Annotated in this window: 81 protein-coding genes, 1 tRNA gene and 1 pseudogene (1 of these 83 running past the window's edge); 46 read left to right on the top strand and 37 right to left on the bottom strand. The window is 44.9% G+C overall.

All coding sequences use genetic code 11. The annotated features are described in order from the left end of the window. Together ACQRBJ_RS03625 and ACQRBJ_RS03620 are read left to right on the top strand one after the other, a co-directional pair. On the top strand, positions 1–2,715 hold the 3' portion of the coding sequence (locus tag ACQRBJ_RS03625; RefSeq protein WP_445302874.1) for a putative LPS assembly protein LptD. It extends 141 nt beyond the left edge of the window; the window shows 2,715 of its 2,856 coding nt (coding positions 142–2,856); its start codon lies beyond the left edge, outside the window; its stop codon occupies positions 2,713–2,715. 238 nt (positions 2,716–2,953) lie between these two features. After that, entirely contained in the window at positions 2,954–5,374 is a 2,421-nt protein-coding gene (locus ACQRBJ_RS03620; protein WP_445302896.1) for a glycoside hydrolase family 95 protein, read from the top strand. Positions 5,375–5,436: 62 nt separating this feature from the next. Here ACQRBJ_RS03620 and ACQRBJ_RS03615 read toward each other — a convergent pair whose 3' ends face one another. Next, a complete protein-coding gene (locus ACQRBJ_RS03615) occupies positions 5,437–7,173 on the bottom strand; it encodes an ATP-dependent DNA helicase (RefSeq protein ID WP_445302873.1) in 1,737 nt (578 codons plus the stop codon). Between the two features lie 9 nt (positions 7,174–7,182). Then, positions 7,183–9,747, bottom strand: a complete 2,565-nt coding sequence (locus tag ACQRBJ_RS03610; protein WP_441931593.1) for a transglycosylase domain-containing protein — start codon at positions 9,745–9,747, stop codon at positions 7,183–7,185. 276 nt (positions 9,748–10,023) lie between these two features. On the opposite strand from ACQRBJ_RS03610, the gene ACQRBJ_RS03605 reads away from it, so the two are divergent. The 14 genes and pseudogenes from ACQRBJ_RS03605 to ACQRBJ_RS03540 form a co-directional block, all read left to right on the top strand. Further along, positions 10,024–11,502, top strand: coding sequence for an L-fucose/L-arabinose isomerase family protein (locus ACQRBJ_RS03605; RefSeq protein ID WP_294968637.1), 1,479 nt, complete (start codon positions 10,024–10,026; stop codon positions 11,500–11,502). Between the two features lie 146 nt (positions 11,503–11,648). Then, positions 11,649–12,083 (top strand): GNAT family N-acetyltransferase, encoded by a 435-nt coding sequence (locus tag ACQRBJ_RS03600; RefSeq protein WP_294968634.1) that lies wholly within the window; start codon positions 11,649–11,651, stop codon positions 12,081–12,083. Between the two features lie 282 nt (positions 12,084–12,365). Beyond that, positions 12,366–13,685, top strand: coding sequence for a TolC family protein (locus tag ACQRBJ_RS03595; protein WP_294968631.1), 1,320 nt, complete (start codon positions 12,366–12,368; stop codon positions 13,683–13,685). 135 nt (positions 13,686–13,820) lie between these two features. Beyond that, a complete protein-coding gene (locus tag ACQRBJ_RS03590; RefSeq protein WP_445302895.1) occupies positions 13,821–14,891 on the top strand; it encodes an HlyD family secretion protein in 1,071 nt (356 codons plus the stop codon). Positions 14,892–14,897: 6 nt separating this feature from the next. Beyond that, positions 14,898–16,592 (top strand): MFS transporter, encoded by a 1,695-nt coding sequence (locus ACQRBJ_RS03585; protein ID WP_295346058.1) that lies wholly within the window; start codon positions 14,898–14,900, stop codon positions 16,590–16,592. A gap of 122 nt (positions 16,593–16,714) precedes the next feature. After that, positions 16,715–17,542: a helix-turn-helix domain-containing protein gene (locus tag ACQRBJ_RS03580; protein ID WP_445302872.1), complete on the top strand. Its 828-nt coding sequence runs from the start codon at positions 16,715–16,717 to the stop codon at positions 17,540–17,542. A gap of 897 nt (positions 17,543–18,439) precedes the next feature. Continuing rightward, positions 18,440–18,718: an Arc family DNA-binding protein gene (locus ACQRBJ_RS03575; protein ID WP_445302871.1), complete on the top strand. Its 279-nt coding sequence runs from the start codon at positions 18,440–18,442 to the stop codon at positions 18,716–18,718. After that, entirely contained in the window at positions 18,700–18,990 is a 291-nt protein-coding gene (locus ACQRBJ_RS03570) for a Txe/YoeB family addiction module toxin (protein ID WP_445302870.1), read from the top strand. Before ACQRBJ_RS03575 ends, ACQRBJ_RS03570 begins: the two co-directional genes overlap by 19 nt. Before the next feature lie 470 nt (positions 18,991–19,460). After that, positions 19,461–21,422 carry a site-specific DNA-methyltransferase gene (locus ACQRBJ_RS03565; RefSeq protein WP_445302869.1) on the top strand — a complete coding sequence of 654 codons (1,962 nt, stop codon included), beginning with the start codon at positions 19,461–19,463 and terminating at the stop codon, positions 21,420–21,422. Positions 21,423–21,532: 110 nt separating this feature from the next. After that, entirely contained in the window at positions 21,533–24,667 is a 3,135-nt protein-coding gene (locus ACQRBJ_RS03560) for a type III restriction-modification system endonuclease (protein ID WP_445302868.1), read from the top strand. 51 nt (positions 24,668–24,718) lie between these two features. Continuing rightward, positions 24,719–27,955 carry a helicase-related protein gene (locus tag ACQRBJ_RS03555; protein WP_445302867.1) on the top strand — a complete coding sequence of 1,079 codons (3,237 nt, stop codon included), beginning with the start codon at positions 24,719–24,721 and terminating at the stop codon, positions 27,953–27,955. Positions 27,956–28,010: 55 nt separating this feature from the next. Further along, entirely contained in the window at positions 28,011–28,673 is a 663-nt protein-coding gene (locus tag ACQRBJ_RS03550; RefSeq protein ID WP_445302866.1) for a DUF4391 domain-containing protein, read from the top strand. 166 nt (positions 28,674–28,839) lie between these two features. Continuing rightward, complete coding sequence (locus tag ACQRBJ_RS03545) at positions 28,840–29,811, top strand: Rpn family recombination-promoting nuclease/putative transposase (protein WP_445302865.1); 972 nt, start codon at positions 28,840–28,842, stop codon at positions 29,809–29,811. A gap of 58 nt (positions 29,812–29,869) precedes the next feature. Continuing rightward, positions 29,870–30,055, top strand: a pseudogene (locus tag ACQRBJ_RS03540) (hypothetical protein); the annotation flags it as partial. On the opposite strand, the gene miaA reads toward ACQRBJ_RS03540, so the two are convergent. The 12 genes from miaA to ACQRBJ_RS03480 all read right to left on the bottom strand — a co-directional run bounded on the left by miaA (position 30,004) and on the right by ACQRBJ_RS03480 (position 41,911). Beyond that, positions 30,004–30,903, bottom strand: a complete 900-nt coding sequence (gene miaA / locus ACQRBJ_RS03535; protein WP_295346112.1) for a tRNA (adenosine(37)-N6)-dimethylallyltransferase MiaA — start codon at positions 30,901–30,903, stop codon at positions 30,004–30,006. The pseudogene ACQRBJ_RS03540 and the gene miaA sit on opposite strands and share 52 nt — an antisense overlap. Before the next feature lie 99 nt (positions 30,904–31,002). Then, on the bottom strand, positions 31,003–31,773 hold the full coding sequence (gene lpxA / locus ACQRBJ_RS03530; RefSeq protein ID WP_203039940.1) for an acyl-ACP--UDP-N-acetylglucosamine O-acyltransferase: 771 nt from the start codon (positions 31,771–31,773) through the stop codon (positions 31,003–31,005). Between the two features lie 15 nt (positions 31,774–31,788). After that, the gene (locus tag ACQRBJ_RS03525) at positions 31,789–33,171 is read right to left on the bottom strand and encodes a bifunctional UDP-3-O-[3-hydroxymyristoyl] N-acetylglucosamine deacetylase/3-hydroxyacyl-ACP dehydratase (protein WP_153097943.1); all 1,383 of its coding nucleotides are present in this window, start codon (positions 33,169–33,171) and stop codon (positions 31,789–31,791) included. A 113-nt stretch (positions 33,172–33,284) separates the two neighbouring features. Beyond that, the gene (gene lpxD / locus ACQRBJ_RS03520) at positions 33,285–34,319 is read right to left on the bottom strand and encodes a UDP-3-O-(3-hydroxymyristoyl)glucosamine N-acyltransferase (protein ID WP_295346114.1); all 1,035 of its coding nucleotides are present in this window, start codon (positions 34,317–34,319) and stop codon (positions 33,285–33,287) included. A 291-nt stretch (positions 34,320–34,610) separates the two neighbouring features. Continuing rightward, the gene (gene pyrF, locus ACQRBJ_RS03515; RefSeq protein WP_153122035.1) at positions 34,611–35,456 is read right to left on the bottom strand and encodes an orotidine-5'-phosphate decarboxylase; all 846 of its coding nucleotides are present in this window, start codon (positions 35,454–35,456) and stop codon (positions 34,611–34,613) included. Positions 35,457–35,483: 27 nt separating this feature from the next. Continuing rightward, on the bottom strand, positions 35,484–36,593 hold the full coding sequence (gene prfA, locus ACQRBJ_RS03510; protein WP_153122034.1) for a peptide chain release factor 1: 1,110 nt from the start codon (positions 36,591–36,593) through the stop codon (positions 35,484–35,486). A 30-nt stretch (positions 36,594–36,623) separates the two neighbouring features. Continuing rightward, positions 36,624–37,025 (bottom strand): GxxExxY protein, encoded by a 402-nt coding sequence (locus tag ACQRBJ_RS03505; RefSeq protein WP_295346117.1) that lies wholly within the window; start codon positions 37,023–37,025, stop codon positions 36,624–36,626. Between the two features lie 70 nt (positions 37,026–37,095). After that, positions 37,096–38,244 carry an AIR synthase-related protein gene (locus ACQRBJ_RS03500; RefSeq protein WP_295408811.1) on the bottom strand — a complete coding sequence of 383 codons (1,149 nt, stop codon included), beginning with the start codon at positions 38,242–38,244 and terminating at the stop codon, positions 37,096–37,098. Positions 38,245–38,378: 134 nt separating this feature from the next. Next, on the bottom strand, positions 38,379–39,125 hold the full coding sequence (locus ACQRBJ_RS03495) for a shikimate dehydrogenase family protein (protein WP_153122033.1): 747 nt from the start codon (positions 39,123–39,125) through the stop codon (positions 38,379–38,381). Between the two features lie 28 nt (positions 39,126–39,153). Next, a complete protein-coding gene (ubiE, locus tag ACQRBJ_RS03490; protein ID WP_294968586.1) occupies positions 39,154–39,888 on the bottom strand; it encodes a bifunctional demethylmenaquinone methyltransferase/2-methoxy-6-polyprenyl-1,4-benzoquinol methylase UbiE in 735 nt (244 codons plus the stop codon). A gap of 6 nt (positions 39,889–39,894) precedes the next feature. Then, positions 39,895–40,845, bottom strand: a complete 951-nt coding sequence (locus ACQRBJ_RS03485) for a phosphoribosylaminoimidazolesuccinocarboxamide synthase (protein WP_153122031.1) — start codon at positions 40,843–40,845, stop codon at positions 39,895–39,897. A 79-nt stretch (positions 40,846–40,924) separates the two neighbouring features. Further along, the gene (locus tag ACQRBJ_RS03480) at positions 40,925–41,911 is read right to left on the bottom strand and encodes a PhoH family protein (protein ID WP_294968583.1); all 987 of its coding nucleotides are present in this window, start codon (positions 41,909–41,911) and stop codon (positions 40,925–40,927) included. A gap of 866 nt (positions 41,912–42,777) precedes the next feature. On the opposite strand from ACQRBJ_RS03480, the gene ACQRBJ_RS03475 reads away from it, so the two are divergent. Beyond that, positions 42,778–43,716, top strand: coding sequence for a DUF5715 family protein (locus tag ACQRBJ_RS03475; RefSeq protein ID WP_441935956.1), 939 nt, complete (start codon positions 42,778–42,780; stop codon positions 43,714–43,716). Between the two features lie 82 nt (positions 43,717–43,798). Here the strand turns inward: ACQRBJ_RS03475 and ACQRBJ_RS03470 are convergent, their stop codons facing one another. The 3 genes from ACQRBJ_RS03470 to ACQRBJ_RS03460 all read right to left on the bottom strand — a co-directional run bounded on the left by ACQRBJ_RS03470 (position 43,799) and on the right by ACQRBJ_RS03460 (position 47,533). After that, positions 43,799–46,054 (bottom strand): cation:proton antiporter, encoded by a 2,256-nt coding sequence (locus ACQRBJ_RS03470; RefSeq protein WP_445302864.1) that lies wholly within the window; start codon positions 46,052–46,054, stop codon positions 43,799–43,801. Between the two features lie 91 nt (positions 46,055–46,145). Further along, the gene (pepT, locus tag ACQRBJ_RS03465) at positions 46,146–47,369 is read right to left on the bottom strand and encodes a peptidase T (RefSeq protein WP_294968575.1); all 1,224 of its coding nucleotides are present in this window, start codon (positions 47,367–47,369) and stop codon (positions 46,146–46,148) included. Positions 47,370–47,459: 90 nt separating this feature from the next. After that, positions 47,460–47,533: transfer RNA gene (locus tag ACQRBJ_RS03460), tRNA-Arg, on the bottom strand. Between the two features lie 242 nt (positions 47,534–47,775). Here ACQRBJ_RS03460 and asnA point away from each other — a divergent pair. Further along, the gene (asnA, locus tag ACQRBJ_RS03455; RefSeq protein ID WP_295346123.1) at positions 47,776–48,813 is read left to right on the top strand and encodes an aspartate--ammonia ligase; all 1,038 of its coding nucleotides are present in this window, start codon (positions 47,776–47,778) and stop codon (positions 48,811–48,813) included. Positions 48,814–48,948: 135 nt separating this feature from the next. On the opposite strand, the gene ACQRBJ_RS03450 is transcribed toward asnA, so the two are convergent. Next, positions 48,949–50,778 carry a DNA polymerase III subunit gamma/tau gene (locus ACQRBJ_RS03450; protein ID WP_445302863.1) on the bottom strand — a complete coding sequence of 610 codons (1,830 nt, stop codon included), beginning with the start codon at positions 50,776–50,778 and terminating at the stop codon, positions 48,949–48,951. Between the two features lie 114 nt (positions 50,779–50,892). Here ACQRBJ_RS03450 and ACQRBJ_RS03445 point away from each other — a divergent pair, with 114 nt between their 5' ends. The 10 genes from ACQRBJ_RS03445 (at position 50,893) to ACQRBJ_RS03400 (ending at position 63,157) form a co-directional block, all read left to right on the top strand. Continuing rightward, on the top strand, positions 50,893–51,243 hold the full coding sequence (locus tag ACQRBJ_RS03445) for an FtsB family cell division protein (RefSeq protein WP_264949706.1): 351 nt from the start codon (positions 50,893–50,895) through the stop codon (positions 51,241–51,243). A 95-nt stretch (positions 51,244–51,338) separates the two neighbouring features. Next, on the top strand, positions 51,339–51,779 hold the full coding sequence (locus tag ACQRBJ_RS03440) for a hypothetical protein (protein ID WP_294971081.1): 441 nt from the start codon (positions 51,339–51,341) through the stop codon (positions 51,777–51,779). A gap of 129 nt (positions 51,780–51,908) precedes the next feature. Further along, the gene (locus tag ACQRBJ_RS03435) at positions 51,909–52,739 is read left to right on the top strand and encodes a DUF4369 domain-containing protein (RefSeq protein WP_295346126.1); all 831 of its coding nucleotides are present in this window, start codon (positions 51,909–51,911) and stop codon (positions 52,737–52,739) included. Beyond that, complete coding sequence (locus ACQRBJ_RS03430) at positions 52,739–54,070, top strand: dihydroorotase (RefSeq protein WP_295346128.1); 1,332 nt, start codon at positions 52,739–52,741, stop codon at positions 54,068–54,070. The genes ACQRBJ_RS03435 and ACQRBJ_RS03430 overlap by 1 nt, the downstream gene beginning before the upstream one ends. Continuing rightward, a complete protein-coding gene (locus ACQRBJ_RS03425; protein WP_445302862.1) occupies positions 54,071–54,979 on the top strand; it encodes a vitamin B12 dependent-methionine synthase activation domain-containing protein in 909 nt (302 codons plus the stop codon). It abuts the gene before it with no gap. Positions 54,980–55,085: 106 nt separating this feature from the next. Then, positions 55,086–56,345, top strand: coding sequence for a metallophosphoesterase (locus ACQRBJ_RS03420; protein ID WP_441931613.1), 1,260 nt, complete (start codon positions 55,086–55,088; stop codon positions 56,343–56,345). A 79-nt stretch (positions 56,346–56,424) separates the two neighbouring features. Then, the gene (locus ACQRBJ_RS03415; protein WP_294971094.1) at positions 56,425–57,183 is read left to right on the top strand and encodes a lysophospholipid acyltransferase family protein; all 759 of its coding nucleotides are present in this window, start codon (positions 56,425–56,427) and stop codon (positions 57,181–57,183) included. Between the two features lie 22 nt (positions 57,184–57,205). Then, positions 57,206–57,946, top strand: coding sequence for a polyprenol monophosphomannose synthase (locus ACQRBJ_RS03410; RefSeq protein WP_294971096.1), 741 nt, complete (start codon positions 57,206–57,208; stop codon positions 57,944–57,946). Continuing rightward, on the top strand, positions 57,946–61,350 hold the full coding sequence (gene mfd / locus ACQRBJ_RS03405) for a transcription-repair coupling factor (protein ID WP_445302861.1): 3,405 nt from the start codon (positions 57,946–57,948) through the stop codon (positions 61,348–61,350). Before ACQRBJ_RS03410 ends, mfd begins: the two co-directional genes overlap by 1 nt. 445 nt (positions 61,351–61,795) lie before the next feature. Next, a complete protein-coding gene (locus ACQRBJ_RS03400; RefSeq protein ID WP_294971102.1) occupies positions 61,796–63,157 on the top strand; it encodes a TrpB-like pyridoxal phosphate-dependent enzyme in 1,362 nt (453 codons plus the stop codon). Between the two features lie 241 nt (positions 63,158–63,398). Here the strand turns inward: ACQRBJ_RS03400 and ACQRBJ_RS03395 are convergent, their stop codons facing one another. Both ACQRBJ_RS03395 and ACQRBJ_RS03390 read right to left on the bottom strand, forming a co-directional pair. Next, positions 63,399–63,953 (bottom strand): glutathione peroxidase, encoded by a 555-nt coding sequence (locus ACQRBJ_RS03395; RefSeq protein ID WP_153123368.1) that lies wholly within the window; start codon positions 63,951–63,953, stop codon positions 63,399–63,401. 447 nt (positions 63,954–64,400) lie between these two features. Beyond that, complete coding sequence (locus ACQRBJ_RS03390) at positions 64,401–68,366, bottom strand: response regulator (RefSeq protein ID WP_445302860.1); 3,966 nt, start codon at positions 68,364–68,366, stop codon at positions 64,401–64,403. A 282-nt stretch (positions 68,367–68,648) separates the two neighbouring features. Between ACQRBJ_RS03390 and ACQRBJ_RS03385 the strand changes: the two genes are divergently transcribed. Then, positions 68,649–69,368, top strand: a complete 720-nt coding sequence (locus ACQRBJ_RS03385) for a hypothetical protein (protein WP_445302859.1) — start codon at positions 68,649–68,651, stop codon at positions 69,366–69,368. Positions 69,369–69,531: 163 nt separating this feature from the next. On the opposite strand, the gene ACQRBJ_RS03380 is transcribed toward ACQRBJ_RS03385, so the two are convergent. The 6 genes from ACQRBJ_RS03380 to ACQRBJ_RS03355 all read right to left on the bottom strand — a co-directional run bounded on the left by ACQRBJ_RS03380 (position 69,532) and on the right by ACQRBJ_RS03355 (position 78,546). Further along, positions 69,532–70,563, bottom strand: a complete 1,032-nt coding sequence (locus tag ACQRBJ_RS03380; RefSeq protein WP_445302858.1) for a hypothetical protein — start codon at positions 70,561–70,563, stop codon at positions 69,532–69,534. 643 nt (positions 70,564–71,206) lie between these two features. Then, on the bottom strand, positions 71,207–72,271 hold the full coding sequence (locus ACQRBJ_RS03375) for a DNA/RNA non-specific endonuclease (protein WP_445302857.1): 1,065 nt from the start codon (positions 72,269–72,271) through the stop codon (positions 71,207–71,209). A 196-nt stretch (positions 72,272–72,467) separates the two neighbouring features. After that, positions 72,468–72,719 (bottom strand): type B 50S ribosomal protein L31, encoded by a 252-nt coding sequence (locus tag ACQRBJ_RS03370; protein ID WP_006847266.1) that lies wholly within the window; start codon positions 72,717–72,719, stop codon positions 72,468–72,470. Positions 72,720–73,257: 538 nt separating this feature from the next. After that, a complete protein-coding gene (locus ACQRBJ_RS03365) occupies positions 73,258–74,652 on the bottom strand; it encodes a carbohydrate binding domain-containing protein (RefSeq protein ID WP_295346143.1) in 1,395 nt (464 codons plus the stop codon). Between the two features lie 47 nt (positions 74,653–74,699). Beyond that, entirely contained in the window at positions 74,700–75,929 is a 1,230-nt protein-coding gene (locus ACQRBJ_RS03360; RefSeq protein ID WP_445302856.1) for a DUF5689 domain-containing protein, read from the bottom strand. Between the two features lie 13 nt (positions 75,930–75,942). Next, on the bottom strand, positions 75,943–78,546 hold the full coding sequence (locus ACQRBJ_RS03355) for a TonB-dependent receptor (protein ID WP_445302855.1): 2,604 nt from the start codon (positions 78,544–78,546) through the stop codon (positions 75,943–75,945). 277 nt (positions 78,547–78,823) lie between these two features. On the opposite strand from ACQRBJ_RS03355, the gene ACQRBJ_RS03350 reads away from it, so the two are divergent. Genes ACQRBJ_RS03350 through udk form a run of 3 tightly spaced genes read left to right on the top strand, consistent with a single transcriptional unit; the run spans position 78,824 to position 81,095 of the window. After that, entirely contained in the window at positions 78,824–79,891 is a 1,068-nt protein-coding gene (locus tag ACQRBJ_RS03350) for an endonuclease/exonuclease/phosphatase family protein (protein WP_295346147.1), read from the top strand. Between the two features lies 1 nt (position 79,892). Then, on the top strand, positions 79,893–80,462 hold the full coding sequence (locus ACQRBJ_RS03345) for a uracil-DNA glycosylase family protein (RefSeq protein ID WP_445302854.1): 570 nt from the start codon (positions 79,893–79,895) through the stop codon (positions 80,460–80,462). A 3-nt stretch (positions 80,463–80,465) separates the two neighbouring features. Then, a complete protein-coding gene (gene udk, locus ACQRBJ_RS03340; protein ID WP_294971691.1) occupies positions 80,466–81,095 on the top strand; it encodes a uridine kinase in 630 nt (209 codons plus the stop codon). Between the two features lie 49 nt (positions 81,096–81,144). On the opposite strand, the gene ACQRBJ_RS03335 is transcribed toward udk, so the two are convergent. Further along, entirely contained in the window at positions 81,145–81,807 is a 663-nt protein-coding gene (locus ACQRBJ_RS03335) for a DUF308 domain-containing protein (protein WP_294971695.1), read from the bottom strand. A 157-nt stretch (positions 81,808–81,964) separates the two neighbouring features. Here ACQRBJ_RS03335 and ACQRBJ_RS03330 point away from each other — a divergent pair, with 157 nt between their 5' ends. Then, positions 81,965–82,522, top strand: a complete 558-nt coding sequence (locus ACQRBJ_RS03330) for a histidine phosphatase family protein (protein WP_294971697.1) — start codon at positions 81,965–81,967, stop codon at positions 82,520–82,522. A gap of 143 nt (positions 82,523–82,665) precedes the next feature. Continuing rightward, complete coding sequence (locus ACQRBJ_RS03325; RefSeq protein WP_217761429.1) at positions 82,666–83,421, top strand: SDR family oxidoreductase; 756 nt, start codon at positions 82,666–82,668, stop codon at positions 83,419–83,421. A 95-nt stretch (positions 83,422–83,516) separates the two neighbouring features. On the opposite strand, the gene ACQRBJ_RS03320 is transcribed toward ACQRBJ_RS03325, so the two are convergent. Beyond that, positions 83,517–85,154: a DUF6377 domain-containing protein gene (locus tag ACQRBJ_RS03320; RefSeq protein WP_445302853.1), complete on the bottom strand. Its 1,638-nt coding sequence runs from the start codon at positions 85,152–85,154 to the stop codon at positions 83,517–83,519. Between the two features lie 565 nt (positions 85,155–85,719). On the opposite strand from ACQRBJ_RS03320, the gene rfbD reads away from it, so the two are divergent. The 8 genes from rfbD (at position 85,720) to ACQRBJ_RS03280 (ending at position 95,814) form a co-directional block, all read left to right on the top strand. After that, a complete protein-coding gene (gene rfbD / locus ACQRBJ_RS03315) occupies positions 85,720–86,592 on the top strand; it encodes a dTDP-4-dehydrorhamnose reductase (RefSeq protein ID WP_445302852.1) in 873 nt (290 codons plus the stop codon). An 82-nt stretch (positions 86,593–86,674) separates the two neighbouring features. Continuing rightward, on the top strand, positions 86,675–87,808 hold the full coding sequence (locus ACQRBJ_RS03310; protein ID WP_445302851.1) for a dTDP-glucose 4,6-dehydratase: 1,134 nt from the start codon (positions 86,675–86,677) through the stop codon (positions 87,806–87,808). Positions 87,809–88,049: 241 nt separating this feature from the next. Next, positions 88,050–89,015 carry a PCMD domain-containing protein gene (locus ACQRBJ_RS03305; RefSeq protein ID WP_153123199.1) on the top strand — a complete coding sequence of 322 codons (966 nt, stop codon included), beginning with the start codon at positions 88,050–88,052 and terminating at the stop codon, positions 89,013–89,015. A 125-nt stretch (positions 89,016–89,140) separates the two neighbouring features. After that, positions 89,141–90,220, top strand: a complete 1,080-nt coding sequence (locus tag ACQRBJ_RS03300) for a BamA/TamA family outer membrane protein (protein ID WP_294971421.1) — start codon at positions 89,141–89,143, stop codon at positions 90,218–90,220. A 12-nt stretch (positions 90,221–90,232) separates the two neighbouring features. Further along, positions 90,233–91,957: a sulfatase-like hydrolase/transferase gene (locus tag ACQRBJ_RS03295; RefSeq protein WP_445302850.1), complete on the top strand. Its 1,725-nt coding sequence runs from the start codon at positions 90,233–90,235 to the stop codon at positions 91,955–91,957. Positions 91,958–92,101: 144 nt separating this feature from the next. Further along, entirely contained in the window at positions 92,102–93,631 is a 1,530-nt protein-coding gene (locus ACQRBJ_RS03290) for a bifunctional GNAT family N-acetyltransferase/carbon-nitrogen hydrolase family protein (protein WP_293629499.1), read from the top strand. A gap of 64 nt (positions 93,632–93,695) precedes the next feature. Then, a complete protein-coding gene (locus ACQRBJ_RS03285; RefSeq protein ID WP_445302849.1) occupies positions 93,696–94,772 on the top strand; it encodes an o-succinylbenzoate synthase in 1,077 nt (358 codons plus the stop codon). A 19-nt stretch (positions 94,773–94,791) separates the two neighbouring features. After that, positions 94,792–95,814 (top strand): AMP-binding protein, encoded by a 1,023-nt coding sequence (locus tag ACQRBJ_RS03280; RefSeq protein ID WP_445302848.1) that lies wholly within the window; start codon positions 94,792–94,794, stop codon positions 95,812–95,814. A gap of 39 nt (positions 95,815–95,853) precedes the next feature. Here the strand turns inward: ACQRBJ_RS03280 and aroB are convergent, their stop codons facing one another. After that, positions 95,854–96,900 carry a 3-dehydroquinate synthase gene (gene aroB / locus ACQRBJ_RS03275; RefSeq protein WP_445302847.1) on the bottom strand — a complete coding sequence of 349 codons (1,047 nt, stop codon included), beginning with the start codon at positions 96,898–96,900 and terminating at the stop codon, positions 95,854–95,856. 293 nt (positions 96,901–97,193) lie between these two features. On the opposite strand from aroB, the gene ACQRBJ_RS03270 reads away from it, so the two are divergent. Continuing rightward, positions 97,194–100,127 (top strand): TonB-dependent receptor, encoded by a 2,934-nt coding sequence (locus ACQRBJ_RS03270; RefSeq protein ID WP_445302846.1) that lies wholly within the window; start codon positions 97,194–97,196, stop codon positions 100,125–100,127. A gap of 92 nt (positions 100,128–100,219) precedes the next feature. On the opposite strand, the gene ACQRBJ_RS03265 is transcribed toward ACQRBJ_RS03270, so the two are convergent. Continuing rightward, entirely contained in the window at positions 100,220–100,771 is a 552-nt protein-coding gene (locus ACQRBJ_RS03265) for a porin family protein (protein WP_441931632.1), read from the bottom strand. Between the two features lie 201 nt (positions 100,772–100,972). Continuing rightward, positions 100,973–102,334 carry an MATE family efflux transporter gene (locus tag ACQRBJ_RS03260; protein WP_294971399.1) on the bottom strand — a complete coding sequence of 454 codons (1,362 nt, stop codon included), beginning with the start codon at positions 102,332–102,334 and terminating at the stop codon, positions 100,973–100,975. 201 nt (positions 102,335–102,535) lie between these two features. Between ACQRBJ_RS03260 and ACQRBJ_RS03255 the strand changes: the two genes are divergently transcribed. Beyond that, the gene (locus ACQRBJ_RS03255) at positions 102,536–104,740 is read left to right on the top strand and encodes a sodium-translocating pyrophosphatase (protein ID WP_445302845.1); all 2,205 of its coding nucleotides are present in this window, start codon (positions 102,536–102,538) and stop codon (positions 104,738–104,740) included. A gap of 620 nt (positions 104,741–105,360) precedes the next feature. Here the strand turns inward: ACQRBJ_RS03255 and ACQRBJ_RS03250 are convergent. After that, positions 105,361–106,248 (bottom strand): Rpn family recombination-promoting nuclease/putative transposase, encoded by an 888-nt coding sequence (locus ACQRBJ_RS03250; RefSeq protein ID WP_445302844.1) that lies wholly within the window; start codon positions 106,246–106,248, stop codon positions 105,361–105,363. A 558-nt stretch (positions 106,249–106,806) separates the two neighbouring features. Here ACQRBJ_RS03250 and ACQRBJ_RS03245 point away from each other — a divergent pair. Next, the gene (locus ACQRBJ_RS03245) at positions 106,807–109,578 is read left to right on the top strand and encodes a DUF3427 domain-containing protein (protein WP_445302843.1); all 2,772 of its coding nucleotides are present in this window, start codon (positions 106,807–106,809) and stop codon (positions 109,576–109,578) included. A gap of 27 nt (positions 109,579–109,605) precedes the next feature. After that, positions 109,606–109,998, top strand: coding sequence for a (deoxy)nucleoside triphosphate pyrophosphohydrolase (locus ACQRBJ_RS03240; RefSeq protein ID WP_445302842.1), 393 nt, complete (start codon positions 109,606–109,608; stop codon positions 109,996–109,998). A gap of 4 nt (positions 109,999–110,002) precedes the next feature. Here ACQRBJ_RS03240 and ACQRBJ_RS03235 read toward each other — a convergent pair whose 3' ends face one another. The 5 genes from ACQRBJ_RS03235 to ACQRBJ_RS03215 form a co-directional block, all read right to left on the bottom strand. Beyond that, the gene (locus ACQRBJ_RS03235) at positions 110,003–111,742 is read right to left on the bottom strand and encodes an LlaJI family restriction endonuclease (RefSeq protein WP_445302841.1); all 1,740 of its coding nucleotides are present in this window, start codon (positions 111,740–111,742) and stop codon (positions 110,003–110,005) included. Between the two features lie 7 nt (positions 111,743–111,749). Continuing rightward, positions 111,750–113,681, bottom strand: coding sequence for a DUF4268 domain-containing protein (locus tag ACQRBJ_RS03230; RefSeq protein ID WP_445302840.1), 1,932 nt, complete (start codon positions 113,679–113,681; stop codon positions 111,750–111,752). Positions 113,682–113,741: 60 nt separating this feature from the next. Next, positions 113,742–114,146 carry a HEPN domain-containing protein gene (locus tag ACQRBJ_RS03225; protein WP_295347465.1) on the bottom strand — a complete coding sequence of 135 codons (405 nt, stop codon included), beginning with the start codon at positions 114,144–114,146 and terminating at the stop codon, positions 113,742–113,744. Continuing rightward, positions 114,137–114,463 carry a nucleotidyltransferase domain-containing protein gene (locus ACQRBJ_RS03220; RefSeq protein ID WP_295347463.1) on the bottom strand — a complete coding sequence of 109 codons (327 nt, stop codon included), beginning with the start codon at positions 114,461–114,463 and terminating at the stop codon, positions 114,137–114,139. The genes ACQRBJ_RS03225 and ACQRBJ_RS03220 overlap by 10 nt, the downstream gene beginning before the upstream one ends. Positions 114,464–114,723: 260 nt before the next feature. Then, the gene (locus ACQRBJ_RS03215) at positions 114,724–114,996 is read right to left on the bottom strand and encodes a hypothetical protein (protein ID WP_445302839.1); all 273 of its coding nucleotides are present in this window, start codon (positions 114,994–114,996) and stop codon (positions 114,724–114,726) included. Positions 114,997–115,343 lie beyond the last annotated feature (347 nt).

Below are 115,343 nucleotides of genomic sequence, written 5' to 3'. Positions count from 1 at the left end.
TTTGTCGATTCTCTCGGCAATGAAATCATCAGTACGGAGGCCGATACCACCCAGATGGACTCGCTGCAGAAGGCTATATGGAAACATAATAAGGTAGTGGATGACAGTATCCATCAGGATAGTATCAACCGTAAGAAGTCGGGTGGTATTGATGCGCCGGTCAGTTATCAGGCAGACGACTCGCTGGTCTATGATGCTCATAACAAGGTAGCGCATCTCTTTGGTAATTCGAATGTGAAGTACCAGAACATGGATCTTTCTTCTGATCATATATCCATGGATCTCGACAAGAGCAATGTGAAGGCAATGGGTACTCCCGATTCTTCTACTAAGGAAGGTGTCAAGGGAAAGCCAATCTTCAAGATAGGAGGTGATACCTACGATACCGACACGATTAAGTTTAATTTCAAGAGCAAGAAGGCTCTTATTAATAATGTATATACAGCGCAGGAAGATGGTTTCTTGCGAGGTATGAAATCGAAGCGAGATTCTTCTGGTACGGTTTATCTGAAACATGCCACCTATACCACCTGTGATGATCCGCATCCGGATTTCTATATCTCACTCTCACGTGCCAAGATGCGACCGAATAAGGATGTGGTCTTCGGACCTGCTCATCTCGTGGTGTGCGATGTGCCGGTTCCTATAGCCATACCATACGGTTTCTTCCCGTTCTCCAAGAGCTACAGCAGCGGTTTCATCATGCCGACATACGGTGATGAGAGTGCGCGCGGATTCTATCTCAGGGATGGTGGTTATTATTTTGCCATGAGTGACAAGTGGGACTTGAAACTCCTCGGAGAAATCTATACCAAGGGATCTTGGGGACTTTCGGCGGCAAGCAACTATCGCAAGCGATATAAGTATTCCGGTTCCTTCTTCTTCAGTTACCAGGATACGAAGAATGGAGACAAGGGTATGCCTGATTTCACAGAGCAGGAGAGCTTCAAGTTGCAGTGGAGTCATAGACAAGACTCAAAGGCTAATCCGTTCAGTTCGTTGTCGGCAAGTGTCAACTTTGCCACATCCAGCTATGAGCGGAATAATCTGAGTTCACTCTATAATCCGCAGACGATGACGCAGAGTACTCGAACCTCTTCTGTCAACTGGAGTACAACGTTCTCCAGCATCGGTATGTCGCTCAGTTCTACAGCCAATCTTTCGCAGAACATGCGTGACTCTTCGATAGCGATGACCTTGCCAGACCTCAACATCTCTATCTCCCGATTCTATCCGTTCAGAAGAAAGAAGATGGTGGGTGATGAGAAATGGTACGAGAAAATCGCCATGAGTTATACAGGACATATCTCTAACAGTATCAATACCAAGGAGGATAAGCTGATGCACAGTTCGCTTATCAAGGACTGGCGCAACGGATGGCAGCATCAGATACCAGTGAGTGCATCGTTCACTCTCTTCAAATATCTCAATGTGAGTCCTTCGTTCAACTTCACCGACCGTATGTATACCAATAAGGTGGAGAAATCATGGGATAGCGAAAAGCAGGTTGAGAAGAGTGATACCATATATGGTTTCAACAATGTTTATAACTGGAACATGAGTGTAGGTCTCTCTACCAAGCTGTATGGATTCTGGATTCCTAACCGTAAGCTCTTCGGCAATAGGATTGACAGGATTCGCCACGTTTTCACTCCGACGGTCAACTTCAGTTATGCGCCAGACTTCGGTGCTAGCCGATATGGATTCTGGGATACTTATCAGAAGACCGATGCTGATGGTAACGTATCGCTCGTCAGTTATTCACCATATCAGAATGCACTTTACGGTGTGCCGGGTAAGGGCAAGAGTGGTAACATTTCCTTCACTCTGGGCAATAACCTGGAGATGAAATGGAGAGATAAGAACGACAGTCTCAAGAAGGTGAGTCTCATTGATGCGTTCGACATCAATATGAGTTACAACACCGCAGCCAAGGTTCGCCCTTGGAGCGATATGAATATCAACCTCCGTCTCAAGTGGTGGAAGAACTACACATTCAATATGAATGCTGTCTTTGCTACATACGCATATGAACTGGATGATCAGGGTAATGTGTTTGTTGGCAACCACACAGAGTGGGGCAAGGGTCGATTTGGACGATTCCAGGGAATGTCTCAGAACTTCTCATTCACGCTGAATCCGGAAAAGTTGAAGAAACTCTTCGGTGGTGGCGATGATGATGATGATGATAAGGACAAGAACAGGAAGAGCGATGATGACGATGAAGGTATGGATACCGACATAGAAAGCAACGTGGATGATAATATCGAGAAGGGTAAGACGGCAGCCAAGAAGAGTGGCGGTGGTAAAGCAAAGACCGACACCGACGGTTATATGGCATTCAAGATGCCTTGGTCTTTGACCTTTGGATATGGTGTTACGATGCGTGAGGATACTCGACGAGAGAAATTCAACGAGAAGTCCATGCGCTATCCATACAAGTTTACACAGACGCTTAACATGAGTGGTAATGTTCGCTTGAGTGATGGATGGAACATCAGTTTCTCTTCCGGTTACGACTTCGAGAATTCCAAGATTAGTATGACTACAGCCAGTCTGGCTCGAGATCTCCACTGCTTCAATATGAGTTGTTCAGTAGTACTTGCGCCATATACCAGTTATAACTTCACCTTCCGATGCAATGCAGCTACATTGACGGATGCGCTGAAGTATGATAAGCGTAGTGGTTATTCTAACGCCGTCAAGTGGTATTGATTTGGCTAGGGAATCAAATAGAAATCAAACGAGGATAACGGGTATTTGAAAAAAACACCGGTTATTCTCGTTTTTTTATGATATATCTTTGTTATTTCAGATATTAATCGTAAATTTGTACCGGATATGGAAAATCATATTTTGGATAATTCCCAAAATAGCAATTGAAAATAATAATTGAAAATTTAAATTTATATACATCATGAACAAGAAAACCGTAACAATCTTTACCTTGGCTATGCTGGGAGCACTTCAGTCTTCTGCACAGCAGAAGACTCCATTGTCTTACTGGTTTGACACGCCTGTCACCTTGAAGGGACAGCAAATCTGGTATGGTGGTCATCCCGAGAAATGGACAAACAAGAAACCTATCTCTGCTGGTGATACCGCCCGCAATCCCGATCCTGATTGGGAGTCAAAGTCATTGCCTATCGGTAATGGCAGTATCGGAGCCAATATTCTGGGGTCCGTGGAGGCTGAGCGCATCACGCTGAATGAGAAGACGCTCTGGCGTGGCGGTCCGAATACCAAGAAGGGCGCTGCCTATTATTGGAATGTGAACAAGAATTCTGCCCATGTGATGCAGGAAATCAGAGATGCCTTCGCTGCCAACGATTGGGAAAAGGCATCCCAGCTCACCCGCAAGAACTTCAACAGTCCTGTGCCATACGAGTCTTATGCAGAAGATCCATTCCGTTTCGGTAGCTTTACTACGATGGGTGAGGCGTATATCGAGACAGGATTGAGCACTGTGGGTATGTCCAAATATCGCCGTGCCTTGTCGCTCGATTCGGCATTGGCTACCGTTTCTTTCGTCAAGGATGGTGTAAACTATGAGCGTGAGTATTTCATTTCTTATCCAGCCAATGTGATGGCTATCCGCTACAAGGCTTCCCGTCCGGGCAGGCAGAATCTCGTATTCTCTTATGCGCCTAACCCTGTATCTACAGGCAAGATGGTGGCTGATGGCAAGAATGGGCTGCTTTGGGATGCACGTCTCGATAACAACGATATGCAGTATGCTGTCCGCATCCGTGCCATCAACAAGGGTGGTAACCTGTCGAACGAAGGTGGAAAGCTGACCGTGAAGTGTGCTGACGAGGTGGTATTCCTCATTTCTGCCGATACCGATTACAAGGCAAACAATAATCCGGATTACAATGATCCTAAAACCTATGTGGGCGTGGATCCGCTGGCTACTACTCTGGACTGGGTGAGCAAGGCCGAGGGCAAGGGTTACGCACAGTTGCTGGAGGAGCATTACAAGGATTATAGCCGTCTCTTCAATCGTGTAAGCCTGAATCTGAATGATGTGGATAACGCCAACGATATGCCAATCGATGAGCGATTGGCTAACTACCGCAAGGGGGCAAAGGATTTCTATCTGGAGCAGCTCTACTATCAGTTTGGCCGCTATCTGCTCATCGCCTCTTCGCGTCCAGGCAACATGCCTGCCAACCTGCAGGGTGTATGGCACAACAACGTGGATGGTCCTTGGCGTGTTGACTACCATAACAACATCAATCTGCAGATGAACTACTGGCCAGCCTGCACCACCAACCTGAGCGAGTGTGAGCTTCCGCTCTTCGACTTCATCCAGACACAGGTGAAGCCGGGTGAGAAGACTGCCAAGTCATATTACGGTACCCGTGGCTGGACTACATCTGTATCCAGCAACATCTTCGGTTTCACCTCTCCGCTGTCAAGCGAGGATATGTCGTGGAACTTCTCTCCATTCGCCGGTCCATGGTTGGCTACCCATCTCTGGGATTATTACGACTATACCCGCGATAAGAAGTTCCTGAGCGAGACAGCATACGATATCATCAAGGGAAGTGCCAACTTCGCAACAGATTATCTGTGGCATCGCAAGGATGGTGTTTATACAGCAGCTCCTTCCACATCTCCAGAGCACGGACCGATAGACGAAGGTGCAACCTTTGCTCATGCCGTGATTCGTGAGATTCTGCTTGATGCTGTAGAGGCCAGTAAGATTCTGGGCAAGGATGCCAAGGATCGCAAATTGTGGGAAGATGCCCTGAAGCATATTGCTCCTTACCAGATTGGTCGCTATGGACAGTTGATGGAATGGTCGAAGGATATTGATGATCCTAAGGATGAGCATCGCCATGTGAACCATCTCTTCGGTCTGCATCCTGGCCGTACCATTTCGCCTATTACTACTCCTACATTAGCAAAGGCTTCCAAGGTGGTATTGGAACATCGTGGTGATGGTGCTACCGGATGGTCTATGGGCTGGAAGTTGAACCAGTGGGCTCGTCTGCACGATGGCAACCATGCTTACAAGCTTTATGGCAACCTGTTGAAGAATGGTACATTGGACAACCTCTGGGATACGCATGCTCCATTCCAGATAGACGGTAACTTTGGCGGTACTGCGGGTATCACCGAAATGTTGATGCAGAGCCATATGGGCTTTATCCATCTCCTGCCAGCCCTGCCTGATGCATGGCAGAAGGGTTCCATCAAAGGACTCCGTGCCAAGGGTAATTTCACGGTGGATATCTATTGGGACAACGGCCGCCTTACCAAGGCTGTTATCCTCTCTGGTTCCGGTGAACCTTGCCAGGTAAGATATGGAGATAAGGTGAAGAAGATGAAGACCCAGAAGGGCAAGACCTATGAGGTTAAGTTTTAATCAATAAAAAAGTGGTTGAAAAAACGGATGTACTTTCCGTTTTTTCAACCACTTTTTTATGATTATTCCTTGAGATGCTTCAATCTTCTCTTAGCCTCTGGATGTCCTGGATAGAGGGTGAGAGCCTTCTGGTAATTGGTGATGGCCGCTTCTTTCATTTCGGCTCTCTCACATTCCTTACCCATGATGACATATTCCGTGGCAAGGCGCTTGAGGAATTTCTCCTGTTTCTTTTTCTCTTCATCTTTCTGCCTGATTACTTCCTTTAGACGCTCGTTCTCCGCTTGCAGTTCATTCATCTTGTTGAGTTTCTTACGGATGAAACGTTTGGCAAGAGGGTGCTCGATGTCGTAACGGCTATGGATGGCTAGGAAGAAGTTATCCAGAGCTGCTTGCATGTCTCCCTTGTCGTATGCCTTGACAGCATCATGATATTGTTTGTCTGCCTTACTCTGTGTAAGAGCCGTATGGATGGTGCTCTGGTCGTTGTAATGACGGGCAAACTGCTTGACTTCGTTGCGGACGAATATCTCGTTTTGGCGAATAGGTTCCTGCAGGCTGATTCCTTCCAGACTGGTGCAACGTGATAAGGCTACGTAGGTCTGACCGCCAGCGAAAACACCGCCGGTAAAATCTATCTTTACCTGATTGAAGGTCAGTCCCTGACTCTTATGAACAGTAATCGCCCAGGCAAGTCGGATAGGGTATTGCTCATATCTTCCAATCTCCTCTTCCTCAATCTTCTTTTCCACCTCATTGAAATGGTATCGCATGTTGCTCCAGGCAGCAGGTTCAACCATCACATCTTTTCCCTCTTCTGTGCGTACATAAATTTTGGCATTCTCGTCTTCGTCAAAGCCGATAATGGTGCCCAGCGTACCGTTTACCCATTGGTGCTCGATGTCGTTCTTGATAAAGATAATCTGAGCACCCGTTTTCAGGTAAAGCTCGATAGGGGTTGGCAGACTGCTTTCTGGGAATTCTCCTTGTATACGTCCCCGGAAGAGGCAAGGTTCGCCAGGCAAAAGCTTGAGCTGACTGTCATTGATGTAATCTACTGTATCGCGACGGGTGGACAGGGTGATGGCAAGCTTGGAGTCGCCTTCATCCAATTGGGCGCCAACACGCTGGTTTAGCAACTTCAGGTCCTGCATTCTTGCCTGACTGGTCCGGATGTTGTCGAGGATACCGATAAAGACAGGGTCGCTTTGGCGGTATACTTTCTTGAGTTCGATGCTGACCAGTTGGAACTGTTGGAAAATCTTGGCATCGAAGAAGAAACTGCTGCGGTAGAAAGGATTGAGCAGTTTGCGGTCGTCTTCTCTGACAACGGGTTCCAGCTGATAGATGTCGCCCACCAGCAGAAGCTGTTTTCCACCGAACGGTTCTCTCATGTTCCGGCAATATACTCGCAATACCTTGTCGATGAAATCGATGATGTCGGCACGTACCATACTGATTTCATCTATGATGATGAGCTCTACTTCACGGATAATCTTGATTTTCTCAGAATTATACTTCAGTGTGTTTCGGATATTGCGCACCGAATACATACTGTCGTTGGGCAGCAATGGGTGGAAAGGTAACTTGAAGAAACTGTGCAAGGTGCTTCCACCGGCATTGATGGCTGCGATGCCTGTAGGTGCCAGGACGATATGTTTTTTCTTGGTATTGGCAGCGATATAACGTAGAAAAGTAGATTTACCCGTCCCCGCCTTTCCGGTGAGGAAAAGCGAACGACGGGTAAACTGTATGATTTGGAGTGCATTCTGCAACTCCGCATTATCGAGATCAATCATATTATTCTATTAGAGGTCATCGAAGTTGATAGGCTGTTCTGTTGGCTTAGCCTTCTTCTTCTCTTTCTTTTCTTCTGTAGCAGCAGGAGTGGTAGTTGGGGTGGTTGTTGTAGCCTCTCCATCCGTCTTCACTGTCGGAATTTCCTTCTTAATAGGGTTTCCGTTTTCATCAAGGAGAATTTCTTCTGTGAAGGCAGTACTGTCCACCTGTGTTGTATCAACCTTTGGCTTTGGTGCATAGCTGGCACAGATATACATGTCTCTTGTGATGTCATCGTCCTTTGGCTTATCGAACTTGGCATGATATTCCTTGAATGCAGGATCAGCGAAGAGCGTCTGCAGGAAGTAACCGCAGATAGGCAATGCTGTTCTGGCACCCTGTCCCAAGGCTCCTGTTCGGAAGTGGAGGCATCGGTATTCTCCTCCTACCCAGGCACCAACTACCAGTTTAGGACTTACACACATGAACCATGCGTCAGAGTGATTATTGGTTGTACCGGTCTTACCGCCAAATTCTGTGTCACGGTAATTACCTACATAGCCCCAGAGACTCTGTGAGGTACCACCCGGTTCTCTCATACCACCCTGCAGGAGCTGTTGCATCAGGAAGGCACTCTTGTACGGAATAACCTGTTCCTCTGTACTTGGTCCTTCATAAACCACCTTGCCGTCATGGTCAACAATCTTGGTCACCAATACAGGGTCGTGATGCTTACCGTTGTTAGAGATGGTGCTGTATGCGCAAGCCATCTCCAGCAGGTTGACATCGCTGGAACCCAAGGCGAGTGATGGAGTATCATCGAGCGGACTGTCGATACCCATTTTCTTGGCGGTTTCGATGATGCGCTTGATGCCCATTTCCTGACCCAGTCTTACGGCAATGGAGTTGATACTCTTGGCAAATGCATTCTTCAGTGGGATGCTATCGCCAGAGAATGAACCGTTGGCATTGCCAGGAGTCCAGGTTGTCATCTCGTGCTTCTTCTTATCGTATACCTGCATAGAGATATATTCATCGCGGCGCTTGTCGCAAGGAGTCAATCCCTGGTTCATGGCTTCTGTATAAACGAAGAGCTTGAAGGTAGAACCCGGCTGGCGCTCGGCTGTTACCTTGTCATACTTCCAGTGGTCGAAGTCGATGTCGCCCACCCATGCCTTCACGGCTCCTGTCTGTGGCTCCATGGCTACGAAAGCACTGTGCATGAAGGTAGTCATATACTTGATACTATCTTCAGAAGTCATGTTGATAGTGATGCTTCCCTTGTCGTAATCGAACACTTTGACAGGGTGAACCCACTCCTTATAATAATAGGTGACAGAATCTGGATTGTTTGGGAATTTGGCCAGCAGATTCTTATAGAAAGGCTGCTTTTCAGCAATGCCTTGGATAAAGTTTGGTATCACCTTGTGGTTCTCGTCCTGCCAAGGTTCTTCGCCCAGCCATTTTCCTTTACCAGCCTGAGTACGTCGGATGCTCCAGTGATTGTTGAAGTTCTGCTGTACCTGCTTCATCTGTTTGCGGGCAGCATCCTCGGCATACTTCTGCATGCGAGTATCGATGGTTGTATAAATCTTCAGACCGCTTGAGTAGAGGTCATAACCTTCCTCCTGGCACCAGTCTTTCAGATAATCGGCTACGGCTACGCGGAAGTATTTTGCCTGTCCGTCATAGTTCTCCTCTACCTTGAAGTCGAGTTTGATAGGAAGCTCTTTCAGCTCTTCATACTCGGTACGAGACAGATCGCCATGAGTCAACATGTTATATAATACGGTGTTTCTGCGCACCCGACTGTTCTCTGGATTGGTGCGCGGATTATAATAGGTAGTTGCCTTGAGCATACCTACCAGAATAGCAGCCTGATCTGCAGTCAGGTCTTTTGGATTCGTATTGAAGTAGGTCTTGGCTGCAGTCTTGATACCGTATGAATTATTTCCGAAATCTACCGTGTTGGCATACATGGTGATGATTTCCTTCTTGGAGAAAGCGGTCTCCAGCTTTACGGCAATAATCCACTCCTTGCTCTTGATGATGAGCAGTCGGAGCAAAGGCACCTTGCCCAGCAAACCGGTAGAATACTGCGAGCGTACGCGGAACATGTTCTTAGCCAACTGCTGTGTGATGGTAGACGCACCACGGGCATCATGATGCAGGAGGGCGTCTTTGGCAGCACCGAATACACCGATAGGGTCGATACCGATGTGCTTGTAGAAGCGCTCATCTTCCGTATCAATCAAAGCCTTGAAGAAGGCTGGATTCACCTCTTCATATTTTACAGGTGTACGGTTCTCGTTGAAGTATTTGCCAATCAGCTTGCCATCGGCACTATATATCTCTGATGCCTCTGAAGTCTGCGGATTCAGAATACCGGAGAAATAGCCTGGTGACTTACCGAAAAGCCACAGGAAGTTGATGTCTACTGCGCCCAGATAAATAATGAAGGCGATGATACAACTGACGAATGCGACAATGGTCTTGGTATACCAAGACCTACCTTGATACAAACTCTTGTACCAAGCCCAGAAAGCACATAGCTTATGCCATATTCCGGCAAAGACTGTTTTGATTTTATTCATATTAACTTATCTGTTTTTATCGGTGCAAAGATACAACTTTTATTCGAAATATCATCATTCATTCAGTTTTTTATTTGTTTTGGATATCCATTAGGGGGGATAAAATGTTTCAGGAAGTTTATCAAATGTTACATTTGGGTATAAATAAACGTTTTTTTATATTTTGAACGGAAAAAAAACTCAGAATTTGCTTGCAGAAATCAAAAATATTTGTACCTTTGCCCTCAGCAAAAAACAAGCATATATATAAAAACTTAAATAAAAACATATATAATTATGGTAAGCAACAACATTCCACAAGTAAAGCTCGGTATTATTGCCGTTAGCCGTGACTGTTTTCCAATCGCGCTTTCTACTCAGCGCCGTGAGAACATCGTAAAAGAGTACAAGGGTGAAATTTTCAACTGTCAGACTACAGTTGAGAACGAGAAAGATATGCTCAAGGCTGTGGCCGAAGTAAAGGAGCAGGGCTGCAACGCCTTGGTTGTATTCCTTGGTAACTTCGGTCCTGAGACCCCTGAAACTTTGATTGCAAAGAACTTCGACGGTCCTGTTATGTTCGTAGCAGCTGCTGAAGGTGACGGAGATATGATCAATGGTCGTGGTGATGCATACTGCGGTATGCTCAACTGCTCTTACAACCTCGGTATGCGTCATTTGAAGGGTTACATCCCTGAGTACCCTGTTGGTACAGCAGAGGAAGTAGCTAAGATGATTGCAGACTTCGTACCAGTAGCTCGCGTCATCCTCGGTTTGAAGGGCTTGAAGATTATCACATTCGGTCCACGTCCTCAGGATTTCTTCGCTTGCAACGCTCCAATCAAGGGCTTGTACGAACTGGGTGTAGAGATTGAGGAGAACTCAGAGCTCGATCTCCTCGTAGCTTATAAGGAGCACGCGAACGATCCACGTATCGACGAGGTTTGCGCTGATATGGCCAAGGAGATGGGCGAAGGCTGCTACTATCCTGATCTCAGCCGTAGAATGGCACAGTTTGAGTTGACATTGCTCGATTGGGCTGAGGCTCACAAGGGTTCTCGCCAGTATGTAGCATTCGCTGACAAGTGCTGGCCTGCATTCCCAAGCCAGTTCGGTTTCGAGCCTTGCTATGTAAACAGCCGTCTCGTTAGCCGCGGTATTCCTGTAGCTTGCGAGGTTGATGTCTATGGTGCATTGTCTGAGTACATCGGTATGTGTGCTTCTGACGATACCGTTACATTGCTCGATATCAACAACTCAGTTCCTCGGTATATCTATGATGAGGACATCAAGGGCAAGTACGATTACAAGTTGACTGATACCTTCATGGGCTTCCACTGCGGTAACACTCCACAGTGCAAGATGTGCTCAAGCCGTAAGATTAAGTATCAGCTCATCCAGAACCGTTTGTTGGAGAATGGTTGTACACCAGACTTCACCCGTGGTACTTTGGAGGGTGATATCGCAGCTTCTGACATCACATTCTACCGTCTGCAGTGCGATTCAGAGGGCAACCTCCGCAGCTACATCGCAGAGGGTGAGGTTCTCGATGTTCCTACCCGTTCATTCGGTGGTATCGGTATCTTCGCCATCAACGAGATGGGCCGCTTCTATCGTCACGTATTGATTCAGAAGGGTTATCCACACCACGGAGCCGTAGCATTCTCTCATGTAGGCAAGACCTTGTTCGAGGTATTCAAGTATCTTGGCATCAAGGATATCGCTTACAACCAGCCAGCTAGCTTGCCTTACCCAACCGAGAATCCTTGGAAGTAAGATAAGATTCGTATGAAATAAAAAAGGCGATTGCTTTTCCTGCAATAGGAATGGCAATCGCCTTTTCTATTGATGTGATTATTAAAAAAGATAAAATAACAGATGCTCTTCTTGGCAATCTCCGAAATATGTGCTAAGTTTGCACCATGAATGAACCAAGATTTATAGAAATAGAAGATTTGAAGCCTGATTATCTGGAAGCGATTAACAGACTGATTGCGCAGCTGAGTACCAGTTCGCATACCTTTACTGAGGCAGAATTGAACAGTCTTATCGCCTCACCTCAAAGCCATCTCTATGCTTTGGAATATGATGAGAAAATCATCGGAATGGTAACTCTCTGTATCTATCAATGTCCTACAGGAAGGAAGGCATGGATAGAAGATGTAGTGGTTGACCAGAACCATCGCGGCAAGGGATATGGAAAACTGATGGTTAGAAAGGCGATGGAAGAATGTCAGAACAGGGGGAATGTAACCCTGATGCTTACTTCGCGCCCTTCTCGCATTGTTGCCAACCAGCTCTATCAGAGCCTGGGCTTTGAAAAACGGGAAACCAATGTCTATAAAATGAAATTCTGAAATACCATATAGCGAGGAGAGTATAAATAAGGCAAGGATTACACGGATTTATGGCGCTAATGCAATTGAAGCGATTTTTCTTCTTATAAGGAATCCGTGTAATCCGTGCCTAAAACTGCAAAGAGCCACTCTTTTTGTTTCTAAGAACTCCGCCACTAAAAGAAACGGCATTTTTGAACATTTTGTGATATTTTGTGAATAGTGATTATTTGCAGAAAATTAGTACCTTTGCACCAGAATTCAATAGTATTGTATACCAGAAGAAATATATTAAAAATGAACATGAGAAAAATCATATGTTTTTGTTTGACTCTTGGGGCATTTTCTACGATGATGGCTCAGGAGACTTTATCGCTGAGCCAGTGCTTGCAGATGGCAGTAGACAATAACCTGTCGCTGCAGAAAAGTCGCAATGAGATAGCAAAGGGAAAGTATTCCATCAGCGAGAACCAGGCGAAGCTGCTGCCGCAGATCAACGCCGTGGCACAGTTGAACGATAACTTCACGCCTCCCGTTTCCGTGACTGACGGTTCTGCCTACGGCAAGCCTTACAATGTTACCAAAACCCTGCAGTATAATGCTTCAGCAGGCTTGCAACTCCAGATGCCGCTTTACAACCAGATGGTGAATACTGCCATCGACATTGCCAAGATAGCAGACCATCTCAACCAGCTCTCTTACGAGAAGGCGCGCGAAGACCTCATCGTGCAGACTGCCAAGATGTATTACATGGCGCAGAATACGGCTGAGCAGATCCGACTGGTGAATGACAACATCAAGCGCCTGGAAGAACTCTATGGCATCACCCAGGCTTTCTACGACAATCAGATGACCCTGGAAGTGGATGTGAAGCGAGTGAAACTCAACATCGAGAATCTCACCGTGCAGCGCGATAACGCCATCGCCATGCTCGACCAGCAATATACCATGCTCAAATATGTGATAGATTATCCTGCAGAAAAGCAAATCAAGGTAACGGAGGTGAATCCGGGAGAGATAGAGACGGTGAATGCCAACGGATTGAACACCAATCTCTACGAACTCCAGCTCCTGGAGAAGAGAAAGGAACTTGCCCAGAAGCAGACCAAGTTAGCCAAGGATGGCTATCTGCCTTCGGTGAGCCTTACCGGTAGCCTGATGTATTCTGCCTTCACCGATAAGATAGAACATTGGATTCATTCGGGCGAATCAAACCACTGGTATGGTTCCAACGGCATCGGCATCCAGCTGAGAGTGCCTGTCTTCGATGGCTTCGAGAAGCGTTCCAAGATAAGACGTGCCAAAGTGGAGGAGGAGAATGCCCGCATCGGATATGAGGATGCACTCAAGGGAATGCAGGCAGACTATATGAACGCCGTGAGCGAGGTGAACAACAGCCAGCGCAACTACAAGAAGCAGTTTGACAACTATACCCTGGCGCAGGATGTATATAATGTGACTGCCGACCAATACAAGGAGGGGGTAGGTTCCATGACCGCCGTTCTCCAGGATGAGATGCGCATGAGCGAGGCAATGAACAATTATCTTACCGCCTATTATAAATATAAGGTGGCAAACCTCTCGCTCCTGAAACTCACAGGACAATTGGAACAGGTAAAATAACAAAGGAATCATAAAGAAACAAATAATCAGAATAAAACAATGGAACAGAACGAAAATAACAAGATGGAAACAGCTCGTGAGGAAAATGCAGAAGCTACTCAGATGTCTCACGAGGATAATGCAGCAACCACTCAGATGTCTCACGAAGAAATGCAGAAGAAATTGAAGAAGCAGCGCATCCGCCAGATCATCGCCAGTCTCATCGGCGTAGCCATCCTCGTCTTCGGACTCTGGAAGATTGTCTGCCTCTTCCTGGATTATAATGCCAACGAAACCAGCAACGATGCCCAGGTAGAGCAGTATATCTCTCCTGTCAACCTCCGCGCATCGGGCTATATTGCCAAGGTTTGTTTCAAGGAGCACGAGGAGGTTCATAAGGGTGATACCCTTCTTATCCTTGACGACCGTGAGTATCGCATCCGCCTGATGGAGGCTGAGGCGGCTCTGAAGGATGCCAAGGCTGGAGCCAACGTCATTGATGCTACCCAGCAGACCACCCAGACTTCGGCTACCGTCTATTCTGCATCCATCGATGAAATTGAGGTGCGCCTTGCCAAACTTGCCAAAGACTGCGAGCGCTATCGTAACCTGGTAGAGAAGAAGGCTGCTACACCAATCCAGTTGGAGCAGATCGAAGTGGAATATGCGGCTACCAAGAAGAAACTGGAGTCGGTAAAGCGACAGCAGGCTGCTGCCTATAAGGGCGTGAACGAGGTGGTTACCCGCAAGCAGAATGTGACAGCTGCCATCGAACGTGCTGAGGCTGCGGTGGAGATGGCGAAGCTGAACCTCTCTTATTGTGTGGTTGTAGCGCCATGCGATGGTAAGTTGGGTCGCCGCTCTATCGAAGAGGGACAGATGGTGAACGCTGGAACCACCATCACCTATATCCTGCCTAATGCCCAGAAGTGGGTTATCGCCAACTATAAGGAAACTCAGGTAGAGAATCTCTATGTGGGTCAAAAGGTACGCATGACGGTAGATGCCATCAGCAACAAGGAGTTTGAGGGCACCGTTACCGCTATCTCCGGAGCAACCGGTTCCAAGTATTCTCTTGTTCCTACCGATAATTCGGCTGGTAACTTCGTGAAGATTCAGCAGCGTGTGCCTGTAAGAATCGACTTCACTAACCTCAGCAAGGAAGACAATGCCCGCCTGGCAGCAGGTATGATGGTGATTGTGAAGGCGGAGAGAAAATCAAAGTAATGGAATATGGAAGAAGAATATAAGAATTATCCGTTCTATAGCTGGGTGCCGAAACCGCTGGGCATTATCTTCATGATCATCCTCTTCGTGCCGATGATTACGATGAGTGGTGTCTATTCCGCCAATAGCGGTGAGATGATGAGCGGACTGGGCATCCAGTCGGAATACATCGCCTTTGCGGGCTTCTGTACGTCGATAGGAATGGCTGCTTTCTCGCCATTCTTCTACGAACTGGTGTGCATCCGAAGAGAGAAGATGATGTGTATCGTGGGATTCTCCATTCTCTTTCTGCTCAGTTTTGTCTGCGCCCAGACCGATTCGCTGTTCATCCTAGGCTTGTGTAGCTTGCTGATGGGCTTTGTCCGACAGACGCTTCTGATGGCGCATCTCTTTGTACTCATCCGATATGGTTTCGGTATTGAGGCAACGAAGAATCTCACGCCGGGTTGCGAGCCTACCACCGAGGAGGCTTGGGATGCGATGGATTCAGAAAAAATGGTTTCCCAGCCGGTTATCTATCTTTTCTTCATGATTATCGGACAGTTGGGCACCTGGCTCACGGCTTGGCTTGCCTATGCCTACGAGTGGCAGTATGTATATCATTTCATGATGGCATTCATGTTGGCGGGCATCATCATCGTGTTCTTCACCATGCCTTATCATAAGTATCCGATGCCGAAGTTCCCGATTACGATGTCGAAGTTTGGCAATGTCACGGTGTTCAGCATCATGCTCTGTTCGTTTGCCTATGTGATGGTGTTCGGCAAGACGCTGGACTGGTTTGATGATCCTACCATCCGTATCTCTTCAGTGGTCTGTCTCATCTTCACCGCCCTGTTTATCTATCTGGAGAAGACCCGCCGTTCACCTTATTTTATCATGGAGGTGTTCCAGCTCAGGGTTGTCAATTACGGCATCATGCTGTTCTTCCTTCTGATGGTCTGCAACTCCAGCGCCATGTTTGTGAACGTATTCACCAATGTGGGAATGAAGATAGACAACTGGCAGAATGCCACTCTGGGCAACTGGGTGATGGTGGGATATACCGTGGGTTTGATTTTTGCGATCATCGCCAGAGCCAAGAATATTCATCTGAAGTGGATGTACTGTCTGGGCTTCCTCTTTATCGGAGGCTACGCCCTCTTTATGTATTTCGAGGTACAGAACGACGGCATGTATGAGCGCATGAAATGGCCTATCATCATCCGTTCTACGGGAATGATGCTGCTCTATTCACTCATCTCCACGATAGCCAATCAGCGCATGCCTTACCGCTTCATGTCCACCTGGGTCTGCATCATGCTCACCGTCCGTATGGTCATCGCCCCATGCATCGGTTCGGCGCTCTACACCAATGTGTTTCAGCATCGCCAGCAGTATTACGTTACCCGCTTTGCACAGGATTATGACCGTACCAGCTTGGAGACGGCAAAGACCTATGACCAGACGGTGATGGGCATGCAGTATCAGGGTAAGAGTGTAACTGAGGCGCAGAATATGGCTGCCATGAGTGCGAAGGGCAAGGTGCAGGTGCAAGCCACGCTGGTATCCATCAAGGAGATGGCAGGCTGGACCTTCTATGGCTGTCTGGTATGTGCCGGCTTGATGCTCGTAATACCTTGGCGCAAGCGCAACATCAAGGAATTGACCCGCGAGTATCTGTTGAAGAATGTAGATGTGAAATCCCTGGGAAGAAGGTAGGAAAGAGGATGCAGATTCTGCCGGAAGCGGCTGGATTCTGCTAAAATATCATAAATAATCAAGGTTATCATTCGAGGGGATTGATATTTTTGTTATCTTCGCATTTCAAGCAATTAGAAAAAATGGAGATAACAGATAATATCATCATATATGAGGCTCAGGAAATTCCTCATTTTCTGATGCAGCCTTTCTATTCTGATTATGTCGGAATAGTCATTTGTCATCAAGGGATGTTCCGTTTCTGTGTAGACGGAACATCCTTTGTTGCGTCTATGGGGGAGTCGGTTTTTTTCTCTCCCGGCACTCTGTTGCAGGTTCAGGAAACCTCTCCAGATTTCCGGTTTACCTTGCTTTTCTACCGTGTAGAGCAGATTCGCCACATGCTGGGCAATACCGTTGTGAGCATGCGCCTTTATTCTACGCTCTATCCTTCGGCTTGTACCGTGGCGCATACGGGTTATGAGGAGATGCTGTCGTCTTATGCCCAGATGCTTCTCAAGTTGGAGCAGAAGGAGGAGCCGGATACCTACAGCCAGTATGAGCAGAAGCTGCTTCTCATGGCGGTAACCTATCGCCTTTGCAGCATCTTCTCTTCTACGTTCAAGGCGGCGGGTAAGGAGATGGAGCGCAAGGTAGAGGTCTTTGAGTCGCTGGTCAAATTGATAGAGGAACATTTCATGCGTGAGCGCAGTGTGGCTTTCTATGCCGATCAGCTCTGCATCACTCCCAAATATCTTTCCGTTATCGTGAAGTCAGTATGTGGCAAGACGGTCCAGCAATTACTTTTCAAGGCGATTATCCGTCGCAGCATTTATCTGATGAAGAATACGAACAAGACGATTCAGCAGATAGCCAGTGATCTCAGCTTCCCGAATGCCTCAGCCTTCGGCACCTTCTTCAAGAAGCATACCGGTTTGTCGCCTAAGAATTACCGGATGGGGGCGGAGTAGCGCCAAGAGAAAAACTCTACTCTCAATTCCACTCTTCACTCTTCACGTATATAGTGTAAAGCGTTGAGTATTAGATATTTATGGCTGTGAAGAGTTACGCCGACTCTTCACCACTCTTCACCACTCTTCACACGATTGATTTTTCTGCTGTTTATCAGGGAAATTAGAGGTCCAAGAAATCGGAATAAGGCTCAAGTAAACTTTAACAAAGCCTTACGTAAATTTTATCTGAGGCTTAAACCAAACTTAAAGCAGGCTTAAACCAAACTTAAAGGAGGCTTAAACCAAACTTAAAGGAGGCTTAAACCAAACTTAAAGGAGGCTTAAACCAAGCTTAATAGAAGCCTGATGCTGGTCACAATAGAGGCTTGATGCTGGTCACAATAGAAGCCTGATGCAGGTCACAATAGAAGCCTGATGCTGGTCACAATAGAAGCCCAAATGGTGAAGAGTGGTGAAGAGTTGTGAAGAGTCGGCGTAACTCTTCACCGTAGTAAGTAATTTGTATTCAGTTATTTATGCCACATGTGTGAAGAGTGAAGAGTGGATTTGAAAGTAGGGGTCACACGCAGAAGAATTCCGTCTGCCATTATGCTTTTGGTGAAGCGTTTAATAGGCATATAGAAATCTCTATCCCGACGTAGTATTTTTTATCTTTCGACGGCACAATATTGCCCGCCTAGGGGCAATATTGTGCCTTAGTAAGGCAATAAGTGAAATGTCCCCATTCGCATTTGAAATCTACAGGATTGCACATGAAACTTACAGACTTCCATCCGTTTCTTAGTAAGAGAAATAATTATTATCGCTATTATCTGTGTTAAAAACCCAAGAATTACTTCGTTTCTCATTATTTTTTATTATCTTTGCCCCAAATAACAATTAAAAACAAAGGATATGAGCACATCAACATTACGTGTACCTACTTCATTTAGGTTACCAGCAGAGCTTCTTGAGGAGCTCAAGGAGTGTGCTAAGGCTACCAATCGTAGCCTTAACAATTATGTAGAATCCATTCTTATGGATTTTATGAGTAAGAACAAGACCATGAAGGAAAATGTGATTACTCCCGATTTGCAAGCGAAGCTTGACAAGGCGAGAGAAGAACATAAAAACGGAGAAACTCTGTGCTTTGACACAGCACAAGATGCTATCGCATGGATGGAAACTTTATGATATATCGAATAGAATTCTCTAAGGATGCACAGAAGGTCATTAAGAAATGGAAGAAATCAAATCTACCTCTATTCAAAAAACTAGAGAAGTTGATTCCAGAACTTTCTGAGCACCCTAGAACAGGTAAAGGACATCCAGAACCTTTGAAAGGTGGAAACGACATCACGTATTCTAGACATATTACTGCCCAGGACAGGATTATCTATGACATACTCGATGAAGAAATTCTTGTGTCCATTATTGAGCTAGAAGGACATTACAATGACAAATAACCGAGTCCATATTTCTGTGGAATCGGTAGCTTATAGAATGTATAACAATAAAAAAAATAAGATATATAAGAAACAGAAAAGAAAGATATAACATAGTAAGATTATAAACTTGCGTTTACTAATTTGTTCGGAAACACTTAAATTTTGCCAGAATTAAAGTATTAGTACCAACGAAGAGTAAGTTCTGTAAACGCCTACGCTATAGCGTGGGCGGAACTTATCGTTGGTACGGGCCCGGCAAAAGCCTAAGTGTTGATAAGGGAAGCTCACGCTTCTTCTTTGTCTTCACTTCATCAAGGCTTTCTTTGGATGGCTTTCCAGCCAATCCTTCTGTCCGCTGCCCGTTTTACTCCGATAATGATTTAGTTCCAAACGCACCCATCAGCTATAGCAAAAGACGTTGGAGTTCGCTTCAATGTTTGTTGCTATACCTTATTATATATAGTAACCAACAATGAAAAGAGCTACGAATGGACAAATTAAGAATGCAGAGTAGTAATGGTGTCGAGGACAACATTACGAAAATTGCGCAGCTGTTTCCCGACTGCGTTACGGAGACCGTGGATGAAAGAAGCGGCCAGCCAAAGCACCTCATAGATTTCGAGAAACTCAAGCAGAATCTTTCTGATAGCGTGATGTCAGAAAGAGCGGAACGCTACCAGTTTACCTGGCCCGACAAGAGCAAGGCGATTCTCCTAGCCAACTCTCCTATCAATGCCACACTTCGCCCTTGCCGTGAAGATAGTGTTGATTTCGACAACACCCAGAACCTTTATATCGAGGGCGACAACCTCGATGTTCTCAAGTGTCTGAAGGAGACTTACTTACACAAGGTGAAAATGATTTATATCGACCCACCTTACAACACCGGAAACGATTTTGTGTATGAAGATGATTTCGCTCAGTCTTCAGAAGAATATCTCGCCAACTCAGGACAGTTTGACGAGCAGGGCAATCGTATGTTTACCAATGCCGAAAGCAATGGTAGATTCCATACCGATTGGTTGAATATGATTTATCCGAGATTGAAGGTTGCAAGAGACTTGCTGACCGATGATGGTGTGATATTTATTTCTATTGACGATACTGAAGTTGATAATATCAGAAAAATCTGCGATGAAATTTTCGGTTATCAGAATAGATTGGATAGAGGTTCTATGGTTTGGGTAAATCGTGGTTCCACAAAAGGTTTTTCCAAATTAGTAAAGAACCATGAGTTTATCTTAGCATATGGCAAAAAAGAAGAACTAGTACAAAGCTATTTTGGATTAAACAATCCCGAAGAACTGGAAAGTTTGGAACATTATTGCTACAATAAACCTAGTCCCAAAAATCCAACAACAGATGTTGTTTTTGAAAAAGGAACTAAAATAGAAGGACAGAAAGACATCACCTTTAAAAAACATGTTGGCGATGAAGTGCAACTAGAAATACTTGAAGGTATCATGACTTTCCATAATGGCATTCTACAAGATACAGTTACTCTTAGAGGTTCTTTCCCTTATTGTACACAAATTGCAAATTATTACAAGAACAAGAAACTCGGCAAAGAGACATTTGATAATAAAGGACAAAAATGGGTTGAAATATATTTCAATAGTAAAGGACTTCCCAGATACCGAAAAGAGCGTAATACAAAGATTATAAGTTCTGTCATAGATGAAAAAGGCATTCCAAACTATGGGTCAGAAGATATAGCAAAGCTTTTTGGAAAAAAAGAAATCTTCAATTTTCCTAAGCCAAAAGAGCTTGTCTATCACCTGCTTAATTATTTTACAAAGAACGAGGATTTGGTTTTAGACTTTTTCTCCGGTTCTGGAACTACGGCACATGCCATAATGAATTTAAACTTAAAGACCAATGGCAACCGCAAGTTCATCATGGTGCAGCTCCCAGAGAAGACCGATGAGAAGAGCGAAGCTTTCAAGGCAGGCTATAAGAACATCTGTGAAATAGGCAAGGAAAGAATCCGCCGTGCCGGCAAGAAAATCAAGGAGGAATCTCCTTTAACCACCCAAGACCTCGATACAGGCTTCCGTGTGCTGAAACTCGATTCCACCAATATGCAGGACATTTACTATTCTCCAAAGGATATTTCGCAAGCCGACCTTTTCTCGCAGGTTGATAACGTAAAGCCGGATAGAACTGGCGAAGACCTGCTCTTCCAGGTGATGCTTGAACTCGGTGCAACCCTGGATTCGAAAATAGAAACGACAACGGTAGCTGGCAAGACCATCTATAACGTTGCCGAAGGATACCTCGTGGCTTGCTTCGACCCGGATGTTACCGACGAAGTAGTAAAAGCCATCGCCCAGATGCAGCCAGCCTACGCCGTGCTCCGTGACACCAGCATGAAGGACGATTCTACCGCCACCAACTTCGAGCAGATTTTTAAAACATATTCTCCTGACACGGTCACCAAAATCCTTTAGAAAGGGATTTTGTAAGGTAAAAAAGTAAAAAGGTAAAAAAGTAAAAAGAGCATTTTTGCTGTGTTTACTTGAAACTTGTAAAAGTAAAAAGAGCTTTACTGATTACGATTATGAAACTGAAGTTTAAGATACAACAATATCAGACCGATGCCGTGGAGAGCGTCATCAACGTCTTCAAGGGGCAGCCCAACCAAGCCAACCTGGAATACAGGATGGATAAGGGAAAACTGTATGTGGTGGACAGCAAGAAGCATGACATCAAATTCGTTCAAACAGATGTCTTTGCCGATAGCGATGATGCCGGCAATAACCTGGGTTATAAGAACAACCGCCTTACCATGGATAAGGTGGCTCTCTTTGACAACATCCGGCAGATTCAGACAGAGAACAACATCCATCAGGATGAAGAACTCTGTCAGAAACTCGGTGCCTGCCAGCTTGATGTGGAGATGGAAACCGGTACGGGAAAGACATACGTCTATATCAAGACGATGTTCGAACTGAACAAGCAGTATGGCTGGACCAAGTTTATCGTGGTGGTTCCAAGCATTGCTATCCGAGAGGGTGTGAAGAAGAGCTTCGACATCACGGTAGATCACTTCATGGAGCAATACGGCAAGAAGGCTCGCTACTTCATCTACGACAGCAGCAGCCTCAACGACATCGACACCTTCTCACAGAGCAACGACATCAGCGTGATGATTATCAACACCCAGGCGTTCAACACCATGAAGGAAGGAGCCAAGAACAAGGCGGCACGCATCATCAACTCCGAACGAGATGAGTTCGGTTCCCGAAAGCCTATCGCCGTTCTTGCTGCCAACAACCCAATCATCATTCTGGATGAACCTCAGAAGATGGGAGGCGCCGCTACACAGACGGCACTCAAAGCCTTCAATCCGCTCTTCACCCTGAACTACTCAGCTACCCACAAGGAACACCACAACACGGTGTATGTGCTCGATGCACTTGATGCCTACAACCACAAACTGGTGAAGAAGATAGAGGTAGTAGGCTTCGAACTGAAGAACCTGAAAGGTACCGACAGCTATATCTATTTTGCAGAGCTGCTGCTTTCGAAAGACAAGGCTCCACAGGTAAAACTGGAGATAGAACAGCAGAGCACTACGGGAGCCATCAAGCGAATCTACAAGAAGTTGGGCGAAGGCGACGATCTCTATAGTGCCTCCGGAAACATGCTGCAATACAAAGGGTTCATGATTACCGACATCGTGGTGGATGCCCGTCAGCCAAGCCGAAGCCAAGTAAAGTTCAGCAACGGCGAAAGTCTGATGCTGAAGGAAGTAATCGGCAACGTAACTGCCGATCACAAGGCTCGCATCCAGATAAGGGAAACCATCAAGGCGCACTTCCGCAAAGAGAGTGCGCTCTTCCATCGCGGCATCAAGTGCCTCTCGCTTTTCTTCATCGACGAGGTTGCCAAGTATCGCCAGTATGATGAAGACGGCAATGCGCTGCTGGGACGCTATGGTGAGATCTTCGAACAGGAGTACAGGGCAGAGCTGAACGAAAATCAGAATATGTATGACCCGGAGTATATGCAGTATCTCAGTTGCATCCCTGTCAACAAGACTCATGAGGGTTATTTCTCCATCGACCCCAAGACCAAGCGCATCAAGGACAGCGATGAGAAGAAAGGAGCAGGAAGCGACGACGTATCGGCTTACGACCTGATTATGAAAGATAAAGAACGACTGCTGAGTCTCGACCCAACTTACTCGCCAGTTCGCTTCATCTTCTCCCACTCTGCCTTGAGAGAAGGTTGGGACAATCCGAACATCTTCCAGATCTGTTCGCTCCGACAGGCAAACAGCATCTCGCAGAAGCGTCAGGAAGTGGGACGAGGATTGCGACTCTGCGTTGACAACAAGGGAGTACGACAGGATGCCGATACCCTGCAGGGGCAGGTGCAGCAGATTAACCGCCTTACCGTGATTGCCTCTGAGGGCTATGCTGATTTCGTAAACGACCTGCAGAAGAATATTTCGGAAGATCTCTACGACCGTCCGAAGGTTGCCGACATCGATTACTTCGATGGAAAGACCTTCACGATTGAGGATGGCAGCAAGCATAGTATTACGACGTCGGAAGCCAAGAAGATTTATTTCTATCTGGTGAAGAATGGTTATGTGGATGACGAAAGTCATGTAACCGATGTTTACCGCTCTGCCGCAACATCAGGAACACTCGCCCCATTGCCAGACGAAGTAAAGCCATACGGCAAATGGATTCACAAACTGATAGAAGGCGTCTGGAACCCTTCTGCCCTTGACGGTATGATAGAAAACGGAAGTACGCCGCAGACTCCGGAGAACAGACTGAACGAGAACTTCACGAAGAAGGAATTCCAGGAACTCTGGAATCGCATCAACCACAAATACGCCTATACGGTGAACTTCGAAAGCAAGGAACTGATAGAGAAAGCCATTGCCGCCATTAACAAGGAACTGGTGGTTTCAAAACTGAGCTACGTGGTAACCCGAGGAGTGCAGAAGACGGAACTGAAACATGACGACATGAAGGCGGGCAGCATGATGGTGCAGGAGGAAATGCAGCATGATGACCTGAGAACGGATGTAGTAAGCACCGTGAAGTACGACCTGCTGGGCAAGATAGCCGCCAACACCCGATTGACCCGCAAGACCATCGCCGGGATTCTATCCCAAATCATGCCAAGCAAGTTTGATATGTACAAAATGAATCCAGAAGAGTTTATCCGCAGGGTAAGCCGTCTGATATTGGAGCAGAAAGCCACCATCATCGTAGATCATATCAGTTACAACGAGATAGAGGGAAGCTACGATTCCGCCATCTTTACGGAGGAGAAGCATACCTCGCTCGACAAGGCTTACCAGGGAAGGAAGAGCATTGTGGATTATGTGTTTACCGATGGAACGGCAAAGCTGAGTGTGGAACGCAAGTTCGTGGAAGACCTCGATACGAGCACCGATGTTGCCGTATATGCCAAGTTGCCAAAGGGTTTCCATATTCCTACCCCTGTGGGCAATTATTCTCCCGACTGGGCGATAGCCTTCAAGGATGGTGCCGTGAAGCATGTCTATTTCGTAGCCGAAACCAAGGGCAGCATGTCAACCCTCGACTTGCGAGGTATAGAAGATGGCAAGATAGCCTGTGCCGACAGGCTATTTGAACAACTCTCAGGTTCGGGCATCTACTATCATAAGGTAACCAACTACGACGACTTGATGGAATGGGTGAAATAATTCTTAATGTTAAATGTTAAGTGTTGAATGTTGAATGTTAAGCAATAGGACATGGAACAGCCGAAACAGATAAACAATACCAGCGAACGATTGGTGGACGACCTGAAATCGAGGTTGTCCACCCAAAGTCGCATATCCATCGCCGCCGCCTCTTTCTCCATCTACGCCTTCGAAGCCATGAAGGCGGAACTGGAGAAGGTGGAGGAAGTGCGCTTTATCTTCACCTCGCCAACCTTTGTGGCAGACAAGACGAAGAAAGAGAAACGGGAGTTCTACATACCGAAGTTGAACCGTGAACGCAACCTCTATGGTACGGAGTTTGAAATCAAGCTCCGCAACCAGCTGTCGCAGAAAGCCATCGCCAAGGAGTGTGCAGCATGGATCCGGAAGAAAGTGAAATTCAAGTCCAATTCTTCACAGGAAGGAATGGGCGGATTTCTGCATCTCTGTGATGGTGAACCTTCTGCCTTACCTGTCTTTGATATGAATGCGCCCAGCAAGCAGCATGTTTATCTTCCTTTTGATGATTTCAGCACCACCCAACTGGGTTGCGAAAAGGGCAACAATGTCTATACGATGGTCAATGTGCTGCCTTCTCCTTCTGCCGAGGCTTATCTGCAGATCTTCAACCAGCAATGGGAGAACGATGAGAAATTCAAGGACGTAACTGCCAGGGTTTTGGAATACATCGAGACGGTTTATCAGGAGAATGCGCCCGAATACATCTACTTCATCGCTCTCTACAACATCTTCCATGAATTTCTGGAAGATATTTCTGAAGATGTTCTTCCCAATGAGCGTACCGGTTTTAAGAACAGCCTCATCTGGAACAAGCTATACAACTTCCAGAAGGATGCGGCACTCGCCATCATCAACAAGCTGGAGAAATACAACGGTTGTATTCTTGCCGACAGTGTGGGATTGGGAAAGACCTTTACGGCGCTTGCCGTCATCAAGTATTACGAAAACCGCAACAAGAGTGTACTGGTGCTTTGTCCGAAAAAGCTGAATGAGAACTGGATTACCTTCCGTTCCAATTACAAGAACAATCCGATAGCTGGCGACCGTCTGCGCTACGACATCCTCTTCCATACCGACCTTTCACGAGAACATGGAAGTTCCAACGGCTTGGATCTGGACCACATCAACTGGGGCAACTACGACCTCGTGGTCATCGACGAAAGTCATAATTTCCGCAATGGAGGAAACGTGGATGAAGAGGAAGATGATGATGAGCAGCAGGAGGAAAGAAAGGAAAACAGATATCAGAAACTGATGAACCGGGTGATTCGTACCGGTGTGAAAACGAAGGTACTGATGCTGAGTGCTACCCCTGTGAACAATAGATTTGGCGATTTGAAGAACCAGTTGCAGCTGGCTTACGAAGGCAGAAGCAGCTCGTTTGACGAAGCATTGGGACTAGGCAAGAACGTAGATGACATCTTTACGAATGCCCAGAAGGTATATAACCACTGGGCAAAACTGAAGGCGGAAGAACGCACAACGGAAAGGCTGCTCAACGACCTGAGCTACGATTTCTTCCAGTTGCTGGATGCCGTGACCATCGCCCGTTCGCGCAGCCACATCATGAAGTATTATGATACAAGTGCCATTGGTGAATTTCCACATCGTCTGCCTCCTATCTCCCGTCGTCCGAAACTCACCGACATCAGCAATGCCATCAACTTCAGGGACATTGCCACAGAACTGGACAATCTGAACCTGTCTATCTACACCCCATCGCTCTATCTGCACGATAGCGCCAGAAACAGCTATACCATCGACTATGAGGGAAGCGGCTTGTCTATTGACGGACGAGAGAAGGGATTGCGAAATCTGATGGCAACCAATCTACTGAAACGACTGGAAAGTTCGGTCAACTCCTTCCGCCTCACCTTGGAGCGCATCACGGCTTACATCAATGAAACCATCTCGCTCATCGACCAGGAAGCTGAAGAGATAAGAGGTTTCAGACTCAGGGATATGGATTATATCAGTTGGCGAAGAGATCTGGCAGCAGATCAGGAAGTACTCAGGATGCTGCTCCTGATGCTGGAAGATATTACGCCAGCTCATGACAGCAAGTTGCAAATGCTGATAGAAGACTTGAAGGAGAAGTTTGCCCATCCTATCAACAAGGATAACCGGAAGGTGCTCATCTTCACAGCCTTTGCCGATACGGCAGACTATCTCTATCAGGAACTTGCCGAAAGAATCAAGGCAGATTGCGGACTGAACGCTGCCCTCATCACGGGTAGTACTGAGGGCAAATGCACCATTCCAAAGTTTGAGTGTACATTTAATAATGTTCTCACCTTCTTCTCGCCCATCTCCAAAGACAAAGGTGACATCTTTGATGAAAAGGACGCAGCCAAGAAACCGTGGATTCATGAAAACATCGATGTGCTCATCGCTACAGACTGTATCTCGGAAGGTCAGAACCTGCAAGACTGCGACTATCTGATTAACTACGATATCCATTGGAACCCCGTACGCATCATCCAGCGTTTTGGACGTATTGACCGTATTGGCAGCCGGAACAAGGATATACAGTTGGTAAACTACTGGCCTGATATGGAACTGGACGAATATATCCAGTTGAAAGGCAGAGTGGAGAGCCGTATGAAAGCCACCATTCTGACTTCTACTGGAGATGACAACCTACTGAGCGACAACGAAAAAGGTGACCTGGAATATCGCAGAAAGCAGTTGAAGCATCTTCAGGAAGAAGTGGTTGACATTGAGGATATGGACACCGGCATCAACATCATGGACCTGGGACTGAACGAGTTTCGTCTCGACCTCTTATCTTATATCAAGGAACATCCCGACATAGAGCATGCTCCTTTCGGAATGAATGCCGTGGCAGGTGCAAAGGGCGACATTAAGCCTGGCGTTATCTATGTGTTGAAGAATCGCAATAATGCCGTGAACATCGACAAGAAAAACCTACTTCATCCTTTCTATATGGTGTATCTGTCGGATGACGGCGAGGTAAACTGTGACCATCTTCATCCCAAGAAGCTGCTGGATACCCTGCGATTGCTCTGCAAGGACAAGAAGGAATACGACAGAAACTTTTGTGCCCTGCTAAGTAAGGAAACCAGCGACGGCAGACACATGGAACATTATAGCGACCTGTTGCAGAAGGCCATCGACAGTATGGTACGCATCAAGGAAGAGAGCGACATAGACAGTCTTTTCTCGCTGGGTGAAACCACGGCTTTGACCAATGAGATCAAGGGATTGGATGATTTCGAACTCATCACCTTCCTGGTTATCAGATAAGCAATCTCTTTAATCATAAAGTTCCAAGTTCAATGTGCAAAGTAAAAAAGAACTTATGAATATATTAAATTTCCCCGACTTTACGTTGGTAAACCGAGTAGTACCCAAGGTGGCTTTTTACAGCCATCTTGAGGTAACGGCTCGCATGAAATCTGCATTTATTGAGAATGTAGAGCAGGTAGTTTGGCTCTATAAGTTGGCACCCAGTAATCTGCATGTGACAGATGGAAAGGATGTTCACGAACTCACCATCTTTCTTATTAAACTTAAGAAAGGAATTTCAGACTGTTCAGACATCTTCCGCTATATTGATAGCAAGTTACCCCGACATACGTTTTTCATCATTCAACAGGATAACCGATATCAGTTATTGGTAAACTACAAGCAATGGAAGGATGCTTCTGCTGGCACATTCGAGATCATCAAGTCATTTTCTACAGACTGGTTATCAGAAGAAATGCTATCTCTCCGTCTGGATAGTTCTTCTAATATGGATACACTCTATGAATCCTTGGTTCGGCAGATTGCATCAACCCAGATTACTTCTTCTCAGCAGAATCTGCATCAAGCTGTTTTCCAGACCATTCAAATAGAAGCAATAAAAAAGGAAATGGCTGCTATCAGAAAGAAAGAACTGAAAGAGCAGCAACCGCAAAAGAAATTTGCCTTGCATCAAAAATACATGCAGCTAAAAAAGAAGCTGGAGGAACATATTTAGTGATATGCAAAATGTAGCTATGATGGTCGCGAAGGGTTCCTAAGTCTACAACTGCATATTACTTATTTTTCCAGTTATTTATGCAAAAATCGATTAAATATTTGGAGTTTACAAAAAAACAACGTATCTTTGTCATCAGATTTAAAAATAATTAAAATCTAACAAGATGGCAAAGTACATCAACCCCTTTACCGATTGGGGCTTCAAACGTCTTTTCGGTCAAGAATTCAGCAAGGATTTGCTGATAAGCTTTCTCAACGATCTGTTGGAGGGCGAGCTCCACGTCAAGGATGTAGTGTTCAAAGACAAAGAGCAATTGCCACAGACCAAAGATCAACGAGGCATTATCTACGATGTTTTCTGCGAAACCGACACAGGCGAGCGATTCATCCTGGAAATGCAGAACAAGTGGCAACCCAATTTTCTGGATCGCTCCATCTGCTATGCCTGCAGAAGTATTCTGGAACAGGTAGATAAGGGCAAAGCAGAGAATCAGGATGCCTATAAGTTTCTGCCGATATACACAGTTTGTTTCATGAACTATATGCCAAAGGCAGGCGAAGTAAACAAGTTCAGAACAGACATCATATTGGCAGATAAGGAGAGCAAGGAGCAAGCTTCCAACAAGCTTCGCTTCATCTACTTGGCCCTGCCTCTTTTCAAAAAAGAGCCAGCGGAATGTGAGAGTGATTTTGATAAATGGATTTATGTATTGACTCATATGGAAGCATTAACAAGAATGCCTTGGACGGCACAAAAGAAGATTTTCGAGAAGCTTGAGGAATATGCCGACAGTCATAGACTCTCGAAGAAAGAATGGGAAGCCTACGAGAACAGTCTTTGGATTGCTCGCGATAATTTGGCATGTATGGCGGCCGCAGAATCAGAAGCCAGAGCTGAAGGCATGGCAAAAGGCATGGCAAAAGGCATGGCAAAAGGTATGGCAAAAGGTATGGCTGAAGGAAGAGCTGAAGGAAGAGCTGAAGGAAGAGCTGAAGGAAGAGCTGAAGGAAGAGCTGAAGGCTCTAATGAGGCAAATATAAATGCTGCACAGCGTATGCTTGCTGATGGTATGTCGAAAGAGCTTGTCATGAAATATACAGGTCTTTCACTCGAGCAAATCAGCAATATCAAATAAATACAAGTGAATAAAAAAGGTGTATCAGAAAAACTTTATGATTTCTGATACACCCTTTTTTCTTGCCGATGAGCCTACTGGAAATCTGGATTCCAAAAATGGCAAGGAGGTGATGGAACTGCTTTCTGAGCTGCACAAGGAGGGCACCACCATCGTAATGGCACCCCACTCGTTGCATGATGCCAATTATGTCTATATCTCTTCATCAATGAATCGGATGATTTCATCCTGCTGGTCGGGATGATACCAGTGGATTTCGGTATCTCGCTTAAACCAGGTGAGCTGCTTGCGCATGTATTCACGGCTATGCGACTGTATCTGGCGGATGGCTTCATCCTTATCTATCTCGCCATCGAAATAGGCAAACATCTCTTTGTACCCCACGGTTCTCAAGGCGGTGAGACCCTTGTGCGGATATACGCTGCGGGCTTCTGCCTCCAGGCCTTCCTCCATCATCAGCAACACACGCTGGTTGATTCGGTCGTACAATTCGGCACGGTCGCGGTTCAGACCTATCTTGATGATGCGGAAAGGACGCTGCTTCTTCTCGGCTACACGGAAAGAAGTATAGGTCTTGCCAGTTTGGTGGCAGATTTCCAAGGCATGCACCACGCGGCGTGGATTCTTCTTATCTACTATCGCCCAATGCTCCGGATCCATCTTATGGAGTTCTTCTACCAGCGCTTCCAAGCCTTCTTCTTCCAGGCGCTGTTTCATCCAGGTACGGATGTCGTCCCGCACGGTAGGAATATCGTCGATACCCTTGCATACGGCATCGATATACATCATGCTGCCGCCTGTAAGCAGCGCCACATCATGATTCTTGAAGATTTCTTCTTTCAGGAGATTCATCACATCGGTCTCGTATTGGGCTGCGCTGTAATAATCTTTGATGTGATGGTTGCCTACGAAATAATGCTTCACCCGCTGCTGCTGTTCGGCAGTAGGCGCTGCGGTTCCGATAGGGAGTTCTGCGAAGATCTGGCGGGAGTCGGCATTGATAATAGGTATAGAGAGATGTTCTGCCAGCGAAAGGCAAAGCTCCGTTTTACCTACACCGGTAGGACCTAAAACCACAATCAATGTTTTCATATATCATTCTTTATATTCAAGAAAAAAGCATCCTTGCTCGTTTCATAAACCTATGCAAGAATGCTCTTTTTACCTTTTTACTTTTTTACCCTTTTACTTTTATCGGATAATGCCGCGCTGAGAACTCTCTACGAAGTCGATGATGTACTGGATTTCCTTAGTCACCTCAAGATTCTTCTTGATTTCCTCGATACCTTCCTTCAGGATACCCTTGCTGTAGAGCAGGCGATAAGCCTCGTGGATGTTCTGGATGGTCTCGTTGCTGAAACCACGGCGACGCAAACCGATGAGGTTGATGCTGCAATAGCGGGTTGGCTCCTTGCCGGCAATGATATAAGGAGGAATATCCTGAGAGAAACGGCAACCGCCCTGGATCATCACGTAGCCTGCGATGTGGCAGAACTGATGAACGAGAACGTTGGCGCTTACGATGGCGTTGTCATCTACAACCACCTCGCCGGCAAACTTGGTAGAGTTACCGATAATCAAGCCGCTGCCCAGCTCACAGTCGTGAGCCACGTGAACAGTCTCCATCAGGAGGTTGTTGCTGCCTACCACGGTCTTGCCCTTAGAGGCTGTACCACGAGAGATAGTAACGTTCTCACGGATGCTGTTGTTGTCGCCCACCTCGCAGGTTGTCTGCTCACCCTTGAACTTCAAGTCCTGAGGCTTGGTAGAGATGCTGGCGCCTGGGAAGAATTCATTATTGTTGCCGATACGAGCGCCCACGTGGATGGTAACGCTGTTCTGCAATACGTTGTTATCGCCCAAAACGGTGTCCTTGTCGATATAGCAGAAAGGACCGATAATGTTGTTGTCACCAAGTTTTGCCTCTGGATGAACAAACGCTAATGGACTAATCTGATTCATATTTCTATCTTATTATTACTTGTTCTTAACAATCTGTGCTGTGAAAGTAGCCTCAGCCACCACCTGGTCGCCTACGAACATATAGCCCTTCATAGAGCTGATGCCATGACGTACGGGTGCGAGCAACTCCACACGGAAGAGGAGGGTATCGCCTGGAACCACCTTCTTGCGGAACTTCACGTCGTCGAGCTTCATGAAGTAAGTGCTCCAGCGCTCAGGCTCTTCCAGCTGGTTCAATACGAGCAGACCGCCACACTGTGCCATCGCCTCTACCTGGAGAACGCCTGGCATTACTGGCTCCTCTGGGAAGTGACCGGTGAAGAATGGCTCGTTGCTGGTTACGTTCTTAACGCCCACGATGCTGGTAGGACCCATGGCGATGACCTTATCTACCAACTGCATTGGATAGCGATGAGGCAGGAGCTGGCGGATGCGGATGTTATCCATGATTGGCTCCTCGTTTGGATCGTAGATAGGAGCCTGAATTTCGTGCTTGCGAATCTCCTTGCGCATGAGACGGGCGAACTTGTTGTTCACGGTGTGACCTGGTCGGGTAGCGATGATGCGACCCTTGATAGGCTTACCGATGAGCGCCATATCGCCGATGATGTCGAGCAGCTTATGGCGAGTACACTCGTTCTCCCACTGCAAAGGACGGTGCTGGATGTAACCCAACTTGCTGGCATCCATGTGAGGCACCTTGAGATGGTCGGCGAGCTGATCGAGCTGCGCCTGCTCTACCTGGCGCTCGTAGATAACGATGGCATTGTCCAAGTCGCCACCCTTGATGAGGTTAGCCTGGAGCAATGGCATGATATCGCGAACGAAAACGAAGGTACGTGCCGAAGCAATCTCGTCAACGTAGGTCTCCATCTTGTCGAGGGTAGCAAACTGGCTGTTGATGAACTTGCTCTCGAAAGAACACATCGCCGTGATGCTGAACTCCTCATCTGGAAGAATGGTGATGACAGAACCGTTGTCGTCCTTCACCTCAATCTTATGACGGATGATATAATAGTCCTTCTCTGCATTCTGCTCCTGGATGCCCACGCTCTGAATCTTCTCTACATACATGGATGCAGAGCCGTCGAGGATAGGGAATTCAGGACCGTTAACCTGGATGAAACAGTTGTCGATGCCGAGGGCATAGAGTGCTGACATACCGTGCTCGATGGTAGAGATGCGGATATCGCCCTTACCGAGTACGGTGCCACGCTGGGTTTCAACGACGTTCTCAGCTACAGCCTGGATGATAGGCTCGCCTTCGAGGTCGATGCGCTGTATCTTATAACCGGTGTTCTCTGGTGCAGGATTGAAAGTCACGGTGAGGCTCAAGCCTGTGTGCAATCCTTTTCCACAAAGAGAGAAACTACCTTTCAGTGTTTTCTGTTTTGACATAATTATATTCATTTTTTAGGCACGGATTACACGGATTTTTTCTCTGCGTTTTCTTCGGAATCCTTAGTGGCATTAGCCTCCGCGTCATCCGTGTCATCCGTACCTTATTATTTTTAATTGTTTTTCTTTAATTCTTCAATCTGCTTCTTCAGGTCGTTGAGCTCCTTGTACATGTCAGGCAGGCGACGGAAGATGGCCTGTGACTTGAAGTAAGCACGCTGCTCCATAGGAGGAGTACCGATGAGCTGCTGGCCGCTCTTGAGGCTGCCTGGCACACCGCTCTGTGCTCCGAGGAACACCTTGTCGCCGATGGTGATGTGACCTGCGAGACCCACCTGTCCGCCAAACATACACCATTCGCCAACCTTGGTACTGCCGGCTACACCCACCTGAGAAGACATCACGGTGTTGGCACCGATGTCGGTGTTGTGGGCAATCTGAACCAGGTTGTCGAGCTTCACGCCCTTGCGAACGTAGGTAGAACCCATGGTAGAGCGGTCAACGCAAGTGTTGGCACCAATCTCCACATCATCCTCGATGGTTACGATACCAATCTGAGGAATCTTGTCGTATCCATCAGGTCCTGGAGCGAAGCCGAAGCCATCAGCACCGATGACACAACCTGCATGGAGAGTCACGTTATCGCCGAGCTTACAGCCGTGATAAACGGTTACGTTAGGGTAGATGAGGGCATTCTTGCCAATCTTCACACCCTCGCCGATGTAGGCGTGAGGATAAATCTGGCTACCTTCGCCCACCTCGGCACCATCGCTGATATAAGCGAAAGCGCCAATATAGACGTTCTCTGCCACCTTAGCCTTTGGAGAAACAAAAGCCAATGGGTCGATGCCTGTCTTCTTTGGTTTCATAGACTCGTACATCTGAAGCAGTTTAGCCACACATTCGTAGGCGTTCTTCACACGGATGAGGGTAGCGCTGACTGGGTGTTCCAGTTCTACGGTCTCATCAATGAGCACGATGCTAGACTTCGTGTCGTACACGAAGTGAGTGTATTTAGGGTTAGAAAGGAACGAGATTGCACCTTTCTTGCCTTCTTCGATTTTTGCGAAGGTGTTGACTGTTGCATTCTCATCACCTTCCACACGGCCCTGAACGAACTGGGCTATTTGTTGAGCGGTAAATTCCATAATTTATCTGTCTTCTAGTTTGTTTTAATTGGTCACCCAAGGTATAAATACCTTTAGGTAAACACATTTTGTTTGCAAAAATAACAAAATAAATTTAGATTCTCGTCATTCTTTCGTAATATTTTGCTTTTTTCGCCAACAAATAGGTATTTTTAAGGCGCAAAGCGTCTTTTTCAAGATACTTTGCGCCTAAAATCTTATTTTTGGTAGGGATTGCAAATCCCCCGGTTTAATAGGTCGAACCTTTTTTTACGGCGGATTTCAAATCCGCCGGGACGCCTAGCGAGAGGCTTAGCCCAGCTTGGCAAGCTCTGCTGCCATTTCTTCCTGCAATTCCTTTGCCTTCTGGCCTGCTACCTCTGCGAAGTCCTCACCGTTGCTAGCATAGATGATGCCGCGAGATGAGTTGACGAGCAGACCGCAATCCTTGATGATACCATACTTGCAAACCTCCTGGAGGCTACCGCCCTGAGCACCAACACCTGGTACGAGGAGGAAGTGGTTAGGAGCCACCTTGCGGATGTCCTCGAACATCTGCCCCTGGGTAGCACCTACTACGTACATCATGTTCTCGTCGTTGCCCCATTCCTGGCTCTTCTTCAGAACCTTCTCGAAGAGGCGCTCGCCTTCCTTGTCCTCTGTGAGCTGGAAGTCATGGCTACCCTTGTTGCTGGTCAAAGCCAGAAGGATGACCCACTTGCCCTCATACTCGAGGAAAGGCTTGACAGAATCCTCGCCCATGTAAGGAGCTACGGTTACTGAATCGAGGTTGTACTCCTCAAAGAAAGTCTGGGCGTACATCTTTGAGGTGTTGCCGATGTCGCCACGCTTTGCGTCAGCGATGATGAAGTGGTTTGGATAGTGGCTCTTGAGATACTTGATGGTGTTCTCGAAGGCAATCATTCCGTCGATGCCACGGCTCTCGTAGAAAGCCAGGTTTGGCTTGTAAGCCACGCAGTAAGGAGCGGTAGCGTCGATGATAGCCTGGTTGAACTTAAACATCATCTCGGCTTCTGCACCCTGGATTTCTTCATCCTCTGTGATGCACTTAGGCAACTTATTGATATCTGTGTCAAGACCTACGCACAAGAAGCTCTTCTTTGCGAAAATCTGCTCTACAAGTTCTTTTCTGTTCATAATATGGTATTTATGATGATAAGGGTTCTACAATTCTGTTTCTTTCAGTTTCTCTGCATTCTCAGCCACGGTCAGGGCATCAATCATATCCTGGATGTTACCTGCCAGGAAACCATTGAGGTCGTGGGTGGTGTAACCGATACGGTGGTCGGTAACACGGCCCTGTGGGAAGTTGTAGGTACGAATCTTCGCACTGCGGTCACCGGTAGAGACGAGGCTCTTGCGGCGGCTGGCGATATCGTCAACATACTTCTGATGCTCACGGTCGTGGATGAAGGTATAGAGGCGGCTCAAGGCACGCTCCTTGTTCTTTGGCTGGTCACGGGTCTCGGTACACTCGATAAGGATTTCCTCTACCTCGCCAGTGTTAGGGTTCTTCCAAGGATAGCGGAGGCGAACTCCAGACTCTACCTTGTTCACGTTCTGACCACCGGCACCAGAGCTTCGGAAGGTATCCCACTTGATGTCACCTTCGTTGATGTTCACCTCAAACTTATCTGCTTCTGGCAATACAGCCACGGTAGCAGCTGAGGTGTGCATACGGCCCTGAGTCTCAGTGGCAGGTACACGCTGAACACGGTGAACACCAGACTCATACTTCAATGTACCGTAAACATCTGTTCCGCTTACGGCGAAGTCGATTTCCTTGTATCCACCCACAGCGCCCTCAGAGACAGAAGTCACGCTGACTGTCCATCCCTTAGACTCACAATATTTCTTATACATAGAGAAGAGGTCACCGGCGAAGAGGGCAGCCTCGTCGCCACCGGCACCGCCACGAATCTCCATCTGTACATTCTTGGCATCCTCTGGATCCTTAGGAACCAGGGCGATCTTGATTTCCTCTTCGAGCTTAGGCTGCAGCGCCTCATTCTCGTTGAGTTCCTCGCGCGCCATCTCCTTCATTTCAGGGTCGCTTTCGTTGGCGAGAATATCCTTAGCTTCCTTGATGCTGTTCAGACAGTTGATGTATCGCTTGCGTGCGTCCATGATGTCGCCAAGGTCTTTCCACTCCTTGGTCAGCTTCACGTAGCGTGGCTGGTCGGCGATGACATCAGGGTCGGTAATGAGGGTGCTTACTTCCTCGTATCGGCTCTCTAAGCCTTCAAGCTTCTGTAATATGTTGTTATTATCCATCGAATTATTTTTTGGCACGGATTACACGGATTACACGGATTTTTCCCTGTGCTGTGTTCCCTTGCGCTCGTTTGTAAATATCTTTCTTTTTACTTGTAAGGATAGACCGAAATTGATGAGCAATCCTACTTCTGCCTGGCAGGCTGAGAGATAGTTTACTAACTGCCATTCATGTTCGGGATGCAAATCTTTAACGGCTTTCAATTCAATGATCACCTTATCTTCTACGACCATGTCGGGAATGTAGTGACCAACGCATTCACCTTTGTAAAAAACATCTAAGTGTTTTTGGCACTCACACTTCAAACCACGTGATTTCAATTCTTTATACAGAGCATTTCCATATACAGCCTCTAGAAAACCAACTCCTAAGACTTTGTGTACTTCTTGAGCTGCACCAATTATCTGTTTAGTTAAATCTTCTTCTAGCATAACAATACTATAAATTAAGAAATAAAAGAATAAAAATCCGTGTAATCCGTGTAATCCGTGCCTAAAACATTTAGTATTCGAATGTTCCGAATTCGCTCTTGATGGTCAGGCTGCGCTTGCCTTCCTCGATGTGACCCACAATCTGGGCATCGATGTTGAAGCTCTTACTGATGGCGATAACCTTCTCGGCAATCTCAGGACGTACGTAGATCTCCATGCGGTGACCCATGTTGAATACCTGGTACATCTCCTTCCAGTCTGTCTCTGAGCAGTCGTGGATTGCCTTGAAGAGAGGAGGTACTGGGAACATGTTGTCCTTCACTACCTTGCAGTTCTCGCCTACGAAGTGCAGAACCTTGGTCTGGGCACCACCTGTACAGTGAACCATACCGTGAACCTCTGGGCGAAGCTCATCCAGGATCTTCTTGATAACCGGAGCATAGGTACGGGTAGGAGAGAGTACCAGCTCACCGGCGTTGATAGGAGAACCCTCAACCTCATCGGTCAACTTATACTTGCCGCTGTAAACCAACTCATCTGGCACGGCGTGGTCGTAGCTCTCAGGATAGTTCTCAGCGAGATACTTGGCGAATACATCGTGGCGGGCAGAAGTCAAACCGTTGCTACCCATGCCGCCGTTGTACTTCTTCTCGTATGTAGCCTGACCTGTAGAAGAGAGACCTACGATAACATCGCCTGGACGGATGTTGGCATTGTCGATGACGTCGCTGCGCTTCATGCGGCAGGTTACGGTAGAGTCAACGATGATGGTACGAACCAGGTCGCCTACGTCGGCAGTCTCACCGCCGGTAGGATAGATTCCGATACCCATCTCGCGCATCTCGTGGAGCAGGTCGTCGGTACCGTTGATGATAGCCGAGATGACCTCGCCAGGGATGAGCATCTTGTTGCGGCCGATGGTAGAGCTAACGAGGATGTTGTCTACGGCGCCCACGCAGAGCAGGTCGTCGGTATTCATCACGATAGCATCCTGAGCGATACCCTTCCATACAGAGAGGTCGCCAGTCTCCTTCCAGTACATGTAAGCCAAGCTAGACTTGGTACCTGCACCGTCGGCGTGCATAATGTTGCAATACTCTGGGTCACCGCCCAGGATATCAGGTATAATCTTGCAGAAAGCCTGTGGGAAGATACCCTTGTCGATGTTCTTGATAGCGTTGTGAACATCTTCCTTTGCTGCGCTTACACCGCGCATCATATATCTATTGTTACTCATATCTAAATTGATCTCCAATTATGATTCTTATAATTTCCTTATCGTTCTTATAAATGTAGATGTTCAAGTTTGTTATGCTGAATCTGTACTTGTAAACATCTACGTTTATGAAGTATTTATTTTTCTTCATGCCAGAAATCCCAGCTGGCGAATGCCTGGAGGAGCAGCATCTCCAAACCATTCTTTACTGTGGCTCCATGTTCTTTTCCCTTCTTCATGAAAAGGGTTTCGTCAGGATTGTAGATGAGATCGTAGAGCAGCGTGTGGGTGTCCATCGCCTCGTAAGGCAGCGGAGGGCACTCATCTACATGAGGATACATGCCCACTGGAGTACAGTTGACGATGACATTGTATTCCTTGATTACCTCTGGAGTAATCTTATCGTATTGAATAGTACCTGGACGTTCGTATCGACTCACAAACAAGGTTTCCAAACCTAGTGATTTCAAACCGTAGTTGATGGCTTTAGACGCACCTCCGGTACCCAGGATAAGTGCTTTCTTATGACACTTCTCCAGGAATGGCTCGATGCTCTTTGTAAAGCCAATGACGTCGCTATTATAGCCGGTGAGCACAGTTTCATTGCCCTTATGGTCAACCTTCACCACATTGACGGCTCCGATGGCGTTGGCCTCAGGGCTTACGCTGTCGAGATAGCTGATTACTTTCTCCTTGTAAGGAATGGTTACGTTGAAACCCTTCAGTTCGGGATTGGTGTCGAGTACCTCAGCTAAACCTTCGATGCTAGGCAGCTCGAAGTTGATGTACTTGGCATTGATTCCTTCGTTCTCAAACTTCTCGTTGAAATAGCTTTTTGAGAAGGAGTGGCCCAAAGGGAAACCTATGAGTCCATACTTGTCCATACTGATATTCTTATTTAAAATTCATAATTTATTTGGTTGCAAAATAGAGTGTGCAGATGCCGAAGGTGAGTCGGGTGAACTCTGCTTTCTCGAAACCTGCCTTCTTGAATACCTCCATCATCGTCTCTCCCTGAGGGAATGCCTCAATAGTCTTGGTGAGGTAGCTGTAGGCACTCTGGTCTTTCGAAATCAGCTTGCCGTAGATAGGCAATACTGTATGTGAATAGATGTGGAACAGCTGCTTCATCGGGAAACTGACCGGAGTGGTGAGCTCTACGATGCAGAGATGTCCTCCCTTCTTCAGTACTCGGCACATTTCGCGCAGGCCCTGGTCCAGGTTCTGGAAGTTGCGGATGCCGAAGGCGGCAGTTACTGCATCAAATGTATTGTCTTCGTATGAGAGGTGGAGACAATCTTCCTTGTCGAAGCGGATCACTCCGTCAAGTCCCAGCTGCTTTACCTTCTGTCTTCCTATCTCCATCATTCCCTGCGAGATGTCTGCTCCGATGAGTTTGTCGGGATGCAGCATCCGGGCGGCAAGGATGGCGAAGTCGCCGGTGCCGGTGGCGATGTCGAGTATTTTTTTTGGAGAGAAGGGCGCAAGTCGCTTGATAGCCTTCTTGCGCCATCCCTTGTCGATATCCCACGAGAGTCGGTGGTTCAGGGTGTCGTAGGTAGGGGCGATGTTGTCAAACATCTCCTCTACCAGCTTGCCCTTATCTCCTGTGCCCTCGTAGGGCTTAATCTGTTCTTGCTTATACATTATTAATTATTTACGTGTAGCAAGCCATTCACTTACGTTCTTCTCAATACGTGCAGCGATGTCACCTTCCTCAGCAGCCTTGTCGAACTTCTCGCCTGTGATGTGCTCGTAAAGCTCGATGTAGCGATCAGATACGCTCTCTGCATACTCGTCGGTAATCTCTGGCATGGTCTGACCTGGCTCGTTCATGAAGTTGTGCTCGATGAGCCACTGGCGAACGAACTCCTTGGAAAGCTGGCGCTGAGGCTCACCCTTCTCAAACTTCTCCTCGTAGCCGTCAGCATAGAAGTAGCGGCTAGAGTCTGGAGTGTGAATCTCGTCGATGAGGTAAACCTTACCGTCGCGCTTGCCAAACTCATACTTGGTATCAACGAGAATCAAGCCCTGCTTGGCAGCGATTTCCTGACCACGAGCGAAGATCTTGCGTGTATAGTCTTCCATTACAGCGTAATCCTCTGCACTAACAATACCCTGGGCAATGATCTCTTCCTTAGAGATGTTCATGTCGTGACCCTCGTCAGCCTTGGTAGTAGGAGTAATGATTGGCTCTGGGAAACGCTCGTTCTCGCGCATTCCGTCAGGCAACTTCACACCGCAGATCTCACGGCATCCCTTCTGATAGTCGCGCCATGCGCTACCGGTGAGGATTGAGCGGATGATCATTTCTACGCGGAAACCCTCGCACTTCAAACCAATAGTTACCATAGGGTCTGGAGTAGCCAACTTCCAGTTTGGACAGATGTCTGTAGTTGTGTCCAAGAACTTAGCTGCAATCTGGTTGAGCACCTGTCCCTTGAATGGGATACCCTTAGGCAGAACAACGTCGAACGCTGAGATTCTGTCGGTAGCGACCATCACGAGGATGTCGTCGTTAATGTCATACACATCACGTACTTTACCGTGGTAAACACTCTTCTGTCCATCGAAATGGAAATCTGTCTTTGTTAATGCTTTCATTTTACTTTGAACTTTGAATTTTGAACTTTGAACTTGATGATATGCTTTGAATAATCATTCTGTTCATTCTTAATTCTGATTATTTTGAATTATCTTTTTCTGCTTTCAGCGCTTCTCGTGCTTCCGCTCTCTCCTTGTCATACTTGTCATATGCATTGACGATGCGGGTTACGAGCTTGTGTCGCACAATATCCTTCTGCCCCAGCTTCACCACTCCGATGCCTTCCACCCCGTCAAGAATCTTGAGTGCTTCCTTCAGTCCGCTTCGCTGCTCTCTAGGCAGGTCTATCTGGGTCAGGTCGCCGGTGATGATCATCTTGGTGTTCATGCCCATACGGGTAAGGAACATTCTGATCTGCTGGGAGGTTGTGTTCTGCGCCTCGTCGAGGATGACGACGGCGTCGCTGAGTGTGCGTCCACGCATAAAGGCAAGTGGCGCAATCTGGATAATGTGCTTTTCCATCATGTCTTGCAGCTTGACGGCAGGAATCATGTCTTCCAGTGCATCATACAGTGGCTGCAGGTAAGGGTCAATTTTATCTTTCATGTCGCCTGGCAGGAAACCGAGCTTTTCGCCCGCTTCTACGGCAGGTCGTGAGAGGATGATCTTTTTAATGGCTTTCTCCTTGAGTGCTTTTACGGCAAGGGCGATGCTGAGGTAGGTCTTACCGGTTCCGGCAGGCCCCACGGCAAATACCATGTCGTTCTTTTCGTAAGCTTCAATGAGTTGCTGCTGATTCTCGCTGCGGCTCTTGATAGGTCTTCCGCTGATGCTGTAAACCAGCACGCCTTTTACGGAGTCAGCTTTGGTCTGTTTGCCTTTCACAATATCAAGGATATCTTCTTCATTGAGCATGTTATATTTAGCTAAGTGCTTGCGCATCAGCTCAATGTCTTCTTCTGCTTTCGCCATTTCTTCCTCGTCGCCAAGCACACGAAGCACGTTGTCACGTGCCACGATACGCAACTTAGGATACAGTGATTTTATCATCTGTAGATGAGCATTATTCACTCCGTAGAACATCACTGGATCTACATCTTCGAGTACTATATGTTTCTCTATCAAAATTTCTAATCTTAAATCGTTTAAACCTTTATATGTTATATAACGCTGCAAAATTACAACTTTTCCTCGAAATAAGCAAATTTCTTATGCTTTTTTTGAGATTATCGGGCAAACTGTTCTGGTAAACCGTCTGTGAGACAGAGGGAACTTGTTTATATTGCTGTTAAAAAAATAACACGGACAAATTGAATTTGTCCGGCTCTTTCGTCTGGTCGCTTGTAACATCTTGATAGATAGTTCTTTATAAGCCTTCTGGTAATTTACCCGGACAAATTCAATTTGTCCGTGTTTTTTTTAGTTTAAAACATGCCTGTTTCTGCTGTTTGTCGATGATAAAGGCTGTGATTCAAGAAGAAGTCTATTTGTTTCTTCATAGAGAACTATGAGTTAGCACCCACAAAACTATGAGTTAGGATTTTTAACAAAGGGACAAGAAGTTAACAGGTTAACAGTTAACAGCCGTTTTTTGCATCCTCCCCCTTTCCTTAATTAAATATAAATATATATATATATACTTATTTCTTGTATATGAGTGGGGGAAGTATGCATTTTTGGGCTGTTAACTGTTAACCTGTTAACCCTCATCTGAAAAAATCTCCTTGTCGAGTCCTCCTCTTATGTAAGCTAAGTGCCTTATATGATGGCTGGTAAGAGTCATCAATGATGACCGGCACGAGGCTTAAATGATGCCTGGCGATGGTGATGGATTGATAGTGTTTGGATGGTAAGAACAAAGCTTCGGAAGTTGGGAATATCGTTTTTTTCTAGTAGAACTTATTAAAAAGACATTAAAAAGTTTTGTATTATGAAATTAATGATGTACTTTTGCCATACTTTTTATAGAAAATTGATTATAACTCTTGATAATGAAATTAAAACATATTATCCTACATATAGTAAATGTTGTTCAGGCAATGTCTGGCAAGAACCGTTTCTTGCTGGGTTTTGTCGTTGTTGTGTGTGTCCTGGCTTTGGTGAGATTGATCAGTCCGGGCGTTGCTGAACCAAGGACTTCTGTTGCTGATTTGAGTGTGGCGGATAGCCTGGCTACGGATTCCGTTGATCAGCTAGCGATGGCAGAAGAAGACAAGGAAGAGGAGAATAAGGCTGCAAATGAGATAGCTGAGACATCTGATGATTTGACCCAGGAAGCTGCCGGAACAGGTTCGGAGACGGATGCTGCGGCAGATTCTTCCAATACGCCTTCTATTTTCTTCGATAAGAATGGCAAGGAGGTGAAGCATCGTATCTTCTCGGTGCCTCATTTCGGCAATACTTTCCCTGATCAGCAGGATGTGCAGATTCTGGCTGCCAACAAGCATGGCGTGAATCCGGTACAGAACCGTGAAGAGGCTGAGCATAGTAAGGGTAAGCTGGTGTATGTGGGCAGCAATCCTTTCTTTTATGTGGATAAACTGAATAGCAGTATACCTTATCTGGTACCTAGGGCTTCGGTGCTGCTGCAGGATATCGGTCGGGCTTATTTCGATTCTTTGCAAATCAAGGGCATTCCTTTGCATAAGATTATCGTTACGAGTATTCTCCGTACCAAGGATGATGTGGCGAAGCTTCGTACCCGCAATGGCAATGCTACCGAGAATTCATGCCATCTTTACGGTACTACCTTTGATGTTTGCTACAACAGATATAAGCAGATTCAGACTCGTCAGCAGCCTCGAAGACAGGTGCAGAATGACACCCTGAAATGGGTGCTCAGCGAAGTGCTGAGAGATATGAGAGACCGCAACCGGTGCCTTGTAAAATATGAGGTAAAACAGGGCTGCTTCCATATCACCGTGAAGTAGATTGCTTGTGGTGATTTCAATTGATATTATATAAAATTTGGGCGTGTCGTTCTTGACAGAATGGCACGCCCTAATCTTTTATTTAGTTTTTGATTCTTTTCAAATCGTCAGGTTCGCCTACCAGCCAGATGATATCTCCCTTTTCGAATTTTCGGGATGGTGAAATGCGGGTGAGGTTTTCCTGACCTTCTTCCAATCCTACGACCATACAGTTGTAATGGTCGCGGATGCCACTCTCGATGAGCGTCTTGCCCAGAAATTCGCTGGAAGATGAGATGATGAGCTGGCTCAGCTTCATCTCGCGCTTCTCTATCTCGGAATCTTCCGGCATCAGATCGCTCTGAAGAGCTGTGTTGAACTTCTGAAGCTGGTCGTCATTACCAATCACCTGCAACTTGTCTCCAGGAAAAATAACCATATCTCCATTTGGGATATTGAGGCGATGGGAACCACGGCGAACGCTACTCATGTCTACACCAAAACGTTCACGAAGATGCAGCTCCCTGAGTGACTTGCCCGTCCACGTACTGTCTTCCGGTACTTCGAACTCACTGATATGAATATCTCTATCCAGCAGTCTGCCCTCGTAGAGTGGGCGTTTTTCGCCATTCACCTGAGCCGCAATATCTCGTGAGCGGAGATTGTGGACGAAGACGCGCTCCATCACAATGCTGCGCTTCTTGATGCGGCGGGAGGTGATCATCAGCATCACCACAATGACTCCGATGCAGATCATCAGCGCATTGGTGAAGCGGGAGAGGAAGTTGATGATGTAGAAGATGAAGGCCAGGGCTATGACGAAGCGGACAAATACCGTAAACAGCAGAGGCACACGGTTGATGCTGCTCTCTACCCATAGGCGTTTCCACTCTGCACTGTGGTTTTTCTTCATTACGATGGCACGCAGGAATGGAGCTATCAGCAGCACCGTAAGCAAGCCGGTGATGGCGTTGGCGTACCAATGAAGATGCCAGCCTGGCAACAGATTGCGCATCAGAGGCAATACGAAGGTGAACATCAGGGCAATGGTAGCTGCTGCGAGTATCGAATAGGCTACGGTGTTGATGGTCATCTGCTTAATCAGCGATTTCCACTTGCTCTGCTGCTGGGTCTGCGGATGGCTCATCGCAAAATGGTTCAACACATGAATGAGCTTGTCGGGCAGATGCTTCTCCATCACCTGATAGGTAGGCAGCGCCAGACGGATCATGTAAGGCGTCAGGAAGGTGGTGATGACACTCACCGCTACGACTACCGGATAGAGGAAGTTGCTGATAACGCCAAGCGACAAGCCCAGCGAGGCGATAATGAATGAGAACTCGCCAATCTGAGCCATCGAGAAACCGCAGCGCATAGCCGATTTCAAAGATTCGCCTCCGAGCATGAAGCCGAAGGTGCCCAGCGTGGCCTGACCTATCAGTATCGTACCCACCAGGGCAAGGATAGGCAGGGCGTATTCTATCAGAATCTTAGGGTCTACCAGCATACCTACTGATACGAAGAAGATGGCTCCGAAAAGGTTCTTGACTGGTTCTACCAGCTTGATAATCTTCTCAGCTTCAATGGTTTCTGCCAGGATGCTACCCATGACGAAGGCTCCGAAAGCACTGCTGAAACCTACCTTGCTGCTCAGTACGGCCATGCCGCAGCATAAACCCAGCGATACGATAAGCAGGGTTTCGCCATTGATGAGCTTTCTTACCGAGCGGAGGAACCAGGGGATGGCGAAGATGCCTACGATGAACCAGACGCCAAGGAAGAAGCCTATCTTGACGATGGAGGCAAACATCTGACCGCCATCGGGATTGCTGCCGCTCGCTATCGCTGACAGCATCACCATCATGACGATGGCCAGGATGTCTTCCAGAATCAGTACGCTCATCACCATCGAGGCAAACTTCTGGGTGCGCAGCCGCATGTCGTCGAACGCCTTATATATAATAGTGGTGGAACTCATGGCAAGCATACCGCCCAGGAAGATACAGTCCATCCTTCCCCAGTCGAAACTGTGGCCCACGCTGATGCCCAGCATCATCATGGAGAAGACGATGACCACGGTTGCAATGATAGGCGATGCTCCCATCTTCACGATTTTCTTGAAAGAAAAGTCAAGACCCAGTGAGAAGAGCGTAAAGATGACACCGATGTCTGCCCAGGTCTTGATGTTCGTCTCGTCCATTACCGACATAGTGTAGGGCATGTGGGGCGAAACGAGGAAGCCTGCCACAATGTATCCCAGCACCAGCGGTTGCTTGAGCCGCTTGAAGATGAGGGTAACGATGCCGGCTACCATCAGGATGAGGGCGAGGTCTTTTACTAAAAAGGGAATTTCTGCCATAATTTTCAGTTTATGATAATCTCTCTGTAAATATTCGTATTCATTTATGAAAATGGGGAATTTAGATGTGCCTAAATTCCCCATTTTTGTATTAGTCGTTGTATTCTTCTGTGATTTCTGCAATCTTCACGATAGTATCCACCACCTTCTGCATAACCTGGATGCTCACAAACTCGTGAGGACCATGGAAGTTGACACCACCGGCAAAGATGTTAGGGCAAGGAAGACCCTTGAAACTGAGCTGTGCTCCATCGGTACCGCCACGGATAGGCTCTACGCGAGGAGGAACGCCGCTCTCCTGCATCGCCTTGAGTACGATGTCGATTACATGCATGTTGGGGTCAATCTTCTCCTTCATGTTGTAATACTGGTCGAAGATTTCGGCAGTAACCGTTCCTTCGCCATACTTCTCGTTCATCTTCTCCACACACTTCTCGATGAAGTCCTTGCGGTCTTCAAACTTTTCGCGGTCGTGGTCGCGGATGATATAGCTGAGCTTGGCTTCCTCGCAACGGCTCTCAATGCCGAGCAGGTGATAGAATCCCTCGTAACCCTCTGTCTGCTCAGGAGTCTCGGTCTCTGGTATCATATTCTGGAACTCTACAGCCAGGCGGCTTGCATTCACCATCTTGCCCTTGGCGTAACCAGTATGTACGCTTACTCCCTTGATATGAATCTTGGCAGCAGCGGCATTGAAGTTCTCGTATTCCAGGTCGCCCAGGTCGCCACCGTCAACGGTGTAAGCCCAGTCGCAACCAAACTTCTCTACATCGAAGTGATGGGCACCCATACCGATTTCCTCATCAGGATTGAAGCCCACACGGATGTCGCCATGCTTGATTTCCTTATGGTCGCGGAGGTAGCACATGGCCTGTACGATTTCAGCGATACCTGCCTTGTCATCTGCACCGAGCAGGGTAGTACCGTCTGTCACGATGATGTCCTCACCCTTGTGAGCCTTGAGCTCAGGGAATTTCTCGACGCTGCTGATGATTCCAGGGCTCAGTTCGATATCCTTGCCGTCATAGTTCTTGATGATGCGGGCCTTGATGTCCTTTCCGCTGGCGTCAGGACTGGTATCCATGTGTGAAATAAATCCGATGGTAGGGGTCTTTTTCTTGGTATTTCCCTTGAGGGTGGCGTAGACATAGCCCATGTCGTCCATTTCGACATCGGTCAAACCTTCGTCCTCAAGTTCTTTCTTGAGATACTTGGCAAATTCCAATTGTTTTGCAGTACTAGGCACACTTTGAGAATCTTCGCTCGACTGTGTGTCGAATTTTGTGTAGTTTATGAAACGTTCTACTAAATCCATGTTCTTAATTATTAAAAGTAGTCAATTCTCCAAGGGGGTGCTCTTTAGAAGTAGGGGCGTTCCATGGAGCCTTGAAAATAGTATTGAAAGTGATCCCGATGGGATTCAAACCCATGACCTTCAGAACCGGAATCTGACGCTCTATTCAACTAAGCTACGGGACCGATGCTGCAAAATTACGGATTTTATTTGGAATAACCAAATATTTGCTTGATTTTTTACTATATATTATAATGTATATAGGGAAAAAGGAATAAAATGCTCGGCAAAATGTCACTAAAAGTATAAAAATAGTTATCACTTTGCAAAATAATAGAGAAAAATGCTTGCAGATTAATAATTTATTTGTACCTTTGCAACCAACAATAGAGAATAAACGATAATACAAAATAAAAACCATACGAAAATGAGCAAATTGATAAAACCTGAAGGGTACAAGGCGCTGTTGGATATGCGCCAGACCGAAATGGGTATCAAACTGATAAAGGAATTCTTTCAGCAGAATCTGAGTACAGAGCTTCGCCTTCGCCGCGTTACTGCTCCGCTCTTTGTACTGAAGGGACTTGGAATCAATGACGATTTGAACGGCGTGGAGCGCCCTGTAAGTTTTCCTATCAAGGACTTGGGGGAAGCTCAGGCTGAGGTGGTGCACTCTCTTGCCAAGTGGAAGAGACTTACCCTTGCCGAATATAATATAGAGCCTGGTTATGGCGTGTATACTGATATGAATGCAATTCGTGCCGATGAAGAACTCGACAATTTGCATTCGCTTTATGTTGACCAGTGGGACTGGGAAGCAGTGATAACCCGCAAAGACCGTACTATCGCTTTTCTGGAAGACATAGTGCGCCGCATCTATGCAGCTATTCTCCGCACGGAATATCTCACTTGCGAGCATTATCCTGAAATCAAGCCATTCCTGCCAAGAGAGATTCATTTCATTCATGCACAGGATTTGCTGGATATGTATCCTGATATGACTCCAAAGGAGCGCGAGGATGCTATCTGTGAGAAATACGGCGCTGTATTTGTTGAGGGTATTGGCGGCGAGTTGAGCAATGGCGAGAAGCATGATGGAAGAGCTCCTGACTATGATGACTGGAGTACTGTTGCTGAAAATGGGAAGGCAGGATTGAATGGTGATATTCTGATCTGGTATCCTGTTTTGGGTCGCAGCTTCGAGCTCAGTTCCATGGGTATCCGTGTAGATAAGGAGAGTCTGCTTCGTCAGCTGAAGATTGAGGGTAAGGAAGATAGAGAGAAGCTTTATTTCCACCAGCAGCTGTTAAGTGATAAGTTGCCTCTCAGCATCGGTGGCGGTATCGGTCAGAGCCGTCTCTGCATGGTGATGCTTCATAAGGCTCATATCGGAGAGATTCAGGCTAGTATCTGGCCAGATGAAATGCGTAAGGAATGTGATGAGGCAGGAATGCCACTGATTTAATGTCCCCTTTGCGTGTCTCGTTTTTTGATTATTATTTAAGATTAAATATTGAAAATCAATAGTTTATAGCTTCATAAAATGAAAGAGGTTATGTCGGTGATGGCATAACCTCTTTTTCTTATATTTGTTTTCTTGTTATGTGAGTGCCAGATTAAAGATACTGACCATTCTCTTGAAGGCAGGATTGCTATCCATGATGTTGTCGAAGACTTCACGCTTTGAAAGAATCTTTTTGATTTCATCGGACTGGGCTAGACGATAATCTATCTGGATCTGGTCGTTGTGTAAACCCTGTACAAATGTAGGGCGAATCCTGTTCTTGATATCGAGAATGTCATTCAGCAAGAGCTGGTTGTCTACCACTACTTCTATATTCGGAAATTCGGTAATTGTCGGCGTAACTGCCTTCATGCGGTTGGCAAGACCGATAAGTTCCTTGATATTCTGCATTCTCATACACATGTTGATCCATAAACCTTCTACCTGCTCCTGGTTGAAAGAATGGTTCATCTCCTGGACTTCGTTGGCTGCCGGTTGTTCTTCCTTCAGCTTGTCTATCGGATTGAATGTGCTATGCGCTCTCTCTTCGTTCTTTTTAAGATTGGAGAAAGTCATGCCTATACCTTTGAAATTCACATTCTTGACACTTGTAGCCGTTGCTTTGACAGGCTGTTCCTGCGACTGTTGGCTCTGAGAAGTCTGAGAGTTTGGGGTAGGCGATACCTTAGCGGCAGCAATAGGAGTATTGCTGCTGCCATCTTGCCCCGCACCTGCACCCTGAGCAACAGGTTTAAGCTGGGCAACAATTTTCTGAAACAGGGATTTTAATCTGTGGGGCGTGCGCCCCGCACTAGGCACATCCTGATCTTCGGGCTGGGTAATCTGGCCTACCTGGATAAGGGTAAGCTCTACCAGCAATCGCTTGTTTGAACTCTGGCGATATTGTATATCGCAGTTGTTCATGATCTTGAGAGCCTTATATAAAAAAGGAGTAGGGGCTTTCTGTGCCTGTGTCTGATATTTGGCTTTCTGCTCTTCACTGGTTTCCAGCAGTGGCAATGTCTGAGGATCCTTTGCCATCATCACATTGCGTACGTGCTGCGCCAAGCCTTGAATCATGTTTCCACCATCAAAGCCTTTGCCCAATATTCCGTCAAGAACCAGCATCATCTCGCTCACCTTGTTTTCCAAGGCAAGATCTACGATTCGGAAATAGTTGTCACTATCCAGAACGTTGAGGTCTTCTATCACCTTCTTGTAGGTGATGTCGCCCTGGCAGAAGCTGGCAGCCTGGTCGAAGATGGAGAGAGCGTCTCGCATACCTCCGTCAGCCTTTTCTGCAATGACGGCAAGTGCCTGCTCCTCATACTTGATGCCTTCCTTTTCTGCTACCATCTTCAGATGGTTGATGGTGTTAGGCACGGTCATACGCTCGAAGTCGTAAATCTGACATCGGCTGAGAATGGTAGGCAGAATCTTGTGCTTTTCGGTAGTGGCAAGGATAAAGATTACATGCGAAGGTGGCTCTTCCAGCGTTTTGAGGAAGGCGTTGAAAGCTGCAGCACTCAGCATGTGGACCTCGTCGATGATAAACACTTTGTATTTTCCTACCTGTGGCGGAATGCGGGTTTGCTCCATCAAGGTCTTGATTTGGTCAACACCGTTGTTGCTGGCAGCATCCAACTCAAAGATATTGAAGGAACGCTGTTCGTTGAACGCGCGACAGCTCTCGCATTCGTTGCATGCCTCACCGTCTTCGTTAGGGTGCTCGCAGTTGATTGCCTTGGCAAAAATTCGGGCACAAGTAGTCTTTCCCACACCTCTCGGACCGCAGAAAAGATAGGCATGAGCCAACTTGCCGCTCTTTACTGCATTTTTCAAAGTGGTGGTCAAAGCAGCCTGTCCAACTACCGAGTCAAAGGTCATTGGACGGTACTTTCTAGCAGAAACTATATATTCTTCCATTATTTTTTCTTAATTGATGATGCAAAGATAACAAAAAAATATTATCTTTGCAAACAAATTCGCAATTATGTGGATTTTCATGAGAATAAATTTGAATAATATAGTAAGAAATAAATGAGTAAACGTCTAGGAATTATATGGAATTATCTGGCTCACTACAAATATTTGATAGTGATTGTGGTGGGCGTTTTGGTGGTTGGCGTTATCGACGACAATAGCATCCGTCAGCATATCCGTTATCAGATACAGATTGCGGGTTTGCGTTCTGAAATCGAAAAATATAATGCTCAGCTGGAGAGAGATAACCGTATGTTGAAGGAAATGCGCAAGGGACCGAAAGTCTTTGGCAAGATAGCCCGTGAGCGGTATTTCATGAAGACTGACGACGAGGATATCTTCGTGCTCAGTTCTGATATTCCTGATGAACCTGCAGAAGAAGAGGAAGATTTCGGAAATGCCAAGTAATGTGATTTTCACATTAATATATATAAGGGAACTTTCTTCTAGGATTTTCCTGTAGTAGAGAACATTCAAAATAAGAAACAGAAGAAAAAAGATAAATGAAACAATTAAGTAAATTTCAGAGTGCTTTATTTTTGCTGGGTGGCGTGCTGATGGTTATAGGGGCTGCTAGCTTTGCATTTGGTTTTATCAATAAGCAAATCCTACTCTATACCTGCTGGCTGTTCCTGGTGGGTAATGTGCTTTTCAGTGTAGTGCAGGCAATGCAGATATACGAAGGACCTTCGCTCGTCATCCATCGTCTGAAGCGAATGCAGTATATCGCAGACATCTTCTTTGTACTCTCGGGAATCTCGATGGTTGATACAGTGTATGCTTTCGCTCGCCACTGGTTTACCAACTACGAGACCTATATCACGTATTTCTATAACAAATGGGTGGTATTCCTGCTTATTGCGGCTTTGTTGGAACTCTACACCACGCATCGTATCTCTTACGAGTTGAAGAAGGAAGATGCTGGTAGAGGTGCTTCGGAATAAGGGGAAAGAATGGGTAAATATGCAAATAAAACATAAATACTGATAATATTCAATTAAATAGCATAAATTTATTTCCTCAGTTCGATTTAAGATTGTACTTTTGTTCACCAAAAGTGATAAACAGAGCTTATGAATAAGATATATTTAGCAATCATTGCCTTGTTGGCGCTTACATCATGTGCCAATACTTACGAAATCAAGGGTACTTCCAATGTAAGCACTCTTGATGGACGTATGTTGTACCTGAAAATCTTGAAAGACAACAATTTCAAAAGCATCGATTCATGTGATGTATTGCATGGACAATTCCATTTCCAAGGTAATCTGGACTCGGTAAAGATGGGTAATATCTTTATGGACGATGAGCCAGTATTGCCACTCGTTTTAGAAAGTGGAGACATCACTGTGAAGCTGGACGACGCGCAGCAGATTGTAAGCGGTACACCACTCAATGATAAGCTATTTGGATTTTTCAAAAAATACCAGCAGTTGCAGAATCAGCAAAGAGAACTGGTTCACAAGCACGACCAAGCCATCATGAATGGTAGCGATATGAATGTGGTAACCCAAAAGCTCAATGCCGAAGCGATACAGCTCTCGGAGCAGGAAGATAAGCTGATTACAAATTTTGTGACGGAAAACTTTGACAACGTTCTTGGAGCTGGCGTCTTCTTCCTTGTTACCATGGGAAATCAATATCCGATGCTTTCGCCTTGGATTGAAGACATCATGAGCAAGGCTACCGAACGGTTCAAGAACGATCCTTATGTAAGGGATTACTATCAGAAGGCTCAGGAGAATCAGGCTATCATGAACGGTACTCACGAGATGTCGCCTTCACAGGCTATCTCTGAGATGAATCAGCAGCTGGAGGCTCCGCAGGTTAATCCCGATGCAGCTCCGGCTCCAACTCCTAATGAGTTGGCAACACCAACAATTCCAGAAAAAACAGAAAAGTAATGAAGATATTAATTGAAAACGGTACCATAGTCAATGAGGGACGCTCTTTTCAGGGCGGTCTCATTGTTGATGGTGACGTTATTGCAGAGATTTTTGAAGGAAAGGCACCCCGTGGCACCTACGAACATGTAGTGGATGCTTCGGGGTGTTTTGTTTTGCCAGGAGTCATAGATGACCATGTCCATTTCCGTGAGCCTGGACTGACACGTAAGGCTGACATCGAGAGCGAATCGAAGGCTGCTGCATACGGTGGCGTGACTTCTTATCTGGAGATGCCGAATACCGTTCCGCAGACTACAGACCTGCAGGTATGGGCTGATAAACGTCAGCTGGGAGCAGAAAAAAGCCACGTTAACTATAGCTTCTTCTATGGAGCTACCAATGACAATGTGGAGAGTTTCTGTGGGCTGGACCGGCATCATGTGCCTGGTATCAAACTCTTTATGGGTTCCAGTACCGGAAATATGCTCGTAGATAAATACGAGTCGCTGGTAAGTGTATTCAAGAAGGCAAAGGAATTGGGGTTGCCGGTGATGACCCATTGCGAGGGTACGGATATCATCAATCGCAATATGGCTGAGGCCAAGGCCAAATACGGTGATGATCCGGCTGTAGAACATCATCCGGAGATACGCAGTGAGGAGGCTTGCTACCAGAGTACGGCTTTGGCTGTGAAACTGGCAAAAGAGAGTGGAGCACATCTCCATGTGGCTCATCTTACAACGGCTAAGGAACTGGAACTGCTTCAGCCTGAGGAGCATATAACAGGAGAGGCATGTGTGGCTCATCTCTACTTCTGTGATGCTGATTATGCCAGTAAGGGAACACTCATCAAGTGCAATCCGGCTATCAAGACCGCACAGGACCGTGCTGCATTACGACAGGCATTGAATGATGGAAAGATTGCTACTATTGGTACCGATCATGCTCCTCATGAATGGAAGGATAAGCAGGGTGGCTGTGCCAAGGCGGCTTCGGGAATGCCGATGGTTCAGTTCTCGCTGGTTACCATGCTGGAACTGGTAGACGAAGGTGTGCTCAGTATTGAGCGCCTGGTAGAACTGATGGCACATCAGCCTGCCCAGCTCTTCGAAATCGAGGGGCGTGGCTTCTTGCGCAAGGGATATAAGGCTGATATCGCCATCGTACGTCCCCATAGTCCATGGACTGTAACCAAGGATGAAATTCAGAGCAAGTGTAAATGGAGTCCGATGGAAGGCCATGAATACCAGTGGCGGGTAGAACAGACAATCTGTAACGGACATCTTATATATAATAAAGGTGTATTTGATGAAAATAGTCGTGGCGAAGAGCTTACATTCAGATTGTAGATGAAAAAGATTAGCTATGATATTTCAGAGGTAGTGCCGTATATTAACTGGCTGTATTTCTATCATGCCTGGGGATTGAGCGGAAAGAAGGAAGAGGTAAAACAGAAAATTCGTCAGGAGGCTGAGGAAATGCTCAGCTCGTGGGAAGGTAAATATCATACCCACGCACTTTTGAAAGTCCTGGATGCCTATAGCGAGGGTGACGACATCATCGTTGAGACAGGGATTTCTGATGAGTTGAATGGATGTGCTGATGCAGAAAAGAAGCTGGTCCGATTGCCGCTGCTCCGGCAGCAGCATCCATCTGCTCCAGGAGCTCCTAATCTCTGCCTGGCTGATTTCATCCGCCCTCGTAGTCTGCAGGTTTCGGGCGCTGAAACGAAGATGGAAAAGATGCAGCAGCAAGACATCGCAAGAAGATTAGGGGTGTTCTGTTGTACGGTAGATGCTTCTATCTTGGATGCTTATCGCAATCATGAATATCTGGGAATGATGGCACAGTTGCTTTGCGACCGGTTGGCTGAGGCTACGGCAGAACTGCTGCATGAGCAGACACGCAAGACTTATTGGGGATATGCACCTGATGAACATCTGACTCCCCAACAACTGCATCGTGAAGAATATCAGGGCATCCGTCCTGCTATCGGCTATCCGTCGCTACCTGATACGAGCTTCAATTTCATCATCGACCAACTGCTAGATATGAAGCAAGTAGGTATACGACTGACGGAAACGGGTATGATGACACCCCATTCCAGTGTGTCGGGCTTGATGTTTGCACATCCCAAGGCTCAATACTTCGAATTGGGTAAGATTGGAGAGGACCAGTTATGCGACTATGCACATCGTAGAGGTGTACCTGTAGAGTTGATGAGAAGATTTCTGCAGTCGAGTTTACTGAAGCGATAGTTTTATAGGCATATGATTCATAGGATATTTGTCTTTAAACTATCTTCAGGCTTCTCCTGCGTAATAGATAAAAAGATGTCTCACAAAATATAGTAAGAAAACAAAAATGGTAGCTAGAATATTAGTGCCCGTTATCATCCTGACCATTCTGCCATATTGGTGGATAGGGAAGCAATACCTCTTCTTGAATAGGAGGAAGGGCTGTCTAGGCAAGTCTTTTTGCCATTTATCCAGACGGTGGTTACGTCTTTTGTGGTGGTCGCCGGCAATGGGAGTCATCGGGTATAGCGGTTTTCTCGCTTTGGAGCGTAATTTCCTTCCCGACAACCCTGTACTGATTGATATCTGGTTTGGAGTGATGGCGATATTTGCTGTGCCCCAATTTGTCTTTGCCTTCTGCAGCTTTATCGGCTGGCTGTGCATGTGTATCGCTAAAAGTGGTAAGTTGGGCAGATTTGGATTCCGTCCCGGCAATCAAGGCAGAAACTGGGGGAAACTCGTAGGATTGGTACTGGCGGTGTGTGCGTTTTTCACGTTCATCTACGGCTTTACCTTGGGCTTTCCAAAGATGAAAGTAAAGCAGCTTACGGTGTATGTACCAGATTTGCCAAAGAAGTTTGATGGGTATCGTATCGTGCATTTCAGTGATATTCATCTTGGTTCGTACTACGGCTGGCGTCGGGGGTTGCCTCAGCGGGATGTAGACAGCATCAATGCTCAACATGCCGACCTGATATGCTTTACTGGCGATTTGCAGAATGTGCAACCTTCAGAACTGAAGCCTTATATCAAACTGATGCAGCGTCTGAAGGCTAAAGATGGTGTTTTGAGCGTATTGGGCAATCATGATTATACCTGGTATCTCAACATCGATGAGGATGACAAGGCTGAAATGGAAAAAATAGAGGCTGAAGTAAGACAGGCAGAAAAGAATATGGGCTGGCGACTGCTTAATAATGAGCATATCGTGATACACAGAGGCAACGACTCTATCTATGTGGCTGGTACCGAGAACTATGAAAAGCCTTACCGCTCTGATATTGGAAAGGCACTCTATGGTATCAAGCCTGGATCGTTTGTCATGATGTTGCAGCATATGCCGAAGCAGTGGAGCAAGACTTTGCCATCTGCCATTGCTGGAAACGATTCGGTGAAGGTGGCTCCGCAACTTACGCTCAGCGGTCATACTCATGCTGGACAGGTTTCGGTTTTGGGATTACGCCCTTCAATGTTTACCCCATTTGATTATGGGCTGTATGAGCGTGAGGGTTGCCAACTCTATACCACATCGGGCTTAGGCGGTACTGTTCCAATACGAGTGGGAGCTACAGCTGAAATTGCAGTCATCACGCTGCGCTGTAAATAAATGATTTCTTACCGTAGAATAAATAGCAGCATCTGCTAATCATAAAGTTCAAAATTCAAAGTTCAAAATTCAAAGTAAAATGAAGTACATATATCGATTATATCAATTGCTCATCTGTCTGCCGATACTTGTGGTAGCCAGCATTATAACCAGTTTGACAACCGTGATAGGCTGTATGTTGGGCAACGGACACTTCTGGGGCTATTATCCAGGAAAAATCTGGTCGCAGCTCTGGATACGTCTTCTCCTTCTGCCGGTAAAGGTAGAGGGTAAAGAGCATCTCAAGAAGAATCAGAGTTATGTGTTTGTAGCTAATCATCAGGGTGCATTCGACATATTCCTGATATATGGTTTCTTGGGGCGTAATTTCAAATGGATGATGAAGAAAGGCATCCGTAAGATTCCTTTGGTAGGTGTAGCTTGTGAATATGCTCACCATATCTTTGTTGATAAGAGCGGTCCATCCAAGATTCGTGCTTCTTACAATCGTGCCCGTGAGGTGCTCAAGGAAGGTATGTCGCTGGTGGTATTTCCTGAGGGTGCCCGTACCTTTACCGGTCACATGGGTGTATTCCGTCGTGGTGCCTTCATGCTTGCTGATGAGTTGCAGTTGCCTGTTTGCCCACTTACTATTAATGGTAGTTTTGATGTGAAGCCTCGAATGAAGGATATGTCGTGGGTATTCTGGCATCCTCTCCGTCTTACCATTCATGAGCCTATCGCTCCTATCGGTAAGGGCCCGGAGAATATCAAGAACCAGATGACCAAGAGCTATGATGTCATCATGGCGGGACTGGAAAAGGAATATCAGGGATTTGTGGAGAATCCCGACCAATAAGATAACTAACAATGAACATGATATGAAAAGTGATAGTATTGTAATTATTCCTACCTATAATGAGAAGGAAAATATAGAGAAAATCATCCGTGCCGTATTCGGCTTGGAGAAGAAGTTTGATATCCTGGTGATAGATGACGGAAGTCCTGATGGTACTGCTGCTATCGTTAAATCATTGATTGAAAATGAGTTTGGGGATAGATTACATATCCTGGAAAGATCAGGTAAGCTGGGATTGGGCACAGCCTATATCATGGGCTTCAAATGGTCGTTGCAGCAGGGCTATGACTTTATTTTCGAAATGGATGCTGATTTCAGTCACGACCCTAACGACTTGCCTCGCCTTTATGCTGCTGCCCACGATGAGGGATATGATGTGGCTGTGGGTTCACGCTACGTATCGGGTGTGAATGTAGTAAACTGGCCTATCGGGCGTGTTCTAATGAGCTATTTTGCTTCTAAGTATGTGCGTATTGTTACAGGATTCAAAGTACATGATACTACAGCCGGATTCGTTTGCTATCGTCGTAAGGTGTTGGAAACGATAGATCTAGATAAAATCCGTTTTAAGGGCTATGCTTTCCAGATAGAGATGAAGTTTACTTCTCATAAGATTGGCTTCAAAATTAAGGAAGTGCCAGTAATCTTCGTCAATCGCCGTGAGGGCGTTAGCAAGATGAATGGCGGTATCTTTGGTGAGGCTTTCTTCGGAGTGATGCGACTCAGACTGGATGGCTGGTTCAAGAAATATCCAAAGAAGTAATGACTATTCAGGAAATAGAACAATTATATGGGCGTTCGCCACAGGCGAAAACCTTTTTGAGTTTATTGGAAGAAAAGTCGGTTCGTTCGGTTTTTCTCCAGGGCTTATTGGGTTCGTCGGTCCCTATGTTTTTTGCTCCTTTGCAGGAAAAGATGGATCGAACCGTACTGTTTGTGCTCAATGATGCAGATGAAGCCGGATATTTTTATCACGATCTTACGCAGATGATGGGGCAGGAAAATGCGTTCTTCTTTCCATCCAGCTATCGCCGTGCCATCAAGTATGGACAGCGGGATGCAGCTAGTGAAATCCTGCGAACAGAAGTACTTGCCAGATTGTCATCGGAATCATCTTCTGCTTCTGGCGGTATTTATATCGTTTCTTATCCTGCAGCACTTGCGGAAATGGTAGTTGGTAAGCAGCAGCTTGATGATCGTATCCTTAGATTGCAGGTAGGGCAGCAGGTCTCGCTTACAGACGTGGTTCATACCTTGCGTGATTTCGAACTCGTAGAGACCGATTATGTCTATGAACCGGGTCAGTTTGCCGTTCGTGGTAGTATCCTCGATGTCTATTCGTACAGTTGCGAATATCCATTCCGTGTAGACTTCTTCGGAGATGAAATAGACACCATCCGTACATTCGATGTTGAAAATCAGTTGTCTAAAGACAAGCGGGAGCGTATTGAGATTGTGCCGGAGTTGGCGAGTGTTCAGTCTGTGAAACAGTCTTTCCTCAGTTTCCTTCCTTCTGATGCTCTTGTGGTGATGAAGGATTATACTTTTGTGCATGACAGTATCGAAAAGATCTATGAGGATGGCTTCTCTGCCCAAATCATGCAGGAACGGCTAGAGGGAGCCAACGAGATGGAAGCTGAGAAAATCATGCATGAGATGAAGAAGGAATTCAATCTCGTAACTTCTCTGGAATTCCAGAAAGGAGTGGCTGAGCACCAAAGAGTAGTGTTATCCGGTAGTGCAGATTCTTCTATCAGCTTTCAGATTGCACCACAGCCGCTCTTTCATAAGAATTTTGAACTTTTGACCAAGACTTTGGAGGATTATCAGCTTCAGGGGTACACCTTATTTATATTAGCTGATAGCCAGAAACAGCAACAGCGACTCAAGGATATCTTCAGCAGTGAGGAACTGAAGCGTTACAACATCAGTTTTACATCTGTGGACAAGACTATCCACGAGGGGTTTATCGATCATGACAAGAAATGCTGTTTCTTTACCGATCATCAGATTTTCGACCGATTCCATAAGTATAACCTCCGTTCGGATAAGGCAAGGGCAGGAAAGATGGCACTTACCATGAAGGAACTGCAGGAAATGGAACCGGGGGATTTTATCGTGCATGTGGACTTTGGTATCGGTAAGTTTGGCGGACTGGTACGTGTTCCTACTGGCAATAGTTATCAGGAAGTAATCCGCATTATCTATAAGAATAATGATAAGGTGGATGTCTCAATCCATTCGCTTTATAAGATAAGCAAGTATCGTAGAAGTGATACGGGTGAACCGCCTCGTCTGTCTACGCTGGGTACTGGTGCCTGGGACAGACTGAAGGAAAAGGCAAAGAAGAAGATTAAGGATATAGCCCGAGATCTGATAAAGCTCTATGCGCAGCGCAGGAGAGAAAAGGGCTTTGCCTATAGTGCCGACAGTTATCTACAGCATGAATTGGAAGCGTCTTTCCTTTATGAGGATACCCCCGATCAGGGAAAGGCTACAGCTGAGGTGAAGAAAGACATGGAGAGTGGCAGACCGATGGATCGTCTGGTTTGTGGCGATGTTGGCTTCGGAAAGACGGAGGTTGCCATACGAGCAGCTTTTAAGGCGGCTTGCGACAGTAAGCAGGTGGCTGTACTGGTGCCTACCACCGTGTTGGCTTATCAGCATTACCAAACCTTTAAAAGTCGATTGGAAGGTCTTCCGGTACGTGTAGATTACCTCTCTCGTGCCCGTTCTGCCAAGGATACCAGACTGATTATCGAAGATTTGAAGGCTGGCAAGATAGATATTCTTGTAGGAACCCATAAATTGATATCCAAAACGGTGAAATGGCACGACTTGGGTCTGCTGATCATTGACGAAGAGCAGAAGTTTGGTGTTTCAACCAAAGAAAAGCTGCGTCAGCTCAAGGTGAATGTTGATACGTTGACCATGAGTGCTACTCCAATACCTCGTACCTTGCAGTTCTCGCTGATGGGAGCGCGTGATATGAGTATCATGCGTACACCGCCACCTAACCGTTATCCTATCCATACCGAGTTGATTACTTTTAACCGTGAGGCGATTATTGATGCAGTCAACTTTGAAATGAGCCGTAATGGACAGGTATATTTCGTTTGCAATCGTATATTCAAGTTGGAGGAACTGAAACTCTTCCTGGAGAAACATATTCCAGATTGTCGTGTGGTCATCGGCCATGGTCAGATGGCACCAGAGCAATTGGAGAAAGTTATAATGGGATTCATCAATTATGATTATGACGTATTGCTTTCTACTACTATTGTAGAAAACGGAATAGATGTGGGTAATGCCAATACTATCATCATAGAAGATGCTCATAAGTTCGGACTGAGTGATTTGCATCAGATGCGTGGACGTGTAGGACGTAGCAATAAAAAGGCATTTTGCTATCTTATTGCTCCTCCAAAGAGTGCGCTTACTCCAGAGGCACGTCGCAGACTGGAGGCGCTGGAAACTTTCAGTGAGTTGGGAAGTGGTTTTAATCTGGCTATGCAGGATCTGGATATTCGTGGTGCAGGTAATCTGTTGGGTTCGGAACAGAGTGGATTTATGGAAGATCTGGGTTATGAAACCTATCAGAAGATTCTTTCGCAGGCTGTAACAGAATTGAAGAACGAAGAGTTCTCTGACCTCTATCAGCAGGAAATGGAGGCTGGTGAGCAATTTACAGGAGATGATTTTGTAGACGACTGTGCGATAGAAAGTGATTTGGAGACCTATTTCCCTGATACCTATGTACCGGGCAGCAGCGAACGTATGCTTCTGTATCGTGAGTTAGATCATCTGCAGAGTGATGATGAGTTGAAGGCTTACCGACAGCGTTTGATAGACCGCTTTGGTCCGGTTCCGAAAGAAGGCGAAGAATTGATGCATGTTGTAACTCTTCGTCGTCTTGGAAAGCGTTTGGGAGCAGAGAAGATAATGCTCAAGACAGGAAGTATGCAGATGCAATTTGTGAGCAATGTTAACAGTCCTTTTTATAAGAGCCAAATGTTCTCTCGTGTGATTAATTATGTGACAACCCATGTTCGGGAGTGCGCATTGAAGGAGAAAAATAACAAGCGTTATCTGCGCATTAAGGATGTAACAAGCGTAGAACAAGCTGTAGAGCTATTGCGGAAAATATCATCCTTGGAATTGAAATAAGGAAAAAACTCATATACCTCGTTACCTTGGATGGTATATAAAATGAAAAAACAATGAAAGATTAGATACCCCTATCTGCTTTCATTGTTTTTTCTTTATGTATAAGTAAAAGATGATGAATGGCGTTTCACAACGCCTGTTTGTTTTAACTGTTGCAAAGATAGTAATTTATCTTAATACATAGGGGTAATATTTGATTTTATAGGAGTAAAAAATGTTTTATTGTTATATTTTGAATAGAATTTATTGCTTTTCTTGATATATTGCCGTCATTTTAAGATAAAAATAGGAAATAGAAGAGAAAAAGATGAGTAATTTTTTTCTTAATTGAAATATTATTTGTACTTTTGTCGTGGAATAATAGATAATGTTTCATTTGGAAAGCAAAATCTTTTCTGGAAAAACAAAATGAAAGCGAATTTTCTAATAATTTAAACATAATATTATGAGACAGAAAAAGTATTTACTGCAAGAGCAGGATATTCCTACTCAGTGGTACAACATTCAGGCAGACATGCCTAACAAGCCATTGCCACCATTGAATCCACAGACTCACAAGCCGCTCAATGCTGACGACTTGTCTCACATCTTTAATAAGGAGTGTTCTAAGCAGGAGCTCGATGTAGAGCATGCTTGGATTGATATTCCAGAAGACGTAAGAGAGAAGTATACTTATTATCGCTCAACTCCTTTGGTGAGAGCTTATGCTCTTGAAGAGGCCTTGGGTACTCCGGCTCACATCTACTTCAAGAACGAGAGTACTAACCCATTGGGCTCTCACAAAATCAATTCTGCCATTCCACAGTGCTATTATTGCAAGCAAGAGGGTGATTCTAATGTTACCACAGAGACCGGTGCTGGTCAGTGGGGCGCTGCTCTTTCGTATGCTGCTAAATTATACGGACTGGAGGCTGCTGTATATCAGGTTAAGATTACTATGCAGCAGAAGCCTTATCGCTCCAGCATCATGCGTACCTTCGGAGCCACTGTAGAGGGTTCTCCTTCCATGAGTACTCGTGCGGGTAAGAACATTATTACTCGCGATCCTCATCATCCTGGTTCTCTCGGTACTGCTATCAGTGAGGCAGTAGAGTTGGCTACAACAACTCCGGGATGTAAGTATACTTTGGGTTCTGTACTCAATCATGTGGCTCTTCATCAGACTGTAATTGGTCTTGAAGCAGAGAAGCAGATGCAGATGGCTGGTGAGTATCCTGATACCATTATTGCTTGTTTCGGTGGTGGTAGCAACTTTGGTGGTCTTGCCTTCCCATTCATGCGCCATAACTTGAGCGGTGAGAAGCATACTGAGTTTATCGCTGCAGAGCCAGATAGCTGTCCTAAGTTGACCCGCGGTAAGTTTGAGTACGACTTTGGTGATGAGGCAGGTTATACTCCATTGTTGCCAATGTACACTTTGGGACATGACTTCAAGCCTGCCAATATCCATGCTGGTGGTCTTCGTTATCATGGTGCAGGTATGATAATCTCACAGCTTATCAAGGATGGTTATATGCACGGTGTAGATATCCCTCAGTTGGAGTCGTTCAAGGCTGGTATGCTCTTTGCACGTACCGAGGGTATTATCCCTGCTCCTGAAAGTTGTCATGCTATTGCAGCTACTGTACGTGAGGCCATGAAGGCAAAGGAAGAAGGTAAGGAGAAGGTTATTCTCTTCTGTCTCTCTGGTCATGGTCTTATTGATATGCCTTCATACGAGAGCTATCTCAATGGTGATTTGCAGGATTATAGGGTAAGTGATGAGGAAATCAATAAGTTCCTTTCTACAGTGCCAAAGGTGGATTAATGAATGGATTGTTATTTTGGAATTAATGGATTCCATCATATAAATACAACAAAGAGGGTGCAACATAATTTTATGATGCACCCTCTTGTTTTGGGTATATTATTGATATGTTTTTGGAAACGACAGGATACATCCTTGAGATATTTAGTATCTCTAGCCGCACAACAGCTGTTGTGCGCTTGCATATCAGCTGCTATGCGCTCGCACAACAGGTGATGTGCATGCGGTGCTCAACTGTTGTTTAAGCTTTGAGCCATTCCTCAATAGCTTTGGCAATTACGTCAAAACTGGTTGTAGGTTCAAAACGTGCTACTACCTGTCCCTTCTTGTTGATAAGGAACTTGGTAAAGTTCCACTTGATGTCGGCACTCTCCTTGTAGTTAGGATCAGCTTCACTTAACATTTTGTCGAGTACAGGATAAAGAGGATGTGATTCATCCCAGCCAGCAAAACCCTTTACTTCCTTGAGGAATTTGAAGAGAGGAGCAGCATCATCACCATTCACTTTTATCTTCTTATATCTTTGAAATTCTGTACCGTATGTAAGTTTACAGAATTGATGGATGCTTTCATCGGTTCCCGGTGCTTGCTGACCAAACTGGTTGCAAGGGAAATCGAGAATTTCGAAACCTTGTGAGTGATATGTTTCATAGAGCTTTTCTAATTCCTCATACTGAGGTGTAAACCCACACTTGGTGGCTGTGTTGACGATGAGTAATACCTCGTTAGCGTACTCTTTGAGGGAAACATCTTTTCCCTTTCTGTCCTTGACAGAGAATTCGTAAACAGTTCTCATTTTTTTTTATATTTTATGTATCAAATTTGCTTGTAATACGATTTGTATTTACGTTACGAGTGCAAAGATACTATTTTTCTTTTAGACAGAATAATAAGTTTACATAATTTATCTAAAATGTTGGGGAATATGCTGGAAGATTGTTGAATAGAGAGAGATTCTCTTGGAAAAAGAGAAAAAAAAGTCCGGGAATTTCACAATCCCCGGAATACTTCCAACTTTCTTCCACTCTAAAATTTGTAGTCGAAGAAAGTTTTGATTAATCTATCATTTAACTTTTCTAAGAACTTGCTGCAAAGGTAATACTTTTTCTTGAAATTATATCATCTTTTTCTCACTTTTTTCTTTTAATAAGTTTAAAAAATGCAAAATATCGAAGAAAAGTATGTTTTTGTTGTCTTTTTACACCCTACGCAGTACTTCTTTATTGTCTTTTCACACGTATCCTCATACTTTTCGTGTTCGTTCCCGATATTCAGTTGGAACCACGCCCATTTCTTTCTTGAATACTTTCGAGAAGTATTTTGGATCGCTGAAGCCCAGATTGAATGCGATGGCTGTGAGTGTATCATCTGTATCTCGTAATAATTCTGATGCTTTCATAATGCGGATATGGCGCACAAAGTCTACAGGAGTCATGCCTACAGACGTTTTGATGCGGTTATAGAGAACGCTGCGACTCATGCCTATGGCATCTGCGATGTCGTCAATCTTCATTTCTGGTGAACTGATATTATCTAATACATAGTTTAGAATATTCTCAATCAGTGCATCATTGATTTGTACCGACATGAATGCCTTGTCTCTTTCCTTTACTTCTTCCGCATTGACTGGAGCTGTAGCCTGTTCCTTGTTTGCCGATGTAGGAAGAATGCGTAGGGCAGCAATAGCGTCTTGGTCGCCTGCGGCTTTCAGTCTCTGCAAAATGTCGGTTTGGATGGCACGACGCTTGTTGAGAACCGCCTCAATGCGGCCTAGCAGATAATTGACAGAGAATGGTTTGGTGAGATAACCATCAATACCTTCCTCAAATCCCTTCAGCTGGTCTTCTGCACTGGCTTTTGCTGATAGCACCACAATAGGTATGTTTTTGAGTGCTAAGTCTTGCTTCAGATGATGTATCATCGTGATACCGTCCATTACTGGCATGGTTACGTCGGTCAGGATGAAGTCTGGAGTATTCTTTCGTGCAACTACCAAACCTGCCTTGCCATTTTCGGCAAGTAATACATTATAAGAATCGTTCAATATAGTATAAAGGTACTTGCGAAGGTCATTGTTGTCTTCTACCACCAGGATAGTTATTTCCTTCTGCATGTCTCCTTTTTCTATCTGATGCTCTTCTATACGATTTTCTTCTATCTGCTGTTCTTTCTGTTTTTCTTCAAGATAGCGCAGTACGTTCTGGTCATCAATCTGACCTTCTAACAATTCGTTTTCCTGCTCATCGTTAGGATTTACCTCATCGAATCCGCCATTGACGTAGAAATTGCTGTTGTTGTCAAATTTCAGCATCTTGTTGATCATTTCCAGCATTTCCTTTGCATTGCGTTCTACTATCTGCAGCAGCTCGCGGCTCTGCTTGGTAAGACCGGGCTCATTGGCAAGTACTTGAGATACTGGGCCTCCGATGAGCGTAAGAGGGGTGCGGAGACGGTGAGAGGCATCGCTGAAAAATTCATTTTTCATCACACTGATGTCATGGCTCAAATTCTCACGTTGACGCTGGTTGTATGTATAGAAAATAGCACCGACAATAGCCATGAGAATAAGCATAAGTGCAATTCTTCCCCAGATACTTTCCCAGAAAGTAGGACGTACCTCAATAGGTAGTTCTGCAATGTATTTACTCCAGATACCATGCGAGTTGGTCGCCTTTACCTTGAGGATGTATTTGCCGTGTCTGATATGGTTGAAACCGATGATGTTGCTGCTTCCATTGCTAATCCATTCGCCTTCTGGGGTGAATCCATCCAGGCGATATAGATATTTGGTCTGGTATTTGCGGGTATAGTCTAATGAAGCAAAACTGATAGTCAGGTTTCGCTTGTTGGCTGGGATTACTACCTTTTCGCTGTGCAGGATTGGATACTGTTCTGGTTCTCCATTATAGTGGAGTGTCGTAAAGATGATACGTGGCTGATAGGTGCTCTTCTTCAATGTTCCTGGATTGAAGGTAAGTGCACCCATTGGAGTTCCTACTGTGATGTTGTTGGTTGCAGGGTCATGATAAGGGCGTGCCTCGGTAAACGACATATTGTAGTCGAAGTCGTTGGGACCGAATGCAGCTATCTGCCCGGTTTTTGCATCAAACTTATCAATACTGGATTCTCTTATTACCCAAATATAGCCTTGGTTATCTTCTATCATACTTTGAACCAGTCCCTCGTTGAGGGAATAATTCTTCATATAAGATACCTTGAGGTTGTCTTGCAGCAGATTAGTGCTTTTTATCTGTTCGAAAGCACCACCAAGCTCACAGATGAATATCTTTCCGCTAGAGTGCTCTAACATGAAGTTTACGTCATTGGCCTCAAGGCTGGTTGAATCGTTTTCTATAAAAGTCGTCTTATAGTATTTTATCTTTCTTGGGTCCTTGAAGTTGTCGCTGAAGGTAACAAGACCATCTGTAGTTCCTACTAATATGACACCATCATTGGTACAGGTGATACGGCGTGTCTTATGGAAGAGATGCTTATCCCAAGCGAGACCGTTCTTGAAGCTTGTAAAGTGGATGCTGTTGTCTTCCTGAATGTTTGCAAGAGCGATTCCACCACCGTATGTCGCTATCCAAATGCGGCCCTGACGGTCTGACTTCACATCGTAGATATTATTGCTTGGAAGTGAAGCCGGATTGTTCGGATCGCTGAGGAAATGGTAATATTTGCCTCCTGTGAGCAGGTAGAGTCCATCGCCATGAGTACCAATCCAAAGACGGTTGTTGTTATCTGTGAACAGGCAATAGATACCCGCAGGCGAGAAGGGAACCTGCTCGCTTGTAATGTTGCCGCTTGGGGTAAAATATCCTAATTTGTTATGATGTACATCGGCCACCATGATGCAGCCGTTCTTGTGACCATATAGCTGGTTACCGTTGGCTAAGGCTGTAATGGCACGAACCTCCGACTCTCCGTTGTTTAGTTTGTTGAGGGTATATTGGTGGTTCTTGAAGCCAATCAATGTGAGGTCATGAATTCCTGTTATCCAAAGTACTGCCTGGTCTGTGAGACAGAATTTCTCAATCATAGGGATTCGGTAATTGCCTGATGAGTTACTGCGCAGCAGGTATGGCACAAGTTGTCCTGTCTTGCGGTCGTAATAACTGAAGGTACCTTGGTTAGGTACCACCCATACTGTATGATTCTCATCCTGAGTGATGAAGAGTTTCGAGCTGGATGTGCGGTCTACAGGATCCGGTTGGTCTGCGAAAAGCCATCGCTTCTCGGATGTTTTAGGATTAACAATAGTTACACCCATGCCGTTAGTGAACGCCCAAACCGTTCCATAATCATCTACATATAGTTTCTTCACTTCTGCTAGAGGCTGTGAAGGACTTTGTATATTGATGATTTCTGATTTGAAAGTTCTCGGATTATAGATGACTACGCCAAGATTGGTGGCAAGAAGAAGCTGATAACCCGTATTCTTTAATTCGTTGATGTGGGTTATACCTTCAGGAAGGGGAACATTGGTAGCTCGATTTTTTTCATCTACAACGATAACCTTTCCGTTCTCTGTAGCCAGGAAGACATATTCTCCTACTTCTCTAATCCACTTATAAGGTACGTTAGTACTGAATTTCTTGCCATAGATGGTTGTACCCTTATCTGTAAGGATCCACTCTCTGTGTTTCTTGTCGCCATAGATAAAATAAACTTTACCGCTTTTCAATCCTTTTTGACCTACATGTATCAATTCAAAATCGAGTACATCTGTATCATTGGTGCGTAGCAGATAATCGGCATTGGCGGATGTGACCCAGGTGTTCCCTCCATTAATATCATAGATATTGTCTGCCCTGAAATCAACCTTGAATTTCTCATTAATCTGATTGCTGGTTTTTAAAAACTGGCAGAGATGGGTGTCATAGAGATAAAGTTTGTGGTCTTGGGTTATACACCATACGTTGTTTGCTGCAGTTGGCTGTATGTTCAATATGCGGTTGGTTGACAGAACGCTTACACCGTCTGGTTCATCGCGGAAAGTATGGAAGCTATATCCGTCATAATAAGACAAGCCGTTCCATGTGGCAAACCACATCAGCTTGTCTTTTCCTTGTTTTATGTCAGAAATAGTATTTGCTGCAAGTCCGTCAGCTATGGAAAACTTGCGGATGTCACAATAGGGGGTAGCTATGGCTGTGATAGCCGAAAGCAGTCCCAGGAGTGTTATATATAGATGTTTTTTTATCATAATTATTTGTCTTGTTGGCATGTATTTTTATTAATTAATTCGACACAAAGATAACAAAAATAATTGTAAATTGGAAGAAAAATGGTGGATTTTTTGTTGAGATAGGGAAATTTTCCTTTATCATAGGGAAATTCCCCTAAAAACTTCCCTTTTTCCTTTTGAATGGTGTAAAAAATGCTTTATCTTTGCACCAAGTTCTACAGAAGGTGTCTTTTTGATAGATTGATACTTAGTAGCAAAATAGTTTGTTGTATTTTTTAAAAGAAGAAAGGATATAAGACGATGAAAAAGATGAAGAAACTTTTGATGTTGATGGCAGTAGCTGTCACTTCATTCACTTTTACTGCTTGTGACGATGATCCATGGGATGATTCTTGGCATGATGATTATTACTGGTATGATGACTATAATCATGGTGGCTGGGGATGGGACCAGGGGGACTGGAACCAAGGTTCGCTGGGTTCGCAAACCCAATGGTTGCTTGATGAAGCTCAGACTTTGGTAGGTGATTGGTATGGAAATGTCCAGCTTTCGGAGTTGGCATCCGATGGTAATTCCAGAAATAACTACCAGTTTGAAGCTAATATGATATTCTATCAGGACAAGAATAACCGCAACTCGCTTAGTGGAAGCGGCATAGAGATAGATTATGCTACAGACGGAAGTAATGACCAACAGACCTTGAAGTTCTCTTGGTATATTGATAATAATGGAGATATTTACATCAAGTATGCTTCTGGTGCTACTTATGTCATGGATGCCAACGCCAGCCAATACGGTTTCCATTTGGGAGCAGAGCAAGGTAAGAGATATGATACATTCTTTGGTTATATGATAGGTACCGGTATGGCGAAGGGCGATATCATATATATTGATTTGGAACGTAACTCTTCGAATGGTGCTAGGGTTTCCAGAAGCAGTACTTCTACAGGTTCTTCATTTGGTAAGGGAACCGGTCGTACTCCAATTAAGGGAACTGTCAAGGGGTTGCCGAAGAGATAGAAAATTAAGCTTGTTTTTAGTGCTATATATACAACTTTCTCTTGAAAGTTCATTCGTTATTAAAAAGAAACCGCTCCCTCAGTATTCTCGCTGAAGGAGCGGTTTTATTAGTTTATGGATGTAAGGAAAAGCCCCATCTGGTATCTTTTCCTTTAATACTTCTTTACTTCTTACTCATCTTCTTGCCGTTCTTGATTACAATACCCTTGTAAGCTGCGTTAACCTTCTGACCTGCAAGGTTGTAAGCCGGAGCATTGTCCGCTTCAGATGTTGTGATGTTAGAGATGCCGGTAGGATTTGATTTCTTTGAGATAAGAATGTTGTTAGCATCAACTTCATATGTTGTGTTAAACAATTTGAGTTTACCGTAAACAACAACTTCGTCACCCACTTTGATATCGTCGATAGATTCAAACTTTGCACCTTCGAAAGAAAGACCTCCGTATACCATCAGTTCATTTTCTTCCTTCCCATCATCTGAAATGTAGTATGAAAGACTTCCGTAAGTTTCGTTCAAAGTTTCACTTGCTTTGCTGACGATACCTTTTACGTAAACCTTCTCACTCAAGCCTTTACCTGCTTCGATAAGTTCCTTTGCCTTAGCAACGGTATAAGCGGTTTCTGGAGTATTTGTGATGTCTACGATAGTAGGAGCATCTCCAACTTTGTAATATTCAACTTTGGAAACCTGTACTAAACCGTTAGAAGAGCCGCTTGCGCAATCGAATACTATCTTGTAGTAATTGTTTGCTGAAGCCTTTGTTGGTTTGAAAATCATGTCTCCATCTGTCAATTCAGGAGCAGAGATTTCTTCTGTGACATTTTTAAACTCAGCATCTGTAGCTACTTTTAGTGTAATGGAATTAACTTTGTCTTTTGTTAATTTGTCGATTGTTATGAGAACGTTGCTGATAGGCTTGTCAATAGCTGGAGATGTAATGGCTGCTACTGAGGCATTGCCCTTTCTGCCGCATCTAATATACTTCCAGTTGTTCCATTTGTTTGTGTTGAAATTCTCGATGGTCCATGAATCTGTCCCGATAGTTGCAACCCAAGTTTTTGTGTATGCAGAAATCTCTTTACCTGCTGTACCTTCATCTGGGAAAGTCAAAACTTTGTAAGGTTCTGCTGCAAATGTAATGCTTGCTACGAAAGCAAAGATTACTGATAATGAATAGCGTAAATACTTGTTCATAAGCTAATTAATTTAAGTTGTTAATAATAAGTTTTTTCATGTTACCATGATTATGTTGCAAAGATACAAAAAATAATTAGATGTCTTGTTAAGATAGTGTTAAATTGTTGAGCTTGTGGCTATTTTAGTAGATTTTAACGAGAAAAAGATGGAAAAATCAGGCGGCGGTGGATAGAAAGCTACTTTCAAAAACACTCTTCACTCTTCACAAATACACTGTAAACGGCTATTGTACAGTAGTTTAGGTGTGTGAAGAGTGGTAGCCTGCTCTTCACCACTCTTCACCACTTTTCACCCCTCATCTACAGTATCTTATGCTGGTGGAAATTTTGAGTACGTGTGAAGAGTTGTGAAGAGTTGTGAAGAGTGGACTACCACTCTTCACCTCTCGCAACCCCTGTGTTTATCGGGGTTTCAGGCTAATCTGTGAAGAGTGAAGAGTAAAAACGAAAGTAAGGTTTTTCACGAGCTAAACCACGCTTCCTGCAGCCGGAAAGCATATTCCGAATGGCGATGGTAGACCTCCCGAAATTTTTCTCCCGACGCATCACTTTGCGCCCGGCAATGGCAAAAAGTTGCCCCAGTAGAGGGCAATATTGTGCCATAGTCAGGCAAAAAGTGGAATGAGCCTCTTTTCTTGCCCTTACTTAAATCCCCAGATATTCTTTATAGCTTGTACGTCCATTTCTTCAACCTGCTTCTCTATGTCATCAGGCAAATTGCAGAAGAAATCGATGCCTGTTCGCTCCTCCAGGGTCTTGATGTTGACTACATAATTGCCTAACTTGTCGTTCTTGGAATCGAAACTCTTGTTTTCATGTTTAAACCAATAACCGAAGGCACTATAGCCGTAACTCTGAGTTTTTGTATTGAATTCCTTTTTCAGTACTGCAACGAAGAAATATTTTGGCACAGGGATGTAGCCTGGTAACTTTACGTCGCTGGATGCACCGTTCTTCTTCCATCCCAGGAGGTTGCTTTCGCTTCCTACGGCATCAATAGTGCCACCCTTTACGATAAAAAGAGTATCGCTGTCAATCTTTGGAGCCAACTTGCGGAGCTCTTCCTCCATCTTATACCAGGTACCCTTCTGATTGAAGTTGCTATACTGTGGCTGCATGTTGGTCATGAAGAAAGTCTGCTTCTGTTGGGTAAGGTTCAGCTTGCGGTCGGCAGAAGGGCAGATATGTCCATGGTCGAATCCCTGCTTGGTAGGGGTAGGGTCTTCGGTGAAATCGGTGATGCCCCACTGCTCCTGCAGGTCGGTATCCCATGGATACTGACGCTCACCCTGAGCAGGTTTCCATCTATCTACGTTAGATGCCGTGTTTGAGGTGTTGAAAGTATAGCAGCTCCAACGCTGGCTTTTCATGTCGTCATCCCATTCGGTAGAGAAGTTCACCATGCCCGTGGTATTATCCATGTGCACGATGGCGTAGCTAGTTCCGTTGCTCTTGAGCTTTGGGAACTCCAGGCCGTTGATGGCGTTCTTTACCACGGTTGGCATCTTATCTGTTGCCACATTCTTGTTGGTGTTATTCTTATCGGTAGATTCTCCGGTGCTGCCGCCAGTATTTCCACCACCATTGTTTCCTCCGCCGTTATTTTCTTTGTCAGGAAAGTTAAACTGAAGAGTATCATCAGTACCGCAGGCTGAGAAGGTCATCACCGCGATGAGTGAGAGGATAAGTAACTTAGAATGTTTCATTTCTCGTAATTGTTTTAAGTTATAGATTACTTTCTTTATAATAATAGGAGATTACTTTTCAGAGAATAAGAAGTTAAAAAGTGATTTCCTGTATGTATAAGAAGAGAAAAAGTGCATTCCTACGTATATGCAACTACGTTGGAACGCACTTTGTATCTTTCGATAATAATATATCCTTATGAAAAAGGTATATATATTACTTCTTCAACTTACCGTAACGGTTCATGAAGCGGTCTACGCGACCAGCTGTATCAACGAGCTTGCTCTTACCTGTATAGAATGGGTGAGAAGTGCTAGAGATTTCAATCTTTACAACTGGATAAGTTTCGCCCTCGAATTCTACTGTGTCGTTTGTCTTGCATGTAGACTGTGAGAGGAACATATCGCCATTAGACATATCCTTAAATACTACAGGACGATAGTTCTCTGGATGAATACCTTTTTTCATTTTTTCTTTTTTATTTTTATTTGGTTATTAAAAATAGACGTCATGGGGATGCTTTCGCATCATATCGTGTCCCTCATCGGGGCATGCCCATTATAGCCTGTTGACAATTTCAGGATGCAAAATTACACTTTTTTCTTGAATCCACCAAATTTTTCCTCTTCTTTTTAAGAAATATTTTGGAAAAGAGCATAATATGTAGGTTCTAAAGTTATGCCAGGCGATGTTGTCTGTTAGGCGTTCCGGCGGATTTGCAATCCGCAGCCGTAGGCTTTTCATATCCCCAGGTCTTGATGTTGCATTCTCGCTTGAAGCGGATTACAAATCCGCATTAAAGTGGTCGAGCCTTTTTTGTCTGCGGATTTCAAATCCGCAGGAACGCCTAGCGGGCTTGCGTTTCCTCTTGTCGCCTGGCGGGCTTGCGTTTCTCCTGCCAACTATGTTTTCGATGGATAAGAAAAAGAAATCCCCATCGCCTCTGTTTGTGTAGAGGACGATGGGGATCAGTATTTTTTCTAATACATAATATCTACTAGGGGAATTACTTGATAATCGCTGTGCTGCCAAATGTTACAGTGAAGTCATCGATGAGAACATCACCGCCTGGCTTCTTTGCATTCATTATGACGAAGCAGTATGTGCCGTCAGCAGAAATAGTGAGTGTTTGCTCTACTAGTTTCCACTCTGTATTCTTGAGTTCGTTAACGTACTCACCATATATATAATCGCCTACTTTTCCATCTGTAACAGGAACTATACCTGGACGGACAGAAGCGCCTTTCTCTGTTACGGCTTTAACATAGAACTTAACTTTGTATTTGCCAGCCTTGAGAGTCATCTCCTTATAACCTAAGCGCTTGTTCGCACTAGCAGATCCGCCTACTTTTACAGAGTACTTGCCGCTATGAGCGTCTTCGCTCTGAGAAAGGGTAGCATTGCCTGCTGTAGAAGCTGTTTTCCAGTTGGTTGGCTTACCATCTGCCCAAGTCTCGAAGCCGCCATTCTCCCCTGTTGCTACTTCGCCTGGGTTTGGATCTGGTTCTGGGTCTGGCTTAACCTCACCGCCGCCTGTACCTTCACCTTCAATCTTAACGATAGAGCTGGTCTTGTCAACCTCCATGATTTCGTTATTATTCTTATCAACGAACTTCATGATCTTACCCAGGATAGTAACCTTCTGACCCACCTTCAAATCTTCCTTAGAAGCGAAGTCTGCGCCGTTCAGTCCCTTACCAGAGTAAACCTGCATGTCCTTGCTCTTGCCATCGTCTGAGATGTAATAGGTGATGCTCTTGTATTTCTCATTATAGAAAGCAACATCTGAGATGATACCTGTCAGGTAAACCTGTGTAGTAGGCGCTGTGCCAGCCTTGATGGCTGCGATAGCTTCTGCCACGTTGTATGGGTCACTGAGAGAACCCTTACCAGTTGCTGGAGTATCAGGAGTTGTAGTTCCTGCGTTCTCGATAGAGATGATGGTGCTGTTCTTGTCGATTTCATTGACAATAGTGCCATCATTCTTCGTGAATGCCTTGACGATTCCTTTTACTACTACGATCTGACCAACTTTCAAGTCATCCTTGGAAGAGAAGTTTGCACCATCCTTGCCTTTGCCAGAGTATACTTCGATAACATCTGAAGAACCCTCGTCTGCGATGTTATATGACAAACTGCTATAGGTTTCGTTGAAGAAAGTTACGGCTGTAATCTTACCCTTTACGCATACAGCTGTAGAAGGTGCTGTACCTGCCTTGATGAGGGCGATAGCTTCTGCTACAGTATATGGATTGCTTTCAGAACCCTTTTGGTTAGGATCTGTCTCTCCTGGAGTCTCAGGCTGAGTAGGCAGTGTGTAAGGTTCTGGTACATCCTCACAACTGCTGAATGTGAAGGCAGCCATCGCCGCCATCAAAACTGAAAATATATACTTTTTCATATTGTTGTCTTTTTTATTGGTGTTACTATATATAATTAAGGTGTAATTTACTTGATGCTGATGAGCTGGTTGCCCGAGTTGATCTCTGCTACGCCGTTGTAGAGTGTCAGGGCTCCCAAAATAACTACCTTTTTGCCTACAGTGAGAGTACCCTTGGTTTCCTCGGTCCACTTCTCACCACCGATATTGTAGCCACGGAACACCTTCAGTGTCTTGCCTTCTGCTACCTTGCCATCCACAGAGATGGAGTAGGTGGCGTTGCCGTAGGTGCCAGTGTCGATGTCGTTTACCTCGCAGATGATACCAGTGGTATAAACTTTATCTGTTGTAAAGGTACCGGCATTGATGATTTCAAGAGCCTTGGTTACCGTATAAGGATCTTCCAACGTTCCGCTCTTGTCGAGTACAACAGGGGTAAGATCATCTGTGTTGCGGATGATGATCTGCCATACATTATTATATCTGGTGAAGATACCGGTGATGTCGAAAGCACCATCAGGCAGGATGGCATTGGCGAATCTGGCATAACCGGATGTTCTTACTACTACTGTGTTTGAACTGATCCACTGACCTGACTCTGCATCCTTCAGGTTTTGGTTGGTTGTTTCGTCATTAGCTGCCCAAACAGTCTTTCCGTTTGCACTGCTGAACTTCACGCCTTTGATGGTCATCAGCTTGCCTGCATTCTCTTCAAGGTAAGTAGCATCAGTAGCCTTGGTGAGATCAAAAATCTCGGCCTTCACATTGCTGGCATCAGCTTCATCAAGAAGCTTGAAATGCTTCTGCCAGGTAGGGCGGTCCATCTTTCCTACAGATGTAGCCCCCGTCTTCAGGTTGGTATAGATACCGCCAATTTTTGCCTGCTTGCCATAGCCACCGATGTAAAGACCGTTGAGGTCGATGAGAATCTCCTGTCCTACAGGAAGATAACCATGCAGTCCGCCTGCGTTGATATCAACGAGGATAGCCCCCGTTTCGTCTTGAAGAGCAACTTCTTGATAGAGGTTGCCGCTGATGTCATTGCCTGTGATGTAACCTTTGATCATCATCGGCTTATCAATGAGCTTGTAGCCACCACCATTGATGGTAGTCTTATAATCGCTCTTGAGTTGTGCAATGGAAACTACGTTTTTCTCCCTAAGCAGGTTGTTACCGTATGGCGCAGCAGGGATAGTCTCGACCATATCTGGGTCAGCGTAGCTGTCACCCATACATGATGCCAGCATCATTCCCGTCATTGCCATTAGGGCCATTGCTATGAATTTTATCTTTTTCATTGTCATATTGTTTTTAGAATCGGTATCCTATCTGGAACATACCATTGGTACCAAATGCGTAATACTTCTTAGGATTCTTTGAGAACTGATAAATACGAACATTGTTGACCTCTCCGTCTGTGGTGAGCGTATAGCCTGAACGTGAATTCTGTTCGTAGCCACCAGTAACCATCTTCTGGTTGTTGAAGAGGTTGGTAATCATGAGGTTGAAGTTGAGCGAGCCCTTCTTCAATCGGATGCTCTTGCCGATGCTCATATCTACCATCCAACCGCCATGCCCCTTAGCCTGTGCTACAGCTTCTGGCAACCAGCTGTTTCCATCTTCTGTAACTACTGCCGGGAATATCTCTGGATACTTCTGGTGAGCCGACTGACGGTTCTTGAGCACTTTCTCGTAGCGGTAGCTAGGAGAATAAGAGAGGTAGATACGGTCATAGTAGTTGGCATTCACATCGATGAACCATCCGTTCAGATGTGTGCTCAGACCGATGCTTCCCACTGTGAGTGGAGTTCCGCTCTCTCGCATGTCAAGAACGTAAGCCTTGTCGGTATAAACCTCAGCACTCTTAGAGAGCATATAGTTGGCTGTTACATTGTTGATGTTCTTTGCCTCGCTGATAGCTCCCAAGGTCTTGAGGTCGAGCCATGAAGTGAGTTTGAACTTCAAGCCAGCTTCCAAGCCATAGTATTCCTTCTTCAGACCGGTCATACTTACGTATGTAAATGAGTTCTCATCATCGTTGTAGAAGTTCTGCCACTCTGTAACATGTTCCAGACGGCTATAGTAACCGCTTAAGTTGGCATGCAGCCATGCATTGCGATACTGGTAGCTGAATTCTGAGCTGAAGATGCGTTCGTTCTTGAGATTGGTTACGAAATCATTGTTGATTTCTGGTGCAATAAATGCAGTATTAGCCATAGGGGCACGCCATTCGTAGCCAGCGCCAATGCTGAAAGCATGACCTCTGCCTAAGTCTACATTCAGGCTTCCCTTCATACCTCCATCCAGGAAGTTGGCTGTCTCGCTGTTGCCGTAACTGTTGTTGGCTGCCATACCATTGCGCATATATCCATGACGCTTCATGCCTGTATAACCGATACGGCCACTCAACATTGCCTTCATGCGGTAGAATTCGCTGGTATAGGTGCTCCAGAGGTTCGCCTTGTTTACATCGATACGATAGTCGTAACCGAATTTGTCACCCTCATAGACAAGTTTACCAGTGTTGTTTGGACCAGCTGTGTTAAGGTCATACTGTACACGTGGGTCTGTGATAGGATAATCACCGATAGCATAAGAGTTTACGTTGTGGAATATGGTTCCGCCGAGCATATCCTCCATGGTCTGATAATGGCGATTGCTGTTAGTGCCAAGCACGAGACCTGTAGCCAGGCTAGACTTCTTGGTCAACTTGGTGTTCAGGGTTGATGACAAACTTACATTGAGGTTGTCATTATGCTTTGCCTGCAGATAGTACATGGTTTCCTGACCATTCTTAGCAGCCTGCTGGTTAGAATAGTAGAGACGGTCCCAATCAATCTGTCTGTTCGCCTTGCTTGCTGTCCAGTAGTTTACAGCGTTGTTCCAGCTGTCCCAGTTATAAGCATTGTTACCGTTCTTGAAGTCGCCCCATACGTAGAAGTTAGCCGATGGCATGTTCTTCCAATAGTCTGGCTGAGGGTTCTCGGCGTTGTTGTAGTTGAGTTTGGTGCTCTTGTACATCGAGTATTTGCCAAACAGTGAGGTAGTGAGCTTCATCTTGTCATTGATGTCCCAATCCCATGTAGCGATAGCAGAAGGTGCAAAGTCGTTCACTACGCGTGAGTTTCTCTTGTGCCCGTTCTGATAACCCCAGTATGGGTTGTAATAGTAGTCGTTGGCAAGCCAGTAAGCCTCATCTGTAGATGCTCCCTGAGTACTTCTTTCGGTAGGGTTACCCCAGGTAGAGAAGCTCAGTGAGTGACCGTTCATCCATTTCTTCTGTACTCCGAAGAAATAGGAGAGAGCATTGTAGAAGGTTCCCTCTACATATCCACGGTTTGCCCAGCGATAGGTCAATCCGGCAGTGATAGCCCAACCTTTCTCATTGAAACCGCTGGCATAGGTGTATAATCCACGAAGTGTGTAGTTGCGGTTGGCAGCAGCCACGCTGGCATACTGACCTTCCTGCATGCTTCCTGCACGGAAATCGTAGTTGTTTGAACCCGCCATACCTGTCATTGAGTAATTGTTGGCTTCAAAAGGTAAAGAAAAGTCTACATTTCTGGAGAAACGGTTCAAACCACCGATGTTGGAAAATCTGAACTGTCCCGTCTCCATATCGTTCATGGCTGTTCCATTAATATAGACATCATTGTACTTCTGGTTGAAGGCACGATAGCGGAAACGGACGGGCGAGAACAGGTAACCTGCCTTGCTGGCGTAAACGTTGCTGGTTGAATTGAGGATGGTGACATTTGAAGACATGTCATCGTCCTCACCCAACTGTGCCTCTGAGAAGGTAAAAGCATTCTCGTCAAGACCCTGTGCTATGTTTTGCTCTGTTTTTTCATTTTGAGCCATAGCAAGCGTACAGGAAAAGAGTGCTAACGTTGCTAAGTTTACTTTCTTTTGCATAGTTTATCGTTATTAAGAATTAATAATTACTTATAGACGGTACCTTTATAAGGTTCTTGCCTCAAGATAATTATAAATTTGTTTTTAATGCTGCAAAGTAACAAATAATTTTTTGAAAAAGAAAGTCTTTTTAGTTAAAAATGAATGAATTCTGAAAAAATATTCATTTTTATGGGGAAATCTGCGGTTTTTGTACTATCTTTGCCCAACAAAATCGCACAGTTATGTGCTGTGTGCATACTAAAAAGTATATAACTTTAATATAAAAATAGGTGGTATGAGAAAACAAATGCTTTTTTTGGCAGCCTTGCTTTTTATAAGTTTGGGTGCTATTGCCCAGAAGAAATCAAAGGCTTCTAGTGGTAAACAGTTTCAGGTATATGCTGTTGGATTCTACAATCAGGAGAATCTCTTTGATACCTGTCATGATGCGGGTAAGAATGATTATGAATATTTGCCTGCCAAGGGATGGAATGGTATGAAGTATACCAACAAATTGAAGAATATGTCCAGAGCCCTTGCTGATATGGGTACTGATGTGCTGCCTAACGTGGGATGTGCATTTATTGGTCTTGCCGAGGTGGAGAATGCCAACGTCTTGAAAGATCTTACAGCTCAACCTCCTTTGAAGGCTCGCAATATGCAATTCTGTCATGTTGAGGGTCCTGATAAGCGTGGTATTGACTGTGCTTTAATTTATAATCCAGCACTTTTCACTGTCAAGAATGTAAAGTTGGTTCCTTATGTCCAGGAATTGGAAAAGGATTCGGCTTTCATGACTCGCGGATTCCTTACCGTACGTGGTGAAATGGGAGGTGATGATGTGGCTGTCATTGTATGTCACTGGCCTAGCCGTTTCTCTGGACCGTTCTATCGCGAGAGTGGTGCTCGTCAAACGAAAGTTGTGAAAGATTCTCTGCTCCGCCTAAATCCTGGGATGAAGGTCTTTGTGATGGGTGATATGAATGATGATCCTACCAATGAGAGTATGCACAAGGTATTGAAAGCAAAGGCAGAAATCTCTGAGGTTGGTCCTGATGATATGTATAATCCATGGTATAATATCCTGGCTAAGGAGGGTAAGGGTACTTTGTTCTATAATGGCTCCTGGAACCTTTTCGATCAGATTGTGCTTTCGCCTAGTCTTTTGAATAAGGATTCTAAGAACAAGGATTACAGCAGCTTGAAGTATTGGAAGCACCACGTATTCCGCAGAGATTATCTGATTCAGCAGGAAGGACAGTACAAGGGAGCTCCTTTGCGTACCAAAGCGGGTGGCAGATGGCTCAACGGTTACAGTGATCACTTGCCTGTAGTTTTATATTTGGTGAAGGAGAAAAAATAAAATGGTTGAAGAACATCCTTTTGAACCATGGTTACCGGGCAATGCCAAGTTGCTGATGCTCGGTACCTTTCCACCCGCAGAGAAGCGATGGTGCATGCCCTGGTATTATCCTAACTTCCAGAACGACATGTGGAGAATATTCGGACTGATTTACTTCGGAGATAAATTCCATTTCGTAGATGTGGAACATAAGACTTATAGGCTGGATGCCATCAAGGAATTTCTGAAAGAAAAAGGAGTTGCTATCTATGATACCGCCCAACAGGTGGTTCGAACCAAGAATACGGCTTCTGATAAAGACTTGCAAATTGTGCAGCCTTCTGATCTGGATGGTATGCTTGCCAGATTACCCGAATGTAAGGCGGTTCTTACGGCAGGACAGCTTGCCACCAAGGTCTTTTCTGACCATTTTGGCATTCGTTCGCTTCCCAAGATGGGAGAATTTGTTGAGTTTACTGTCGGAACTCGTCAGCTTAGGCTTTACCGCATGCCGTCCAGTTCCAGGGCTTATCCGATGGCGGTGGAGAAAAAGGCTGAGTATTATCGCAAAATGTTTGAAGAAATCTTATAGAAAATGGAAAAGATAGATAAGGTAACGGTGATAGGTATTGCTGGAGGTACAGGTTCTGGCAAGACAACAGTAGTAAAGAAACTCGTAGAAGTGCTGCCGCCGCATTATGTAGCAGTGGTGCCGCTCGACTCTTATTATAATGACACCTCGCATATGACGGAAGAGGAACGCCATCAAATTAATTTCGACCATCCGTCGGCTTTCGACTGGAAACTCTTGCATCAGCAGCTTGCTGATTTGCGTGCAGGCAAGGCAATAGAGCAGCCTACTTACAGTTATCTCAAATGCAATCGTGAACCGGAGACGATTCTTGTAGAGCCAAAGCCGGTAGTGATTATTGAGGGTATCATGACCTTGGTGGATAAGAAATTGCGCAGCTTGATGGACCTGAAGGTATTTGTAGATACCGATGCTGATGAACGCTTGATTCGTAATATTCAGCGTGATACGATAGACAGAGGTAGAACGGTATCAATGGTCGTAGACCGTTATCTCAAGGTTCTTAAGCCTATGCACGAGCAGTTTATCGAGCCAACCAAGCGTTATGCAGATATCATCATTCCGCAGGGAGGTGAGAATGAAAAGGGTATTAGTATCCTTTGTCGCTATGTAGAGGGACTCGTAGAAAAATAATAAAAATAGCCTCGCAAGTTTGAAGATACTTGTGAGGCTATTTTGTTTTCTATTCAATAAAAGTAACTTCTTCGTTTTGGGTACTGGTAGAATCTGAGTCTACTACGATGTTGTTCTTTTGGTTGTTCTTTCTCTGCCAGTTACGTCGGTTGTTGGAAATCTTGAAGGCATTGGCGCATTCTACTACACCGTATACCAACATGGCCCAACCGATGATGAGCAATGGGGCTGAGGCTAAGGCAGAAGGCTTGATGACTGCCAGTATACCCAAGAGCAGAAGGGCTGAAGGCATAAGCCAGTAGATGATGCCCACACGCCCCATCTTGGCAGCTGTTACCAGATTTGCCATTTGAGTGATGGCACCCAAGATCAGGATTGCCGAAAGGATAAACATCAGCCATGCGATGAATACATTTGGCATCAATGCCAGAATCATGCCGAGAATCAGACTGCCCAAACCAACGATAGGGAAGTTGGGCTTGATTCCGATAATCTGTTTGCCGTTGGCGTCAGAAAGCATCTGGCCTTGCATCTTCTCTGCAGTTCTCTTAGCGCTGAAGTAGGAGATGAGGGAGATGGCTCCTGAAAGGAAAAACAACACACCGATAGCGATGGTAATCCATGTGACTGTCTGTTCGCGGTATTGGATGAGTAAAACACCAATGATGATGGCGCAGACGGCACGAAACAAAGAACTATGTACTACTTTCATACTTATCTTTTTTAAAACGATTTTGCAATGTTATATTAATCTTTATGCAAAAATACGAAAGAAAATTGAGAAAGCATGATTTTTATGATTTATTTAACGCAAATTATTCCTTATTTTCGCCAATTATGAGTAATTTTGTAAGCAAAAACTATAAGCTATGACAAAGTTATATCTTGTGCGCCATGGTGAGACCGTGGATAATGCTGCTCAGATCATGCAGGGGCAGACACCGGGCAAGCTGAATGCGAAAGGTATTGAGCAAGCTGGGGAGGTTGCCAGGAAGATGGTAAACGAACCTATTGATGCCTTCGTTTCCAGTGATCTGTATCGCAGTATTCAGACTTGTAAGATTATTGCCCGTCCTCATATAGAAGTTCTCTCTCTGACTGGTAATCTGACAGATGAGGAGCTTGATGCTCATATCGTTACCACTCCATTGCTGAGAGAGCGGGATTGGGGTGACTTTACGGGTAAGTTCATTCCTTCCTTGCCTAAGGATCCAAAGGATTGGCCTGATAATATAGAAACTTTGGAAAGGATGAAGTCCAGAGCTCAGAATTTTCTTACCTGGCTCAAGGTTGCTTATCCCGATAAGACTATTCTGGCAGTGGGACATGGCATCATCAATAAGGCGATTCAGAGTGTCTATTTCAAACGCCCGATGAATCAGATAGAGAAAATGGCAAATGCAGAAGTGAGGGTTCTGATACTTTAAGTGAAGAATGAAGAACGAAGAGTGAAGAAACAACGTTCGGCGGCCGAAGGGAAAGCCAATTCATATGCTTTACTAATCATAAAGCTCAAAGTTCAAAGCTCAACGTTCAAAGTAACAAGTTTAAAAATCAAAGTTCAAAGCAAATGAATAAAATAGCTCTTATCACAGGTGCAACAAGCGGAATAGGCGAAGGTTGCGCTCGCCGCTTTGCAAGAGGTGGTTACAATCTTATTATCACTGGTAGAAATACTGGCAAGTTGGAAATCCTGAAAAAGGAATTAGAGGCAGAAGGCACTGAAGTCTTGGCTTTAGCTTTCGATGTCCGTAATCGTGAGGCAGCAAAGAAGGCTGTAGATTATATTCCTGATGCATGGCGCAATATTGATGTGCTGATCAATAATGCCGGATTGGCTCGTGGTCTGGAACCGGAGTATGAAGGTGATTTTGAGGATTGGGATCAGATGATTGATACCAATATCAAGGGACTTCTTACCATGACTCGCCTGATTGTGCCTGGCATGATTAAACGTAATCATGGTCATATTATCAATATTGGTAGTGTGGCAGGAGATGCTGCTTACGCCGGAGGCAATGTTTATTGTGCCACCAAGGCTGCCGTTAAAGCTATCTCTGATGGGTTGCGTATTGATGTGGCACATACCAAGGTGCGTGTAACCAATGTGAAACCTGGATTGGTAGAAACCAATTTCTCTAATGTCCGTTTCCATGGTGATAATGCGCGAGCTGACCAGGTTTATCGTGGTATCACTCCTTTGAATGGTGATGATGTGGCTGACGTGGCTTACTATGCAGCTTCTGCTCCTGAACATGTGCAGATAGCAGAGGTGCTGGTTCTTGCTACGCATCAGGCAAACGGAACGGTTATCCATCGCGATTAGTCGCATATTATAGGAGTTAAAGGAGTTAAGACGTATGTCTTGCTGCTTAAAATCTACGCCAAAAAGACTGTTGTCTTAACTCCTTTAACTTCTTATTATATAATATGGCAGAGACGGTTGATGTCGCTCTCAAAAGTCTCGCGATTCTTTGCCTTTGCTCTCATCCCCGATTTATAGTTGTAGATGGTCTGGGTGGAATAATGCAGCAGGGTGGCTATCTCCTGACTGTCGGTTATGCCTAGTCGCATCAATGTATAGATACGGATTTCCGTGGTCAGGGTGTGGGCAGTAGGAAGTTCCAGCTGGCATTCTGGCAGCAGGAGCTTGTTCAACTCCGTCACGAAACCGGGATACAGTTCCATGAACGCCTTGTCGAAGCGGTTGTAGAACATCTGTGACTCCTCCTCTTCCATCTTGTGGGTGTTGAGGGTTTTCAGCAGGTCGGCAGTCTGGTTAGCCTTGATCTTTCGGTTCACCAGTTTGCGGTAATCTGACAATTTTCTGATATATGCCGCACTGATGTCCATGAAGAGTCGCATGTAGGTCTCTCGCTTGATGTTTGTTTCTATCAGCTGCTGGTTCAGCTGGGTGAGCTGTGCGTTCATTTCTTTCTGTTTCTCGTTCTGCTCTTCTATTTCCTGCTTGTTTTTCTTCAGCTTGTTCTTCTGTCGGTTGTTGACGAAGGAGAGAATGAGGATGATGATGAGTGCTACGCTAACACCGATGAAGCCGAAGAGGAAACGGGTACGTGATTTCTCGGCAGCCTGCTGGTTGGCAGAAGCAATGACTGGAAGGATATTGGAAATTTCCATCATGCGCAGTCGGTTGTTGAAGAACTGGGCGTCTTCCATCGTGTGCTGGATGTATTTGGCAGCTCTCTTACTGTTGCTTGCATCCTTTTTAAAAAGAAAGTAGGCAAGTTTCTGCAGGGCTAACGTTTCCTTGAGCTGGCATAGGCCATCACTCACAGATGCTTCCACGAGATATTTCTCGTAGAGATCGAAGTTACCTGTAAGTTTGTAATATCTGGCGACACCGTATGCCGACATGGCATGGATGCGTGATTTGGCTGGAGACATCTTCACTGCCTTCATGAAATGGTAGAGCGACTGCTTGCTGGTAGGCTCATTCAAATAGATGTTTTCGCCTAGCAGATAATTGTAGTAGACGGTGTTTCTGCTATCTTCTTTGAAACTCTGGAGCAAGAGATTCATGTAATGCTTCCTTTGGGTGCGGAATTCTTTTGCGTAATCAGAGTTTTGGGCGTATGATTCCCAGTAATTATAGATCCAGGCGAAGGTATAGTAATAGTATAACTTCAGCTTGTAGGGCATCGTGTCGGGATGGAGTGATTCGAGCAGAGCTTCGGCTTTGTCATAGAATCCCCTTACCGAGAGTACTGACGCCCGGTTAATCTGGTTGAGAGTTATATAATAGGTATCGTTGATCTTCTGTGCCAACTCCAGTCCACGCTGCATGTAAGCGTATGCCGAGTCGTAGCGGTAGGCGCTGTAGGCACGGTATATGCTGTCAAGGAAAAGGAGTCGGGTCTTGTCATCTTCTGCATCAAAGGCTACCTGTTTCAGATGTTTGAGCTCGTTTTCCTTGATATCTTGATAATGCTTGTCGTTATCAATCATGTAGTCGATACGCTCAAGGAGCTTTTTCTCGTCGGTTTTGCTTTGAGCGAGCAGTGGCATCATAAGCATAAGAAGTATTAGTAATAGTCTCATCTTCTGTTTATGTTTTGTAAATGACATAATTGTAGTCTGAAAAGGATAAAATTAGTCTATTTGTCGTTTTTGTGTTGCAAAGATACAAATAAAAAATGGTATTATAGTATTTACTTTGATAAAAATGGTTAATTTTGTAAGTTTTTGATTTAAAACAAGTTAGAAAGGTGGAATTTTACTTTCCATTTACTTTTCTGCTACTTAGGGATACAACTGTAGATTTTTTGTAGTATCTTTGCAATCGAAAAAAGAAAAAAGTAGTTATTATACTACCACTTCAAGTCTTCTAAGGTAAATATTCCTTTTGTTGATTTAGTATGTTGATTTAAATAAAAAACAGGTTTTAGTTTATCTAAGGGAAAAGAAAATTAGTGTATTAGGTTAAACCCGTCAGGCTCTTGTGAAAGATTCTGGCGGTTTTTTTGTCTTCTTCATTTTCCATTTTTAGGGTTTACACCTTATTTATATATTATTAATACAAATTCCTCTGCTATTTTTTGGGAATCTCAGAAATAATCTGTACTTTTGCCACATAGTTTTATTAAAAGGTAATATTTAACGACCAATGAATATTTTAGTAACAGGCGCTAATGGCCAGTTGGGTCATGAAATGCAGATTTGCGCCAAAAGAAGCAATCACAAGTTTGTCTTCACCGATGTGGCTGAAGGCTATGAGAAATTGGATATCACTAATCTTGACGCTATCCGTGCCAGCGTAAAGGAGAATGATATTCAGGTTATCGTTAATTGTGCAGCTTATACCAACGTGGATAAGGCTGAGAGTGATTTTGATTTAGCCAATTTACTTAATAATACTGCGGCTGGCAATTTGGCTCAGGCAATGAAGGAAGTAGATGGTACCCTCATTCATGTTAGTACCGACTATGTGTTCCAAGGCGATAAGAATATTCCTTGTAAGGAAGATTGGGAAACCAATCCGCTTGGTGTATATGGTAAGACCAAATTGGCGGGTGAAAAGAGTATCGAGGATACGGGCTGCAAGCATATCATTATTCGCACTGCTTGGCTCTACTCTCAGTGGGGAAAGAATTTCGTGAAGACCATGCAGAGTCTCACGGCTAGCCACGACACCCTGAAGGTGGTATTCGATCAGGTGGGTACTCCTACTTATGCCGGTGACCTTGCTGCTGTCATCTCTCACATCATCGAGACCAACCAACTTGACAAGACCGGCATCTATCACTTCTCTAACGAGGGTGTATGCTCCTGGTTTGACTTTGCCAAGATTATCTGCGAACTCAGCGGCAACACCTGCGATATTCAACCATGCTACAGCGAGGAGTTCCCAAGCCCAGTGAAGCGTCCTCACTTCTCTGTGCTCGACAAGAGCAAGCTGAAGCAGACCTTCGGTTTTAAGGTGCCATACTGGACTGACAGTTTGAAGAAGTGTATCGCCGAATTGGCGGAAGCAAAATAATAAAGAGTTAGAAGCTTTAGTAGCTTCTGCTCAAAAAAACGAATCATAAAGTTCAAAGTTCAATTTTCAAAGTTCAAAGTAAATGAAGAATATCATTATCACGGGCGGTGCTGGTTTCATCGGCTCACACGTTGTAAGACTTTTCGTGAACAAATATCCTGAGTATCACATCATCAACCTCGACAAGTTGACTTACGCAGGTAACCTGGCTAACCTCAAAGACATTGAGGACAAGCCTAACTATACTTTCGTTAAGGGCGATATCTGCGATTTCGACCAGATGTTGAAGCTGATGCAGGACTACAAGGTGGATGGCATCATCCATCTCGCTGCCGAGAGTCATGTAGATAGAAGTATCAAGGATCCTTTCACCTTCGCTCAGACCAACGTGATGGGTACCCTGTCTCTGCTCCAGGCGGCAAAGATTTACTGGGAGAGCCTTCCAGAGGGTTACGAGGGCAAGCGTTTCTACCACATCTCTACCGATGAGGTGTATGGTGCCTTGCAGATGACTCATCCTGAGGGCGTTTCTGCTCCTTTCACTACCAAGGCATCCAGCGGTAAGAACCACGAGGCTTACGGCGAGGAGTTCTTCCTGGAGACTACCAAGTACAATCCTCACTCTCCATACTCAGCATCTAAGGCAAGCTCAGACCACTTCGTCCGTGCTTTCCACGATACATACGGTATGCCAACCATCGTGACCAACTGCTCTAACAACTACGGTCCATACCAGTTCCCAGAGAAGTTGATTCCGCTGTTCATCAACAACATCCTTCATCGCAAGCCATTGCCAGTATATGGTAAGGGTGAGAACGTGCGCGACTGGTTGTATGTAGTGGATCATGCCCGTGCCATCGATATGATTTTCCACAAGGGCAAGATTGCCGAGACTTACAACATCGGCGGTTTTAACGAGTGGAAGAACATAGATATCATCAAGGTGGTTATCAAGACCGTTGATAGATTGCTCGGTAGAAAGGAAGGCGAGGATATGGATCTCATCACCTACGTAACAGACAGAAAGGGTCACGATATGCGTTATGCCATCGACTCTAGAAAGTTGCAGAAGGAATTGGGTTGGGAGCCATCTCTCCAGTTTGAGGAGGGTATCGAGGAAACCGTAAAATGGTATCTTGATAACCAGGAATGGATGGACAACGTAACCTCTGGTGATTACCAAAAGTACTACGACAACATGTATTCCAATCGATAATTGATACATATTATTATACATAAAGTCCTGCATTTGCCACTCAGTCAAATGCAGGATTTTTTGTTTTATACGATAAAAAACGACTAAATCTATTATTATTTCTTAATTTTCAATCATTATTTTCCGGAAAACTGAAAAGTACAGAATATTTTTCTATCTTTGCAAATCCTATCATTGAAGTCTTGTGAATTTCTCTTAGATTGAATAGGAATAAAACAGAAATGAAATAAAATAAACTGGTATGGAAAAAAAAATAGTATTTAGCTTGGCAATAGCTTTGGCATCCTTATCTAGCCTTCCTGTACAAGGACAGAAAAAGGTAGTTCCATTAAAATATGGAAACATGGATCACTGGGTGATTAGAAACATCAAGGAGTCGGCTATCATTGGTGGAAATCAGAAAACCATCTATGCCGTAGGACCTAATATGACCCTCAATGGTAATACTCCTTATACCAACAAGGGTGGTTCCCCCTGGGGATCATCCAATGTTCTGGCACATGTTTCGGGTATCTACAAAACCAATAACTCGGTTTATCGTGACAAGCGTGGCAATGGATATTGCGCTAAATTGGAAACCCATATAGAGAAAGTGAAGGTGCTTGGACTTATCAATATCAAGGTTCTGGCAGCAGGTTCCCTTTTCCTGGGTGATGTACGTGAACCGATTACGAGTACCAAAGATGGTCCGAAAGCCATCAATTGGGGTATTCCGTTCACTGCACGTCCTAAGGCAGTACAATTTGACTATAAAACATATATGCCTCAATCAGCTAACCGTATCAAGCAGAATGGATTCAGTGGAGCATCCACTGTAGCAGGTCGCGACTATGCCATTGCCGTACTCTATTTGCAGAAGCGCCATGAAGATGCTCAGGGAAACATCACAGCCAAACGAGTGGGCACGATGGTAGTAAAGTATGGAAAAAGTACCAACGGATGGGTGAATGATGCTACTTATACCATTCATTATGGCGATATCCGTCACATGGCTGGTTATGATGCTGCTACGATGGGACTTCGCTCTACCGACTATGCCCGCAACAGCAAGGGAAAAAGTGTGCCGGTAAGGGAAACCGGATGGGCGGGCAATCATGAGACGCCTACGCATCTTATCCTGCAGTTCTCTTCATCCCATGGTGGAGCCTATATCGGTACACCGGGTAATACATTGTGGATAGATAATGTGGCATTGGTTTACGAGTAAAAATCACATGTAGAATCAAGATTATAGACATTATGAAGCATATTCTGACAATACTAGTCATGATGATGGCATTGGGCTGTTATGCCTTTGAGCCATTTTCGCAAGATACAATCCCCTCACAGCAGATGGCGGATACAACCCGGCATGCCAGAAAATCATGGATGACACGATTTCTTGACTATTTTAATGATGCCAACAAAAACAAGGAGCATAAGCGGTTTGACTTCAGTATCATCGGAGGTCCTCACTATGCTTCTGATACGAAGTTTGGCTTAGGAATGGTAGCGGCAGGTCTTTATCGTTCAGACGCCAATGATACCCTACTTCCTCCTTCCAATGTTTCGCTTTTCGGTGATGTGAGCACGGTAGGTTTCTATATGTTGGGTGTTCGTGGAAATCATATAGCACCTCGTGGTCGTTATCGCATAGATTATCGTCTTTATTTCTATTCTTTCCCTTCTGATTTCTGGGGAATAGGTTATGAGATGGGTGATAACGATGACAATAAGAGCGACATGAAACGATGGCAGGCACAGGCTGAGGCTGCTTTCCTGTTCCGGGTGGCAGACAATTTCTATGTTGGTCCGATGGCTAGTTATGATTATGTAATTGGTAAGCACATTGAGCGTCCGGAGTTACTGAATGGAATGGATCACCATACATGGAATGTGGGAGCCGGTGTATCGCTGGTATATGATAATCGTGATAATCTTACCAATCCGCATCGGGGCATCTATCTCAATCTGAAGCAGATGTTCCGCCCTCGATTTATGGGAAATGATTATGCCTTCAGTACCACAAAATTCCGCTTTGACAGCTATCAGCAGTTGGGAGAGGGTACGGTTCTTGCCGAAGATTTAGGAGCAAATTTCAATTTCGGCAATCCTTCATGGGGTATGATGGCCAATTTAGGTGGTACCAGCTCTATGCGTGGTTATTACGAGGGTCGTTACCGTGACAAGCATTCCTTGGAGGCTACGGTGGAGTTGCGCCAACATGTTTGGAAACGGAATGGCATCGTGGTTTGGGCTGGAGCTGGAACCGTTTTTCCTAAATTCTCTGAATTGCGCAGTAATCGGATTTTGCCTAATGTTGGTGTGGGTTACCGATGGGAGTTTAAGAAGAATGTCAATGTGCGTTTGGATTATGGATTTGGTAAGTCGGGACAGTCTGGCTTTCTGTTTAATATCAATGAGGCATTTTAATACAAGAGAAGAATGAATCGTTTATCCTATATATATAATAAGGTGTCATCGGGGCAATTTCTGTATGCTTATGCCGTGGTGGCATTGTTGTTGCCTAATATAGCCTTGTGTTATACCGAGTGTTTGACTCCGTGGGCATGTGGTGTCAATGTGTTGCTGCCTTTGTCGCTGTATATGTTGTTCTTTTCTGCGGCTAAGCGTCCTGGTAAGATGATATGGTGGGCATTTATCTTTGTCTTTTTCGCTGCGTTCCAGCTGGTATTGCTTTATCTTTTCGGAACGGGAGTGATAGCGGTAGATATGTTTTTGAATCTCGTAACTACCAATCCCGGTGAGGCGATGGAGCTGCTCGATAATCTGGCTCCTGCCGTGGTTGGTGTCTTCGTGGTTTATTTGCCCTTGCTTATCCTGGGGGGTGTCATTATCAGAAGAGATAGCCGGTTGTCGGTTTCTTTCCAGCAGAGAGTCCGCCATTGGGCAATGCAGATTGGGGCTATAGGACTGTTCTGTCTGCTGGCAAGCTATCTGATGGTGGATGATTACCGTATGCGCAATCAGCTTTATCCCGTCAATATCTGTTACAACCTTTATCTGGCTTTTGAGCGCAATGCTGCTTCAGAGAATTATAAGGAGGCAAGCCGTAATTTTAAGTTTGAGGCTAAAAGTGAGCGCTCGCTCTATGCACCTGAGGTGTATGTAATGGTGGTAGGAGAGACGGCTCGTGCCCATAACTTCAGTCTTTATGGGTATCCTCGTGATACCAATCCACTGCTCTCCAAAACGCAGGGTATCAAAGCTTTCCCGAATGTGACAACTCAGAGCAATACTACTCATAAGAGTGTTCCGATGCTTCTGTCTGCTGCATCGGCAGAGGATTTTGAGCGCCTTTTTCATGAGAAAGGCATCCTGGCGGCCTTTAAGGAAGCCGGATTCTATACTGTGTTTATCAGCAACCAGTTGCCAAATCATTCGTTTATCGATTTTTTGGGAGAACAGGCTGATGAACATTATTTTCTGAAGAAAGAGGATGCTTTGCAAGGTAATCATTATGATGAGGATTTGTTGCAGAAACTGGATGAGATATTGCCCAAGGCTGATGCTTCCTCGTCTGCCCATTACCGTTATCGCAAGCTCTTCGTGGTTCTTCATACCTATGGTTCTCACTTCAATTATCAGGAGCGTTATCCCCGTAGTTTCGCTTATTTCAAGCCCGATAGCAGAAGTGAGGCAAAGTCGGAGAATCGGCGTGACCTCTTGAATGCCTATGATAATACCATCCGATATACCGATTATATCCTGCATGGTATCATTGAACGTCTGCAGAAATGGGAGGGGATACAGACTAAGACGGATGGGGTATATGGTCAGCCTATATCAGCGATGCTCTATACCAGCGATCATGGAGAGAATATCTTCGATGATGATCGCCACCTCTTCCTTCATGCTGCCCCGAAGGCTTCGGATTACGAACTGCATGTGCCTTTCATCATCTGGACTTCTGAAGGATTCAGTAAACAATATCCGGATATATTGAAGGCATTGGGAGAAAATCGGTCAAAACAGGTACAGAGCAGTCTTTCGGCTTTTCATACCATGTTGGGCATCGGTGGCATTCAGACCCATTATCGTCAGGATGAATACTCGGTGGCAAGTGATAAATATCATCCGGTAAAGTTGCTCTATCTCGATGATCATGACGAGGCAATACCGCAGGAAGATGCCAAGTTTTTGCGTTAAATTCTAAGCCAAAAGGCTTTCTTACAGCAAAATATATGAAAAGAGTTTTCGTAAATATCAATTATTTACGAAAACTCTTTGTCGTATCTATAAATTGCTGTAACTTTGCACCCGGATTTAGATAATAATAAAAATACAGTTGTTATGGAACCAACTCGAAAAATCGAAAAGGTGAGCATGCGCAACCTCCGCATGGAGGATTATGACCAGCTTGCCAAGTCATTTAAGCGTATTTACGCAGACTCAGATGTATTCTGGACAAAAGAACAAATTAAGAAACTCATTACAATCTTCCCTGAGGGACAGGTGGTTATTATCGTTGACGATAAGATTGTGGGCTGTGCGCTCTCCATCATTGTCAACTATAATATGGTGAAAGGCGACCATACCTATGCTCAGGTGACAGGCAATGAAACCTTCAATACCCACCAGCCAAACGGCAATATCCTTTATGGTATTGAGGTATTTATCCACCCAGATTATCGTGGCTTGCGATTGGCTCGTCGTATGTATGAGTATCGCAAGGAACTCTGCGAGAAGCTCAACTTGAAGGCTATCATGTTTGGTGGTCGTATTCCAAACTATCATAAGTATGCCGACAAGATGCGCCCTAAGGAGTATATCGAACACGTAAGAAACCGTGAGATTTACGACCCGGTTCTTACTTTCCAACTCTCCAACGATTTCCACGTACGCCGTGTGATTCGCAACTATCTTCCTAGTGATGAGGAGAGCGAACACTGTGCAACCCTCTTGCAGTGGGATAATATCTACTATCAGCCACCTACGGATTCCTACGTAGACCGCAAGCCAACCGTAAGAATCGGATTGGTACAGTGGCAGATGCGCCCATACGCTTCGGTAGATGACCTCTTTGAACAGGTTGAGTTCTTTGTGGATTCCGTAAGCGACTACAAGAGCGATTTCATTCTCTTCCCTGAGTATTTCAATGCGCCGTTGATGGCACGTTTCAATGATTTGGGTGAGGCACAGAGCATCCGCAAGATGGCTCAATATACAGAAGAAATCCGTGACCGTTTCCGTGAACTGGCCATCAGCTACAACATCAATATCATTACCGGTAGTATGCCTTATCTCAAGGACGATTCCCTCTATAACGTCGGTTTCCTTTGCCGTAGAGATGGTAGCGTGGATATGTATGAGAAGATTCACGTAACTCCAGATGAGCAGAAGTGCTGGGGATTGAGTGGCGGTAGCCATATCCAGACTTTCGATACCGATTGTGGTAAGATTGGTATCGTCATCTGCTATGATGTGGAGTTCCCTGAACTTTCCCGTCTGATGGCAGAGGATGGTATGCAGATTCTCTTCGTTCCATTCATGACCGATACGCAGAATGCTTACTCTAGAGTAAGAGTCTGTGCACAGGCTCGTGCCATCGAGAATGAGTGCTATGTAGCCATTGCAGGTAGTGTGGGCAACTTGCCCCGTGTTCACAACATGGATATCCAGTATGCCCAGAGTGCTGTATTCACCCCTTGCGACTTCGCCTTCCCTAACGATGGCAAGCGTTCGGAGGCAACACCTAATACTGAGATGATTCTCGTATCAGATGTAGATTTGAACCTCTTGAACGAGCTTCATACCTACGGTGCCGTTCGAAATCTTCGTGATCGCCGCAAGGATCTGTATGACTTGAAGCAGAAGAAGTAAGTTAAGTGAAGAGTGAAGAACGAAGAGTGAAGAATTCAATTGTATTGATATATAGATATAAAGAATGTATAAGATAGAAATCTCGGAGCGCACGCTCCACTTTAAGCAGCCAGCAGGCACGTCTCGTGGAGTTTATACCACGAGACACAGTTATTATCTGACTCTTACTTCGGATGAAATGCCGGGGATAGAAGGAGTGGGAGAGTGTGCTACGCTCCCTGATTTGAGTTGCGATGCCAAACCGGAATATGCTGTTACCCTTCGACAGGTGTGCCAGATAGTGGAACAGATGGGACGCATCCCTTACGATATGATTCGTGCCTATCCTAGCATCACCTTCGGACTGGAAACAGCCTTTGCTTCGTGCTTCGATGCAGCGAAGAAGCAGGGAGTAAGTGTCTCTGTTCCAGCTGGAATGGAGAACCTGGCCAATCTCTTCGACTCTCCTTTCGGACGAGGAGAAGAGGGCATTACCATCAACGGACTGGTATGGATGGGCACCTATGAGGAGATGCTGGCTCGGTTGGAGGAGAAGCTCCAGGCAGGTTTCCATTGTGTGAAACTGAAGATTGGTGCCATCGATTTCTTTAAGGAACTCAATCTTATCAAGCGTATTCGTGATGTCTATACCCGTGATCAGGTAGAACTCAGAGTAGATGCCAATGGTGGATTCCTGCCGGAGAATGCGATGAGTCAGCTGGAGGCTTTGGCTAAGTATGATATCCATTCCATTGAGCAGCCTATCAAGCAGCATCAGTGGTCTAAAATGGCTCAGCTCTGTCGCGAAACACCGCTTCCTATCGCCCTGGACGAGGAACTGATTGGTGTGAATGTCCGTAGTATGAAGCAGGCTTTGCTCGATACCGTCCGCCCTCAGTATATCATCCTGAAGCCTTCGCTTCATGGTGGAATCTATGGATGTAACGAGTGGATTGAGTTGGCTAACCAGCGTGGCATCGGCAGTTGGATTACCTCGGCTTTGGAGAGCAATATCGGTCTCCATGCCATTGCCCATTATGCTGCCAAGGTATATGGTCCTAATGTCCAGATGCCGCAAGGTCTGGGCACCGGTCAGCTCTTTACCGATAACATCCCAATGCCTTTGGAGATTCGGGGTGATCAATTATTTGTCGTAAAATAACTTAGGAAGAATTCTGAAAATGACATTAGAAGATTTCCTTTCCGAATGGAATAACGATAGCGACCGGGTGCTTGTACATACCAGTGGTTCCACAGGAAAACCCAAACCGATGATGGTAGAGAAGAAGCGAATGCTCAACTCAGCCCGCATCACTTGTGATTTCCTTGGATTGAAGCCAGGTGATAGCGCTCTGCTCTGTATGTCGCTTGATTATATTGCCGGTAAGATGGTGGTGGTACGAAGCATTGAGCGCCATCTCCATCTTATTTCTGTCTCTCCAAGTGGGCATCCTTTGAAAGATGTAAATGAAGAGATTACTTTCGCAGCCATGGTTCCGATGCAGGTATATAATACCCTGCAGGTTCCTGAGGAGCGGGAACGGCTCTGCCATATCCGTCATCTGATTATCGGTGGTGGTGCCATTGATGCAGCTTTAGAGAAGGAACTGAAGTCATTTCCCGGCAATATCGCCATCTGGAGCACTTACGGCATGACCGAAACCTTGTCTCATATTGCTCTGAGGCGAATCAATGGTGATGAGGCAAGCGAATGGTATCAGCCTTTCGATAGCGTTCATATCAGTCGGACCGAAGAAGGCTGTCTTGTCATTGATGCCCCTCAGGTTTGTGCTGAAACCTTGGTAACGAATGATATCGTGGAGATAGAACCCTATATATATAATAAGGTGGAAAAACTCCGTTTCCGCATCAAGGGCAGAAAAGACAATGTCATCTGTAGTGGTGGCATCAAGATACAGATAGAAGAAGTGGAGGCTTTTCTGAAACCTCATTTGGAAAAACCTTTCATGATAGCCAAGAAGAAAGACGGGAAGTTTGGAGAAATCGCAGTCCTCCTGACAGAGGATGAGGATATAAAAAAAGTAGAGGCGACTGTCCGCCGCCTCTTATCAGGTAAATCAGATGATTCAAATAAATCATCTGAATCTAAAAGTCATAAATATTGGATTCCAAGGGAATTCCGATATGTAGAGCATGTTCCGCTTACCGAAACCGGAAAGCCAAAGCGATGCTGTTTGGCATAAGGATACAATAATGGCGGGTTGATAGCCCGCCATATTATATTATCCTTCTCTAAAGAAGTCGAGTGCTTCTTTGATTTCTTCTGTAGTAGCTGTCTGGTTGATACGGATATCCCCTATACCGCCAAGCATGGTGAAGTTGATGATGCCATTCTGATTCTTCTTGTCGTGCTGCATCAGCTCGATGAGCTCATCATAGTCATCACAGGTGATATTCAGCGTACCATAGTTTTCCTTGATGAAAGTAACGGTCTGGCGCATCTTGTCTGTAGGGAATCCTGTCTTAGCCACGCTGAGATAAAGCTCAGGGATGAGACCGAATGCTACGGCATAGCCATGCAGGATAGGCTTGCGCTTCAAAGCCCAGCTCTCGAAGGCATGACCGAAGGTATGACCCAGGTTCAAAGCCTTGCGGATGCCCTTCTCATGAGGATCCAGCTCTACGATGCGCTCCTTTACCTTCACGCTGTCGCCCACCATGCGCTGCAACTGCTTCAGGTCTGGGTTGGCAAGGTCGAAGCTTACCAGTTCCTCCCACATCGCCTCGGTAGAAATCAAGCCGTGCTTCAGCATTTCTGCATAGCCCGAACAGATGTTCTCGGCATCCAGAGTCTTCAGAAATTCTGTGTCGAGAATCACGTATTTAGAGTCGTTGAATACGCCCACTTCGTTCTTCAAACCACCGAAGTTGATACCGGTCTTTCCGCCTACCGATGCATCTACCATGGCAAGCAGGGTAGTAGGGATATTGATGAAGTTGATGCCACGCTTAAAGGTGCTGGCCGCAAAACCACCCAGGTCGGTTACCATACCGCCTCCCAGGTTAATCATGCATGAATGGCGTGAAGCGCCACCCTCCTGCAGTCCCTTCCATACCATCATCAGACTTTCGGTGTCCTTATGGCTGTCGCTTGCAGGAATAGTGATTACCTGTATGTGCTTCAGGCTATAGAAGTTCTTGATGACTGGCAGACACAGCTCTTGGGTCGTGGTATCGGTAAGCACAAACAGCTTGTCGTGCTCGCACTCAGCGAGAGCGGTTACCAGTTCGCTCTCCAGATGGGTTGATATGATTACTCTTTGACTCATAACTTACTAACGTTTTTAAAAAAGACGAATTTATATAGGGCCGTTGGGAAGTCCCGAAAGGACAACGCCACGGCTATTTTGGCTGCAAAGGTACGTTAAAATGAAGACAAAACAAAATAAATAAGCACTTTTTTATCAATAAAAGTTTAAACCTTGATACATTTCGTTCGTCAAATGAAGCAAAATGCCCCAAAAAGTGCATCTGTTTTTTACAATTGCGCTCTAATCGGGTCTAATCATATAAAAGCAAGTCTATATACAATTTAGAAATAATAAATAACATTCAACAAATAATGAAAAGATCAATTCTATCGATGCTGTTGATGCTCGTTGCAATAGCATCCTTAGCTCAAGAGCGTTTGATTAGCGGTAAGATAACAGACCGCGATACCAAGGACCCTGTAGAGCAAGTAACGATTCAACTACTCAAAACCGACAGTACATACGTGTCGGGTGCCATTTCTAATGAGCGGGGACTCTTCCATGTCAATGCCCCGGCTAATGGCAAGTATCTCCTCAAGATTACCAGTGTTGGTTACAAGCCTACCGTTAAGCGAATCCAGATTTCTGAAGACAAGAATCTGGCAATGGGGAATGTGGTCATTGGTGCTGATGCTATCATGCTGAAAGGTGCCGTGGTAACCGCCATGGCTCAGAAGGTGAGTCTGAAGGAGGATACCTTCGTCTATAATTCGGCAGCCTACCGCACACCGGAAGGTTCGGTGGTTGAGGAACTCGTGAAGCGTCTGCCGGGTGCAGAGGTCAGCGATGACGGTACCATCAAGATCAACGGTAAGGAAGTGAAGAAAATCCTGGTAGACGGCAAGGAGTTTATGACGGGCGATACCAAGACTGCTCTGAAGAACTTGCCTACCAGCATCATTGATAAGATCAAGGCATACGACGAGAAGAGCGATCTCTCCAAGGTGACTGGTATTGATGACGGTGAGGAACAGACCGTGCTCGACTTCGGTGTGAAGAAGGGGATGAATAAGGGTGTGATTTCCAATATCGACCTGGGTGTGGGTAACAAGAACCGCTATAATATGCGTGGTATGGGTGGCTATTTCGCCAACAACAACCGATTCATGCTCTTTGCCAATGCCAATAATACCAGTGACCGTGGATTCGGCGGTGGTCCTGGCAGAGGATTCTGGGGCGGTGCCAACGGTTTGAATGCCAGCAAGATGATAGGCGCCAACTACAACTATGAGTTGAAAGACAAGTTCAAGTTCAATACCTCTCTCCGCTGGAACCACAGCGATGGCGATGTATGGAGCAGCCGTTCCAGCGAGAACTTTATGGGTACCAGCAGTTCCTTCAGTAACAGCTTGAGTCAGAGCTATTCCCGCAGCAACAGCTGGAATGGTAACATCCGTCTGGAGTGGATGCCTGATTCCATGACCAATATCCTCTTCCGTCCTTCCATCTCCTGGAGTTCCAGCGATGGCTTGAGTGGTAGCCAGTCGGCTTCCTATAACAAGGATCCTTATACCATCACTACCAAAGATCCTCTTTCTGAAGAAGGTATCGAAGAGATGGAGAAGGCTGAGGCTATGGTAAACAGCCAGTTGACCAACGGCATCACCTACTCTGATAATAACAATATCAATGGTATGCTGCAGGTAAACCGCAAGTTGGGCAACAAGGGACGCAACATCACCTTCCGTGTGGATGCCAAATATACTGATAATGACAGCAAAAGCATCTCGCTCAACAATGCAAAACTCTATCTTGTGCAGACAGCGGAGGGTAAGGATTCTACTTATCAGACCAACCGCTATAACCTGACTCCTTCGAAGAATTACAGTTATGCGGGACAGTTGACCTATAGTGAGCCGCTCTGGAAGGCTACCTTCCTGCAGTTCAGCTATAAGTTTACTTACAGCTACTCCAAGAGCGACCGCAGCACCTACGATTTCAGTAAGTATGCGATGAGTGGTGATCATGAATATCGCGGTTGGGACAGCTACTTGAATCCGTTTGCCGGTCATCTCAATGACTATAGGGATGATAATTTGAGTCGCTTCTCAGAGTATCGTAACTATAACCATGATATCCAGGTGATGATGCGATTCATCCGTCAGAAGTATAACCTGAACTTTGGTGTGATGGTTCAGCCACAGCAGTCTAAGTATATCCAGGATTATCAGGGCGTGCATGTAGATACCGTTCGCAATGTGGTGAATGTGAGTCCAACCCTCGATTTCCGTTATCGCTTCTCAAAGATGAGTAACCTGCGAATCAACTATCGTGGTACAACCTCTCAGCCAAGCATCTCTCAGTTGCTCGACATCACGGATAACAGCGATCCGTTGAACATTTCGATGGGTAACCCAGGCTTGAAGCCATCGTTCACTCAGAACTTCCGATTGTTCTACAACAATTTCGTGCAGAACCATAATAAGGGTATCATGACTTTCGTCAACTTCTCTACCACCAACAATAGCATCAGCAATAAGGTGACATACGATGAGACGACTGGTGGAAGAATCACCCGACCAGAGAATATCAATGGAAACTGGAATGCGATGGGAGCCTTCATGTTCAACTGCTCTATCGATAGTGCAGGTGTATGGAACATCAATACTGGAGCCCATGCCAATTACAATAACTATGTAAGTTATCTGAGTCTTGACAAGAAATCAGACTCTCAGAAGAATACTACCCGCAGTATCACCTGGCGTCAGAATCTTTCTTTCAGCTATCGTAATGACTGGGCTGAGTTCTCGCTCGATGGTACGCTTACTTACAATAAGGCAAAGAACAAGCTTCAGCCTACCAGCAACCTCGAGACCTGGCAGTTCTCTTATGGTCCAAGCATGACGCTTACAGCTCCTTGGGGAACCAGCCTGAACTCAAGTCTCTCTATCAACAGTCGCCGTGGCTATAACGACAGTAGTATGAACACCGATGAGTTTGTATGGAATGCGCAGCTCTCTCAGGGCTTCCTGAAGGGCAAGCCTCTTACCATCATGCTTCAGTTCTACGATCTTCTTCGTCAGCAGAGCACCTTCTCTCGTGCTATCTCGGCTACATCCCGTACGGATACCGAGTATAATGCCATCAACAGCTATGCGATGCTCCATGTGGTTTATCGCTTGAATCTCTTTGGAGGCAAGGAGGCACGCAAGGGTGGATTTGATGGCCCTGGAGGTCCTGGCGGTCGTCCTAACTTCCATGGTCGCCCATTCGGTGGTGGCCATCCAGGAGGAAGAATGTTCTAAGTGAAGTTTAAATAGATATGCCAAAAAAAATCCCCGCTCTTCATGATGAGGAGCGGGGATTCTTTTTTGTCTTATTTTAAAGTCGCTGCTTTTTAGAGAGCGAACTTGTAACCGATAGTAATCTGGATTACGTTGTTGTAGTGATCGACGTCTTCAAAAACCTTAGTTACACCGATGTTGTAACGAGCATCGAAAACAAGGTTCTGGTACTCGTAAGAGAGGCCTACAGGGATAGAGAGATCTACTGTCTTAACGTCTTCAGCATCGTCCTTGTTTACCAGGAAACCTGGCTGCAAACCTGCCTTGAGAGCAAGACCAGCTACAGGATAGTAGTTCAAAGTGATAGGCACATTGATATAGCCAGGGTTCCACTTTCCACCTTCAAAAGTCATACCTGCAATTTTTACGTCCTCTGCCTTGAAGCCCTGTACAGAATAGAGAGCACCTACAGCAATACCGAAGTTGCTTGTAGACTGATACTGCAACTCAGCACCAGCAGCGAAACCTGCCTTCCAGTCGTTATCACCTATTGTAGCAACGTTCAAACCAATCTTAGGCTGAATAGTTGTTGTACCAGCAGCCTGCTGTGCGAAAGCACCTACTGAAGACAGCACCATGGCTGCCATAACCAATAATTTCTTCATAATCTCTAATTTTTTAATTGTTAATACTGTTGTTTGTTGATAAGCCTTCATCTCTGTTGATTCAGAGTATTAGGTATTTTTTCATATCTAACTGGGAGCAAAGATATATGAAAAAAATATATAAAGCAAGCTTTTTACAATAAAAAATGTACTTTTGAACCAAAAAATCTCATTTTCGTGGTAAAATCGTATATTCTTATCCTATCTTTGCTCTATTTTCTTCAGTTCTTTCTCAAATCGGCAACGATACATTTCGCCTGCTATCGTCAAGCCGAACGGGAAGGCAATCCAGATGCCCAGTATGCCCATGCCGCAAGGAAAACCGAGGGTATAGCCCAATGGAAGTGAGATGACGAAGTAGGCGATGAAGGCATAGAGCACCATAGGTTTTACACAGGCGATACCTCGAAGGGCATTGGCAAAGGTATATTGCAAACCATCGCCAAACTGATATACCATCATCAGGATTATCAATACCGACACATACGCCTGTACCTCGGCATTGTCATTAAACCAACCGCCTATCTGGTGGCGAAGCAGAAATACCGGAATTCCCATGCAGAGAGAGAACAGCAGGTTCAGACGGAAGCCATCGTAGGCGTTGCGGCGTACGGCAGCATAGTCTTTCTGTCCCATAAAGTGACTCACGCGGATTGCCAGCGCTGCTGCCATACCCGAAAGTACGAGATAGAAGAGCTGGGAGAGGGTAATCATTACCTGATGAGCTGCCAACGGGATAGTACCCAGCCAGCCTACCATCACGCAACTCAGCGTAAAGGCTGCCGATTCCATTCCCAACTGTAAGGCTACCGGCCAGCCCAGACGGTTCATCTCCTTGAAGTCTGCCTTATTAAGTGAACTATGGATGAGGTCGTGTCTGTATTCTCTGAATCCCTTGCCGACAATCACAATGCTCACCATTGCCAGAGCCATGAGGATGCGGCTTGCCAAGGTTGAGATTCCGGCTCCGAGCAAACCCAGTTCCGGAAAACCAGCCACACCGTAAATCAATACCCAGTTGCCGAGGATATTGACCACATTTCCGCCTATCATCGCCCACATCGCCACCTTGGTTTTTCCGATACCATCCAGGAATTGCTTCATCGTAAAGAAGATACCCATGAAGAGAACCGAGGCAAGGTTCACCAGGAAGTAGGGACGGATGAGCGATAGCAGTTCTTCCGGCTGTCCGATATGTGCCAGATTGAGATAGAGCAGGATGAGAGCAGCCGTAAAAATGGCTCCCGTCAGCATATTGGCAATGAAGGAGTTGCGAACCTTCTGTCCGATGCAGTCGGTGCGTTCCTCTCCGTAAAGCTTGCCGATGATAGGAGTGAGTCCGTAGGTGAATCCCATATAGGATACAAAGACGAGACCGAAGATATTGTTCACCAATCCTGCTGCTGCCAGTTCAGGTGTACTGTGATGACCAATCATCAGCGTATCAGCAAATCCCAGAATAATGGTTCCTAGTTGTCCGATAATAATAGGAAATCCTATCGAAAGCAGTTCCCGGTAATGATGTTTCTTATTCGTTGCAATGGATGTTGTATGATTATTCATATTGCTTTTAATTACTAATCTATTTCTTGTATTTTGTCATTGAGGAATGCAAAGTTACGGCTTTATTCAGTAACTACCAAATTTTTCTTTCAGAAAAAGATTTTTTCCTCTGTTTTATTTGGAGTTATCGGATTAAAAAACTATATTTGCAGAATCAAAACAACTGACAATCAGATTTACAAACCAAATAAACATACCATTATGAACAACATTCCATTAGTATTTTGGCTCATCCCGATAGCCAGCGTTGTTGCATTGGGAATGGCATGGTTCTTCTTCCGTTCGATGATGAAAGAGGACGAGGGAACCGAGAGAATGAAAGAGATTGCAGCACATGTTAGAAAAGGTGCAATGGCCTACCTCAAGCAGCAGTACAAGGTGGTGATCATTGTCTTCGTAGTGCTTGCCATTGTTTTCGCTTTTATGGCTTATGTGCTGAAAGTGCAGAATCCGTGGGTTCCGTTCGCTTTCCTTACCGGTGGACTCTTCTCCGGACTGGCGGGATTCTTTGGTATGAAGACGGCTACCTATGCTTCGGCACGTACAGCCCATGGAGCTCGTACCGGTCTCGATAAGGGACTGAAGATTGCTTTCCGCAGCGGTGCCGTGATGGGACTCGTTGTGGTTGGTCTCGGATTGCTCGATATTGCCATCTGGTTTATTGTTCTTAATGCGGTGTATGCCGGTGAGTCTACTGCCCTCATCACCATCACTACCACCATGCTTACCTTTGGTATGGGTGCTTCTACCCAGGCTCTCTTTGCCCGTGTAGGTGGAGGTATCTATACCAAGGCTGCCGATGTGGGAGCTGACCTGGTGGGCAAGGTAGAGGCTAATATTCCTGAGGATGATCCCCGGAATCCTGCAACCATTGCCGATAATGTGGGTGATAATGTAGGCGACGTAGCCGGAATGGGGGCCGACCTATATGAGAGCTATTGCGGTTCTATTCTCTCTACCGCTGCTCTGGGTGCCACCGCCTTTGCCATGAATAGCGACATGCAGCTCCGTGCCGTTATCGCACCTATGATCATTGCAGCCATCAGCATCTTCCTCTCGCTTATCGGCATCTATCTGGTCCGTACCAAGGAAGGCGCATCCATGAAGGATCTGCTCCATTCCCTGGGCTTGGGAACCAATGTAAGTGCCGGTCTTATCGCCGTTGCCACCTTTATTATATTATATCTCCTGGGCATCGAGAACTGGCTCGGACTCTCATTCTCTGTTATCAGCGGTCTGGTGGCTGGTGTCATCATCGGTCAGGCTACGGAGTATTATACTTCCCAGAGCTACAAGCCAACACAGAAGATAGCTGAGGCTTCGCAGACAGGTCCTGCCACGGTGATTATCAAGGGTATCGGAACGGGAATGATTTCCACCATGGTTCCTGTGGTAACCATCTCTGTTGCCATCATGTTAAGTTTCCTCTGTGCCAATGGTTTTGACATATCGATGTCTGCTAAGTCTATCAGTACCGGTCTTTATGGCATCGGTATCGCAGCCGTAGGTATGTTGTCAACGCTCGGCATCACCCTTGCTACCGATGCCTATGGTCCTATTGCCGACAATGCCGGAGGTAATGCAGAGATGAGCGGACTGGGTAAGGAGGTGCGTGAACGTACCGATGCCCTCGATGCACTTGGCAATACCACAGCAGCTACCGGTAAGGGCTTTGCCATCGGTTCAGCAGCCCTTACAGCTTTGGCGCTTCTTGCATCTTACATTGAGGAGATTAAGATAGCCATGATTCGTGCCGTAGAGAATGGCAAGCAGTATGTGGATGCTGCCGGCAATCTCTTCGACCCATCGAATGCCAACACCATCGACTTTATCAACTTCTTCCAGGTTAACCTGATTAATCCTAAGGTTCTGGTAGGCGCTTTCCTCGGTGCGATGGCTGCCTTCCTGTTCTGCGGACTGACGATGGGAGCTGTGGGACGTGCTGCTGAGTCAATGGTTCAGGAAGTTCGTCGCCAGTTCCGTGAGATTCAGGGAATCCTTGAAGGAAAGGCAACTCCGGATTACGGTCGTTGTGTAGAAATCAGTACCCGCAGTGCTCAGCGTGAGATGATAATCCCGTCTCTTCTTGCCATCATCATTCCTATCGTAGTAGGTCTGGTTTTGGGAGTTGCCGGTGTGCTCGGTCTTCTTACCGGTGGTCTTGCAGCCGGCTTCACGCTTGCCGTCTTCATGTCTAATTCAGGTGGTGCATGGGACAATGCCAAGAAGATGATAGAGGAGGGCAACTTCGGAGGCAAGGGTAGTGAGCATCATAAGGCAACGATTGTAGGCGATACCGTAGGCGACCCATTCAAGGATACCTCTGGTCCATCGCTCAATATCCTCATCAAGTTGATGTCGATGGTAAGTATCGTGATGGCAGGTTTGACCATTGCGTTCTTGTAAAAATCTGATAGTACCCCCTAGAAAAATAGCCCCCGATGCAAGAAACGCATCAGGGGCTATTTTTTTCTATATATTAATGCCATATTTGCCACGCTGCGCGTTAACTATTTGATTTACAGGAAATAAAGCGTGGCAATAAGCGTGTTTTTTATTGCCACTTATTGCCACCTAATGCCACGTGTGCGAACACAAAAGCTTTTCTAGTATACATGAGAAGCAATTTTCCTGTAAAAATAGGCATTTTTATCGAATACTGCAAGTGTTGCGGAGATTATTTGGCTTATTCTCCGCAAATTTGCGGAGAATAGACACAGAAAGATAGGAAAGAAAGGAACGGAATGAATTATGTGGCATAAATTAGGAACCCACAAAAAGAAGTGACTACTAAATCAGGAAAAGTCACGCTGTACATACCTGGAAAATAATCTGCGTATGAGAAATTTGCCCTGAAGCCTTGCCCAACTTTGCCCGAAGCCTTGGGCAAAGTTGCCCGACGGCCACGGTCACATTTGTTCATCGTTTCGGTCATGCTTACTCATGTACATGGGTATGGATGCTCATGTACATGAGTAAGCATGCTCATGAACGCGGGCAGATTTTTATAAGAATGATAGCATTCACTACGACTGAAGTTGCTTCAGCTGTTCTTCTGTTAATCCAGTTAACTGCACGATTTGAGACCAAGGCATACCCATTGCCATCATGTTACGGGCTACTTCCGCTTTACCTTCCGCTTTGCCTTCTGCTTTACCTTTAGCTATTCCTTTTTCTTCGCCTTCAACATAAGAGCCATAAAGACCGGAGTAGTAATCGTCAACAGCCTTAATACTTTCATCGTATTTTTCCTGTTCCTCACTACTCAAGCAACGAACATCTGCCAATTTAGCAAGATGATCGAATATCTTCTTCTGTGCCGTAAACGGCAATCTTTCCAATACTTCCATATACTTCAATACATAAATCCATTTTTCAAAACCTGTCTCGCATTCTTCCTCACTCTTATCAAAGAAGGGAAGAGAAAGATAGATGAAACGAAGCTTATCAGAAAACATAGAGTTGCTGGACTTTTCTCTTAAAGCCACGTCTGTCCTAAACTTTGTCACCTCGTGCCCCCTTGGCATAAAATTCATGATGCAAACCACATAAACCGGCACAAACTGGTATAAAACAGGAGTGCGCTCACCTGCTTCATCAAACCTCTTGCGCTGGGCGACAAAAGCCTTACTAGCATAATAGATGGAACGATTCACAAAGAAAGGTACCCATCTGTTCTGCATCTCAACGATGAAATGCTTGCCATCGTCGGTTACACAATAGATATCAAAGATGCAGCCACGGAGATCATTAGAATCTCCAAGCTGTTCCTTATCCTTGAATGTTACGTCCTTGATTTGAAACTCGCCTTCAAACAAGTCGTTCAAAAAATTAATCAGCAAGTCCTTGCTGAACTCTTGACCGAAGAGACGCTTGAAGCCCCAATCGGTAAAAGGGTTGATGTATCTACCCATAATTAATTATTTTAGATTCTATAAATCTGCTGCGAAGATACGCATTTTTATTGAATCTGCCAAGAAATTCCAGAATTTTCTTTCTAAAAGAGGGTAAGGAAAAGGTTAGGGGAAAAAAAGTGAAGAACTGAGTCCACTAGAAAAAGTCCCCAATTATATTTTTTGTCTTTGTAACTTATTGACAATCAACAAACGTTTTAGATAGAATTGCTTCTCTAGTATGTTAGAAAAGCTTTTGTGTTCGTGCACGTGGCATTAGGTGGCAATAAGTGGCAATAAAAAATGCTCTTATTGCCACGCTTTACTTTCTGTAAATCAGATAGTTAATGTGCAGTGTGGCAAATGTGGCATTAATATGGAAAAAACTTTTTCATGTATATTGCGAAACTTATATTGTCTTTTAATATTATGGTAAGAAGTCGGATTCTTGCATTGTAAGAAAGAAGATGTTGATTGAAATTCTAGAAAAATGAACATAATATGTGAGAAAACATAAGAAAAAGGAACGTGCATGAATTCTTTTTTGTACTTTTGCATTTGAAATAAAATACAAGGCTTATGAAATCGAGATTCTTAACAAATTATACAGAGACAACCTTCCTGTCAACCATTCAGATGAACTTGCGTCGCTGCAAGGCATTTGATTTCTCGGTCAGCTTTATCAAGAAAGCCGGCTTGGTACTCCTGTCTAAAGATATCAAAGCAGCTGTAGAGCGTGGAGCCAAAGGAAGAATCATCACTTCTACCTATCAGAACTTCACGGATGTAGAATCCTTGAATTTTTTTATGAGCCTAACTCGATATCCCAATTTTGAATGCCATCTGGATGATGAATGCTTCCACGATGAGAAAAACTATTCTACCAATGGATTCCACTCCAAGGGCTATCTCTTCGAGATGGAAGATGGAATCGAGATGGTTGTTGGGTCATCTAATATCACTCGCTATGCTTTGTTGAAAAACATAGAGTGGGATTTGGTTGTAAACTGCGACCGTGATACCGAGGCTTATCTTGATGCAATGAATGAGTTTGAAAATCTTTGGAACCAGACTTATGAATTATCACAGGATAGAATCAAGGATTACTCTACAAAACTCAGTTTTGCTATAGAGCGTTGGGATATGGATTACGATATGGCGAATTCCGATATCAAGCCTAATTATATGCAGCGCAAAGCGCTTCGAGAATTGAATCGTTACCGTGCCATCGGACAGGAGAGGGCTTTGGTGATTTCTGCTACAGGTTCCGGAAAGACATATCTGGCAGCATTTGATGCGCTCAATTTCAACCCAGACAGATTACTCTATATTGTGCACGAGGGTTCTATCTTGAAGAAATCCTTAGAGACATTCCAAAAGGTATTTGGTGGCTCTAAAACTTGCGGCTTGTATAATGCGGAAGCAAAGGAAACAGAAGAAGATTTTCTGTTTTCTACCAATGTATCTATGTGCCGCTCACTCGAACTCTTTGATAAGAAGGAATTCGATTATATCATCATCGATGAGTGTCATCATGCTGTTGCGGACAGTTATCGGAAAATCATCGACTATTTTGAGCCAGAGTTCCTGTTGGGCTTGACAGCTACCGAGAACCGAATGGATAATCAGGATGTAGTAGAGATTTTCGGCAATAATATCCCATACGAGTTGCGGCTTCGTGATGCCATCATCAATGATCTGATTGTGCCATTCCATTATTTCGGCATTCGTGACGAACTGGTTGATTATGGCTTGACTGCTTCAGGAGAACGCCGTATGATATCACAGATTTCTACACCAGAGAACTGTGAGTTTATCCATCAACAGATAGAGAAACATCGTATGAAAGGACAGAAACTGAAAGCTATGGCTTTCTGTAGAAACATCCAGCATGCTAGAATGATGGCTGATAATCTGGGTGATTATTATCATACAGCTTTCTTGAGTGGTAAGAACAAGACCGGTGAACGTATTCGTGCCTACAATGATTTGCAAGATGAAAACCGGGATTTGGAAATCCTGTTTGCTGTAGATATTCTGAACGAGGGTGTGGATATTCCTGGTGTCAACATGGTGCTTTTCCTGCGCCCAACGGAATCGAGTACCATCTTCTTACAGCAATTGGGTCGAGGACTTCGTAAGTATGCCAACAAGCCTTATGTTACGATACTCGATTTCATCGGCAACAGCTATAAGCGTAGCGTTCATATAGCCTTGGCACTTGGTAGTCTTTCCCGAAATTCCATCTTGGAAAAGAAACTTTTGAAGTTTATGGTAAGGAATGATTTCAAAAGTTTAGGTCTGGACAATTATGGTGTTGAGATACATATCGACGATCTTTCTAAAGAAGAAATCATTGACAAGATAGAGAGCGAGAATTTCAATCGCATCAACTATCTGAAGATGGATTATCAGAATTTCAAGGCATATTTGAAGACTCCGTCTTATCCATCGCACATGGATTATATGAATAGTGATTATGCTCCTAATCTCTTGAAATTCATGAAGATAAAGATTGGTTCCAAGAAAACCAATTCTTATTATGGCTTCTTGAAGGGCATAGAGGAAGAGGATTTGCCTGTATTCTCAGAAGAGCAGATTGCTTGCATCAACTATCTTTCAAGTCTTTTGCCTTTGGTAAGAGAACACGAGTATTTAGTAATCAGAAATTTACTGGAGGGAGAGACTTCTTTATCTCGCATAGAAGCCAATATCCAGGAGGAGATTCCTGGCTTCAGGCATGAGCAACTGGAGCACGCTTTGCGATTCCTGGAAGAGGGATTTGCTGTGAAGATAGAAGCGGATGAAGTGCATTTATGTGGCGAAAGAGAAGATGAATATGATGCGTATCTGCAAGATTTGCTCAACTATGGCTTGACGCAATATGAGGCAAGATATGCTGAAACGAAAGAAGATTTCCTGTTGTGGCAGGATTATCGTCAGGACCAGGTGCTCTTGAAAATACTGGAAAATCCGAAGCACAATCAGTATGGCACTTATTATAAAAATGGCAATATGTATATCTTTGCGGGTTTAAAGAAGGATGCCTCGCTGTATGAACATTTGAAGTATAATGACAAGTTCTTGTCGCCAGATGTTTTCCAGTGGGAAAGTATTGCCCGTATTTCTGCCAAGGATGAGGCTTTGCAGCGGGCAGCCAAAAGGGTATTGGTATTTGTGAGAAAGGTGAGTGCCGAGAATGGCATTACTCTGCCATATACTTATATTGGAACAGGGTATTTGGAGAATCCAAGAAAGGGTGCCACGACGAATGGTTCCATATTGTATGATATTCACATGGATAATCCGTTGCCGCAGGAATTGCAGGAGGATTTCCAATGGATGGAGTAAATGAAATTTTAAATAGGAGATAAGACAATGAAACATTATAATGTGGTTGCAGCCGTGGTTTGCTATGAAGGCAAGTTTCTCTGCATGCAGAAAGGCAAGACGAAGTTTGAATATATCAGCTATAAATGGGAGTTCCCTGGTGGCAAGATAGAACCAGGTGAAACTCCTCAACAGGCGTTGGCTCGTGAGCTGATGGAGGAGATGGAGTATCCGGTAGAAGTAGGAGAGAAGTTGGTGACCGTGAATCACGAATATCCCGATTTCTCGATAACTATGACAGCCTATCTATGTACTCCAAAAGCTGAGGCTGATGGGTTCAGGAGAAGGGAGCATGCTGATAGCAAGTGGTGCAGCCCTGTAGAGTTGAAAAATCTCGACTGGGCTGCAGCGGATGTTGGGGTAGTGGAAAGTATCTTATAATACGCTAGTCAATCTTGCCGTTAGTTGATAAGGCAAATTCCTCTAGATGAAATTTCTCCTTGGTAGCCTCTATTATCTCTTCTTTTTGCTTCTCATCAGAATTGTTTTTTTCGAGTGCAAGTATCAGATAATCATTGCCTTTTGATGGAGAGAAGATTTTGCCGATAAGCATTCTGAAATGCCTGTTGACGAATTCTTCTACTTGAGTACCTTCTTTCGGTGTAAGGCGATAGAACTCATATCTTTCATCCAGCATTTTCTGGATTTCATCCCGGAACATCTTGCGGACTCTGTTCTTCCAGGAAAATTTCTGGTGCTCATTATGACGGGCATACAGAGATACGACATAGAGGAAGTTTACATCGTAATGGAAGACTAGGAGGGTGTCTCGATCGAACAGGCGGTTATTGAAATGCTGGGTATTGAAGCACTTATGTTCCCTGTCGGTTGACGATACCTGGTCTGAGAAAGATAGATTCTCTGCCATCTTTGCGCTAATGAAGAAGTCCGGAATGATGTTGTATCCTTCCGTCAAATCATCACGGAGCTTTGGTACGTTGCCAAAGTTACGCTTGTCGTATTGGAGCTCTTCATCGTCCTTGTCGTCATTCATAAAGAGGTTCAGGTTCCACTGGATGATATTTCTGGCGTACGTAAACTGCTTATATACAGATTCTTTTCCGATGGCATGACCAAGCTTATAATATTTGCTATCACCGATGTAATAAACAGGCTCTGGATCTTTGCTTGTAATCAGGTTCTGGTAGGTGTACAAATGGTCTATGCGTTTGCCATCAGCCTGTTCTTTCAGACCAGCTGGGATGTTCTTTTCTCCCAGAAGTTCATCAATAATGGCTTCGAAAACGATATTGAAACTCTTAACCAGAAGATACTCTTTGCGTTCCTTCTGGGTGTTCATGCGCTTGGCGTTGTCAAAGAAGTCATAGCATAACTTCCAGAGATATAATGCTTTATCAGAAAAGTACTTGTATTTAATCTGGAGGAGTCTGGTCTTTCCTAGTCCATCTAGATAAGACTTGAAACGATAACCTGTGATTAACTGGAAATTGCAGTTGATATGATTGGTGAAACCATATCTTTCGCTGATATAGTTCAGGATGGAAAAGAAAATAATCAGTAATTCTTCATCGAAGTTTATCTGTTTCTTCCTGTTAACAGGATTGGTATAAACAGGACTGTTTTTGCAGACAATGGCTCTTGTGGTGGCTATGGTCTTTGACCAATGAATGCGGTTGTAACCGGAATGGATGTTCTTCAGGATGAAGAAGATGAAATCCTGGTTATGCTTGTTGAAGTCGATGAGAGCCAGCAGAATATCGAGGAATGTGTTGTTGATTTGTCTGTTACTTTTACCGAGGCACGCTATTTTCTGGTGATAGACAATGCCGTTTCTGGTGGTATTGTTGTAAACCTCGATGGTGCGGTAAATCCAGACAGAGAACTCATAGATGAAGTCTTTCTCCTGTTGAGAGAGTGGGTTGTTCTGGTTCAGGTTGACGATGTTTTCTGGGGCGTATTTGCCGAATACTTTTTCGCCCTCTGAGGTGTCTTCGAGCAGTACTTTCGGCAAAATAAAGACGCAATCGTTAAGCTGGGTATTGTAGTAATACCCAACGTAGTTGATGCTGACGTTGCCATCAATGTCCTGCATGGCGTCGATGCCGTGCAGGACATCCCTGATCTGTTCAGCCTGATACTGATGTTCTTCTATGAGGATTCTCATAATGTCTTTATTGGTCTATTTCTTCAATGTTAATACCCCAATCTTGTGCATTTACTTTTTGAATAAACTCTTTAATGCGCCCAGGATTAAATTGATTAGAGATATAAACTGTTTCATCATTTATAGTTAATTTTTTAGCCTTATCTCTAAATTTTGCATCTTTGGTGTTCAGTCCACGTCTTTCGAAGTCCTGTTCACTTTCTATAAGATGAGGTATATGTTTGATATTTAGTGATGACCATATTTTAATGATGGTTGAGGCAGGTAAAGTTGGGTGACTTGATGAGTATAGCTTAATAGCTTCATAAGGAACTGCACATTTACCATATGCTCCACTATTATTTATTGAGTATTTTTCCCTTTTTAAAGATGGACTTGAAATGTTTGGATTACTTGAATCTTCATTCTCTTCATCTTCATTGGCATTTATGTATTCCTCTCTTTCGTCAGAAATGAATTCATCTACTCCCAAATTCTCCAAGAACTGCTCAACGATAGCTATATCAACGTAGGTTGTGCCGTTCTTATCCTCATAGAATCTATCGAAAGACAGGATCTTGCCTTCTTCATCCTGAAAGTCCTTATCATCGAAACCATAGTCCTTGAATACATCATTCCAGAGATAGAAGATAACCTTGCTTACGAATAAATCGGCATCGATTTCGCCATCCTTTGCCTTGCAGAAGAAATAGCCGAGCTTCTTGTCTTCTGAATTGGTAAGTGAACCAATCAGGTTGTTAACCTTGCTGATAAATGACCACCATTTGTACTGCTTATCTCCCGTGTTGATGTACCAGTTGAGAGGAGCGTTGGTTTCTTTGTCACGACCTTCGCGAATAGGCACATACTTCCAATCCCAGCGGCGCTTAAAGGCAGAGTCGATAGGGAAGAGGCTCTGGTCGCTGGTGTTCATTGTTGCCCAAATATAAAGATTGGAAGGCAGAACAAGTCGTTCTCCCCTCATGATGAGGCTTACCATATTGGCTTCGCCATAGAGCTGATTGATTTTGTCTTTATTCGTAATCTCCCATCCTTCAAATTCCTTTTCAAGATATTTCTGCATATCCTTGTCTGCTACGATAGGATAATCAGAAAAGCCATATTCGTTGCGATCAAGCAATTGGAATAGGTCACCAAAGATCTGGGCGCAATTACCTCTGTTTATTTCTTCGATAATAAGATATTGCTTTTTTGATGCCTTATTCTTAGTGAAAATATCTGGAGTATCGAGAAGTGCTGGGTGGATCCTATTATAGCTTTTGTCGCTCTTTTCACTCTTTTTGCTACCAAGTTTTTTCCACGCTTCAACATAGGCTTCGAGAAAAGCCTGAGGAATGAACTTATAGGCAATTCTGTCTTCCTTTACAACCTTTCCGGTTTCCTCATCAATAACCTTTTTGCCATTACAATCTCGGAGTACAACTTCTTCTGTAATAGGTTTATAAGTACCTACAAAAGAGGCGTAATCTGAGTCTGGATGGAATGTAGTTCGAATAACGTCTTCACTAAAGGTCAAATCCTTGATTGCCTTTGATTTACCTGTGCCTGGAGCACCATAGTAGATCTGTTGAAGTCCTGCCGCTTTAAGTAAAGAACTTTCTGTAGAAAAAGAATCTGTAGAGATACCCTTTCTTATAAGCTCGTTCTTTGGGTCAAGAACCATCTTTGCCATAGCTGTCAACGTTGCGCTGTAGCCATATTCAAATTTATCAATATTAGATAATTCTTTGAGTTCTACTCTGGCATCCTCTGCCTTTTTGTCGGGGTTCTTTCTATAGTAGTCTATAAATTCTCCCAGTAATTGCTTGGATATGGTACGCATGCTAAAAGCACCTTTGTTTTCTAATTTTACCTGATAGCAAAGTCTGTCTTTGTCTGCAATTAAAAGGCGTCCATCTACAGATTGGTCGCCAATCATAAGTTTATCGTAATCTTCCATGTTGTTCTTTAATGATGTTTCGGCAAAAGTACGACTCTCGGGTGAAAGTTGTATTGCACATTATTGTTTTTCGTTGATAAGTTTGATGATGCTATTTAAAAAGTCATGAGCTGGTTGCTGCATATTCTCGACATCTGAATTACTTACATCATATTCGCAGTTATAATCAGCTTTCATTCTTAATTGTTCCATTCTGGAGAAAAATGCACCAAGTTCTTTGTCAATTTTACCTGTCTTAACGAAATTCATGCCAAATACGCCTAAAGTACCAGCATGAGTATGTGCCGAAAGCCCATAATGTATTAATAGTGCCTGAGCAGCATGGAAACAAGAATAGTAAAACCTATTAGCTGCCAAATCCCATAATCCCATAGAAAGCATTTGCTCTGCTTCTGCTATAAATCTTTTTGCTTTTTCCAGACGAAGTTCTACTAAAGAACTTCTTTCATCGTTTGTTAGCCCCATAATCTTACTCCTTCCTTTTCTACGTTTTTATAAAATGGTGTAATTTTATATTTCTGCCACTCCTTAGCGGAATACATTACAGGATTTATTTCTTTGCCTAAATCCCAACCTAGCTCGGTAAGAGGATAGGTAACATTGTCATAATCAGAAGGAAGAAGCTGTTCCTTGTCTAAGATAACAAGAATGTCCCAGTCGCTATCATCCCTTGCGGTACCTCTAGCTTGTGAGCCAAAAAGTATCGCTTTTCCGTATGGTGGCATATTCTTAGCCAGGCATTCACGGATAGCAGTCAATGTATGTTCTTGTTCCTTCTTCATATTGCAAAGATAAGATAAAAAGTTGAATTAGACAAGCAAAAGTCTTCTTTTTTATGAATTATTACATGATTTACAAGGTATATGGTAGAATGATTCCTGAACATTGTGGAATATTCTTCAGATTTTCATGTATTTGTTCTCTTCTAGTTTAAATGTTCAGATGAATCACTTCAATCCCCTCTCTTTCAACTTCCTTGAGAAGGAAGGGATTGAGGTGGTGATGCTTTCTGATAATATCAACTGGGCAGCCTAGAAGTTTTTCAAGGTATGCTTTCAGACAAACCACAAGGAAAAACTTGGGTGGGCATTTCAACGTATATATCAACATCGCTGCCTCCTGTGTTCTCACTGCCACCGGTAGCAGAACCGCCACCGCTAGTTCCGTCATCGCCTCCCTCCTGTGTGGTTGGAGCATTGAGGTCAATGATGGTCTTACCTTCCTTCTTTGCCTGGTTGATAGCCAGGAGATTTGCGTTCACGCTACGCATTATGATGCTGTAATTAATTATAGTCGTTTGTGTTAAAAGGTTCATTTTTCTCATCTCCCCGGAAGCCCCGTTTCCTTTCCTTTTCGGGGGCATCATTGATGAGTGGCGCCTGTCATCATTTATCCCCCGCCCCGGTCATCATAGATAACCGTTTTCAGGCATATAAGGCGTTTTCTTAGATTGCTGGTGCAAAGATACGAAGAATTTCGGTATCTGCCAAATTTTGGCATGTGATAAGAATCGATTTTCTGCAGCTTACGATTTGAAACTAAGTTAAAAAGACTAACTCTATGTTTTATGGGGCACATCTCTATGTTTTGCGGTATAGAAAACTATGTTTTGCGGTATAAATCATAATATTACAAAGTAATACCCGATTACGGGAAACGTGT

This window comes from Prevotella sp. SGI.167, assembly GCF_050313615.1.
Classification (GTDB): domain Bacteria; phylum Bacteroidota; class Bacteroidia; order Bacteroidales; family Bacteroidaceae; genus Prevotella.
The sequence above is the reverse complement of the archived record's forward strand: the minus strand, read 5'-3'. Positions and strand labels throughout refer to the sequence as shown.

What these genes read in the sequence shown, in the direction of transcription:
- ACQRBJ_RS03620 (WP_445302896.1), top strand. Translation starts at nt 2,954, where the DNA reads ATGCTGGGAGCACTTCAGTCTTCTGCACAGCAGAAGACTCCATTGTCT.
- ACQRBJ_RS03615 (WP_445302873.1), bottom strand. Translation starts at nt 7,173, where the DNA reads ATGATTGATCTCGATAATGCGGAGTTGCAGAATGCACTCCAAATCATA.
- ACQRBJ_RS03610 (WP_441931593.1), bottom strand. Translation starts at nt 9,747, where the DNA reads ATGAATAAAATCAAAACAGTCTTTGCCGGAATATGGCATAAGCTATGT.
- ACQRBJ_RS03605 (WP_294968637.1), top strand. Translation starts at nt 10,024, where the DNA reads ATGGTAAGCAACAACATTCCACAAGTAAAGCTCGGTATTATTGCCGTT.
- ACQRBJ_RS03600 (WP_294968634.1), top strand. Translation starts at nt 11,649, where the DNA reads ATGAATGAACCAAGATTTATAGAAATAGAAGATTTGAAGCCTGATTAT.
- ACQRBJ_RS03595 (WP_294968631.1), top strand. Translation starts at nt 12,366, where the DNA reads ATGAGAAAAATCATATGTTTTTGTTTGACTCTTGGGGCATTTTCTACG.
- ACQRBJ_RS03590 (WP_445302895.1), top strand. Translation starts at nt 13,821, where the DNA reads ATGTCTCACGAAGAAATGCAGAAGAAATTGAAGAAGCAGCGCATCCGC.
- ACQRBJ_RS03585 (WP_295346058.1), top strand. Translation starts at nt 14,898, where the DNA reads ATGGAAGAAGAATATAAGAATTATCCGTTCTATAGCTGGGTGCCGAAA.
- ACQRBJ_RS03580 (WP_445302872.1), top strand. Translation starts at nt 16,715, where the DNA reads ATGGAGATAACAGATAATATCATCATATATGAGGCTCAGGAAATTCCT.
- ACQRBJ_RS03575 (WP_445302871.1), top strand. Translation starts at nt 18,440, where the DNA reads ATGAGCACATCAACATTACGTGTACCTACTTCATTTAGGTTACCAGCA.
- ACQRBJ_RS03570 (WP_445302870.1), top strand. Translation starts at nt 18,700, where the DNA reads ATGGATGGAAACTTTATGATATATCGAATAGAATTCTCTAAGGATGCA.
- ACQRBJ_RS03565 (WP_445302869.1), top strand. Translation starts at nt 19,461, where the DNA reads ATGGACAAATTAAGAATGCAGAGTAGTAATGGTGTCGAGGACAACATT.
- ACQRBJ_RS03560 (WP_445302868.1), top strand. Translation starts at nt 21,533, where the DNA reads ATGAAACTGAAGTTTAAGATACAACAATATCAGACCGATGCCGTGGAG.
- ACQRBJ_RS03555 (WP_445302867.1), top strand. Translation starts at nt 24,719, where the DNA reads ATGGAACAGCCGAAACAGATAAACAATACCAGCGAACGATTGGTGGAC.
- ACQRBJ_RS03550 (WP_445302866.1), top strand. Translation starts at nt 28,011, where the DNA reads ATGAATATATTAAATTTCCCCGACTTTACGTTGGTAAACCGAGTAGTA.
- ACQRBJ_RS03545 (WP_445302865.1), top strand. Translation starts at nt 28,840, where the DNA reads ATGGCAAAGTACATCAACCCCTTTACCGATTGGGGCTTCAAACGTCTT.
- miaA (WP_295346112.1), bottom strand. Translation starts at nt 30,903, where the DNA reads ATGAAAACATTGATTGTGGTTTTAGGTCCTACCGGTGTAGGTAAAACG.
- lpxA (WP_203039940.1), bottom strand. Translation starts at nt 31,773, where the DNA reads ATGAATCAGATTAGTCCATTAGCGTTTGTTCATCCAGAGGCAAAACTT.
- ACQRBJ_RS03525 (WP_153097943.1), bottom strand. Translation starts at nt 33,171, where the DNA reads ATGTCAAAACAGAAAACACTGAAAGGTAGTTTCTCTCTTTGTGGAAAA.
- lpxD (WP_295346114.1), bottom strand. Translation starts at nt 34,319, where the DNA reads ATGGAATTTACCGCTCAACAAATAGCCCAGTTCGTTCAGGGCCGTGTG.
- pyrF (WP_153122035.1), bottom strand. Translation starts at nt 35,456, where the DNA reads ATGAACAGAAAAGAACTTGTAGAGCAGATTTTCGCAAAGAAGAGCTTC.
- prfA (WP_153122034.1), bottom strand. Translation starts at nt 36,593, where the DNA reads ATGGATAATAACAACATATTACAGAAGCTTGAAGGCTTAGAGAGCCGA.
- ACQRBJ_RS03505 (WP_295346117.1), bottom strand. Translation starts at nt 37,025, where the DNA reads ATGCTAGAAGAAGATTTAACTAAACAGATAATTGGTGCAGCTCAAGAA.
- ACQRBJ_RS03500 (WP_295408811.1), bottom strand. Translation starts at nt 38,244, where the DNA reads ATGATGCGCGGTGTAAGCGCAGCAAAGGAAGATGTTCACAACGCTATC.
- ACQRBJ_RS03495 (WP_153122033.1), bottom strand. Translation starts at nt 39,125, where the DNA reads ATGGACAAGTATGGACTCATAGGTTTCCCTTTGGGCCACTCCTTCTCA.
- ubiE (WP_294968586.1), bottom strand. Translation starts at nt 39,888, where the DNA reads ATGTATAAGCAAGAACAGATTAAGCCCTACGAGGGCACAGGAGATAAG.
- ACQRBJ_RS03485 (WP_153122031.1), bottom strand. Translation starts at nt 40,845, where the DNA reads ATGAAAGCATTAACAAAGACAGATTTCCATTTCGATGGACAGAAGAGT.
- ACQRBJ_RS03475 (WP_441935956.1), top strand. Translation starts at nt 42,778, where the DNA reads ATGAAATTAAAACATATTATCCTACATATAGTAAATGTTGTTCAGGCA.
- ACQRBJ_RS03470 (WP_445302864.1), bottom strand. Translation starts at nt 46,054, where the DNA reads ATGGCAGAAATTCCCTTTTTAGTAAAAGACCTCGCCCTCATCCTGATG.
- pepT (WP_294968575.1), bottom strand. Translation starts at nt 47,369, where the DNA reads ATGGATTTAGTAGAACGTTTCATAAACTACACAAAATTCGACACACAG.
- asnA (WP_295346123.1), top strand. Translation starts at nt 47,776, where the DNA reads ATGAGCAAATTGATAAAACCTGAAGGGTACAAGGCGCTGTTGGATATG.
- ACQRBJ_RS03450 (WP_445302863.1), bottom strand. Translation starts at nt 50,778, where the DNA reads ATGGAAGAATATATAGTTTCTGCTAGAAAGTACCGTCCAATGACCTTT.
- ACQRBJ_RS03445 (WP_264949706.1), top strand. Translation starts at nt 50,893, where the DNA reads ATGAGTAAACGTCTAGGAATTATATGGAATTATCTGGCTCACTACAAA.
- ACQRBJ_RS03440 (WP_294971081.1), top strand. Translation starts at nt 51,339, where the DNA reads ATGAAACAATTAAGTAAATTTCAGAGTGCTTTATTTTTGCTGGGTGGC.
- ACQRBJ_RS03435 (WP_295346126.1), top strand. Translation starts at nt 51,909, where the DNA reads ATGAATAAGATATATTTAGCAATCATTGCCTTGTTGGCGCTTACATCA.
- ACQRBJ_RS03430 (WP_295346128.1), top strand. Translation starts at nt 52,739, where the DNA reads ATGAAGATATTAATTGAAAACGGTACCATAGTCAATGAGGGACGCTCT.
- ACQRBJ_RS03425 (WP_445302862.1), top strand. Translation starts at nt 54,071, where the DNA reads ATGAAAAAGATTAGCTATGATATTTCAGAGGTAGTGCCGTATATTAAC.
- ACQRBJ_RS03420 (WP_441931613.1), top strand. Translation starts at nt 55,086, where the DNA reads ATGGTAGCTAGAATATTAGTGCCCGTTATCATCCTGACCATTCTGCCA.
- ACQRBJ_RS03415 (WP_294971094.1), top strand. Translation starts at nt 56,425, where the DNA reads ATGAAGTACATATATCGATTATATCAATTGCTCATCTGTCTGCCGATA.
- ACQRBJ_RS03410 (WP_294971096.1), top strand. Translation starts at nt 57,206, where the DNA reads ATGAAAAGTGATAGTATTGTAATTATTCCTACCTATAATGAGAAGGAA.
- mfd (WP_445302861.1), top strand. Translation starts at nt 57,946, where the DNA reads ATGACTATTCAGGAAATAGAACAATTATATGGGCGTTCGCCACAGGCG.
- ACQRBJ_RS03400 (WP_294971102.1), top strand. Translation starts at nt 61,796, where the DNA reads ATGAGACAGAAAAAGTATTTACTGCAAGAGCAGGATATTCCTACTCAG.
- ACQRBJ_RS03395 (WP_153123368.1), bottom strand. Translation starts at nt 63,953, where the DNA reads ATGAGAACTGTTTACGAATTCTCTGTCAAGGACAGAAAGGGAAAAGAT.
- ACQRBJ_RS03390 (WP_445302860.1), bottom strand. Translation starts at nt 68,366, where the DNA reads ATGATAAAAAAACATCTATATATAACACTCCTGGGACTGCTTTCGGCT.
- ACQRBJ_RS03385 (WP_445302859.1), top strand. Translation starts at nt 68,649, where the DNA reads ATGAAAAAGATGAAGAAACTTTTGATGTTGATGGCAGTAGCTGTCACT.
- ACQRBJ_RS03380 (WP_445302858.1), bottom strand. Translation starts at nt 70,563, where the DNA reads ATGAACAAGTATTTACGCTATTCATTATCAGTAATCTTTGCTTTCGTA.
- ACQRBJ_RS03375 (WP_445302857.1), bottom strand. Translation starts at nt 72,271, where the DNA reads ATGAAACATTCTAAGTTACTTATCCTCTCACTCATCGCGGTGATGACC.
- ACQRBJ_RS03370 (WP_006847266.1), bottom strand. Translation starts at nt 72,719, where the DNA reads ATGAAAAAAGGTATTCATCCAGAGAACTATCGTCCTGTAGTATTTAAG.
- ACQRBJ_RS03365 (WP_295346143.1), bottom strand. Translation starts at nt 74,652, where the DNA reads ATGAAAAAGTATATATTTTCAGTTTTGATGGCGGCGATGGCTGCCTTC.
- ACQRBJ_RS03360 (WP_445302856.1), bottom strand. Translation starts at nt 75,929, where the DNA reads ATGAAAAAGATAAAATTCATAGCAATGGCCCTAATGGCAATGACGGGA.
- ACQRBJ_RS03355 (WP_445302855.1), bottom strand. Translation starts at nt 78,546, where the DNA reads ATGCAAAAGAAAGTAAACTTAGCAACGTTAGCACTCTTTTCCTGTACG.
- ACQRBJ_RS03350 (WP_295346147.1), top strand. Translation starts at nt 78,824, where the DNA reads ATGAGAAAACAAATGCTTTTTTTGGCAGCCTTGCTTTTTATAAGTTTG.
- ACQRBJ_RS03345 (WP_445302854.1), top strand. Translation starts at nt 79,893, where the DNA reads ATGGTTGAAGAACATCCTTTTGAACCATGGTTACCGGGCAATGCCAAG.
- udk (WP_294971691.1), top strand. Translation starts at nt 80,466, where the DNA reads ATGGAAAAGATAGATAAGGTAACGGTGATAGGTATTGCTGGAGGTACA.
- ACQRBJ_RS03335 (WP_294971695.1), bottom strand. Translation starts at nt 81,807, where the DNA reads ATGAAAGTAGTACATAGTTCTTTGTTTCGTGCCGTCTGCGCCATCATC.
- ACQRBJ_RS03330 (WP_294971697.1), top strand. Translation starts at nt 81,965, where the DNA reads ATGACAAAGTTATATCTTGTGCGCCATGGTGAGACCGTGGATAATGCT.
- ACQRBJ_RS03325 (WP_217761429.1), top strand. Translation starts at nt 82,666, where the DNA reads ATGAATAAAATAGCTCTTATCACAGGTGCAACAAGCGGAATAGGCGAA.
- ACQRBJ_RS03320 (WP_445302853.1), bottom strand. Translation starts at nt 85,154, where the DNA reads ATGAGACTATTACTAATACTTCTTATGCTTATGATGCCACTGCTCGCT.
- rfbD (WP_445302852.1), top strand. Translation starts at nt 85,720, where the DNA reads ATGAATATTTTAGTAACAGGCGCTAATGGCCAGTTGGGTCATGAAATG.
- ACQRBJ_RS03310 (WP_445302851.1), top strand. Translation starts at nt 86,675, where the DNA reads ATGAAGAATATCATTATCACGGGCGGTGCTGGTTTCATCGGCTCACAC.
- ACQRBJ_RS03305 (WP_153123199.1), top strand. Translation starts at nt 88,050, where the DNA reads ATGGAAAAAAAAATAGTATTTAGCTTGGCAATAGCTTTGGCATCCTTA.
- ACQRBJ_RS03300 (WP_294971421.1), top strand. Translation starts at nt 89,141, where the DNA reads ATGGCGGATACAACCCGGCATGCCAGAAAATCATGGATGACACGATTT.
- ACQRBJ_RS03295 (WP_445302850.1), top strand. Translation starts at nt 90,233, where the DNA reads ATGAATCGTTTATCCTATATATATAATAAGGTGTCATCGGGGCAATTT.
- ACQRBJ_RS03290 (WP_293629499.1), top strand. Translation starts at nt 92,102, where the DNA reads ATGGAACCAACTCGAAAAATCGAAAAGGTGAGCATGCGCAACCTCCGC.
- ACQRBJ_RS03285 (WP_445302849.1), top strand. Translation starts at nt 93,696, where the DNA reads ATGTATAAGATAGAAATCTCGGAGCGCACGCTCCACTTTAAGCAGCCA.
- ACQRBJ_RS03280 (WP_445302848.1), top strand. Translation starts at nt 94,792, where the DNA reads ATGACATTAGAAGATTTCCTTTCCGAATGGAATAACGATAGCGACCGG.
- aroB (WP_445302847.1), bottom strand. Translation starts at nt 96,900, where the DNA reads ATGAGTCAAAGAGTAATCATATCAACCCATCTGGAGAGCGAACTGGTA.
- ACQRBJ_RS03270 (WP_445302846.1), top strand. Translation starts at nt 97,194, where the DNA reads ATGAAAAGATCAATTCTATCGATGCTGTTGATGCTCGTTGCAATAGCA.
- ACQRBJ_RS03265 (WP_441931632.1), bottom strand. Translation starts at nt 100,771, where the DNA reads ATGAAGAAATTATTGGTTATGGCAGCCATGGTGCTGTCTTCAGTAGGT.
- ACQRBJ_RS03260 (WP_294971399.1), bottom strand. Translation starts at nt 102,334, where the DNA reads ATGAATAATCATACAACATCCATTGCAACGAATAAGAAACATCATTAC.
- ACQRBJ_RS03255 (WP_445302845.1), top strand. Translation starts at nt 102,536, where the DNA reads ATGAACAACATTCCATTAGTATTTTGGCTCATCCCGATAGCCAGCGTT.
- ACQRBJ_RS03250 (WP_445302844.1), bottom strand. Translation starts at nt 106,248, where the DNA reads ATGGGTAGATACATCAACCCTTTTACCGATTGGGGCTTCAAGCGTCTC.
- ACQRBJ_RS03245 (WP_445302843.1), top strand. Translation starts at nt 106,807, where the DNA reads ATGAAATCGAGATTCTTAACAAATTATACAGAGACAACCTTCCTGTCA.
- ACQRBJ_RS03240 (WP_445302842.1), top strand. Translation starts at nt 109,606, where the DNA reads ATGAAACATTATAATGTGGTTGCAGCCGTGGTTTGCTATGAAGGCAAG.
- ACQRBJ_RS03235 (WP_445302841.1), bottom strand. Translation starts at nt 111,742, where the DNA reads ATGAGAATCCTCATAGAAGAACATCAGTATCAGGCTGAACAGATCAGG.
- ACQRBJ_RS03230 (WP_445302840.1), bottom strand. Translation starts at nt 113,681, where the DNA reads ATGGAAGATTACGATAAACTTATGATTGGCGACCAATCTGTAGATGGA.
- ACQRBJ_RS03225 (WP_295347465.1), bottom strand. Translation starts at nt 114,146, where the DNA reads ATGGGGCTAACAAACGATGAAAGAAGTTCTTTAGTAGAACTTCGTCTG.
- ACQRBJ_RS03220 (WP_295347463.1), bottom strand. Translation starts at nt 114,463, where the DNA reads ATGAAGAAGGAACAAGAACATACATTGACTGCTATCCGTGAATGCCTG.
- ACQRBJ_RS03215 (WP_445302839.1), bottom strand. Translation starts at nt 114,996, where the DNA reads ATGAACCTTTTAACACAAACGACTATAATTAATTACAGCATCATAATG.